The 97,702-nt window shown below is 63.5% G+C and carries 92 protein-coding genes and 1 tRNA gene (1 of these 93 only partly in view); 41 read left to right on the top strand and 52 right to left on the bottom strand.

All coding sequences use genetic code 11. The annotated features are described in order from the left end of the window. The 3 genes from PSV05_RS13940 to PSV05_RS13930 form a co-directional block, all read left to right on the top strand. Positions 1 to 205, top strand: a 205-nt coding sequence (locus tag PSV05_RS13940; protein WP_300066366.1) for a hypothetical protein, incomplete at its 5' end; no start/stop codon positions are given. A gap of 9 nt (positions 206 to 214) precedes the next feature. After that, positions 215 to 1,057 carry a hypothetical protein gene (locus PSV05_RS13935; protein ID WP_300066363.1) on the top strand — a complete coding sequence of 281 codons (843 nt, stop codon included), beginning with the start codon at positions 215 to 217 and terminating at the stop codon, positions 1,055 to 1,057. A gap of 391 nt (positions 1,058 to 1,448) precedes the next feature. Beyond that, positions 1,449 to 2,297 (top strand): hypothetical protein, encoded by an 849-nt coding sequence (locus tag PSV05_RS13930; protein WP_300066360.1) that lies wholly within the window; start codon positions 1,449 to 1,451, stop codon positions 2,295 to 2,297. A gap of 227 nt (positions 2,298 to 2,524) precedes the next feature. Here the strand turns inward: PSV05_RS13930 and purL are convergent, their stop codons facing one another. The 3 genes from purL to xerD all read right to left on the bottom strand — a co-directional run bounded on the left by purL (position 2,525) and on the right by xerD (position 8,493). Further along, a complete protein-coding gene (gene purL, locus PSV05_RS13925) occupies positions 2,525 to 6,475 on the bottom strand; it encodes a phosphoribosylformylglycinamidine synthase (RefSeq protein ID WP_300066357.1) in 3,951 nt (1,316 codons plus the stop codon). A 94-nt stretch (positions 6,476 to 6,569) separates the two neighbouring features. Beyond that, complete coding sequence (locus tag PSV05_RS13920) at positions 6,570 to 7,409, bottom strand: DsbC family protein (RefSeq protein WP_300066354.1); 840 nt, start codon at positions 7,407 to 7,409, stop codon at positions 6,570 to 6,572. Positions 7,410 to 7,524: 115 nt separating this feature from the next. Next, positions 7,525 to 8,493 carry a site-specific tyrosine recombinase XerD gene (gene xerD, locus PSV05_RS13915; protein WP_300066351.1) on the bottom strand — a complete coding sequence of 323 codons (969 nt, stop codon included), beginning with the start codon at positions 8,491 to 8,493 and terminating at the stop codon, positions 7,525 to 7,527. A 51-nt stretch (positions 8,494 to 8,544) separates the two neighbouring features. On the opposite strand from xerD, the gene PSV05_RS13910 reads away from it, so the two are divergent. Continuing rightward, the gene (locus tag PSV05_RS13910) at positions 8,545 to 9,024 is read left to right on the top strand and encodes an RDD family protein (protein ID WP_300066348.1); all 480 of its coding nucleotides are present in this window, start codon (positions 8,545 to 8,547) and stop codon (positions 9,022 to 9,024) included. Between the two features lie 66 nt (positions 9,025 to 9,090). On the opposite strand, the gene lptG is transcribed toward PSV05_RS13910, so the two are convergent. Next, positions 9,091 to 10,188 (bottom strand): LPS export ABC transporter permease LptG, encoded by a 1,098-nt coding sequence (gene lptG, locus PSV05_RS13905; RefSeq protein WP_300066345.1) that lies wholly within the window; start codon positions 10,186 to 10,188, stop codon positions 9,091 to 9,093. After that, positions 10,185 to 11,264, bottom strand: coding sequence for an LPS export ABC transporter permease LptF (lptF, locus tag PSV05_RS13900; RefSeq protein WP_300066342.1), 1,080 nt, complete (start codon positions 11,262 to 11,264; stop codon positions 10,185 to 10,187). Before lptF ends, lptG begins: the two co-directional genes overlap by 4 nt. Before the next feature lie 205 nt (positions 11,265 to 11,469). Between lptF and PSV05_RS13895 the strand changes: the two genes are divergently transcribed. The 3 genes from PSV05_RS13895 (at position 11,470) to PSV05_RS13885 (ending at position 16,466) form a co-directional block, all read left to right on the top strand. After that, positions 11,470 to 12,957 carry a leucyl aminopeptidase gene (locus tag PSV05_RS13895; protein WP_300066339.1) on the top strand — a complete coding sequence of 496 codons (1,488 nt, stop codon included), beginning with the start codon at positions 11,470 to 11,472 and terminating at the stop codon, positions 12,955 to 12,957. A gap of 131 nt (positions 12,958 to 13,088) precedes the next feature. Continuing rightward, complete coding sequence (locus PSV05_RS13890; RefSeq protein WP_300066337.1) at positions 13,089 to 13,514, top strand: DNA polymerase III subunit chi; 426 nt, start codon at positions 13,089 to 13,091, stop codon at positions 13,512 to 13,514. A 141-nt stretch (positions 13,515 to 13,655) separates the two neighbouring features. Further along, entirely contained in the window at positions 13,656 to 16,466 is a 2,811-nt protein-coding gene (locus tag PSV05_RS13885) for a valine--tRNA ligase (protein ID WP_300067011.1), read from the top strand. A 65-nt stretch (positions 16,467 to 16,531) separates the two neighbouring features. Here the strand turns inward: PSV05_RS13885 and rimI are convergent, their stop codons facing one another. From rimI to pssA, 3 genes are read right to left on the bottom strand one after another with little or no spacing between them, the layout of a single operon-like run. After that, positions 16,532 to 17,041, bottom strand: a complete 510-nt coding sequence (gene rimI / locus PSV05_RS13880) for a ribosomal protein S18-alanine N-acetyltransferase (RefSeq protein WP_300066335.1) — start codon at positions 17,039 to 17,041, stop codon at positions 16,532 to 16,534. Next, positions 17,038 to 17,334 carry a hypothetical protein gene (locus tag PSV05_RS13875; protein ID WP_300066332.1) on the bottom strand — a complete coding sequence of 99 codons (297 nt, stop codon included), beginning with the start codon at positions 17,332 to 17,334 and terminating at the stop codon, positions 17,038 to 17,040. The genes rimI and PSV05_RS13875 overlap by 4 nt, the downstream gene beginning before the upstream one ends. After that, entirely contained in the window at positions 17,331 to 18,116 is a 786-nt protein-coding gene (gene pssA, locus PSV05_RS13870) for a CDP-diacylglycerol--serine O-phosphatidyltransferase (RefSeq protein WP_300066329.1), read from the bottom strand. Before pssA ends, PSV05_RS13875 begins: the two co-directional genes overlap by 4 nt. 78 nt (positions 18,117 to 18,194) lie before the next feature. Here pssA and PSV05_RS13865 point away from each other — a divergent pair, with 78 nt between their 5' ends. The 4 genes from PSV05_RS13865 to PSV05_RS13850 all read left to right on the top strand — a co-directional run bounded on the left by PSV05_RS13865 (position 18,195) and on the right by PSV05_RS13850 (position 21,194). After that, positions 18,195 to 18,635, top strand: coding sequence for a DUF4124 domain-containing protein (locus PSV05_RS13865; protein WP_300066326.1), 441 nt, complete (start codon positions 18,195 to 18,197; stop codon positions 18,633 to 18,635). 27 nt (positions 18,636 to 18,662) lie between these two features. Beyond that, positions 18,663 to 18,917, top strand: coding sequence for a DUF4124 domain-containing protein (locus tag PSV05_RS13860; protein WP_300066323.1), 255 nt, complete (start codon positions 18,663 to 18,665; stop codon positions 18,915 to 18,917). Positions 18,918 to 18,974: 57 nt separating this feature from the next. Next, a complete protein-coding gene (locus PSV05_RS13855; protein WP_300066320.1) occupies positions 18,975 to 20,699 on the top strand; it encodes a proline--tRNA ligase in 1,725 nt (574 codons plus the stop codon). Between the two features lie 99 nt (positions 20,700 to 20,798). Then, the gene (locus tag PSV05_RS13850) at positions 20,799 to 21,194 is read left to right on the top strand and encodes an H-NS histone family protein (protein ID WP_300066318.1); all 396 of its coding nucleotides are present in this window, start codon (positions 20,799 to 20,801) and stop codon (positions 21,192 to 21,194) included. Positions 21,195 to 21,295: 101 nt separating this feature from the next. Here the strand turns inward: PSV05_RS13850 and PSV05_RS13845 are convergent, their stop codons facing one another. Then, on the bottom strand, positions 21,296 to 22,558 hold the full coding sequence (locus tag PSV05_RS13845; protein WP_300067008.1) for a threonine/serine exporter family protein: 1,263 nt from the start codon (positions 22,556 to 22,558) through the stop codon (positions 21,296 to 21,298). Positions 22,559 to 22,696: 138 nt separating this feature from the next. On the opposite strand from PSV05_RS13845, the gene PSV05_RS13840 reads away from it, so the two are divergent. The 5 genes from PSV05_RS13840 to PSV05_RS13820 all read left to right on the top strand — a co-directional run bounded on the left by PSV05_RS13840 (position 22,697) and on the right by PSV05_RS13820 (position 27,954). Next, entirely contained in the window at positions 22,697 to 23,818 is a 1,122-nt protein-coding gene (locus PSV05_RS13840; RefSeq protein WP_300066315.1) for an ABC transporter permease, read from the top strand. A gap of 1 nt (position 23,819) precedes the next feature. After that, positions 23,820 to 24,629: an ABC transporter ATP-binding protein gene (locus tag PSV05_RS13835; RefSeq protein ID WP_300066312.1), complete on the top strand. Its 810-nt coding sequence runs from the start codon at positions 23,820 to 23,822 to the stop codon at positions 24,627 to 24,629. Positions 24,630 to 24,646: 17 nt separating this feature from the next. Next, a complete protein-coding gene (locus PSV05_RS13830; RefSeq protein ID WP_300066310.1) occupies positions 24,647 to 25,573 on the top strand; it encodes an MlaD family protein in 927 nt (308 codons plus the stop codon). Between the two features lie 50 nt (positions 25,574 to 25,623). Beyond that, entirely contained in the window at positions 25,624 to 26,220 is a 597-nt protein-coding gene (locus PSV05_RS13825) for an ABC-type transport auxiliary lipoprotein family protein (protein WP_300067005.1), read from the top strand. A gap of 141 nt (positions 26,221 to 26,361) precedes the next feature. Beyond that, complete coding sequence (locus PSV05_RS13820) at positions 26,362 to 27,954, top strand: electron transfer flavoprotein-ubiquinone oxidoreductase (RefSeq protein ID WP_300067003.1); 1,593 nt, start codon at positions 26,362 to 26,364, stop codon at positions 27,952 to 27,954. Between the two features lie 101 nt (positions 27,955 to 28,055). Here PSV05_RS13820 and PSV05_RS13815 read toward each other — a convergent pair whose 3' ends face one another. Together PSV05_RS13815 and PSV05_RS13810 are read right to left on the bottom strand one after the other, a co-directional pair. Then, on the bottom strand, positions 28,056 to 28,682 hold the full coding sequence (locus PSV05_RS13815) for a CoA transferase subunit B (protein ID WP_300066307.1): 627 nt from the start codon (positions 28,680 to 28,682) through the stop codon (positions 28,056 to 28,058). 135 nt (positions 28,683 to 28,817) lie between these two features. Next, positions 28,818 to 29,573, bottom strand: a complete 756-nt coding sequence (locus PSV05_RS13810; protein WP_300066304.1) for a CoA transferase subunit A — start codon at positions 29,571 to 29,573, stop codon at positions 28,818 to 28,820. Positions 29,574 to 29,729: 156 nt separating this feature from the next. On the opposite strand from PSV05_RS13810, the gene PSV05_RS13805 reads away from it, so the two are divergent. From PSV05_RS13805 to PSV05_RS13765, 9 genes are all read left to right on the top strand, one after another. Next, positions 29,730 to 30,476: an electron transfer flavoprotein subunit beta/FixA family protein gene (locus PSV05_RS13805; protein ID WP_300066302.1), complete on the top strand. Its 747-nt coding sequence runs from the start codon at positions 29,730 to 29,732 to the stop codon at positions 30,474 to 30,476. After that, the gene (locus PSV05_RS13800; RefSeq protein ID WP_300066298.1) at positions 30,476 to 31,414 is read left to right on the top strand and encodes an FAD-binding protein; all 939 of its coding nucleotides are present in this window, start codon (positions 30,476 to 30,478) and stop codon (positions 31,412 to 31,414) included. Before PSV05_RS13805 ends, PSV05_RS13800 begins: the two co-directional genes overlap by 1 nt. Before the next feature lie 5 nt (positions 31,415 to 31,419). After that, complete coding sequence (gene wecB / locus PSV05_RS13795; RefSeq protein ID WP_345782264.1) at positions 31,420 to 32,565, top strand: UDP-N-acetylglucosamine 2-epimerase (non-hydrolyzing); 1,146 nt, start codon at positions 31,420 to 31,422, stop codon at positions 32,563 to 32,565. Further along, positions 32,566 to 33,555, top strand: a complete 990-nt coding sequence (locus PSV05_RS13790) for a glycosyltransferase family 2 protein (protein WP_300066295.1) — start codon at positions 32,566 to 32,568, stop codon at positions 33,553 to 33,555. It begins immediately after the preceding gene. Further along, a complete protein-coding gene (locus tag PSV05_RS13785; protein WP_300066292.1) occupies positions 33,552 to 34,688 on the top strand; it encodes a bifunctional GNAT family N-acetyltransferase/hotdog fold thioesterase in 1,137 nt (378 codons plus the stop codon). Before PSV05_RS13790 ends, PSV05_RS13785 begins: the two co-directional genes overlap by 4 nt. 7 nt (positions 34,689 to 34,695) lie before the next feature. Next, a complete protein-coding gene (locus PSV05_RS13780) occupies positions 34,696 to 35,061 on the top strand; it encodes a hypothetical protein (protein WP_300066290.1) in 366 nt (121 codons plus the stop codon). 140 nt (positions 35,062 to 35,201) lie between these two features. Then, entirely contained in the window at positions 35,202 to 35,927 is a 726-nt protein-coding gene (locus PSV05_RS13775) for a class I SAM-dependent methyltransferase (RefSeq protein WP_300066287.1), read from the top strand. Beyond that, positions 35,924 to 37,057, top strand: a complete 1,134-nt coding sequence (rffA, locus tag PSV05_RS13770) for a dTDP-4-amino-4,6-dideoxygalactose transaminase (RefSeq protein ID WP_300066284.1) — start codon at positions 35,924 to 35,926, stop codon at positions 37,055 to 37,057. The genes PSV05_RS13775 and rffA overlap by 4 nt, the downstream gene beginning before the upstream one ends. An 80-nt stretch (positions 37,058 to 37,137) precedes the next feature. Beyond that, positions 37,138 to 37,566, top strand: a complete 429-nt coding sequence (locus tag PSV05_RS13765; protein WP_300066281.1) for a hypothetical protein — start codon at positions 37,138 to 37,140, stop codon at positions 37,564 to 37,566. 96 nt (positions 37,567 to 37,662) lie between these two features. Here PSV05_RS13765 and PSV05_RS13760 read toward each other — a convergent pair whose 3' ends face one another. The 14 genes from PSV05_RS13760 to PSV05_RS13695 all read right to left on the bottom strand — a co-directional run bounded on the left by PSV05_RS13760 (position 37,663) and on the right by PSV05_RS13695 (position 53,865). Next, positions 37,663 to 39,198, bottom strand: coding sequence for a hypothetical protein (locus PSV05_RS13760; protein ID WP_300066278.1), 1,536 nt, complete (start codon positions 39,196 to 39,198; stop codon positions 37,663 to 37,665). Further along, on the bottom strand, positions 39,153 to 42,665 hold the full coding sequence (locus PSV05_RS13755; protein WP_300066276.1) for a glycosyltransferase: 3,513 nt from the start codon (positions 42,663 to 42,665) through the stop codon (positions 39,153 to 39,155). The genes PSV05_RS13760 and PSV05_RS13755 overlap by 46 nt, the downstream gene beginning before the upstream one ends. A gap of 223 nt (positions 42,666 to 42,888) precedes the next feature. Further along, positions 42,889 to 44,991: a type II secretion system protein GspD gene (locus tag PSV05_RS13750; protein ID WP_300066273.1), complete on the bottom strand. Its 2,103-nt coding sequence runs from the start codon at positions 44,989 to 44,991 to the stop codon at positions 42,889 to 42,891. Positions 44,992 to 45,037: 46 nt separating this feature from the next. Beyond that, complete coding sequence (locus tag PSV05_RS13745; RefSeq protein WP_300066270.1) at positions 45,038 to 45,532, bottom strand: hypothetical protein; 495 nt, start codon at positions 45,530 to 45,532, stop codon at positions 45,038 to 45,040. Further along, positions 45,519 to 46,109 (bottom strand): hypothetical protein, encoded by a 591-nt coding sequence (locus PSV05_RS13740; protein WP_300066267.1) that lies wholly within the window; start codon positions 46,107 to 46,109, stop codon positions 45,519 to 45,521. The genes PSV05_RS13745 and PSV05_RS13740 overlap by 14 nt, the downstream gene beginning before the upstream one ends. Beyond that, positions 46,106 to 47,221, bottom strand: coding sequence for a hypothetical protein (locus tag PSV05_RS13735; RefSeq protein ID WP_300066265.1), 1,116 nt, complete (start codon positions 47,219 to 47,221; stop codon positions 46,106 to 46,108). The genes PSV05_RS13740 and PSV05_RS13735 overlap by 4 nt, the downstream gene beginning before the upstream one ends. Further along, complete coding sequence (locus PSV05_RS13730) at positions 47,124 to 48,218, bottom strand: type II secretion system protein GspK (protein WP_300066262.1); 1,095 nt, start codon at positions 48,216 to 48,218, stop codon at positions 47,124 to 47,126. The genes PSV05_RS13735 and PSV05_RS13730 overlap by 98 nt, the downstream gene beginning before the upstream one ends. Next, the gene (locus tag PSV05_RS13725; protein ID WP_300066259.1) at positions 48,218 to 48,814 is read right to left on the bottom strand and encodes a hypothetical protein; all 597 of its coding nucleotides are present in this window, start codon (positions 48,812 to 48,814) and stop codon (positions 48,218 to 48,220) included. Before PSV05_RS13725 ends, PSV05_RS13730 begins: the two co-directional genes overlap by 1 nt. A gap of 2 nt (positions 48,815 to 48,816) precedes the next feature. After that, complete coding sequence (locus PSV05_RS13720; protein WP_300066256.1) at positions 48,817 to 49,236, bottom strand: prepilin-type N-terminal cleavage/methylation domain-containing protein; 420 nt, start codon at positions 49,234 to 49,236, stop codon at positions 48,817 to 48,819. Positions 49,237 to 49,241: 5 nt separating this feature from the next. Further along, positions 49,242 to 49,643, bottom strand: coding sequence for a type II secretion system protein (locus PSV05_RS13715; protein ID WP_300066254.1), 402 nt, complete (start codon positions 49,641 to 49,643; stop codon positions 49,242 to 49,244). Between the two features lie 2 nt (positions 49,644 to 49,645). Beyond that, positions 49,646 to 50,101, bottom strand: coding sequence for a type II secretion system major pseudopilin GspG (gene gspG, locus PSV05_RS13710; protein ID WP_300066251.1), 456 nt, complete (start codon positions 50,099 to 50,101; stop codon positions 49,646 to 49,648). Positions 50,102 to 50,111: 10 nt separating this feature from the next. Next, positions 50,112 to 51,311, bottom strand: a complete 1,200-nt coding sequence (locus PSV05_RS13705) for a type II secretion system F family protein (protein WP_300066248.1) — start codon at positions 51,309 to 51,311, stop codon at positions 50,112 to 50,114. Positions 51,312 to 51,314: 3 nt separating this feature from the next. Continuing rightward, positions 51,315 to 53,063: a type II/IV secretion system protein gene (locus tag PSV05_RS13700; RefSeq protein ID WP_300066246.1), complete on the bottom strand. Its 1,749-nt coding sequence runs from the start codon at positions 53,061 to 53,063 to the stop codon at positions 51,315 to 51,317. Further along, a complete protein-coding gene (locus PSV05_RS13695; protein ID WP_300066243.1) occupies positions 53,053 to 53,865 on the bottom strand; it encodes an ABC transporter permease in 813 nt (270 codons plus the stop codon). The genes PSV05_RS13700 and PSV05_RS13695 overlap by 11 nt, the downstream gene beginning before the upstream one ends. A 387-nt stretch (positions 53,866 to 54,252) precedes the next feature. Here PSV05_RS13695 and PSV05_RS13690 point away from each other — a divergent pair, with 387 nt between their 5' ends. The 6 genes from PSV05_RS13690 to PSV05_RS13665 all read left to right on the top strand — a co-directional run bounded on the left by PSV05_RS13690 (position 54,253) and on the right by PSV05_RS13665 (position 60,246). Continuing rightward, positions 54,253 to 55,707, top strand: coding sequence for a hypothetical protein (locus tag PSV05_RS13690; protein WP_300066240.1), 1,455 nt, complete (start codon positions 54,253 to 54,255; stop codon positions 55,705 to 55,707). A gap of 181 nt (positions 55,708 to 55,888) precedes the next feature. Further along, on the top strand, positions 55,889 to 57,106 hold the full coding sequence (locus PSV05_RS13685; RefSeq protein ID WP_300066237.1) for a polysaccharide ABC transporter ATP-binding protein: 1,218 nt from the start codon (positions 55,889 to 55,891) through the stop codon (positions 57,104 to 57,106). Then, the gene (locus PSV05_RS13680; protein ID WP_300066234.1) at positions 57,103 to 58,023 is read left to right on the top strand and encodes a glycosyltransferase; all 921 of its coding nucleotides are present in this window, start codon (positions 57,103 to 57,105) and stop codon (positions 58,021 to 58,023) included. The genes PSV05_RS13685 and PSV05_RS13680 overlap by 4 nt, the downstream gene beginning before the upstream one ends. Beyond that, positions 58,011 to 58,874, top strand: coding sequence for a hypothetical protein (locus PSV05_RS13675; protein ID WP_300066231.1), 864 nt, complete (start codon positions 58,011 to 58,013; stop codon positions 58,872 to 58,874). Before PSV05_RS13680 ends, PSV05_RS13675 begins: the two co-directional genes overlap by 13 nt. Further along, positions 58,871 to 59,665 (top strand): sulfotransferase, encoded by a 795-nt coding sequence (locus PSV05_RS13670; RefSeq protein WP_300066228.1) that lies wholly within the window; start codon positions 58,871 to 58,873, stop codon positions 59,663 to 59,665. Before PSV05_RS13675 ends, PSV05_RS13670 begins: the two co-directional genes overlap by 4 nt. Before the next feature lie 74 nt (positions 59,666 to 59,739). After that, positions 59,740 to 60,246, top strand: a complete 507-nt coding sequence (locus PSV05_RS13665; protein ID WP_300066225.1) for a hypothetical protein — start codon at positions 59,740 to 59,742, stop codon at positions 60,244 to 60,246. A 61-nt stretch (positions 60,247 to 60,307) separates the two neighbouring features. Here PSV05_RS13665 and PSV05_RS13660 read toward each other — a convergent pair whose 3' ends face one another. From PSV05_RS13660 to PSV05_RS13645, 4 genes are all read right to left on the bottom strand, one after another. Beyond that, complete coding sequence (locus PSV05_RS13660) at positions 60,308 to 61,471, bottom strand: cystathionine gamma-synthase (protein WP_300066222.1); 1,164 nt, start codon at positions 61,469 to 61,471, stop codon at positions 60,308 to 60,310. 41 nt (positions 61,472 to 61,512) lie between these two features. Continuing rightward, positions 61,513 to 62,889 (bottom strand): pyridoxal-phosphate dependent enzyme, encoded by a 1,377-nt coding sequence (locus tag PSV05_RS13655; RefSeq protein WP_300066219.1) that lies wholly within the window; start codon positions 62,887 to 62,889, stop codon positions 61,513 to 61,515. A 114-nt stretch (positions 62,890 to 63,003) separates the two neighbouring features. After that, positions 63,004 to 63,216 carry a YdcH family protein gene (locus tag PSV05_RS13650; protein WP_300066217.1) on the bottom strand — a complete coding sequence of 71 codons (213 nt, stop codon included), beginning with the start codon at positions 63,214 to 63,216 and terminating at the stop codon, positions 63,004 to 63,006. Positions 63,217 to 63,658: 442 nt separating this feature from the next. Beyond that, a complete protein-coding gene (locus tag PSV05_RS13645) occupies positions 63,659 to 64,942 on the bottom strand; it encodes an OmpA family protein (protein ID WP_300066214.1) in 1,284 nt (427 codons plus the stop codon). 94 nt (positions 64,943 to 65,036) lie between these two features. On the opposite strand from PSV05_RS13645, the gene PSV05_RS13640 reads away from it, so the two are divergent. Next, positions 65,037 to 66,152 (top strand): PilT/PilU family type 4a pilus ATPase, encoded by a 1,116-nt coding sequence (locus PSV05_RS13640; protein ID WP_300066211.1) that lies wholly within the window; start codon positions 65,037 to 65,039, stop codon positions 66,150 to 66,152. Positions 66,153 to 66,233: 81 nt separating this feature from the next. Here the strand turns inward: PSV05_RS13640 and maiA are convergent, their stop codons facing one another. The 6 genes from maiA to rplM all read right to left on the bottom strand — a co-directional run bounded on the left by maiA (position 66,234) and on the right by rplM (position 70,064). Continuing rightward, the gene (gene maiA / locus PSV05_RS13635) at positions 66,234 to 66,899 is read right to left on the bottom strand and encodes a maleylacetoacetate isomerase (RefSeq protein WP_300066208.1); all 666 of its coding nucleotides are present in this window, start codon (positions 66,897 to 66,899) and stop codon (positions 66,234 to 66,236) included. Between the two features lie 97 nt (positions 66,900 to 66,996). After that, the gene (locus PSV05_RS13630) at positions 66,997 to 67,983 is read right to left on the bottom strand and encodes a fumarylacetoacetate hydrolase family protein (protein WP_300066205.1); all 987 of its coding nucleotides are present in this window, start codon (positions 67,981 to 67,983) and stop codon (positions 66,997 to 66,999) included. Positions 67,984 to 68,152: 169 nt separating this feature from the next. Further along, positions 68,153 to 68,896, bottom strand: coding sequence for a 2OG-Fe dioxygenase family protein (locus PSV05_RS13625; RefSeq protein WP_300066202.1), 744 nt, complete (start codon positions 68,894 to 68,896; stop codon positions 68,153 to 68,155). A 128-nt stretch (positions 68,897 to 69,024) separates the two neighbouring features. After that, a tRNA-Gln gene (locus PSV05_RS13620) sits at positions 69,025 to 69,099 on the bottom strand. A gap of 141 nt (positions 69,100 to 69,240) precedes the next feature. Next, positions 69,241 to 69,633 (bottom strand): 30S ribosomal protein S9, encoded by a 393-nt coding sequence (gene rpsI, locus PSV05_RS13615; RefSeq protein WP_300066200.1) that lies wholly within the window; start codon positions 69,631 to 69,633, stop codon positions 69,241 to 69,243. A 2-nt stretch (positions 69,634 to 69,635) separates the two neighbouring features. Further along, positions 69,636 to 70,064, bottom strand: a complete 429-nt coding sequence (gene rplM, locus PSV05_RS13610; RefSeq protein ID WP_300066197.1) for a 50S ribosomal protein L13 — start codon at positions 70,062 to 70,064, stop codon at positions 69,636 to 69,638. Positions 70,065 to 70,261: 197 nt separating this feature from the next. Between rplM and coq7 the strand changes: the two genes are divergently transcribed. After that, the gene (gene coq7, locus PSV05_RS13605; protein WP_300066194.1) at positions 70,262 to 70,906 is read left to right on the top strand and encodes a 2-polyprenyl-3-methyl-6-methoxy-1,4-benzoquinone monooxygenase; all 645 of its coding nucleotides are present in this window, start codon (positions 70,262 to 70,264) and stop codon (positions 70,904 to 70,906) included. Between the two features lie 7 nt (positions 70,907 to 70,913). On the opposite strand, the gene PSV05_RS13600 is transcribed toward coq7, so the two are convergent. Continuing rightward, on the bottom strand, positions 70,914 to 71,474 hold the full coding sequence (locus PSV05_RS13600) for a YaeQ family protein (RefSeq protein ID WP_300066191.1): 561 nt from the start codon (positions 71,472 to 71,474) through the stop codon (positions 70,914 to 70,916). A gap of 128 nt (positions 71,475 to 71,602) precedes the next feature. Here PSV05_RS13600 and PSV05_RS13595 point away from each other — a divergent pair, with 128 nt between their 5' ends. Next, positions 71,603 to 72,139, top strand: coding sequence for a hypothetical protein (locus PSV05_RS13595; RefSeq protein ID WP_300066188.1), 537 nt, complete (start codon positions 71,603 to 71,605; stop codon positions 72,137 to 72,139). A 71-nt stretch (positions 72,140 to 72,210) separates the two neighbouring features. Here the strand turns inward: PSV05_RS13595 and speD are convergent, their stop codons facing one another. After that, positions 72,211 to 73,002, bottom strand: coding sequence for an adenosylmethionine decarboxylase (speD, locus tag PSV05_RS13590; RefSeq protein ID WP_300066998.1), 792 nt, complete (start codon positions 73,000 to 73,002; stop codon positions 72,211 to 72,213). 119 nt (positions 73,003 to 73,121) lie between these two features. Here speD and crp point away from each other — a divergent pair, with 119 nt between their 5' ends. Together crp and PSV05_RS13580 are read left to right on the top strand one after the other, a co-directional pair. After that, complete coding sequence (gene crp / locus PSV05_RS13585; protein WP_300066185.1) at positions 73,122 to 73,832, top strand: cAMP-activated global transcriptional regulator CRP; 711 nt, start codon at positions 73,122 to 73,124, stop codon at positions 73,830 to 73,832. Between the two features lie 15 nt (positions 73,833 to 73,847). After that, entirely contained in the window at positions 73,848 to 74,318 is a 471-nt protein-coding gene (locus tag PSV05_RS13580) for a GNAT family N-acetyltransferase (RefSeq protein WP_300066182.1), read from the top strand. 131 nt (positions 74,319 to 74,449) lie between these two features. On the opposite strand, the gene PSV05_RS13575 is transcribed toward PSV05_RS13580, so the two are convergent. From PSV05_RS13575 to PSV05_RS13520, 12 genes are all read right to left on the bottom strand, one after another. Further along, positions 74,450 to 75,169, bottom strand: coding sequence for a haloacid dehalogenase-like hydrolase (locus PSV05_RS13575; protein WP_300066179.1), 720 nt, complete (start codon positions 75,167 to 75,169; stop codon positions 74,450 to 74,452). Beyond that, a complete protein-coding gene (trpC, locus tag PSV05_RS13570; RefSeq protein ID WP_300066176.1) occupies positions 75,166 to 75,957 on the bottom strand; it encodes an indole-3-glycerol phosphate synthase TrpC in 792 nt (263 codons plus the stop codon). The genes PSV05_RS13575 and trpC overlap by 4 nt, the downstream gene beginning before the upstream one ends. A gap of 42 nt (positions 75,958 to 75,999) precedes the next feature. Then, entirely contained in the window at positions 76,000 to 77,823 is a 1,824-nt protein-coding gene (locus tag PSV05_RS13565; RefSeq protein ID WP_300066173.1) for a Mur ligase family protein, read from the bottom strand. Continuing rightward, positions 77,820 to 80,603 (bottom strand): cyanophycin synthetase, encoded by a 2,784-nt coding sequence (cphA, locus tag PSV05_RS13560; RefSeq protein WP_300066170.1) that lies wholly within the window; start codon positions 80,601 to 80,603, stop codon positions 77,820 to 77,822. Before cphA ends, PSV05_RS13565 begins: the two co-directional genes overlap by 4 nt. A gap of 68 nt (positions 80,604 to 80,671) precedes the next feature. Next, complete coding sequence (locus PSV05_RS13555; protein WP_300066167.1) at positions 80,672 to 81,514, bottom strand: cyanophycinase; 843 nt, start codon at positions 81,512 to 81,514, stop codon at positions 80,672 to 80,674. 29 nt (positions 81,515 to 81,543) lie between these two features. Further along, a complete protein-coding gene (gene iadA, locus PSV05_RS13550) occupies positions 81,544 to 82,719 on the bottom strand; it encodes a beta-aspartyl-peptidase (RefSeq protein WP_300066165.1) in 1,176 nt (391 codons plus the stop codon). A gap of 31 nt (positions 82,720 to 82,750) precedes the next feature. Next, a complete protein-coding gene (trpD, locus tag PSV05_RS13545; RefSeq protein ID WP_300066995.1) occupies positions 82,751 to 83,785 on the bottom strand; it encodes an anthranilate phosphoribosyltransferase in 1,035 nt (344 codons plus the stop codon). An 86-nt stretch (positions 83,786 to 83,871) separates the two neighbouring features. Next, positions 83,872 to 84,450 carry an aminodeoxychorismate/anthranilate synthase component II gene (locus PSV05_RS13540; protein ID WP_300066162.1) on the bottom strand — a complete coding sequence of 193 codons (579 nt, stop codon included), beginning with the start codon at positions 84,448 to 84,450 and terminating at the stop codon, positions 83,872 to 83,874. Between the two features lies 1 nt (position 84,451). Further along, a complete protein-coding gene (gene trpE, locus PSV05_RS13535; RefSeq protein WP_300066159.1) occupies positions 84,452 to 85,942 on the bottom strand; it encodes an anthranilate synthase component I in 1,491 nt (496 codons plus the stop codon). Between the two features lie 90 nt (positions 85,943 to 86,032). Next, the gene (yegS, locus tag PSV05_RS13530) at positions 86,033 to 86,983 is read right to left on the bottom strand and encodes a lipid kinase YegS (RefSeq protein ID WP_300066157.1); all 951 of its coding nucleotides are present in this window, start codon (positions 86,981 to 86,983) and stop codon (positions 86,033 to 86,035) included. Positions 86,984 to 87,058: 75 nt separating this feature from the next. Continuing rightward, positions 87,059 to 87,736 (bottom strand): ribulose-phosphate 3-epimerase, encoded by a 678-nt coding sequence (gene rpe, locus PSV05_RS13525; RefSeq protein WP_300066154.1) that lies wholly within the window; start codon positions 87,734 to 87,736, stop codon positions 87,059 to 87,061. A 10-nt stretch (positions 87,737 to 87,746) separates the two neighbouring features. Further along, positions 87,747 to 88,073 (bottom strand): DnaJ domain-containing protein, encoded by a 327-nt coding sequence (locus PSV05_RS13520; protein ID WP_300066151.1) that lies wholly within the window; start codon positions 88,071 to 88,073, stop codon positions 87,747 to 87,749. A gap of 83 nt (positions 88,074 to 88,156) precedes the next feature. Between PSV05_RS13520 and PSV05_RS13515 the strand changes: the two genes are divergently transcribed. From PSV05_RS13515 to PSV05_RS13505, 3 genes are read left to right on the top strand one after another with little or no spacing between them, the layout of a single operon-like run. Continuing rightward, on the top strand, positions 88,157 to 89,053 hold the full coding sequence (locus tag PSV05_RS13515; protein ID WP_300066148.1) for a phosphoribosylaminoimidazolesuccinocarboxamide synthase: 897 nt from the start codon (positions 88,157 to 88,159) through the stop codon (positions 89,051 to 89,053). Between the two features lie 45 nt (positions 89,054 to 89,098). Then, positions 89,099 to 89,599 (top strand): Mpo1-like protein, encoded by a 501-nt coding sequence (locus tag PSV05_RS13510; protein ID WP_300066144.1) that lies wholly within the window; start codon positions 89,099 to 89,101, stop codon positions 89,597 to 89,599. 4 nt (positions 89,600 to 89,603) lie between these two features. After that, positions 89,604 to 90,503, top strand: coding sequence for a DMT family transporter (locus tag PSV05_RS13505; RefSeq protein ID WP_300066142.1), 900 nt, complete (start codon positions 89,604 to 89,606; stop codon positions 90,501 to 90,503). Between the two features lie 10 nt (positions 90,504 to 90,513). Here PSV05_RS13505 and PSV05_RS13500 read toward each other — a convergent pair whose 3' ends face one another. From PSV05_RS13500 to nhaA, 3 genes are read right to left on the bottom strand one after another with little or no spacing between them, the layout of a single operon-like run. Next, positions 90,514 to 91,380, bottom strand: coding sequence for an NAD-dependent epimerase/dehydratase family protein (locus PSV05_RS13500; RefSeq protein ID WP_300066139.1), 867 nt, complete (start codon positions 91,378 to 91,380; stop codon positions 90,514 to 90,516). A gap of 21 nt (positions 91,381 to 91,401) precedes the next feature. After that, a complete protein-coding gene (nhaD, locus tag PSV05_RS13495) occupies positions 91,402 to 92,853 on the bottom strand; it encodes a sodium:proton antiporter NhaD (protein WP_300066136.1) in 1,452 nt (483 codons plus the stop codon). 31 nt (positions 92,854 to 92,884) lie between these two features. Continuing rightward, positions 92,885 to 94,114, bottom strand: a complete 1,230-nt coding sequence (nhaA, locus tag PSV05_RS13490) for a Na+/H+ antiporter NhaA (RefSeq protein ID WP_300066133.1) — start codon at positions 94,112 to 94,114, stop codon at positions 92,885 to 92,887. 76 nt (positions 94,115 to 94,190) lie between these two features. Here nhaA and PSV05_RS13485 point away from each other — a divergent pair, with 76 nt between their 5' ends. Together PSV05_RS13485 and PSV05_RS13480 are read left to right on the top strand one after the other, a co-directional pair. After that, on the top strand, positions 94,191 to 97,283 hold the full coding sequence (locus PSV05_RS13485) for a two-component regulator propeller domain-containing protein (protein WP_300066130.1): 3,093 nt from the start codon (positions 94,191 to 94,193) through the stop codon (positions 97,281 to 97,283). 9 nt (positions 97,284 to 97,292) lie between these two features. Next, positions 97,293 to 97,702: the 5' portion of an EAL domain-containing protein gene (locus PSV05_RS13480; RefSeq protein WP_300066127.1), read on the top strand. Its footprint extends 1,792 nt past the window's final position; only the first 410 of its 2,202 coding nucleotides appear in the window; the start codon lies at positions 97,293 to 97,295; the stop codon falls past the right edge of the window.

Below are 97,702 nucleotides of genomic sequence, written 5' to 3'. Positions count from 1 at the left end.
CTGGCTCAACTGGCTCAACTGGCTCAACTGGCTCAACTGGCTCAACTGGCTCAACTGGCTCAACTGGCTCAACTGGCTCAACTGGCTCAACTGGCTCAACTGGCTCAACTGGCTCAACTGGCTCAACTGGCTCAACTGGCTCAACTGGCTCAACTGGCTCAACTGGCTCAACTGGCTCAACTGGCTCAACTGGCTCAACAATTAGGAAGCAGTCATGAATACAAAATTTTGCACGTTAAGCCTATCGTTGCTTGCGGGCGTCTGCGCGCTGGCGATGCCGGCTGTCAGCCATGCAGCTGTTGGAAACGGAAACGTGGGGTACTACACTGGGTGCTACTCGGCTGGGTCAGCGAAAGCGCCCCTGATCACACAAGCTGGCCTCACACCTGTCGCAGTTGCCAGCTTGACGGCTAGCCAATTGGCGCCACTTGGCACGTTGATCATCGAAAACTGCAACGGTAGTGACATCAGTAGCCAGATCAACGCGGACGTGAAGGCCGCGGTGTCTGCGGGCATGAAACTGGTCATCTACGATTGGGAGCCAGGCGGCGGCACGGCGGCGGCATTGCCCGGCGCCCCGGCTGCGACCATCCAATACGGCTCTGGCAGTCAGATTGACTTGGCGGCCGGCAGCCCGATCGTAACGGGACCAGGTGGCACGTTGACTAATGCCAGCCTGGACGGCGGCAACTCTTCGAACCATGGGTACGCCACTTCCATACCGGTTGGGAGCCAGGCATACCTGACGACGGCCAATCCCGCCCAGATTGTCGCCTTCAAGTATTCCAGTGGTGCCGGTAGCGTCGTTTATTCGGCGATTCCGTTTGACTGCTACCTCAGCGGTTGCAATGCAGGCACGGCGCCCGGCATCAAGGCGTATTTCGTCAATGTCCTGTCGCAAAGCGGCTTCACCACTTGCGTCGCCGAGGGGTTTTCAGGACCCAAACTTATCCTGTGCAAACAGGTTTGCGAGATCCCGCAGAGCCCCGCTCGCCTGACCGCCTTGATCAGGGCTTACATTGCCGTATTCAGAGAAAACCCGCCCTGCGGACGCTGAACCACAGGCAGTTTCGTGACACAAGCGCCGGTCCCACCGGCGCTTCCGAAGCCAGATCGCAGGTATTCGACATCGTGGAACCCTTCCTCGCCGTCAGCGCTGTCCACGATGCCCTCCATCTCACTCCGGCCTTGCCCGTGCCAGTGCTCGATCAACTCGTTGATCTCCGAACGCAGTGCCAGCAGGCTGCGCCAGCCTGCTCCTGCAGGCGGCGCGCCCGTACCAGATCAGGCTCTTTCAGTTTGCCGCGCTGCAGCAGGGTGGCAGGCGGGCTAGATCGGCGTCAGTCGCAAAAAAATGGCCTGACGAACCGTGGCCGGTGTAGTACCTGAAATTTCGTTAATACTTGCACATGCGACCGGGGTTCGGTCGCTATCACAGGGAGAAATCTATGAATTCGAAACCTCTTATGCTCAGTTTGTCATTGCTGGCAGGTGCTTGCGCGCTGGCGCTGCCTGCGGTCAGTCATGCGGGGAACGTTGGCTACATCACTGGCCAAACCTGCAGTGGAACCGGCGACAAAACACCGGCCATCATCGCTTCTGGCAACACACCTGTTGCGATCACCAGCATCAGCCCGGCGACACTGGCACCGCTTAGCGCGCTCTTGGTGGAAACATGCAGTGCCTATGGTGTAAATGCAGACATCAACAATGCAGTCCACGCCGGCATGGGGTTGGTCATATCCGATTGGGACCCCTCTAATAATATCGGCACACAATTGCCAGGTGCTCCGGTAATTTCCTACACCAATGATGGGTGTCTCTCCGACATTAATCTGCCTGCAGGATCTCCTGCTACAAACGGACCAGGGGGTACGCTGAACAACACATCCATGGACGGTGGCAACTGTTCTGCTCATGGCTCCACGCCAACAGCATCGTTGCCTGCAGGCGTACAGGTACTGACCACAACGAATGACCCGGCCCGAACCGTATCCATCCTTTATTCCTATGGCAGTGGCAAGGTGGTCTATGCCCCGCTTCCGTGGAGCTGGTACCTCGCTGGGGGTAACGGCGAGGGCAATGTTGCGAGGCCCGGGATGACCGCATTCATGACAAATGCTGTTGCGCTGGCAGCTGGCGGCGGCTTCACCACATGCGCCGCCGAGGGGTTTGCAGGACCCAAACTTATCCTGTGCAAGCAGGTTTGCGAGATCCCGCAGAGCCCCGCTCGCCTGAGTGCCTTGATCAGGATGTACATTGCCGCATACAGAGAAGACCCGCCCTGCGGACGATGAACCACAGGTAGCTTCGTGACACAGGCGCCGGTCCCACCGGCGCTTTTTTTGCGCCCGTTTTCATAAGATTACTGCAGGCTGGAAAAGGTCTGTGGGCACAGCCTTACGTGCTGCGGGCTGTGGGGTACTGATGGCGTGGATCCAGATCTGGCGTGCATATAGCGTGCCAAGCGATTCCGCCATCCAGAAGAGCAGCCGCTTCTGAGTTCAAGAATGGAAAATGTCTCTCACCCCAGCCAAACCCGCGCATTGCGGAACATGCGCATCCATGGCGATTCATCTGGCCAACTGCTTGGCGCCCAACTGAAATTTGCGCTACGCAGGGTGCGTTCGGCATGCGGCATCAGGATAGTGGCGCGGCCATCGCGACTGGTCACGCCGGCAATCCCGCCGGGTGAGCCGTTCGGGTTGGTCGGATAGGTTTCGGCAACATTACCGTCGCCGGTGACATAACGCAGGCCGATGTCCACGGCCGCCTGGTCGATGCGGTTTGCGAACACCGCACGGCCTTCGCCATGGGCGACGGCCACCGGGATCCTTGATCCAGCCATGTCGCGCAGGAACAGCGATGGTGATTGCACCACTTCCAGCAGCGCCAGGCGTGCCTCGTACTGCTCGCTCGCATTGCGCTGGAAGGTCGGCCAGTGCTCCGCGCCGGGAATGATATCGCGCAGTTGCGCCATCATCTGGCAGCCGTTGCAGATGCCCAGCGAGAACGTATCTTCGCGGGTAAAGAATTCTGCAAACGCATCGCGTAACGCACTGCGTTCCAGGATGCTGGTGGCCCAGCCGCGGCCGGCACCCAGCACGTCGCCATAGCTGAAGCCGCCGCAGGCGACGAAGCCCTTGAAGTCGGCCAGCTGGAAGCGCCCTGCGATCAGGTCGCTCATATGCACGTCGTAAGCATCGAAACCGGCACGGTCGAACGCCACCGCGGTTTCGATCTGGCTGTTGACGCCCTGTTCGCGCAGGATCGCGACCTTCGGCCGCGCACCAGTTGCAATGAAAGGCCCTGCTACGTTCTCGCCTGCATCGAACGTCAGCAGCGGCGTCAGCGGCGATGCATCGAAACGGCGCGTGGCGTGGCGTTCCTGGTCCGCGCACTCGGGGTTATCGCGCAAACGCTGCAACGCATGGCTGACCGACCACCAGGCATCGAACAATTCTTCCCAGCGCCATTCGGCCAGCACAATGTGTTCCTGGCTGGCCCGGATCATGTTGCCACTGGTGGGCCGCGCGATGCGCTGGGCGCAGTCGATCAGGCCATGGCGCGAAACCAGGTCAGCGAAGGCGGCGCGTTCTTCCACCGGAACCTGCACGATCGCGCCCAGTTCTTCGTTGAACAACGCGCGGAACACATCACCCGCGCGGCCATCGCCCCAACCATCGAGCTGGATGTCCAGGCCCATGTGCGAGGCGAATGCCATTTCGCACAACGCCGCAAACGCGCCGCCGTCGGAACGGTCGTGGTAGGCCAGCAGCAGTCCGTCCTCGCGCGCATCGCGGACCAGCTCGAACAGGCTACGCAGGCGCTGCGGATCGTCCAGGTCGGGCACTTCGCCGCCAAACGCCGGCAACGCGGCATTGGCGCCACGCTCCGGATGGCATTGCGCGAGCACCGAACCACCCAGGCGCTGGCGACCGCCACCCAGGCCGATCAGCCAAAGTTCCGATTCAACATCCCGCTGCAAAAGCGGCGTCAACTGTTGACGTACATCGACCACTGGCGCGAACGCGGTAACGATCAGCGACACCGGTGACACCGATTGGTGCGCCTGCTCGCCGTCCTGCCAACGCGCCTGCATCGACAGCGAATCCTTGCCGACGGGTATCCCGATCTCCAGTTCTGGGCAGAGTTCAATGCCCACCGCACGCACTGCATCGAACAAGCGCGCGTCCTCACCGTGGTGACCGGCGGCGGCCATCCAGTTGGCCGACAGCTTGATCCGGTTAAGTGCTTCCACCGGCGCTGCGATCAGGTTGGTGATCGCCTCGCCCACGGCCATGCGTGCGGACGCTGCAGGGTCCAACAGGGCAAGCGGCGTGCGTTCGCCGATCGCCATGGCTTCACCGGTGTTGCCGTCGAAGCCGGACAAGGTGATCGCGCAGTCGGCAACCGGAATCTGCCACGGGCCGACCATCTGATCGCGCGCGGTCAGGCCGCCAACGGTGCGGTCGCCTATGGTGATCAGGAAGGATTTCGATGCCACGGTCGGGTGCGACAACACACGCAGGCCGGCTTCGCGAAGGTCGAGCGCAACGGTGTCGATTTCCGGCCAGCGCGGCGTTGCGGGGTGGGCGGTGTCGCGATGCATCTTCGGCGCCTTGCCGAACAGCACGTCCATTGGCAGGTCGATGGCAGCTGCGACAGGAATCGCGTTGACTTGCGCGCCATAGCCGACGACCAGTCGTTCTTCCGCAGTTGCAATGCCGACCACTGCAAACGGGCAACGCTCGCGCGCGCACAGCGCGGTGAACTCTTCGACCCGCGACGGGTGGATGCCCATCACGTAGCGTTCCTGCGACTCGTTGCACCACAGCTGCATCGGCGACAGTGACGGGTCGTCCTTGGGAATTTTGTCGAGGTCGATCACACCGCCGACGCCGGAGTCGTGCAGCAATTCCGGGATGGCGTTGGACAGGCCGCCTGCGCCGACGTCGTGGATGGACTCGATTGGATTATCAGCGGCCAGCGCGACGCAGCGGTCGATCACTTCCTGCGCGCGACGCTCCATTTCGGGGTTGTCGCGCTGCACCGAGGCGAAATCCAGATCCTCACTGCTACTGCCGCCAGTCACCGAACTCGCAGCGCCGCCACCGAGGCCAATCAGCATCGCGGGGCCACCCAGCACGATCACTGCATCGCCAGGCGACAAGAAGCGCTTGGCAACCATCGGCCGATCCATCGCGCCGATGCCGCCGGCCAACATGATCGGCTTGTCATAAGCGCGGGTCAGGCGGCTGCCATCGGACGTACTGCCTTCGTCCAATTCAAAGCTGCGGAAATAACCGACCAGGTTGGGACGGCCAAATTCGTTGTTGAACGCGGCCGCACCGAGTGGCCCGTCCAGCATGATTTCCAGTGCTGGCGCCATCCGCGGATTGAGCGAACGCTCCGGCTTTTCACCAAAGTGCTCCCACGGCCGTGACAATCCCGGAATGCGCAGGTGCGACACCGAGAATCCGCACAGGCCGGCCTTTGGGCGTCCGCCGCGACCGGTTGCGCCTTCATCACGGATTTCGCCGCCAGCGCCGGTTGATGCGCCCGGGAACGGCGCGATAGCGGTCGGGTGGTTATGGGTTTCAACCTTGATGCAAAACGCGCTGTCTGCGATGGCTTCAGCGCGATAACGCTGGCCATGCGGATCCGGGCGGAACCGCGACGTGGCATAGCCCGCGACAACGGCAGCATTGTCGCTGTAGGCCGACAACGTGTGTTCAGGCGCATGCGCATGGGTGTTCTTGATCATGCCGAACAACGTCACCGGCGCGCCGGCATGCTGCATCTCGCGGCCATCAATGGTCCAGCTGGCGTTGAAGATCTTGTGCCGGCAGTGCTCGGAATTAGCCTGCGCGAACATCATCAGTTCGACATCGTGCGGGTCGCGGCCCAGCGCGCCGAAGCGCTCGCGCAGATAGTCGATCTCGTCCTGCGCCATGGCCAGGCCCAGGCGCGTATTGGCTGCCTCCAGCGCATCCAGCGGCACCGCTTCGAGATCGCCACGCGGCAGCGCATCGAACAGCGCCGCGCCGGCTTCGCGTGAATCCAGCAGCGACTGGGTCATCAGGTCGTGCAGGAGCCTGGCCAGCGCGGTCTGGGCTTCGGCATCGGCGGGCCAACCGTATACGTCGATACGCATGCCGCGCTCCACCCGCAGCACCGGCAAGCCGGCGCCACGCAGCAGTTCGGTGGCCTTGCTGGCCCACGGCGATAGCGTGCCCAGGCGCGGCACGACGTAACGGCTAACTACTCCTGGCAAAGATTCAGCATGCGCCTGGCGGGCTTGCAGGATGCGATTGAGGGCGTCGGGGTCAGGTTCCTGTCCAGGTTCGGGCTGGATCCAGTAACCATGCCAGCATTCGACGATACGCAATGCCGGGGAAACGGCATTGAGGCGGGCTTGCAAGCGTTCGCGCCGGAACGGCGACAGGGCGATGGCGCCCTCGAGGACGATCATGTCCGGGAGTTGCTGGGGATGGGCCGCAGATTGTAGCCGAGGCGGCACCTGGGCGGCCCGCCATGGGGAATCAGGGGTTCAGGGCGCCAGCTGATCAGGCGCCCTTGCGGGCGGCATGCTCGGCGTCGAGCTGGTCGAGGCGCTGTTGCAACGCTTCCGGCGGCAGGTAGCCACCCAACATCACGCCATCCGGGGTCAGGATCATCGGGGTGCCGGTCAGTCCCATGCGCGTGCCGGCGGCGTGCTGCATGGTGACTGGGTTGGCACAGGTCTTCATCGCCACCACATGATCGTTCTTGGCGTCAGTCAGGGCCTTGCGGCGGTCGTCTGCACACCAGACGGCAACCATTTTCTGGAAATCCGGGCTGCCGATACCGGCGCGCGGGAAGGCCATGTATTGGACCTCGATGCCCAGCTTGTTGTAGTCGGCGATCTGACTGTGGAACTTGCGGCAATAACCGCATTCGATGTCGGTCAGCACCACCACGGTGTGCTTGGGCTTGCCGACTGGCGCGAACACGATGCGGTCGCTGACCGGCATCGCCTTCAGCACTTCGGTACGCACTTTGGACATCGCGGCCTCGGACAGGTCCTTGCGCTTGTCGATGTCCAGCAGACCACCCTGGAACAGATACCTGCCGTCGTCGCTGACGTAGACCACCTGGCCACTGGCCACGACTTCACGAAAACCCGGGAACGGCGCCGGACCGATGCGATCAATGCCGATCCGCGGATTGAGTTTGGTCAGCGCGTCACGCACGCGAGCCTCGGAAGTCCCGGCAGTGATTGCTGGCGTCGCGATCTTCACTTCATCGGACTGCGCTGTGGATGACGACTTAGCGCTGGCGTCGCTGGATTGCGCGGACGATGCCGGTTGTGCGCATGCGCCGAGGCTGAGCGCGCTGAACACGGCGGCGAGGAGAAAACGTTTCATCATGGAATCCTGGGGTGGGCGCGTGTTCGACCATTGTCAGGCCCGCGCGGTTCCCCGAATTGTCGCACGCACAGATGAATGGTCGCAGTGCCGGAAGTCCAGCAGGGAGGGCCGGTCAGGCCCTTGGATGATGCTTGGCATGCACGCTGCGCAGGTGTTCGCGCGCCACCAGGGTGTAAATCTGCGTGGTGGACAGCGAGCTGTGGCCCAGCAGCATCTGCAGCGCGCGCAAGTCCGCGCCATGATTGAGCAGATGGGTGGCGAAACTGTGTCGAAGCCCGTGTGGACTGATCCGTGTGGGATCGATGCCGGACATTTGCGCACTGCGCTTGACCAGCCGCCAGAACGCCTGCCGGGTCAGCGCCTGGCCCTTGCTATCGACAAATAGCACCGCGGCATCCCGTGTCCGCCCCAGCAGCGTCGGCCGCGACTCAGCCAGATAGCGCTGCAGCCAATGCTGGGATTCCTCGCCCAGCGGCACCAGCCGCTCCTTGCCACCCTTGCCGCGCACCCGCAGCACGCCCTGGCGCAGGTTCAGCGCGGTCGCCGGCAATTCCACCAGTTCGCTTACCCGCAGCCCGCAGGCATACATCAGCTCCAGCATCGCGCGATCACGCAGGCCTTCGACAGTGGCGATGTCGGGTGCGGCCAGCAAGGCCTCGACCTGTGCTTCGGACAACGCCTTCGGCAATGAACGCGGCAGGCTGGGCGGCTGCAGCAGCGCGGTCGGATCATCCTGGCACTCGCCACGGCGCACGGCATACGCATGGAATGCGCGCAGCGAGGACAGCAACCGCGCATTGCTGCGCGCGGTATAGCCAGCCGTGGTGCGCATCGCGAGGTAATCGAACAGGGTCTGACGATCCAGGTGACTAAGATCAGGTGTTGGGATCCCTTTCGAAGTGCGCTGCCCCGCCCACCGCGCCAGCCCCTGCAGGTCGCTGCGATAGGCTGCCAGCGAAGCCACTGCCAGGCCGCGTTCAGCCCAGATCGCATCGATGAAACGCTCGATCACCAGCGCGTCCGCATCCGCCAGCGGTGGCAACGATTGGACGAACTGGCGGCGGTCCGCGGCGGTCGGCATGCATCCAGACTAGCCGCCGGGATGCGTGCTTGTCGCCTGTATCCTGTGCCGATGTCAAAGCCCCAACCCACTTCCTCGCGCGCGCCTGCGCTGGTCGGGTGGCGCCTGCTGGCGCTGAACTACGATTTCTTCCCGGTGCTGGCGCTGTGGTTCGTGACCGCCGGCGCATTCACCCTGCTGCATGGCGATGCGGTGCGCGGTGGCTGGCTGGGCGGGGTTGAATTCGCGGCCTTGTGGGCGGTCGCCGGCCTGTACGCGACGATCAGCTGGCGGCGCGGCGGCCAGACCATCGGCATGCGTCCATGGCGAATGCGGGTGGTTGCCGCGGGTGATGGCAAGAATGCCTCGTGGCGCCAGCTGTGGCTGCGCTATGCAGTGGGCAGCGCATCGTTGCTGCTGGCCGGTGCCGGCTTCTGGTGGGCGTGGATCGACCGTGAGCGGCTGACCTGGCATGACCGCGCCAGCGCAACGCGGATGCTGCGCGAAAGGATGCCGAAGGAGACAAAAAGGGGTCAGGGGGAAGTTTCCTGACCAGGATCTGAAACGATCGAGGAACCGTCGGCAGGAAATTCACCCTGACCCCTTTTTGTCGATTGCCTAGCCACTCCGCCGCTTGAACAGTAAACCCGATACGCCCAGCATGATCAGCGGCGGCATCGCGTAAGCGATGCGATAGTCGAAGTGGTAGATGCCAGCCAGCCGCGTGAACATCTGCTGCAGCATCCAGAACCCGAGTGCGAACACGATACCCAGGAACAGGCGCTTGCCGTAGCCGCCGCTGCGCAGGGTGCCAAATGCGAACGGGATCGCCGCCAGGCACAGCGCCAATACGTTGAACGGGTAGAACCAGCGGCCCCAGTAGACTTGCTCGAACTCGCCCGATTCCAGGCCATTGCGGACCCGATAGGCAATACTGTCGCGCAATTCGAGGCTTCCCATGTAGTACGGACTGGTCACGCTGGCGGCCAGGGCAGCTTCGTCCAGCTTCGACTCCCAGCGCTCTTCGGCGACCTTGCTGCGCTTCACTGATTTCGGGCCGAAGGTGGTGCGTTCAACGTTGCGTAGCAACCAGCCGCCCGGGCGGTGCTCGGCCACTTCGACGTTGGCGATCGACTGCAGGCGACCATCTGCCTCGAACTGGAACAGGCTCACGCCACGCAGCTCCAGCCAATGGTCACCCCCACTGACTTTCTGCTCGCCGCTGCGTGCGTTGAGGAACATCTCGCCCTCACGCGCCCACAGGCCGGTGTATTGCGCCATCACCATGTCGGTATTACGCATGCTCTTGATCGACTGGCCACGCTCCTCGCCCCACGGCGCCAGGGTTTCGCCATTGGCCACCATGAGCAAGGTCAGCAAGGTCAGCGAGAACGCCACCGATACCGTCAGGCGACGTCGCGAAAGACCCAACGCGCGCAGGGCGGTCAGTTCCGAAGTGCCCGCCAGTTGCCCAAGCCCGAGCAGCGCACCGATTACCGCTGCGGTCGGGAACAGATTGTAGGCGCGCCACGGGATCGACAAACCGATCGAGGCGATGGCGTGGTTGATCGTGTAGCCACCCTTGCCGACGCTGCCGAACTCGCCCGCGAAGGCCAGCACCACGTCCAGGCCCAGCAGCACACCCCACGTCCCCAGAACGCTCACGATGACTATACGGGCGATGTAGTGGTCATGCAGTTTCGGACGCAGGTTCATCGGCGCCACCAAGGCTTCGCGATACGCCCGTCACGCAGGTATAGCCACGCGCCCAGCGCCAGCATCGGCAACAGCAGCCACCACAGTCCCGCCGCGCGCGGCAGGGTGCCGTCGGCCAGCCACTGGGTGCCCAGCAGCATCATGAAGATACCCCCCAGGTAGGCCAAAAATGCCAGCAGCATCGAGCCATAGCGCGCCTGCCGCGGCGAACTGCGCGACAACGGCACCGCCAGCAAGACGAAGGCAAACGCGAGCAGTGGCGGTGCGATCCGCCAGTGCAACTGCGCATTGGCAGCAGGCGAAGGGTCGCCCAGCAATTGTCCGAACGGCTTGAACGCGGGGTCGTCGCTTGGACGCTTGTCCTCGGGCCCCGGCAATTGCATTTCATTACGCGCATAGCGCATCAGGCGGTAATCCAAACCCTTGCCCGCGAGCGGGCCTTCGACCCGGAAACCGTCCATCAGCGCCAGCACGCGCGCACCCTCATCGCGGTACAGCTCACCGCTGCGCGCGGTGGCCACGTCCATCCGATCGCCGCGCTCGCGATACACGAACACCCGGCTAAGCCGGGTGCCATCACTGGACATGGTGCCGGTGTAAGCCACCCCGCCATTGGCCATCAGGGTGAAGCGGCCTGGTTCGAGTCCTGCCACCAGCAGGTTCTTGTTGGCCTCGGCGACCATGCCACGGGCCTTGCCGTCGGCCCAGGGGCCCAACCAGATCGAACTCAACGCGATGATCGCAACCGCCGGCAGCGCCACCAGCAACACCGGCCGCAGCAAGCGCCGCGGCCCGACGCCCACCGCCGCCAGCACGTACATTTCCGAATCGCGATACAGCCGGCCCAACGCCATCAGATAGCCCAGCAGCAGGGCCAGCGGCAGGATCATCGGCAGGTAGCGGATCATGCGCAGGCCAAGCTGCGACATCAACAAGGTCGGCGGCACCTTGCCGCGTGCCATCTCGCCCAGCAGGTCGGCGAACAGGCCGCCCAGGCTGACCATGGACAACACCACCAGCGCCGCGAGCACGGAACGGGCGATCTCACTGCTCAGGTAGCGGTCCAACTTCGGCATCAGGCCCTGCTTGAATGGGAACTTGCTTTAGACTTGGGAGTTAGTTCTGCAACTGTGCGATTGCTGCTGGCCGCATCTACACGCGGCTGCGCATTGTAAGCACTGCCGCATGCGGTGCCGTTGAAGCCGCCGCCGGACTTCACGCGAAGCGCCTTGCGAACGACTCCCCCTTCACCTTGTGACTCTACTTTGGGAACTTTGGTCGATGAGCCTCGAATTCAGCCTGAACCACACTGCCCCCGCCTCCGCGGAGGTCGATTGCGTGATCGTTGGCGCCTTTGCCGACAAGCAGTTGACGCACGCCGGCACTGCGCTCGATACCGCCAGCGACGGCCGGCTGCGTGCATTGCTTGATCGTGGCGACATCAGCGGCAAGACCGGCAAGACCACCCTGCTGCATGACGTGGCCGGCATCACCGCGCCGCGCATACTGATAGTCGGCCTGGGCGAAACCGCCAAGTTCGGCGTGCCGCAATACCTGAAGGCGGTTGGCGATGCCGCACGTACGCTGAAAACCGGCGTTGTAGGCTCGGCGCTGTTCACCCTCAATGAGGTCGAGGTCAAGGGCCGCGATGACGCCTGGAAGATCCGCAGCGCAGCGGTCACCGCCGACCACGCCTGCTATCGCTACACCGCCACGCTGGGCGCGGAGAACAAGAAGCGCGACGAAAAGGGCCTGACGCACTTCGCCATCCGTGGCACAGACGATGCAGCTATGGCGCATGGCCGCGCGATTGCCGCCGGCGTTGCCTTCACCCGCGACCTCGGCGACCTGCCGCCGAACATCTGCACGCCCGTCTACCTGGCCGAACAGGCGCAGGCCTACGCCGCTCGCAGTGACGGCGTGGAATGCGAGGTGCTGGACGAAGCGGCGATGGAAGCACTCGGCATGGGCTCGCTGCTCGCGGTCGCGCGCGGCTCGGCCAACCGGCCGCACCTGGTCGTGCTGAAGTACAACGGTGGCGGCGACGCCAAGCCGTATGTATTGGTCGGCAAGGGCATCACCTTCGACACCGGCGGCGTCAACCTGAAGACCCAGGGTGGTGTCGAGGAGATGAAGTACGACATGTGCGGCGCTGCCACCGTGCTCGGCACCTTCGTGTCTGCAGTCGGCATGCAGTTGCCGATCAACCTGATCTGCATTGCCGCGGCGGTGGAAAACGCCATCGACGGCAACGCCTATCGGCCGTCCGACGTGATCACCAGCATGTCCGGCAAGACCATTGAAGTCGGCAATACCGACGCCGAGGGCCGCCTGATCCTGTGCGACGCGCTGACCTATGCGCAACGCTTCGAACCAGCCGCACTGATCGACGTGGCCACCCTGACCGGCGCCTGCATGGTTGCGCTGGGCAAGTTCGCCGCCGGCGTGATGACCAAGAAAGACGACGACCTGGCGCGTGAATTGATCGATGCCGGCGAGCACGTGTTCGACCGCGCCTGGCAGCTGCCGCTGTGGGACGAATACCAGACCCAGCTCGATTCCGCCTTCGCCGACGTCTACAACATCGGCGGGCGCTGGGGCGGCGCGATCACCGCCGGCTGCTTCCTGTCGCGCTTCACCGAAGGCCAGCGCTGGGTGCACATGGACATCGCCGGCGTCGCCAGTGGTGACGGCAAGATGGGCATGTCCACTGGCCGCCCGGTTGGCCTGCTCTCGCAGTGGCTGCTGGATCGTTCGGCTACCGCCTGATACCAACGCAGCGATACCGAAAAGGGGTCAGAGTGAATTTCCTGCCGGTTGGCATGCTTGACCCGTTATCTTGGTGAGGAAACTTCACTCTGACCCCTTTTCGCTACACGACATGAAGCACCGATACCCCGATGCCACGCGCTGATTTTTATTTAGTCGACAAACCCCGCTTCCGCGAGCAGCCCTTGCTGCTCGTGTGTGAGCTGGCGCGCAAGGCGCACGACGCTGGCCTGTGGACGCTGGTGCTGGCGCGTGATACCGCGCAGGCCGAGGCGCTGGACGATCTGCTGTGGTCGTTCGACGACGATGCCTACGTGCCGCACCAGATCGCCGGCGCTGATGAGGAAGACGCGGAGTGCCCGGTGCTGATCGCCACGCCCGACATGGACATTGCGCTGCGCCCGTTGCTGCTGAACTTGCGCGACGATGCGCCACGCGGCGAGTTCGAGCGCGTACTCGAAGTCGTGCCGGCCGATCCCGCCGCACGCGTGCCGCTGCGTGAACGCTGGAAGCAGTACCTGGCGCTTGGCTTCGATGTAAAAGCGCACGACATGTAATTTCCTTCCCCCGCTGGCGGGGGAAGGTGCCCGAAGGGCGGATGGGGGCGCACCGGCCGATGCCCCCACCTCAACCCTCCCAGCTCTGCACACCCTTTGGGCGCCGCAGCGGGGAGGGGGCCGAACACAATAGACATGACCATGACCACCCTAGCCCCCGGCTACGAACCCAAGTCCTTCGAATCACGCTTGTATGCACAGTGGGAGGCCAGCGGCGCATTCGCGCCACAGGGCGACGGCCCGGCTTACAGCATCCTGCTGCCGCCGCCGAACGTCACCGGCACCCTGCACATGGGCCACGCATTCCAGTACACGCTGCAGGACGCGCTGATCCGCTACCACCGCATGCGCGGCTTCCGCACCCTGTGGCAGTTGGGCACCGACCACGCCGGCATCGCCACCGAGATGGTGGTCGGCCGCAATTTGACGCTCGAAGGCAAGGGCGAAACCCGCGACTCGTTGGGCCGCGAGGCCTTCATCGAAAAAGTCTGGGAATGGAAGCAGCAGTCGGGCGACACCATTGAGCGCCAGATGCGCCGAATCGGCACCAGCGGCGACTGGACACGCAGCGTGTTCACCATGGACAAGGGTGCTGCCGATGCGGTGATCGAAGCATTCGTGCGCCTGCATGCCGACGGCCTGATCTATCGCGGCAAGCGCCTGGTCAACTGGGATCCGGTGCTGAAGACCGCGATCTCCGACCTGGAAGTGGTCAATGAGGAAGAGGACGGCTTCCTGTGGTCGATTGCGTATCCGTTGACCGATGGCAGCGGCACCTTGGTGGTCGCCACCACGCGTCCGGAAACAATGCTCGGCGACAGCGCGGTGATGGTGCATCCCGAAGACGAGCGCTACACGCACCTCATCGGCAAGACCGTGACCCTGCCGCTGACCGGCCGTTTGATTCCGGTGATTGCAGACGACTACGTGGACCGCGAGTTCGGCACCGGCGTGGTCAAGGTCACGCCCGCACATGACTTCAACGATTACGCGGTGGGCCAGCGGCACACGCTGCCGTTGATCAATATCTTTACGCCCGATGCAAAGATCGTCGATGACGATGGCGTTCCCGTGGCGTATCGCGGCCTCGATCGTTACGACGCGCGCAAGGCGATGTTGGCCGATCTTGAAGCGCTCGAACTATTGGTCGAAACCAAGCCGCACAAGCTGCAGGTGCCGCGTGGTGATCGCAGTGGCCAGGCAATCGAGCCGTACCTGACCGACCAGTGGTTCGTGAAGATGGACGGTCTGGCCGAGCGTGGGCTGAAACTCGCTGAGCAAGGCGACGTGCGCTTCGTGCCACCGAACTGGATCAATACCTACCGACACTGGATGGAAAACATCCAGGACTGGTGCATCAGCCGCCAGCTTTGGTGGGGCCACCGCATTCCGGCGTGGTTCGATGCGCAGGGCGCTTGTTACGTGGGCCGCGATGAGGCCGATGCGCGTGCGCGCAACAGCATTGCCGACGATGTAATTCTGACCCGCGACAACGACGTGCTGGAAACCTGGTTCTCCTCCGCGCTGTGGCCGATCAGTACCATGGGCTGGCCGGACGCGGAGGCCATGCGCGAGCGCGGCTTCGCCTACTTCGTGCCGTCTTCGGTGTTGGTGACCGGCTTCGACATCATCTTTTTCTGGGTCGCGCGGATGATCTTCATGACCGACCATCTGGTCGGCCAGGACAATCCCGAATTCACTGACGCCCAGCGGGTCCCGTTCCGCGACATCTACATCACTGGCCTGGTGCGCGACAAGGACGGCCAGAAGATGTCGAAGTCGAAAGGAAACATTCTTGACCCGCTGGACATCATCGACGGCATTTCGCTCGACGATCTGGTTGCCAAGCGCACCGCCGGCCTGATGCAGCCGAAGATGGCCGAGAAAATCGGCAAGGCCACTCGCAAGGAATTCCCGGACGGCATCCCCGCGTTCGGTGCCGACGCGCTGCGCTTCACCATGGCGGCGTTGGCCGGGCCGGGCCGCGACATCAAGTTCGATCTTGCCCGCGCCGAGGGCTACAAGAATTTCTGCAACAAGTTGTGGAACGCGACGCGCTTCGTGTTGATGAACACCGAAGGCTTCAGCGCGGTAGGCGCGCCGCAGCCGAAGACCGATGCCGAGCGCTGGATCCTTGCGCAACTGGTGAAGACCTGCGCCGAAGCGGAAGCCCACTACGCCAGCTATCGCTTCGACCTGTTGTCGCAATGCCTGTACGAATTCGCCTGGAATCAATTCTGCGACTGGTTCGTGGAACTGGCGAAGCCTGCGTTGCAGGGCGAGGACGTGGATGCGGCCAACAGCACCCGGCACACGCTGCTGCACGTACTCGACGCGCTGCTGAGACTGTTGCACCCGCTAGTCCCGTTCGTGACCGAAGAACTCTGGCAGGCGGTGGCACCGAAGCTCGGCAAAAGCGGCGACAGCATCATGACCGCGTCGTATCCGCGCGCAGGCGACTTCGACACCAGCGACTTCGCACAAGCCGAGGCCGACATCGAATGGCTGAAATCGATGGTCTCCGCACTGCGCCGGATCCGCAGCGAACTCGGCGTGTCGCCGGCCAAAAAGGTCACCTTGCTGGCACGCGGGGGCAGTGCGGACGATGCTGCACGCATTCAACGCTTCGCCTCGCAACTGCGCTTCCTCAACCGGATCGAACGCATCGAGACGCTTGATGGCGAACCGCCGGCAGCAGCGTCAGCGCGCGTCGGCGAACTCGACCTGTTCGTGCCGCTGGAAGGCCTGGTCGACCTGGACGCGGAACGTGCACGCATCGACAAGGAACTCAAGCGCATCGAGGGCGAACTGGCGAAGTCCACCAACAAACTGGCCAGCGACACCTTCGTGCAGAACGCACCGGCCGCGGTGGTCGAACAGGAACGCCAGCGTCTGGTCGAATGGAGCGCGCAGCGCGATGCCTTGATAGCGCAGCGCACGCGGTTGGGCTGAGCGATGCGAAAAGGGGACGGAAGTGGTTAAGGCGCACCTTAACCACTTCCGTCCCCTTTTCGTCGTCAAAGCGGCGGCATTTTCTCGATGTCGCCCACCAACAATTCCATCGCCATCACGATCGCGTCCTCACGGCCGTGGTTGGCGGCCGGGTAATAGCGCGGACGGCGGCCGATTTCGTTGAAACCGCTGCGATCGTACAGGGTGATTGCACGCGGGTTTGATGGCCGTACTTCGAGATACACCCGCTGCGCGCCACCAGCGCGCGCGATCCGCAGCAGCGCCTGCAGCATGCGCTGGCCAAGGCCATGGCCTTCATTGCCCGACGCGGTGCACAGGTTGAGCACGTGGGCTTCGTCGGCGGCGATGCTGAGCACGCCATAGCCGGCGATGCCGCCATCGCGTTCCTGCACCCACATCGGATAGCCGGCGCGCATGCAGTCGCGGAAGATGCCGCGCGTCCACGGAAACGGATACGCCGCGTCCTCGATCCGCATCACCGCGTCCAGGTCGTCTTCGCGCATCGGCCGCAACGTGGCCTGCGCAGGGAAATCAGCCGCGCGAACGGCGCTCATCCTTGCCTGCGCAGTGCACGCAGGCGCGGCCACAAGGCGCGCTTGGCTGCTGGATTCCCGCGCAGGCCAGCGAACACTTGCATATCCCCGATGCGCTCCTGCAAGGCTTCAGTAGTCATGCTTGCCGCACGCGCAACGTGGGCCAGCATCGGGTTATCAATCATTGCGGCATCGACTCCGGGCGCATCGATGCGCATCACTTCGGCATCGAGTGCCATCGCGACACCGGCCTGTCGATAAACGACATGACCCAGTTCGGCCAGCACATCTCGCTGGAACGGATCCCAGCTCACGCCACCGGCGCCTGCGGCGGCGATGTCCCCTTGCCGCGACGCAACCACATCACCGGCCCGGACAGCGCATATAGTGCGGTCACCGCCAACAGCACCTTGGGCGGATCCAGTACCAGCGCGACCAGTACAGCCACCGCCACTAGCAGGGCGAAGAAGGGCACCCGGTCAGACTTCGGCCCGCTGCCACCCTTGAAACTGGTATAGCGCACGCGGCTGACCATCAACAGGCCAGCTAGCACGGTCACGCCCAGCACCGGATAACGCAGGTCGGTGCCATCCAGGCCAAGGCTGTGGCAGGTCCAGACGAAACTCGCCAGCAAGCCCGCCGCGGCTGGACTGGCCAGGCCAATGAACCAGCGCTTGTCGACATGCGCCACTTGGCTATTGAACCGTGCCAGCCGCAGTGCGGCGCAGGCCGCGTACAGGAATGCCGCCAGCCAGCCGAGCCTGCCCGGGGTGATCCCGTCCAGCTTCATCGATGCCAGCGACCAGTGGTACATCACCAATGCCGGCGCCATGCCGAAGCTGACCAGGTCTGCCAGCGAGTCGTATTGCACGCCGAACTCGGTCTGGGTATTGGTCAGCCGCGCCACCCGGCCATCGATGCCATCCAGGATGCCGGCGATGAAGATCGCTACGCAGGCAGCCTCTATCCGCCCCTGGGAGGCGGCAATAATCGCGAAAAAGCCACCGAACAGGCCACCGGTGGTGAACAGGTTCGGCAACAGGTAGATGCCGCGGCCACGCGGCCTGAGCGGAGTTTTGTCGTCGTGCGGTTCCATGCCGGCAGTGTAGCCCGCTTGCAGTGGCGCGACTGCAGTGCTGCAATCCCCCTCCACAACACATCCTCGGAGCATCTCATGGCCCGTATGTCCATCCGCCTGCCAGCACGCGGCATCGTCCTGCTCGGCCTGGCCCTGACCTGCTCCCCGTTGCTGGCGCAGCAGCAGACCGTGTACCAGTGGAAGGATTCCGCCGGAGTGACCCACTACGCGGATGCCCCGCCTAAGCAGGCCTACAAGAAGCGTGACATCAATGCGCGCTCAGGCACTGCCCTCGAGAAGACGCAGGCCAAGAAATCCAGTAACGACGTGTCCTGCGACAACGCCCGGGCAAATCTGGCCAACCTGCGTGGCAAAGGTCCCGTCGGTATCGACAACAATGGCGACGGCAAGGCGGATGCCAATATGAGCCCTGAACAGCGCGCCAGCCAGGTCGAGCTCAACGAAGCCATGCTCAAGGCGAACTGTGCCGCTCCAGCCACCGGGAATGGCACCACTGGCAACAGCAGCAATACCTGACCTGGCTGCGAGATGAGGCAACTTGGCATGCTGCTGGTCGCCATTGCGCTGGGTGTAGCTGCTTGGTGGTGGCTCTCCAGCGAGATGCCGCGGCGCGAACATGAACGCGCACGGGTCGCACAGGCGGCGGTGGCCAAGGCCGAACGTGCCAATTCGCTGTACCGCTGGCGCGACGCCAACGGCAACCTGCAAGTGACCGATACCCCGCCCAAGGGGCGCAAATACGAGCGCATCGGCCGCCAGCCCGATGACGGCATCGAGATCCACGGCAACCGCGACTGAAGGTTCGCTCGGGTTCGGCGTGGCAAAATGCCGGTTCCTCGTTTCGCGAAACTCGCCATGCGCCTGTCGCAGTTCCATATCCGCACCGAAAAGGAAACCCCAGCCGAGGCCGAGATCATCAGCCACAAGCTGATGCTCAAGTCCGGGATGATCCGCAAACTGGCATCCGGCCTGTACACCTGGTCGCCGCTGGGCCTGCGCGTGCTGCGCAAGGTGGAGGGCGTCGTGCGTGAGGAAATGAACCGCGCCGGCGCGATCGAAATGCTGATGCCATCCATCCAGCCCAAGGAGCTGTGGGAGGAAACCGGGCGCTGGCAGAAATTCGGCGGCCAGTTGCTGAAGATCAAGGACCGCAAGGAGGCCGAGTATTGCTACGGCCCCACCGCTGAGGAAGTGATTACCGACTTCGCCCGCAACGAACTGGCCAGCTACAAGCAGCTGCCGGTGAATTTTTACCAGATCCAGACCAAGTTCCGCGACGAGATCCGCCCGCGCTTCGGGATCATGCGCGCGCGCGAATTTCTGATGAAGGATGCGTATTCCTTCCACGTCGACGCGGACTCACTGCACGCCGAATACCAGAACATGTACGACACTTACGCGCGGATTTTCACCCGGCTGGGTTTGAAGTTCCGTGCGGTGTTCGCCGATACCGGCGCGATTGGTGGTTCAGCTTCGCACGAGTTCCACGTGCTGGCGGATTCCGGCGAGGATGCGATCGCCTATTGCGAGAGTTCGGACTACGCCGCCAATATCGAACTGGCCGAAGCAGTTTCGCCCGGGCAGCGTCCCGCCGCCAGCGAAACCCTGCGCGATGTGGAAACCCCCACCCAGAAAACCTGCGAGGAGGTCTCGGAATTGATGGGGATTGTCTTGCAGCGCACCGCCAAATCGGTCGCACTGATGGGCACCGATGCCGAAGGCGGCGTGGCCGGGGAAAACGGGCAATTCGTGTTGGCACTGGTGCGCGGCGACCACATGGTCAACGAGATCAAACTGGCGAAGCTGCCGGGACTGGCGGATTACCGGTTGGCGACTGAAGCGGAAATCCTCGATTACCTCGGCAGCGAACCGGGTTTTCTTGGCCCGCTCAACCCGGCAAAACCAATCCGCATCATCGCCGACCGCAGCGTAGCGGCGATGGCCGATTTCGTGATTGGCGCCAACAAACCCGGCTTGCATATTGCCGGGGTCAACTGGGGCCGCGACCTGGCCGAACCGGAGGTCGCCGACATCCGCAACGCGGTGGCTGGCGACGCTTCACCAGATGGCAAGGGCACGCTCGGCATCGCCCGTGGAATCGAGGTCGGCCATGTATTCGCATTGGGCTGCAAGTACTCCGAGGCGATGGGCTGCAAGGTGCTCGACGCCAATGGCAAGGCGATCAATCCGGCAATGGGCTGTTATGGCATCGGCGTATCACGCATCGTGGCCGCTGCAATTGAACAAAACCACGACGACAGCGGCATTTTATGGCCCGTCACAATGGCGCCATGGCAGGTCGCGGTCTGCATCATCAATCCCAAGAACGATCCGGCGGTTATCGATGCGGCCAATGCGCTATATGCGGAATTGAATACCGCCGGCCTGGATACCGTGCTCGACGACCGCGGCCTGCGCCCCGGCGTGATGCTGGCCGACATCGAACTGATCGGCATTCCGCACCGCGTGGTGGTGTCCGCGCGCGGGCTGGAAGCCGGCACGTTTGAATACCGCGCGCGAAATGCCCCCGAATCCGAACAACTCGACCGTGACCGGCTACTCGGAAAACTCATCGGATGATTACCGTTTAGTCATGTTGTTTGCGCCGCGGATTATCCGAAGTTAATATGGATACCCTACCGGGATTTTCCCGATGGCAACCCAGAGGGTAATCACTGTATGAGCATGGATATCGAAGGCCTCAGCACCAAGGAACTGGCTGACCTGATCACTCGCGCCAACAAGCGCAAGAAGATCCTTTCCAAGCGCCGCCCGGCCACCCAGGTCAAAACTGCCGTGGCCAAGTTCCTGAAAAGCACTGGCTGGGATTTCGAGGAACTTTATGGTTTGACCGGCCCAAGCAAGCCGGCGGCGGCAGCTGCGACGAGCAGCCCTGCACCTGCGGCCAAGAAGGCACGCAAGTCGACCAAGGGCCGCAGCCTGGGCAAGGTGCCGCCGAAGTACCGCAACACGGCCAATGCCAAGGAAACCTGGGCTGGCCGTGGCAAGCAGCCGCGCTGGCTGTCCGCAGAAACCGCGAAGGGCCGCAAACTCGAAGAGTTCCTGATCAAATAAGAGGCGTTCAACGCTTCATCGCAATGACAAAACGCCGGCGCAAGCCGGCGTTTTGGTATCTGGATCAATCTGCGGCCGAAGCTCGACTCAGAAGCTGCGAGTCAGAGGTTGCGTCGCGCGGTGACCAGCAGGTTGCCGAACATCAGCCCCGCCAGCAGCGCCATCAGGGTATTCAATGCGGCCATCGCCGCGTCCTGCCCAGCCCCGATGTCCTGTGCCTGCACCAACGAGATCACCCCACGCAATGCCACGCTTCCAGGCACCAGCATGATGATGCCGGGCAACCGCACTAGCGCGCCGGGACGATTGAACACGCGCGCATAGATATTGCCGGCGGCGGTCATCGTGAATGCCGCGAGGAATACGCCGGCGGGTGCATCGAAGACTTCACCGCCAAAACGTGAAATAAGATAACCGGAGGCGGCGGCCGACATCACCAGCGGATAATCGCGACGATGCGCACGGAACAGTACGGCAAATGCATAGGCACCGATCACCAGCGCGCTCAAGACCACCCATTCGGGCTGCGGTCGCCACGCGCGCACGACCGGGTCCAGCCCGACCATGTGCGCCACGTTAAGGGCGATCGCGGTACCAATCGTGAGCTTCAGGATCGTGGTCATCGCCCCGGCGAAACGCGCAGTGCCCGATACCAGGTGGCGGCTGGTCAGTTCGTTCATTGCATTGGTCAACGCCATGCCGGGCAGCAGGACGATCAAGGCAGCGATGATCACCGTATTGAAATTGAGCGGGCCGATCAGGCTGGCCACCAGGATCGATACCGTGCCTGCCAGCAAGCCGGCAATCGCCTCGAATGCTTCCGACAGCCGCGGGCGCGACTGCGCGGCGGCATCCAGCAGGCCGATCATCAGGCCGATGACGCCGGCGGTCCCGATATCCAGCCAGGGCAACCGCAACAGACCGGCAACCGCCGCCGATGCCAGTCCGAACCCGAGCACCTGGAAAACCCGGCCACGCCAGCCGATCCCGCGCAGTAGCGCGCGCAGGGCAGCACGCCCAGCCGGCACGTCCAGGGTCCCGGCCATGACGTCTTCGGCGATACGATCGGTCTCGCACAGCCGGTAAAGGTCGGTATCACCCGATCCAAGCCGCACCACGCGAGTGGTGTCGGACATGCCGGCGGGCCGCGACGGGTCGCTGAAGGCCAGCACCATGCCGGTCGGATTGACCCATGGCTCGCACTCCAGTCCAAGCCGCCTGGCCACCGATTCGATCGCGCCTTCCAGCCGCTGCACGGTTGTGCCGTAGGCATGCAGGCGTTCAGCCAGGTCGACCACGAAGGAGATGCGCTCGACATAGCCGGCATCGGTATAGGCGGGTGCAAGGGTGTCGGCGGGCTGCATGTCGGCTAGGATCGCATGCGTGACTGCCATTCATACATGTCTGCATCGACCGTTTTCCCTCGGCACTCCGAGCGCATCGTCCCGCGCATCATCGCCGCCGAGTTGCGTAAGCTTGCCGCGAGCAATCGCAGGGCCTGCATGAGCAACGCGCCGAACCACCACCCACCTAGTGCATCCGTCGATCCCGGCGATGCCACCCGCCTGTGCCTGTCTGGTCGCTGGACGTTGCGCTATGCCAACGAGATCGGCGATGCCCTGCGCGACGCGCCGAATGGCATCACCGATGTGGATGCCTGCGGCGTCGAGCGCCTGGATACCTTGGGCGTGTTGCAGCTGCTGCGCTATGCCGACCGCCGCGACCTCGACTTCCATCGCTTCAGCTTCCGCGAAGACCAGCACGCGCTGATCGAGGCAATCGAGGACGTCCACGACGAGCGGCCCAAGCGCAAGCGCGATACCGGCTTCAAGGCCGCGTTGGGACGCCTGGGTTTTGCCGTGGTCGACAATGGCAAGGAAGTCATGGCGCTGATCGCCTTCCTCGGCGAGGTGATGGTCAAGATGCTGCGTATGGTCAAGGAACCGCACCGGTTCCGGCTGACCGCCACGGTTCACCACATGGAGCAGGTCGGCCTCGACGCGGTCCCGCTGGTTGCGCTGCTGTCGTTCATGGTTGGCGCCGTGATCGCCTTCCTTGGCGCGATGGTGCTGCGCGATTTCGGCGCGCAGATTTTCGTGGTCGAACTGGTCAGTGCGGCGTTCCTGCGCGAATTTGGCGTGCTGCTCACTGCGATCCTGCTGGCAGGCCGCACCGCCAGCGCATTCACAGCGCAGATCGGGATGATGGTCAACCGCGAAGAGGTCGATGCGATCCGCGTGCTCGGCCTGGATCCGATCGACCTGCTGGTGATCCCGCGCGTGCTGGCATTGCTGGCGATGCTGCCGCTGCTGACCTTCATCGCGATGGTCGCCGGCCTGGCCGGCGGCATGGCGGTCGGCGCGTTCAACCTCGACATACCGGCAGTGGCTTACCTGGCACGCATGCAGGAAATGATGAAGCTCGACAATTTCGTGGTCGGCATGGTCAAGGCACCGATCTTCGCCATCGTCATTGCCTTGATCGGTTGCCTGGAAGGACTGCAGACCGAGGGCACAGCGCAGTCGCTGGGCGAGCGCACCACCTCGAGCGTGGTGCAGGCGATCTCGACGGTGATCGTGATTGATGCCTTCGCCGCATTGTGGTTCATGCAGATGGATTATTGACATGGGCTCCGTGAGCAACGCCGAAGTGCCAGCCGCGCAGGCCGATGACCAGCCCGTCATCAGCGTGCGCGGCCTGGTCAACCGGTTCGGCGACCAGGTCGTGCACGACGGCATCGACCTGGACGTGCGCCGCGGCGAGATCCTCGGCGTGGTCGGTGGATCCGGCACCGGCAAGTCGGTGCTGATGCGCTCGATCCTGGCGCTGCGCAAGCCGGACGCAGGGGAGATCGAGGTGCTGGGGGTCGATGCGCTCGATGATGATCCGCTGCATCGCCGGCATATCGAGCGCAATACCGGCGTGCTGTTCCAGGATGGCGCCCTGTTCTCCTCGCTGACCGTGGGCGAGAACGTGCAGGTGCCGCTCAAGGAGTACTACCCCGACATGCGGGATTCGCTGCGCTACGAGCTGGCCCTGCTCAAGATCAAGCTGGCCGGCCTGTCGGCCGATGCGCTGGACAAGCTGCCCTCGCAACTGTCCGGCGGCATGCGCAAGCGCGCCGGGCTGGCGCGTGCGCTGGCGCTGGATCCGCCATTGCTGTTCCTGGATGAACCCACCGCCGGGCTCGACCCGATTGGCGCGGCCGCGTTCGACGACCTGATCCGGACCTTGCAGCAGGCGCTGGGCCTGACCGTGTTCCTGATCACACACGACCTCGACACGCTATACGCTATCTGTGACCGGGTGGCTGTGCTGGCAGACCGTAAACTGGTCGCAGTGGCGCCTGTGCGCGAACTGGAAACGTTCGACCATCCGTGGGTCAAGGAGTACTTCAACGGCCCACGTGGGCGAGCGGCGCGTGACACCCGCTGAACAGTAGGAAGGATGCAATGGAAACCCGTGCCAACTATGTGCTGATCGGCGGCTTCACCATCCTGGCGACGGTATGCCTGCTGTTGTTCGCGCTGTGGGCAGCCAAGTTCTCCTCCGAACGCAACTGGCGCCAGTACGAGGTGGTCTTCACCGAACCAGTGACCGGCCTGACCGAGGGCGGTGGCGTGCAATACAACGGCATCAGCGTGGGCACCGTGGACAAACTCAGTCTGGCGCCTGACGACGCGCGCAAGGTGGTCGCCCTGCTCAAGGTCAAGGCCGACACGCCGGTCAAGGTCGATACCCGCGCCAAGCTCTCGCAGCAGGGCATCACCGGCGTGCCGTTCATCCAGCTCACCGGCGGCAGCCCGGAAGCCGCGCGGCTGGAACCGGACGGTAGCGGCGAGATCCCGATCATCCGCACCGAGCCCTCAGCACTGCAGAATATCGCCGATACCGCCAGCCGCTTAGTCGCGCGCATGGATAAGCTGATCAGCGAAGAAAACATCGCCAAACTCAGCGCGACGATCGACCATCTGGAACAGGCCACGGGCAGTATTGCCGGCCAGCGCGAGGACATCGCCGCCTTGATCGTCAATGCGCGCAAGGCCACCGAAACGCTTCAGCTCACGCTGGCCACCGCCAATGGCTCGCTGAACAAGATCGACCACAACGTGGTCGACCAGCTGCCTGCGCTGATGGCCAAGCTGGATGCTACCGTTGGCAAGCTCGACTCGGTTGCCGGCAATGCCAATGCGATGATCAGCGAGAACCGCCCGGCGCTGCAGAGCTTCGCCAACGATGGCCTGTCCCAGTTGGGGCCAACCCTGGCCGAGCTGCGCGCCCTGATCAGCGACCTGCGTCGGGTCACCGACCGCTTGGACGGCGGACCCGCGCGCTACATCCTGGGCCACGACGCGCCCAAGGAGTTCAAACCCGAATGAACACGCAAACAAATCCTGCAGCGAGACTGGCCGCGCTATTGTTGTCGGTCATGCTCTGTAGCTGCTCATTGCTGGGCGGATCCAAGGATGCGTCCACGATCTACGCACCCGATCCGCGCGTCGAAGGGGACCCGTCCTGGCCCAACGTCAGCTGGCAGCTCAGCACCACCCGCCCGACGTCACCGCGGATGATGGACAGTCTGCGCATCGCGGTCAGCCCGAAGCCCGGCGAACTGCAGGTCTACAAGGATGCATCGTGGGCACGCACCCCGACCGAAATGATCGAGGACGGCGTACTGCGCGCGCTCGAAGACTCCGGGAAAATCCCGGCGGTCGCACGCCAGGGCAGCGGGATCGGCGCGGATTACCGGCTGGTCATGGACCTGCGCGATTTCGAAGCCGATTACGCAGGCGCTGCGGTGCCGTCGGCCGTGATCGAGGTCAACGTCAAACTGCTGCATTCGCACGACCAGACCGTGGTGGGTAGCCAGACCTTCCGCCATGCACAGCCCGCTACAGGCACCGACGTCACGCTGGTCGCAGATGCCTTCACCCAAGCGCTGGGGGCGACCACCCATGACATCGCCGGCTGGATCCTGACGACCGGGCAGGCCCACGAAATGAAGCACCCCAGCGAGAAGCATTGAGTCACGCGCACACTCGCGCACGACCGTGGATTTGCTGCCTCTGCCGAAACCCCGGAAAATCGTGGCATTGACGGGAATGCCGGGGAGAGTTGCGTGAGCGAAGCCGAACAGATCAACCCTGCTGTCACAGAGCGCGACGTGATGGAGTACGACGTTGTCACTGTCGGCGCAGGGCCCGCGGGCCTGGCGTTCGCGATCCGGCTCAAGCAGCTGGATCCCGGGATCTCGGTGTGTGTCATCGAGAAGGCCAGCACAATCGGCGCGCAGATCCTGTCTGGCGCGGTGATCGAAACCGGCCCGCTGGACGCGCTGCTGCCCGACTGGCGCAAGAGCCCGCCGCCGATTTGCGTGGACGCCACCGACGATGAGTTCTGGCTGCTCAGCAAGACCGGCGGCCGCAAGCTACCGATGCCGCCGGGCATGCACAACAAGGGCAATGTGATCGTCAGCCTGGGTGCAATGTGCGCCTGGATGGCACCGCAGGCCGAAGCATTGGGTGTGGAGATTTACCCCGGTTTCGCCGCCGCAGAAACCTTGCACGATGAGGTGGGCGCCGTCATAGGCGTGCGCATCGGCGACATGGGCGTAGCCAAGGATGGTTCGCACAAGCCGGGCTACACCGCCGGGATTGATATTCGCGCCAAGGTCACCGTGCTGGCCGAAGGCGCACGCGGCCACTTGACCAAGCGATTGATCAATCGCTTCAAGCTGGATGCCGCCAGCGACCCGCAAGGCTATTCGATCGGTATCAAGGAGCTGTGGCAGTTGCCGGAGGACCGCGTGTCGCCCGGCAAGATCGTGCACAGCTTCGGCTGGCCGGCGGACAACAACACCTACGGCGGCAGTTTCCTGTATCACATGGACAAGGGACGCATCGCGCTGGGTTATGTCAGCGGACTTGACTACAGCGACCCCGAATACAAGCCGTGGGAAGCCTTCCAGCAATGGAAGAATCACCCGATGGTCAAGCCGTTGCTGGACGGTGGCAGCATTCTCTCGGCCGGCGCACGCGCGATTGTCACCGGCGGCTATCAGTCATTGCCGAAATGCGACATGCCCGGTGCGCTGCTGATCGGCGACACCGCCGGCCTGCTCAACGTGCCGAAGGTCAAAGGTACCCACCAGGCGATCCGTAGCGGCATGCTCGCCGCTGATCACCTGGTTAGCTCGCAGCTGGTTGCAGAAGGGTTTGACGCGAAGTTGCGTGCGTCGGATGCGATGGCCGAACTGCGCTCGGTACGCAACGTCAAACCCGGCTTCAAGCGCGGCCTGTGGTTCGGCATCCTCAATGCCGCGTGGGAAACAGTGACCGGTGGACGCTCGCCGTGGACGCTGAAGAACAAGCCGGACTGGTCGTCATTGCACAAGCTTGGCGAATGCGAAGAACCCAAGCGCGACTATGTCGATCGCACACTCGCACCGCGTGATCGACTGGCCAGCGTTTACTACGCGGCCACCGAACACGACGAAGACCAGCCAGTGCACCTGCAGGTCGCCGACACCGACATCTGCGCCGGCCGCTGCGTGGTGGAATACGACAACCCGTGCACGCGATTCTGCCCCGCCGCGGTCTACGAAATGGTGCCCGACGCCGAAGCGCCCCATGGCAAGCGACTGCAGATCAACGCCGCCAACTGCGTGCATTGCAAGACCTGCGATATCAAGGACCCATACGAGATCATCACCTGGGTCACGCCGGAAGGCGGCAGCGGCCCGAACTACCAGAATTTGTAGTGCCAGCCTCGCGCCGGCGCCTAGCGGCATGTATCCGCTGCGCGGCTCTAAATGCCGCTTCGCAGACACATCCCGCTCTCGCCGTCGCTACCCGGGATTTTTCAGTGCAACGGCACGCCCGTCTTTTCTACCGCTTCGTCACGACTCACGCCGTCGGCAAGCTCGACCAGCTTCAGGCCATCGGCGGTCACATCGAACACACCCAGCTCGGAGATGATCCGGTTGACCACGCCCACCCCGGTCAGCGGCAGCGTGCATGCCGGCAGGATTTTCGAGCTGCCCGACTTGGTGGTGTGCTCCATCAGCACCACCACGCGCTTGACACCCGCGACCAGGTCCATCGCGCCGCCCATGCCCTTGACCATCTTGCCGGGCACCATCCAGTTGGCCAGGTCACCCTTGTCGGTGACTTCCATCGCGCCCAGGATCGCCAAGTCGATGTGGCCGCCGCGGATCATCGCGAACGAATCGTGGCTACCGAAATAGCTGGCGCCCGGCATCGCGGTCACAGTCTGCTTGCCAGCATTGATCAGATCGGCGTCAAGCTCATCTTCGGTCGGGAATGGGCCGATGCCGAGCAGGCCATTCTCCGATTGCAGCCAGACGTCCATGCCATCGGGAATGTAGTTGGCCACCAGCGTGGGCAACCCAATACCGAGGTTCACGTAAGCGCCATCGGAAAGTTCCTGTGCGGCGCGCTGCGCCATCTCATCGCGGGTCCAGGCCATTCGATTTCTCTCCCTTCGTTTAGTGGATGGCAGCCATCCATGGCACAACACATTGATGTCTTGAATCCCCGGCCCAGCCATCCATGGCTGGGCGTTCACCAGCGCGCGAGCCAGTGGCTCGCAAGTGCCCTGGACTCACCCCATGCTGACGGTGCGTTGTTCGATGCGTTTTTCTGGCGTGGCATTGACCACGATTCTGTCCACATAGATGCCGGACAGGTGTACCTGGTCCGGATCGAGGTCGCCAATCTCGACCAGCTCCTCGACCTCGACCACGCAGGTCTTGCCAGCCATCGCAACCGCCGGATTGAAGTTGCGCGCAGTCTTGCGGAATACCAGGTTGCCGGCCTTGTCCGCTTTCCATGCCTTGACCAGCGAGACATCGGCCTTCAGCGCAGTTTCCAACACGTACCAGCGCCCGTCGATTTCACGGGTTTCCTTGCCGTCGGCGACAATCGTGCCGTAGCCGGTGGCGGTGAAGAACGCCGGGATGCCCGCGCCGCCGGCACGCAGGCGCTCGGCCAGGGTGCCCTGCGGGTTGAACTCCAGTTCCAGTTCGCCGCCCAGGTACTGACGCTCGAATTCCTTGTTCTCGCCCACGTAGGAGGAAATCATCTTCTTGATCTGCCGGGTCTCCAGCAGCTGGCCGAGGCCGAAGCCGTCCACGCCGGCATTGTTGGAAATCACGGTCAACCCCTTCACGCCGGAATCGCGCAGCGCGGCGATCAATGCCTCGGGAATTCCGCACAGGCCGAAGCCGCCCACGGCAAGAGTTTGACCATCCGCCACCAGCCCGGACAGGGCGGTCGCAGCATCTTTGTAGTGCTTGCTCTTGGCATCAGCCACGGCATGCTCCTGATTGATTGAGACGCGGTACAAAACGATCCCCATTCTAGCGGTTGCATGGCACCAGTCTCACCGTACTTTCGGACAGGTGGGACCCGCCAAAGCGGGTTGACAGGGCTCACCTGCAACATACGCGTGCGTCCGTTAAAATAACTGGCTGGCCATTCCGGCCGAAACTGCAAGCACAGGATTCCACGAACGATGAAGATTCTCGTCGCCTACAAGCGCGTGGTGGACTACAACGTCCGCATCCAGGTCAAGCCAGACGGTTCCGGCGTGGTCACCGACGGCGTCAAGCTGTCGCCGAACCCGTTCGACGATATCGCGCTGGAAGAAGCGCTGCGCCTGCGCGACAAGGGCATCGCCACCGAGGTGATCGTCGCCACCATTGCTCCCGCCGACGCACAGCCGCACCTGCGCAATGGCTTGGCGATGGGCGCCAACCGCGCCATCCACGTGGTGGTGGACGGGCAGGTGCAGGCGCTGACTGCCGCGCGCACCTTTCTCAAGCTGATCGAGAAAGAGCAGCCCGACCTGGTGATCCTGGGCAAGCAGGCGATCGATGACGACGCCAGCCAGACCGGACAGATGCTGGCCACGCTGTGGGGTCGCCCGCAGGCGACCTTCGCCAGCAAGCTGGACATCGCCGACGGCAAGGCCACCGTGGTGCGCGAGGTCGATGCTGGCCTGGAGACGCTTGAAGTCGACCTGCCGGCGGTGATCACCACCGACCTGCGCCTGAACGAGCCTCGCTTCATCAAGCTGCCGGACATCATGAAGGCCAAGAGCAAGCCGATGGAGACGATTGCATTCGCCGACCTCGGCGTGGATGCCAGTGACACATTGAAGACCACCCACTACGCGGCGCCTGCCAAGCGCAGCCGCGGCGTGATGGTGAAGGACGCGGCCGAACTGGTCGCCGCACTCAAGGCAAAGGGGTTGCTGTAATGAGCAAGGTTCTCATCGTCGCCGAACACCTGCACGGCAAGCTCAACGCCGCGACCGCCAAGTGCGTGTCCGCCGCGCAGGCACTGAACGCGGAATCCATCGACATCGTGGTGCTGGCTGCGGATCCCGCCGCCGTCGCCGCGCAAGCCGCGCAGATTACCGGCGTGACCAAGGTGCTGACCGTCGCGAATGCCGCGAATGCACATCCGATCGCCCAGGTACTCGCACCGCAGGTGGCGCAGGTCGCCGCCGGCTATTCGCATGTGTTCGGGCCCAGCACCACCTTCGGCAAGGACCTGATGCCCTGCGTCGCCGCCTTGCTCGGCGTGGCACAGGTGTCGGACGTAATGAGCGTCGAGGGCACACATACGTTCAAGCGTCCGATCTACGCCGGCAACGCGATTATTACGGTTGAAGCACCGGCCGATCACACCGTGGTCGCCACCGTGCGCGCCGCCTCGTGGCCAGAAGCCGCCGGAGGCGGTAGCGCATCGGTAGAAGCAGTCAGCCTCGATGCCGCCTTGCCCACGCATACCCGCTTCATCGGCTTGGCAGCGGGCAGTTCCGAACGCCCCGACCTGCAGAGCGCCAAGCGCGTGGTCTCCGGCGGCCGCGGCGTCGGATCGCAGGAAAATTTCAAGATCATTTACGACTTTGCTGACAAGCTCGGCGCCGCGGTTGGCGCCTCGCGCGCGGCGGTCGATGCCGGCTACGTGCCGAACGAGCTTCAGGTTGGCCAGACCGGCAAGATCATTGCCCCGGAACTTTACGTCGCGATCGGCATTAGTGGCGCGATCCAGCACCTGACCGGAATAAAGGATGCAGGTACGATTGTTGCGATCAACAAAGATGGCGATGCACCGATTTTCGAGATCGCCGACATTGGTCTGGTAGGAGATTTGTTCACCGTATTGCCGGAATTGCAGGCGGCGCTTTGAGTCTGGTGGTGGACGCACGCCTGCACGCGATGGTGGTGTTGGGGACGCGTCCCGAAGCCATCAAGATGGCGCCCGTGGTGCTGGCCCTGCGCGAGCGCGACGACGTGCGCGTCAGCGTGGCAGTGACGGCCCAGCATAGACAGATGCTGGACCAGGTCCTCACGCTGTTCCGCATCGTGCCGGAACACGACCTCAACCTAATGCAGCCGCGACAGGATTTGGAGTCCTTGTTCGCCCGCATCCTGCTGGGCATGCGGGACGTCCTGGCGGCGTCACGTCCAGACGTGCTGCTGGTGCATGGAGACACCAGCACCACGTTCGCCAGCGCGCTCGCGGCGTTCTACGCCAAGATCCCGGTGGCACACGTTGAGGCGGGATTGCGTACCGGGAACCTGCAGTCTCCCTGGCCCGAGGAAATGAATCGCCGCCTGACTTCGCCGCTTGCCTCCCTGCATTTTGCCCCCACTGCCGCCGCACGCGACAACCTGCTCGGCGAAGGCATTCCCGGCCTTGGCGTGCACGTGACCGGCAATACCGTGATTGATTCACTGCTGCAAGTAGCGTCCCTGCTCGACGCCGACGCCGGGCTTGCCCGTGAGGTGGCAGCGCGGTTCGATTTCCTCGATACCAGGCGCAAGCTGATCCTGGTCACCGGGCACCGGCGCGAGAACTTCGGGGCGGGGTTCGAGGGCATCTGCGCGGCACTGGCGGAGCTGGCTGGCCGCGACGACGTGCAGATCGTCTATCCGGTGCACCTCAACCCCAATGTCCAGGAGCCAGTCTTGCGGCTGCTGGCGGATCGTCCCAACATCCATCTGATCGAACCGCAGGACTACCTGCCGTTCGTCTACCTCATGCAGCAAGCGCATCTGATCCTGACCGACTCGGGCGGCATCCAGGAAGAGGCGCCGTCACTCGGGAAGCCCGTCTTGGTCATGCGCGATACCACCGAGCGACCGGAAGCGGTTGCCGCGGGCACCGTCAGGTTGGTCGGGACCGACCCCACAAGCATCGTGAACGCGGTGGCCGGCCTGCTCGACGACGGCAACGCTTACCGGGCCATGTCGCTGGCCCACAATCCCTACGGCGACGGCCACGCATCGGCGCGGATCGCCACCATACTGGCAACTTCCGGGCGCGGGGGTCGTTAAGTGGCGATACAACCAGTCAATGCCGACGCACTGCTGCATCTGCGTGCGATTCCTAACCTGTTGAGCATTGTTTCGCCCGTCTACGGATGTGCACCCTGTCTCGAAGACCTGGTGGAGCGACTGCTGCGTGCGGTTGATGGCCGCTGCGATGCGGTGGAGATCATCCTGGTTGACGATGCCTGCCCGGATAATGCATGGCCGCGCATCCTTGAACTCGCGGCAACGCACTCCAGCGTGAAGGGCCTGCGCCTGTCGCGTAACTTCGGGCAGCATTACGCGATTGCCGCGGGGATCGAGCACGCGCGTGGCGACATCGTCGCCCTGCTGGACTGCGACCTGCAGGACCTACCCGAGGAGATGCCTCGACTGCTTGCACGTTCGCGCGAAGGCTACGACATCGTATTCGCGTCACGCGAGCAGCGGCAGGACGGCCTTCGCAAGCGACTTGCTTCGCGCGCGTTCTCCGGCGTCCTGGGCTACCTCACCGGCGTACCCCAGGACCACACTACCGCCAACTTCGGGGTGTTCAGCCGACGGGCGATAGATCTCGTCAACCGCATGCCCGAGCGGGATCGCTGCTTTCCCCTGATGGTGAAGTGGACCGGCCTGCCGATGACGACGGTACCCGTGCAACATGCTCCGCGCACCTCTGGCCGAAGCGGATACAGCCTCCGCAAGCTGATCAACCTTGCGACGGACATTGTGCTGTCGTATTCCGACAAACCCTTGCGGCTGGTGGTGCAGACCGGCCTGTGGTTCTCGGTGTTTGCGCTCGTGATCGTACTTGTCAGCGTCTATCGCTTCAGCATCGGCGACGTTGCCGTCGCGGGCTTCACCAGCATCATCGCGTCGATCTGGTTGCTGGGGGGCGTGGTCACTTTCTGCGTTGGCATCATCGGCCTGTATCTCGGTCGCCTGTTCAATGCCTCCAAGCAGCGTCCTTACTACGTGGTTGCCGACCGCACCGCCAACGCGGAAGATCCGGCATGAGTGAGCTCTCCACGCTGCGTCATTCCGCACTGGAATCTGAACGCTTCGGGCTTCGCATATCGCGTGCGGAAATGGACGACCTGGAGGAAAAGCGGCTGGTTGGGCAGATCATTGCCGACAGCGTCGACGTGGCCATCATCCGCCTGCCCGCGGGCCTGCGGACGGCCTCGTCGCGCCTGTCGCGCCACGGCCTGCCCACCCTGCACGCCGACACCCTGGTTTACTACACGCTGGACCTCGGCACTCACGTACCGCGTGCGCTGCGCAACCAGGATCTCGCGTTCTCCATCGCCACGATCACCGATGCCGCGGAACTGCAGGCACTGGTGGAGACTACGTTCGTCGGCTACACCAGTCACTACCACGCCAACCCGAACTTTCCGGCCGAACGGATCCTGGCGGGTTACCTGGAATGGGCGGGTGGATACATTGATACCTCCAGCACCGACCGTATCACCTGGGTCGCCCGGCGGCATGGCGCTATCGTCGCGTTCGCCTGCTGCAAATTCAACGAACACGCCAGCACCTGCGAAGGCGTGTTGTACGGGGTGCATCCCGCCCATGCCGGCGGCGGCCTGTATGGCGACCTCATTCGCCACACCCAGTCCGAATTCAAGGCGCGCGGCTTCGGCAAGATGGAGGTTTCCACCCAGGTCTGGAACTACGCCGTGCAGAAAGTCTGGGCGCGAGAGGGGTTCGTGCTGGCGCGTGCGCTGGATACCTTCCACGTCAACGCCATGCTCAGCGCCGCCGACCGCATCGTGGAGCGCGAGGTACTGTTCAGCAACGATCAGGTGGAACGCTTCGCCCTGGCATCGGGAGACACCAATCCGCTGCACCTTGACGACGCCAAGGCGCGCGCCGCCGGCTTTGAGGGGCGCATCACCCATGGCATGCTGGCCGGCGCAGAGCTCTCGAGGATCTTCGGGACCGAAGTTCCAGGCGCGGGCACCCTGTACTTGCGAGCCAACATGACGTTCCTGCGACCCGTGCTTGCTGGCCAGGCGCACAGGCTTCGCATCCTTTACCGGTCCTCGCCGGGTTCCCGCACCACACAAGCGGTGGCGACGATCACGGATGCGCACGGGCGCGCCTGCGTGCTGGCTTACAATGATCTGCTGGCCAACCGGTGACCCATCGATGATCGGATACCTGCTGGTTGCCACCACCGTCCTGCTCACCGTCTACGGTCAATTCGTGATCAAGTGGCAAGTCGCCATGGCGGGCCCCATTCCGGCGGGACTGGACCAGAAGGCGATCTACATTTTCCACCTGCTGACGAATCCCTGGATTGCCAGCGGGCTGCTGGCAGCGCTCGTGGCATCGGTGGCATGGATGCTGGCGCTGACTAAACTCCCGTTGAGCGTTGCATATCCATTCACGGCGTTCGCGTTCGTCATTGTGGTCCTTGGCAGCGGGGTGCTGTTCGCCGAGCCCATCAGCACCGCCAAGATGCTGGGCGTGTGCCTGATCGTGGCCGGCATCGTGGTCGCAGGGCTGAATTGAACGCGTGCTTGCCATGCGGATGCCCGCATGACGGAGGCACGTGTCCGCAGTGCGGGTACGCCCCGGAATCGATCCATGGTTTTCCTGCGTATGCGCCGATCCTGGCCGGAGAGGCGCCGGGATACGATCCAGCCCACTATGTGGAACTGAGCACCCTCGAGGCTGGAAACTTCTGGTTCAAGGCACGCAACGCGTTGATCCTTGATGCAATCGATGACTATGTACCTGCTCGGGGGGATTTCCTCGAGATTGGTTGCGGCACGGGGTTCGTGCTTGGGGCGATTGCACGGGAGTACCCCGGCATGCGCTGCCAAGGTTCCGAAATCTTCGTGGAAGGCCTTGAGATCGCAGCGCGGCGACTGCCGCAAGCGGGGTTCATGCAGATGGATGCGCGTCACATCCCGTTCGTGGACCACTTCGACGCGATTGGGGCATTCGACGTGCTGGAACACGTGACCGAGGACGAGGAAGTGCTCCAGCAGGTGCGCAGTGCGCTACGCGCGGACGGCAGGATCCTGTTGACCGTTCCGCAACATCCATGGCTGTGGAGCGTGCAGGATGAGTACGCGCATCATGTCCGCCGCTACCAGCCCAGGGAACTGGAAGACAAGTTGCGTCGCAACGGATTCCGGGTAATTTTCAGCACTTCCTTTGTCGCGCTGCTGCTGCCCGCGCTCGCTGCATCCCGCCTGGTGAAGGGCAACAAGGCCCGTGAGCAGGATCCGTTCCGCGAGTTCAGGCTGCCGGGTTGGCTCAACCGCACCCTCGGAGGCATCATGGCAGTGGAACGGTTCCTGATCCGGATGGGTGTCCGTTTTCCGATTGGAGGTACCCGCTTGATTGTTGCCGAGAAAATCCCCGCATGATTCCCTTCAACCGGCCGTACATGACGGGGCGCGAGCTCCAGCTGATCGCAGAGGCGCACGCGAACGGCCATCTCTCGGGCGATGGCCCCTTCACCAAGCGATGCCACGCTTGGCTGGAAGCACAAACGGGGGCAGCCCGCGCCCTGCTCACGCATTCCTGTACCGCGGCGCTGGAAATGAGTGCACTCCTGCTGGACCTCGAGCCCGGCGACGAGGTGATCATGCCCTCGTATACGTTCGTTTCGACCGCCAATGCATTCGCCCTGCGCGGCGCTGTGCCGGTGTTTGTCGACGTTCGGCGGGACACGCTCAACCTCGATGAATCGCTGGTGGAGGCAGCAATCACACCACGCACGCGCGCGATCTGCGTGGTGCATTACGCCGGCGTGTCCTGCGAAATGGATACGCTTCTGGCCATCGCGGCACGGCACGGCCTGGCCGTCGTCGAGGACGCCGCCCAGGCAATCTTCTCCACTTACAAGGGCCGTCCATTGGGAACCTTGGGTGACCTTGGCTGCCTGAGCTTCCACGAGACCAAGAACATCATTTCGGGCGAGGGTGGAGCATTGCTGTGCCGGGATGCGCACTACGCCGAACGGGCCGAGGTGATTCGCGAGAAGGGAACCAACCGCAGCAAGTTCTTCCGTGGCCAGGTCGACAAATACACCTGGGTCGACATCGGCTCCTCCTACCTTCCCAGCGAACTGATCGCGGCATTCCTGGCCGCCCAGATGGACGCCGGCACGCAGATCACGCAGCGGCGCCTTGCGCTTTGGGACCGGTACCACGAGTGGGCCACCGGCCATGAGGCGGCGGGCCGCCTGCGGCGCCCGATCGTCCCGGCCGATTGCACCCACAACGGACACATGTATTATTTGTTGCTGCCGAGCCTGGAAAAGCGCACTGCGTTCATCCAGCACATGAACGACTCGGGCGTGGGCACGGTTTTCCACTACATACCACTGCATTCGTCCCCGGCCGGCCTGCGCTTCGGTCGTGCCTCCGGCGAGCTGCCGGTAACCGACGACCTGAGCGCCCGACTGGTGCGCATGCCGCTCTGGATGGGCCTCGAAGAGCACATGGACGAGGTCCTGGCAGCGGCAGACAAAGCCCTGTTGTTGCTCGATTAGGCCCACTGTCTCGTTGGTCCCTCACGTTCGAGTCCGGTTTCCAGTTGTATAACAGCCCACCCAATTTCCCAGGAGACTTTATGCGCGTCCTACTTGCACTGCTTCTCGTTTGCTCCGTGTCTGCGTGCAACCGCCCAGCCGCGGACACCTCTTCGCCGACGGCAGGCGACCAGACACCCGTCGCCGCAGCAACCGCCGCGGCACCTGCCGACGAGCCGGCAGTCGACACCGCCACCTGCGCCTTCTGCGCGTCACCCGCATTCGTGCGCACTTGCGACATCGCCGCCGGGGTTCGCACGACGCTGCACTGGAACGTCACCGACCCCAAGATCACCAAGCTGGGCATCTTTGTCGTCGATGACGCCGGCAAAGATTCGCCATTTGCGGAACAGGGTTTGGTCGGCTCTCTCGAGACTGGCCCATGGCTCAAGCCTGGACTGACGTTCAAGCTCAAGGATTCGAACGGGAATGTCCTGAACACGATCGTCATCAAAGGCAAGGCTTGCTGAAACAGCAACGTTCCGGATGCGCCGTTCGGCTCACTTGCCTTGATGCAGCGGGCCGGACGGCGAGTCAGGTGAACGATGTCCGCTGAGCATCAGGCTTTATCGTGCTGAGTCCGGTGTATCCGTGACCAGCTTCTGCAGTCCGTAGCGGGATACGAATTCCCGCGAATAGATGTTGAGATGGTGTTGCTTCAGGAAAGCCATCGCAGCTTCGCGTTTCTCCGGTGGCATCTGGCAAACCGTCAGGATCGGCACGCAGGACGCCGGCATCCTGCCTTCGCCCAATACCAGCATCTCACGGGCCATTTGATGATAGTAGGACGCAAGGAAGGGTGCCTCGTACCAAGTGAAGTTGGCTAGCAGAACTTGCAAGGCGATCAGCAACGTCAACGAAAGCACGACCATCGCTCGAACGATTGTATTTGCCGTGCGCAGTGGCTGCCCCAATACCATCAGAATCAAGGAAACATTACTGAGCAGGTAGATCACCGCATAGCGCGGGTCGTGCAGGTAGTTGATGCCGTACTCGGGTACCCGCACGTAAATGATCCCCGCAACCATTGCGTAGAAAAACAGCATCAGGGCCACAGCAAGGAACAACGGCGCGTTCCAGGTGCAACGCCAGGCTCGCCACCAAAACCACCCATGGGCCAGCAACGCGATGGCCGCCAGTCCAGCCTGGACGGACCACTCCCGGCCAGGGAAGTAATAAGTCAGTTGGAACACATGCGCCAATGTCGTACCCAACACGATTCGACCAATCTCCAGCGCACCAACTCGCAGTGCCCACATGCGCTGCACGGCCGCCAAGATCCCTCCGTCGTCGCCTGGGGACAACGCCGCGGGCTGAAGGTATGCATGGCTGACAGCCAGGTAGGCCAGCTCGCTCATTACGACCAACCCGATGGCGAGCAATCCTCTGCGCCATCGATGGGTTTTTGCCGCCGCCAGTACCAACGCGATGATCACGGCCGTTGATATCAGGATGCCGACGTCATCGAACAGGAATGCAGTCAGCAACGAACTGACGAGGAGCCCGGTGTAGCGGCGGTGTACCAGCGCTCGCCAGGCAAATACCCCTCCAAGCGCAGCAAAAGCGTAGTAGATGTAGCTGAGGGTGACCAGTGACCAGCTGAAAACAAGCCCGCTGTTGAACGTGACGAGTACGGCTGCAATAGAAGCGATGGCAAGGCCGTGCAACCACGGTGGCTGCATTTTCCGTGCATCGGCCCATGTGCCGGCAACCAGGATCACGAAGGTCGCGAAGGCGAAAACCAAGCCCATGATCGCCTCGAACACGAAGTCCAGGCCCAACCATTGTGCATTGAACAATAGCAGCGCCTTCACCAGCGGCTGGGCGTGGTCCGTTACATCGCGCTTGACGAAGAAGTCCGCAATACTTGGCCCTACATCCAATGCATGCTGCAGAAATGCATCAATGAAGTACCACGCATCCGATGAAACCAGTGGATTCCCGGCATAGGCAATATAGGCGGCCGCATTGAAAAACGCTGCGAACGTCAATAACGAGGCGGCGAAAACCACAAGCAACTTCACCCTGCTGGCGGGCATGTGATGCGAAGCGAGAATCACGGTCTTGGACCACGGTAAACATGGGGGAGCCATGGCCCCCACTTCGCCTCGTAGATGGCCTTGTTCTTCTCGAACAGGATCTGTTTTCGTTCGACACCCAGACTGTCGAAGCTGGCCGAGAGATGGTGATGGACAAACACGTCTTCGGCGCAAGCCACCTGGAAACCCTCCAGATGCACGCGGCGGCAGTAGTCATCGTCTTCGAAGAAGCCGATGCCGAAGTCCTCGTCCATGGGTCCAACCCGCTCGTAAACTTCACGCGGCATCGCGACACAGAAGAACGCCGCGTTGTGCAACGGGATCGATCGGCCCGCATGGGCGCGCGTGTACTGACCGGCCTTTTGGATCATCTCGACCATGTCCGAATACTGGATTTCAATTCGGGCCTCGTTGCCGATGTTGTTGGTAATCGGTCCCACCAGCCCCACGCGTGGGTCGCGTCGCAGGTGCGCACACAATGTGCGGACCCAGCCCGGCGTCACGTAGGTGTCGTTGTTGAGCAGGATCAGCACCTCGCCGGTGGCAGCGGCCAGACCCACGTTGTTTCCCGCCGAGAACCCGAGGTTTTCCTCGTTGAGGACCAAGCGCCGGCGGTGACCCGCTGCCGACGGCTCTTCTGCCCAGTTGCGCAGCCATTCCGCTGAGCCATCACTGGACGCGTTGTCCACTACGATGATTTCCAGCGCCGGATAGTCGCTGTAGGCCTCGATGCTGAAAAGGCAGGCCTTGGTGTAAGCCAGGTTGTTGTAGGTCAGCACCACCACGCTAACGACTGGCTCCTCGATCACCGCCAAAGCGTGATCGAGTGAAGCCGCCCGGTGGTCCCACGTCTGCCCGGCGGCAAACGTCCTGCGCGCAGCGACCTGGGTCGGATCAGCTTCACATGTCAGCTGCTCGGCCACGGCATCAACGAAGCCCTCAGCACTTGCCACTTTCACCAGCCCTTCGAACTGGACCATTTCCGGGAGGTCGACCGTGACTACCGGCTTACCTGCTGCGAGGTATTCGTAAACCTTGACCGGGTTCGTCGCGAGGGTAAGCGGAAGGACCTTGAACGGCAGCAGCGCGACATCGAAAGCATGGAGGTAGTATGGCAATCGGGAATACGCAACCTCGCCAGTGAACTCCACGTTGGGCACATCGGACAGCGCAGCAGCGGCGCCGGCAGTATCGCTTCCGACCAGAAGCACCAGCACGTCCGGTAGCGACAGGGCCAGGTTTCTGATCAGGTCGAGGTCAAACCATTCGGCGATGGCGCCGTAATAGCCGATCACCTTGCGGCCGCGCGCATCCCGGAACACCTCGTCGGGCACAGCGCTGAAGAACTCATATTCACCCGCATTGCGGACCATGGCGCTGGCGCGAGCAATCGGCGCGATCTCCTTCTCGAGCCAGGAGGACGTGACGATGACCAGATCAGCGTCGCGAATGATCGCGCCTTCGGCTTCAAGCACGCATGCGGCGTTGTTTTCAAAGCCGCCGTGGTGGTCCATGCAGTCGTATACAAGCCGGGCGTTGGGCAGGCTGCGCAGAAGCGGACGCCAGTAGGGGTGCTGGACGAGGGAGATCGACGCGCGCGTGTGGGTCCAAGCCAGCAGCTCGGACAGGCTCGCATGCAGGGCTTGCGCCTGTTTGTCGTCCGGAAGCCCGAAGTAGATTGCAGGTGCGCCTTCCTGTTTCAGGTGGACCTGGAACAGCCGCCCGGATTCGTCCAGCGGGTCCAGGTGGAATCCCGGCACAGCCGAGTCCACGAAATTGTTGGACATATAGAACACGCGGTGTCCGCGGGCTGCGAGTGAGCGCGCCAGATGCTGCGGACGCTGCATCCGGAAATGCCAGTCGATCACCGCCCAAACGAAAACATCAGCACGGCCTTCCACTGCCGGGGCCAAGTGCATTGCCGTTGCGAGGGCTTGATCGGGAAGACTGCTCGGCGCGATCGCCCTGCTTCCCATCGGCAAACTTTGCTCGATCAATTTAACCCTGGTCGCTTTGGAGAGACCAGGAAGCCTGACCAGCGCTCGCCGGACCAAACTTTTCAGGATTGCCGACTCGTTGGTACCCCAGTCTCCGCGCACCAGTCGCATCGCTGCCCGCAGTGGCTTCGTCCATCGCCAGGATCGCGAGCGGACCACGTATGCAAGCGTGCGTGCATCCAGGCAGAGCAAGTCGTTCTTTGCTCGCAAAGCGGAAAGCTCGGCCGAAAGCGAGTCGCTATTAGACCGCACATCCTCCAGCTCGCCTTCCAGACTGGTGGACCGCAGCTTGAGAGAACCCACTTCCCGCTGGAGCTCGTCGGCAACCTGGGCCTGACTATCCAACCGCGCCTGGTGTGCCTCGACCACCGCCTGACGTTCGGCCAGCTGGCGCTCCAGCGCCTGGAAACTCTGCTGCCGCTCACCCAGCTGAACAACGAGTGCGTCCGCGCGCTCTCGCTGCTCCACAGCTACCTGCTGCCATTCAAGAGCCTGCTGTTGCGAGCTTGCCAAGGTGTCCGAGAGTGCGCCCAGCCGGTCCGCCAGCGCCGCAAGCGCTGGTCCGGCATCCCGCGCAGCCTGCAAATGCGCGGCAGCCGTGGCCGCCGCTGCCTGATGCCTGGCTGCGGTTTCCTGCATGCCCTTTATATCGTGGGAAAGCACCCGAACCAGTTCCTGATGATGGTTCTGCTGGGCCAGCTCCAATCCGCTGATCCGGCTTTCCACCGCAGCGTGGACGTCCGGCGCTGCCTCGGCTCGGGCCACGCGTTCCCAAAGCCTGTGCTCGGTCACCCGCCAGGCCGCGGCCAGGCTTCCCGCAAGCGAAAGAAACGGCGAAAGCCGCTCGCGCCACTCCGCGGCAAACCCCACCGGCAAGATACCGTCCCCATGTGCCACGGAGACCAGGGCCTTCCATAGTTCCCGGATCGGCAGCGGGACAAGTTCGGCACTGCGCTCGGCATCAGAGTGATGGTGGCGCTGGCTTGGCTCGATGATTGCCTGCAGTGCCTCACGATCCCATGACAGAGCGCCCCAGCCCGGCAGCAAGCGAATCCGATCGAGCACTCGCCCAGGCTCGTCCATCAGTTGATCGTAAGTGGATACGGCCAAGGGGATGCCCTGGGCCTGCTCCATTGCCGCCAACGTGTACTCCAGCCACAGCAATTGCCCTTGCCCAAGCGATAGTCCGTCACGCACTGCGAGGGACTGGGCAACCTCCACAGGGTCACGCACCATCAGCAAGCCCGCCAAGTGGATGCCCGGCGCACGCGCCGCATCCACCCACAGGCCTGCGAACAAACTCAAGCGAGGGTCCTTGACCGCCCAGTTGCGATGCGTACCTCTGTCTCGTGACAGGTAGCCAGCCAGCGTGGGACGCACATCGATACTGGCCGCTGCAGCGATCGCCTCTGGCGTGGGGACCGGCAGGTCATGCCAGCGTCGCCCCATTGCAGCCAACAGGCGCTCATGCAGCTCAACGGCCACCGCATCCTCCCAGTGACCGGCTTCGTTGCCGGCGCTGCCACCGATCAAGCGCGTGCCGATGTCGATGCCGCAATGCTGGATCAAGCGCGCGAGAAGCGAGGTCCCGCTGCGGTGCATGCCAAGGATGAGCAAGCCATGCGATGCAGTGGCCACACCGTCCAATCCCGTGGGGCCAGTCGCCATTTCAGTCATTCGCTACAAAATCCATGGAAGTATCGCCGTTGAGCACTCGCCAGGTCGCCGGCTCAGCAGCATCGGTCACCTGAACGAATCATGGCGGTGACGGAGTGCTCGGTACCACTTTGATATTGATAGGCACCGTCGAATTGGGTAGCTCCAGCAATTCATAGCGCTCACCCAGTGAGCGGGTCAAGGCGGTCGCCTGATCGTCGGACTCGACGATGTACGGCACGATCATCAGTATCAGCTCCGTACGATTCTTGCGTTTAGTCTGAGACTTGAACACATTGCCGAGGATCGGAATGTCCTTGAGATAGGGGACGCCCGAGTCGGCGTTGGTCATGCGCGAGGACATCAAGCCACCAATCAAGATGGAACTGCCATCGCGCAGGCTCAAGCTCGTGCTGACAGCCCGATTGAAGATCGAGGGCGATTGCACTGCGGAATTCGTGCCTAGTGGAAGCGCCTCGCTGACCTCCTGCCGGATTTCGAGGTCAACCCGATTGTCGGAGTAGATGATCGGCTTGATGTTGAGGATGATGCCGGTCTTGCGGTACTGGATCGTCTGCAGGAGGTTTGAAGTGCCTTGAGTCTGTTGTGGCGATGTGCTTTGTGAGGAAACCGTAGGCACTTCCGTTCCGACATCGATGCTCGCCTCCGCGCCACTCTTGACCATCAACCTGGGCGTCGAAAGCACCGTGACGCGGTTGTCTTCGGCAAACGCGCGCAACTGGGCCCGAGTCTGGCCCGCTACGTCGAGCAGGTAAGTGAGTCCGCTGGAACCGCTGGTGGCACCCGCCAATACGCCTTGGGAAAGAGTGCCGTTGAAACGTCCGACATCATTCTTTGCCAGCCACGAAATTCCGAACTCCTCGTTGTCGTCCAGGCTCACCTCGGCGATGGTGACCTCGATCATCACCTGGCGCGCAGCCTTGTCCATCTGCTTGACCAGCGGCAGGATCCTGCCCCAATCCGATGCCGGCCCCTGGAAGATCAGCGCGTTGCGCGGTTCATCCACCACCAGCCGTCCCCCGGACAATCCACCTGCCGCCGCCGGGGTTACTGCCACTGCTGCCGGACCTGCAAGTGCAGGCACTGCGGCAGCCACCGGCTGCGCCGCCGCGGCACGCACTCCATTCAATGTCTTGGCAATATCCTCAGCCCTGGTGTTCTGGGCAAGGTAGTAGAACAAACTGTCGGCGCCTGCAGTCGGGTTGGGATGATCGATTGTCCGTGCCCATTCCACCGCATGCTCCAGCACGCCGGCATCGGCCGCGAAGATCAGCACGGTATTGGCGGATGACAGCGGCAAGACCACCACGGCTGTCGACTGGATGACACCCTGGCCGGTATGGATCGAAGCTCCGTACCCTTCGGCCACCAGTACATCGACCAGCCGCTTGGCCAATTCATCCGCCGTCACGAAAGCAGGCTCGAGACGGGTGCTGACACGACCTCTCATATAGGGACGGTCCAGCACCTGAATGGCGGCAACGGCTTGCCTCACGATGTCCGGTTTGCCGTAGAGCACAACCGCGTTACGGTTGAGGTCATCCTGGATCTCCAGACCGTCGGTCTTGAACGCGGTCCTCAGCCACTGGTTCACGTCGGAGGTGCGCACCGATTGCAGTTCCACCAGTTGGAAAATCGGGCGATGAGTCACCGGCACCTGCGGCAACGTGCGACCGCTCAGCACCAGCGGTGGCTCGAAATCGCCGCCTTGCGACTTCAGCCTGAACAGTACACGACCGTCTTCGTAGCTGGTGCTCACGCCGTATGCCTTGAGAACCTGCACCGCCAAGCGATAGAAATTGGCAGGCGATTGCGGACCGGACGTGCGCAGGGTGACGAGGTCGTTGAGTTTGGCGACGGCAGGGTCCATCTGGAAGGTGACGGCCAGGATATTCCCGAAGAACTCATTGATGAATGCCGGGACCGGCACCCCTTCAATGTTTGCATTGACGGGCCCACCCTTCACGGGAGGCATGCCTTCATAAACGCCCAAACCCGAAGCAGCCGAACCCACACCCGGCGGAGTAGGAGTGGGACTACGTCTGAGCGCCTCTGAAGGCGGCGTTCCAGTTGCCAACGCCTGTGCCGTCGCCGAAACCTTTGGATAGACCGGATCCAGCGGCTCGGGCAACCTCACCTTCACCGGTTGCGCGCATGCGCCAGCCAGGAACGCGATGATCAAGCCCAGCAGTGGCACTCGCAAATTTTTCATCTATTGATTCCAGAACTTAATTCTTGACCGGGGCACCCGGATCACAGGATCCCTGGACCGCAGATTCCGCTGGAGCATAAAGATCGCGACCATAGCTGCACCCGTCCAGCGCATAGACCACGCCAGAGGCCGCAATCTGTTTGATCACACCCCCATCAGGCAACGACCCGCCGATACGAATGCGCTGTGCGTCCGTCGACGTGCCCGAAAAGACCAGTGCCGCAAGAAACGGATCGGAGATGATACCCGCAAGCCTCCACACCGTACGCTTAACACCCGGCTCGCTGCCAGCGGCTCCGCCCCAGACCGGTGCATCGCGAGCGGTGGCAAATTCCTTCTCCGACGGACGCAGGTCATCCAGGCCCTGGGGCGGCTTCCATTGCTGCAAACGCTGCGAACCAGGCGCCGGGACGATCACCGGCCAGACCAGCCCCAGTGTCGCGCCGGCCACCAAGCCTGACAGCGCCCATGTCAGTAACGGATGTCTCTGGATTATTTCAGCGGCCCGCATCGGCATGATCCCCCGCCACCCGCACATACGAAACCACGGTCAATTGGAAGGTCTGGTTCTCGCGGTTGAGCAACATCGCCTCCTCGATCACGGCCACCGAGCCGCGCTTTTCGACCTGCTGGATGATGTTCAGCACCGCCCTTGGCGGTAAAGCGCCGGAAAGGACGATCGGCACCCGCATCAGACCCGGCTGCCCTTCCACCACTTGCGGCTCTTGCGTCTGGAGCTGTATCGCACCACCGTGCACACCGGCCAGGTCCCGCGCCCAAGTCTGCGCGCCTGCCTGAGCAAGGCCGAGGCTGGCCACTTCGGGTATTTCCGCTTCAAGCGCCTTTCTAACCCGCGCTGCAGCTTCCGCACGAGCAGGCCATTCATTCTGGTTGGCCATTTCACGCAGCTTGTGCAAGTACTGCCTGCGCTCGACGTAATGCGCATGCAGGGCCGTACGCCAGTCCATCAATAGAAGCGCGGAATAAAACGCCAGGATCGCGGCAATGACGATAAGGCCCAGGCGCAGGCGTGCATTCTTTGCCAGCTCCTGGCGAACCTGATCCAGCAAGCGCTTGGCGGCGCTCATTTGGCTGTCTCATGGAGGGAGTTCGCGCTGGCAATGTCGGCCTTGATGATCACTTCGTTACCGGCACGGCCTATATCGACCGTAACGTTGCGGAAAACCTTCGTTGCCTCCCAGCCGCGCACCAGCGCGGTCGGATCGGGGTTGGCCATTTGCACAACGACCTCCAGCGAGTGGCTGTCGGGCATGCGCCACTCGAGCAGCTTCCAGTTGCCCCCTGGGGTTGCGGCAATCACTGCCGACATGAGCTGGAGTTGCCGCCGGGGAGGGCGCAACTTCAATAGTTTGTCGATTGCCACCACGTCGCGCTCCGCAGCTTCTCGCGCGGCAAGCGTGTCGCCTACGCCCACGGCCTCCTTTTCGATCACCCGCTCCAACATTACTGTCTTGATGGCCAATTTGACGGAAGCCGTCAGTGGCGTCGCCAGCAATGCCACCACTAATCCGGCCGCAACACACTGCAACACCTTCCGATGGCGGCCAGCAAGATCCGTGAAGCCGGCTACCCGCTGCCTGGTCCATGGCAAGCGCAGCATGGGAAGCGACTCGACCACCGGCATCGCGTGGCTCGCGGACAAGCCGGCTCCGCGGCGAAAGCCGTTCCACTCATCCAGTGTCGGCACGGCAGCCCACCACTGGCAGGCGATCATCACGTGGTCGCGCCAGACACGACCCTCCATTCCTTCGTCCATCGTGACGAGAAATGCCTCACCTGCATGCGGGGTGCCGCGATATAGCGTTTCGGGCAGAACCCGACGAGGCGGCGCCACCAACTCGCCATCGCCGAGCTCGAGGATCTGGCTCTGCGACCAGGCCCATACCATCGCATGCGCGCCAACCCAGTCAATGTGGTGGCGGGTGTCGGCAAAAGGTGACCAACGCTGCACCGTGATGTCCGCATAGGCCTTGCGCCTGACGAACGGGATTGCGGTGGCATCAAGCAGCGTGAATGCACAAAAGCGCCTCGCCAGGATCCACTCCTGACCGACACCACCTTCTTGCAGCAGCGTCAGCCCATCACTGCGGCGCAGCATGCGGCTCGGCGAAAACCTTTGCCGCAACCGGCCGAGCCATGCCTTGCTTTGCTGTTTCGTCACCAAGATGAATGAACTCATAGTCCTCACGCCAAGGCCGCCCACCGTCGTCGCGGGGGGTCAGGGTCCAGTGCAGGACCATAACCGCTCCACCTTCTGGCGACCACAGCTTCAGAGTTCCCGAAGCCATAGGATACAGCGCCAACAAGTCTTCGTTGACCGGGATCGCCCCCGCTACGCCATAGAATGCCGTCAAGCTGGTGAATGGGGTAAGCGTCCTGGCGGCCACCGCACGCTGCGCCATCGACGCGTCCACGCCTGGAAGCGTTTGCAGCACGCGCGCCGGAGCGGTGTTGACGTTGATCTGCGCCGAGCGCACCACCGTCAGCGAATCGTTGAGGTCCTTGTCGCTGATGCCCGCCAACGCCTTATCCCAGCCGATCACCCGCCTCAGCTCCATCGGCGTCGACAACGTTCGGTTGCTCGGAGGCGATCGCCCGAGGCGCTCATACTCGCTCCGCTCGGCGCTGTTCAGCCGGTACAGGTCATCGGGATCCTGATAGTCCTGCAGCAAATTGAACAGAGTCTCGAAAGGCCTCGCGGCTGGCTTTGGACCATTCCGCACGGCCTGGACATAGTTCGCGAGCAGCGCCGGCGGTGCCCAGTTGATCGCCAGCAGCCCTCGATCATCCTGCAGTGAGAAACGGGTGCCGTCGAGACCTTGGTGGGCACTTGAATCGAGTGCCACCTCGTTACCCACCGGCATGTATGAGAGCTGCTCGTCGCCGTTGCGCTGCGAAAGACGCTCGTCTTCGCTCAGCACGATACGGTCATCCACCGTAAGCCCGCCGAACGTCATGCGCTGGCTGGTCAACAGGTACAGCACCGTCGCACGCGTGCTGGCCATGGCGATCTGTTCACGCAATTGCCGCTCATGCACGATCTGCTCGTCGCGCAACCGTTGCGTGATCACACCGATAACCGATGCCAGGACCGACAGGATCACCAGTACTGCCAGCACCGCGATCAGCACGAACCCACTGTGTTTGCGCATTCTGCCGCGCATGGCCGCGCCCATCACTCCGGCTCCAGCTCAAACGGATCATCGTGCACGATCAGTGGCCCCGACACCGAAGCCAGGCGGACGCGTTCACCAACCCCTGTACCCCGCACGAATCCAACACCGGCCGGCAGGCTCTCCTGCAGACCTTGGGCGGGTGGCCACTGGTCATGCTGTTGGCCGTCGCGGTCGAAATAGACGAAGCGCGCTCCGTCGAAGTCACGCAGCGGCATTGACCAGCGATCCTTCCCGTCTTCGGCGTAAGCGATCTCGCCGCCGTCGGCGGTTGCACGAAGTTGCCATTTGATCGCCGAAGGAGCGCCGCCCGAACCGTACAGTGGATTGAGCGTGACGCCTTCGAAGCTCGAGCGGCTGCCGACGAAAGGCTTCGCAGGGTCCGCCCGCAGGCCACGCACGCCGTCAACCAGCCACACCTCAAACAAGGAGGAGCGATCCATTTGTCCCGCCTGCGCCGCAATCCTCTGCTGCGCGATGCGGTAGCTGTTGAGCATCTGGAACATCATCGTGGCCGCCATCGACACCAGCACCAGCATCACCAATGTCTCCATCAGGGTGAAGCCGGCGCTGGCGGCACGCAAGCGTGGTGCGCTCACCTTCATTCCTCCTCCAGCACGCCAGTCTGTTTGTAGCCCAACTGCCGCACCTGGAAGCGTTGTACCTCGACGCCATCGACCGAAAGCCGGACATCGAGCAAGTACAGCTCGACTTGAAAAATCGTCGGCAGCCCGTTCTGGTACACGGCATTGCGTGCCGGCTCGACCGGCTTCGAATCCCATTCAATAACCAGCTGTCCGATTTCGCGGCGCCCGCGTGGGGTTTTCATGGGATTGACCAAGCGCAAGGCGTCGATCGCGGAACTCGTCAACGCCGCGACCTCGCGCCGCTCCTGCACTCGCGATAACGTCTTTATATTGACGCCCAGCCACGAGTACAGCGCAAGCACGCCCATGCTGAAGATCACCAGCGCGACGATGGCTTCAAGCAGGGTAAAACCGGCTGACCGGCGCAAACCCAATCTGGTCACTCCGCCCGGATCACGGGATCGCAGAATGGCGCCCGCGCTTCAATCGTTGCGCTGCGTCCGTTGTTCGCGAGGCGGATGATCCCGCCGTCACAGACGCCGTTGTGTCGAACCGTCCAGGGCGCGTCTGTGGTTGCCGTCCACCCGGGTCCTACGCGCAGCACTGGCGGATCTGCCGCGAGCGTATCGCCACTGATGACGACGTCACGGCCTTGCGCACGCGCGGCGGCAGGCAGCACGCGCACCTGGTCCAGCACCGATTCGATTTCACCTCGACGCTGCCAGGTTTCGATGCCGCGCAGGGTCGCCGGCGCGACTATTGCGGTAGCGAGACCGAGGATTGCCAGCACCACCACCATCTCCAGCAGGGTGAACCCGCGGCGCCTGTGCAATCCCGCCACGGTCACTGCGCGGGCTTGCGCCCGATATCCGCGTCTATGCCTTCGCCGCCGGGCTTGGCGTCGGCTCCCAGTGAATACAATGAATATGGCTGGCTGCCGCTGGCGGACGGTGCGTAATGGTAGGGATTTCCCCAAGGGTCGTCAGGCACGTCGTCGTTGATATAAGGCCCCGCCCAGGACTTCGCGGCACGCGGCTCCGTGGGTACGGTGACGAGGGCGCCCAAGCCTTCTTCGGCTGTTGGAAATCGGCCCATGTCCAGGCGCAGCGTCTGCAGCGCGCCGCCGAGCATCTTTATCTGGGTGCCGGCGGTCTGCACCTTGGCCTTGTCGGCCTGGCCGAAAAGCCTGGGCCCGACCAGACCCATGATCAGGCCGATGATCACCAGCACGACGATCATCTCCAAGAGGGTGAAACCGCTCTGGATGCGGACAAAACGGGGTGGTCGGATTGCAGTCACGGCATACCTCTTATATGGCCAGATCGTTGGCGCTGGTAATCGCCAGGATCACGCCGAGAATAATAGTGCCGATCACGCTGCCGATGAGCAAAATCGCAATCGGCTCGATAAGGATGAGCAGCTTTTTCATGCGGTTGCGCCCCGACTCCTCGTAGAGGCTCGCCAGCGACAGCAGCATGCCGGCCAGCTTGCCGGAGCGCTCGCCGACGCGCACCAGATTGTAGCCGGTAGGCGTTAGCGCTTCGTGGTCCTCCAGCGCATCTGCCAGGGCGCTGCCGCCACGCACCGCACGGGTGACCTCGCCCATGCGGGCAAAGCGATGAGGGATCTGAAGCCCGGCCTGCGCCAACTCCAGGGCGCGCATCAGCGGCACCCTGTTGGCCAGCAATGCCGCGAGCACCTTGGCCCAGCGCGACGTGTCGGCCTCGACCAGCCACGCGCCTACCAGCGGCAGGCGTGCGGCACGATCCACCAGGTCGCGGCGCACTTGCGGCCGCCGCAGCGTGAACGTCAAGGCCGCGACTGCAAGTCCAACCGTGAGCACCAGGGCACCAAAATGGCTGCGCGTCCACATGCCCAGGCCCAGCACCGCCCATGCGAGAAACGGCAGGTCGGCGGAGTGCTTCAGCAACGAGGCGAACTTCGGCACCACGAACAGGAACATCATTGCGACCGCGCCGGCCCCGGCCAGCACCAGCACCGTGGGGTAGATCAGCGCGTTACGCATTTCATTGCGCAATTGTTGTTCATACTCCAGCTGGCGTGCAGCATCGGTCAGTGCACGGCCCAGCTCACCGGTCAGCTCGCCAGCCTTGGCCAGCTGCACTACATACTCGGGCAATGGCAAACCGCTGCGAGCGAGCGTGACCGAAAACGCTTCGCCGCGTTGCAGGTCGCGTGCCATGGTGGTGAACGCCAAGGTGATGCCGGGATGATGCGCCGACGCGGCCTGCGAGCCCACCGCATCGGCAACAGTGACGCCCGAGGTCAGCATCGTCGCCAGTTCCTGTATCGACAGGATCACGTCGACAGACTGCACACGTCGACGACGCCCGCTGCCGGCGGCACTGGCTTCGCCCGACTTCAAGGCGACCACCGCCAGCCCGCGGCGCTCCAGCACCCGCATTGCATCGCGCTCGCCCAGCGCGCGTATGACGCCGGAAAAACTCTGGCCGGCGCTGTTCAATGCCTCGTACTTGAACTTTGGCATCGGTCAGCTGCCGGTCACGCGCAATACCTCTTCCACCGTCGTCTGCCCGCGCCACGCCTTCAGCAAGCCGTCGTCGCGCAGGAACCGGTGGCCTTCGGAACGCGCCAGGGCCTTCATCGCGTTGACGCTGCCGCCGGTGACGATCAGGTGCTGCATCTGCTCGGAGACCGGAATCATCTCGTAGATGCCGAGACGGCCTTTGTAGCCCGTGCCCAGGCACAGCGGGCAGCCGACCGCTTCGCGCCATTGCGCCGGCTGCCCCGGCATCACTGCATGCGCAAAAACTTCCGCCTCCGCACGCAGTGCCAGCGGCACTTCGCACGGTTTCGCGCAGCTGCACAGGCGGCGCACCAGCCGCTGCGCCTGCACGGCGCGGATCGGCGTGGCGACCAGGAACGGCTCCACGCCCATGTCGATCAGCCGTGTGAACGCGCTGACCGCATCGTTGGTGTGCAGGGTCGACAGCACCAGGTGCCCGGTCAAGGCGGCCTGTACCGCGATCTCGGCGGTTTCCAGGTCGCGGATTTCGCCGATCATGATGACGTCCGGATCCTGGCGCAGGATCGAGCGCAGGGCGGTGGCGAACGTAAGTCCGATGTCCGGATGCGCCTGGATCTGGGTAATCGCAGGCAACTGGAACTCGACCGGGTCCTCAACGGTGATGATCTTCTTGAGGCCATCGTTGGTTGCCGCGAGCGCTGCGTACAACGTCGTCGACTTGCCCGAGCCAGTCGGACCGGTGACCAGCACGATGCCGTTGGCTTCCGCGGTCCATGACCGCATCATCGCCAGGTGGTCGGCCTCGAAGCCGAGCCGGTCCAGCCCGAGTTCCTTGCGCTCCTTGGGCAGCAGGCGCATGACGATCGATTCGCCATGCACGCCCGGCAATGCCGACACACGAATGTCCATTTCCTGCCCACCCACGCGCGTCGACATGCGTCCGTCCTGCGGCAGCCGCCGCTCGGCGATGTCCATGGCGGAGATCAGCTTCAACCGCGATGCAACCGCGTCGAAGCGCTCTCGCGGCAGCTGCAGGCGCGCGTGCAGCACGCCGTCGATACGGAAGCGCACGGCGAACTGGCGCTCCTCCGGCTCGAGGTGGATGTCCGATGCGCGCTGCTCGACCGCCTGCGCAAGCAGGTTGCTGACCAGCTCGACCACCGGCGCCTCTTCAGCCATCTCGCGCAGGTGCTGGACGTCGCCACTGTCGAAGCCACCGGTGTTCGCGCTACGCGCCAAGGCGTCGAGCATGCGGTCCAGATCCTGCGCCCGGCACAGGCAATACTGCATCGGCACGCCTGGAAACGCATGCCGGACCGCCTCGCGCAATGCTGGCAACAAGGGGTCGCGCGCGGCGCAAAGCATGCCGCCATCGGCGTCTGGCCATACCAGCGCCTGCTGGTCGACCAGCCAGTCCAGCCCTGCCGGCGCGCTCGAGCCCGCCAGGCGCAGCACATCCTCGTCTGGCAAGGGCAGGTCCAGCCCCAGCACCGGCAGTGCCAGCTGGCGCGACAACACCTGCAGGAGGCTGTCCTCGCTAAGGGCGCCGATCCGCATCAGCACGCTGCCCAGGCGCCCGCCGATCTTGCGCTGCAGATCCAGTCCGCGCTCGAGGTCGGCAACCCCGATCAAGCCCTCTTCCAGGAGCATCTCGCCCACCAGCATCTCGCCCACAAGCATTGGCGTCGGCCTGGGGTCCGGATCCGGCTTCGATAACGGCGTATCCGGGCTCATCGCGAAGTCAGATGACATCTGCAAATCCCTTCTTGAGCGATGCGAATGCCCACAGCCCGAACAGGTAGATCGCCATGGCCACCAGCGCATAGGCCGCCAGCGCGCTCCAGTCGGGCCACTGGCCCTCGAATACGACCATGCGCAATTGCTCGATAGGGATGGTAATCGGGTTCAGGGACAGCCATGGCTGGAGGGCTTCTGGCATCGCCGATCGCGGAAAGAACACCGGCCCGAGGAACATCGTGACCATCACCAGCGGCCCGACCAGCTGGGCCAGGTCGCGAACGTACACACCCAATGCCGCGAACAGCCAGGTGAGGCCCAGCAGCAAAGCGGCATACGGCAACACCAGCAGCGGCAAAGACAGTTGCGCTACCGCGAAGCCAGTCCCCCACAGACCGTTCGCAAGGATCAGCAGGGCCAGCGCAATGGCCAGATGGGTCAGCGCGGATAAAAGGTTGATCCAGCCCAGCACCTCAAGTGGGAACACCACCTTGTTGACGTAGTTCGGCTGCGACACCACCAGCGTGGGCGCAGCATTCAGCGACTCGGCCAACAGTCCGTGCATCAGGATTCCCGAAAATAACCGCAGCGCGACCATTCCTATGCCCACATCCGAGCCGCCCGGCCATCGCGCAGGCAGGACTACACCGAAAACCAGGGTGTACACCCCCAGCATCAGCAGGGGAGTCATCAGCGACCACAGCGATCCGAACAGGGAGCCACGGTAGCGCCCGACCATCTCGCGCCGGGTCAGGATCTGGATAAGCGAACGGTGGCGCCAGGGATGGGCCAGCGAAGCGACAAGCTTGGGAGACACACGACCTCCAAGAACAATTCCTAGGCACGTCGGCCAGGCGGCTCGGTGCACACTGGCGGCCAGTGTAAACGCAGCAGGCTGGTAGCCTGCTGATCTACCCGCCGACCTGGTCAACAAGCTTTCACGCATGCCTTGACAAGTGCAGGGTTCATAAACCAACACTTGACGGAACTTTAACCCTAAGTTAGCGTTCTCCCCGCAGCTTGATGTCCTTGGGGGAAGGTTCCTGTAGTTTCTGCATCGGGACCTTTCTTTACAGCCTTTCAGATATGCCTGGGAACAGCTGGTTGCCGGAAGCTGTACGCTTACTGGTACCAGGCGACACAGTAGTGCATCCAGTTCAAGTTGCAAACCTTAAGTATTTTCCTGACAGGAGTTAAATTCGACATGTCGATTTTCAAGAAAAATGTCCTCGCCGCTGCCCTCGTGGCCGGCTTGGTACTGGCCGGCTCTGCCGGTGCGTACACGGTCTGGACCGGCGGTGACCTTACGCCAGAAACGGTTGCCACCCAGTCGGGCGCAACCTTCAGCATGACCGAAGCCGTCTCAGTCAATATTGACCTGGGCGACGCGATCATCGGCCGCACCACCGGCTTCCAGGTCAAGATCACCTTGGCCAGTGACGCCTTTGGCACGGGGGGTCCGAAGTTCAACAACGTTCCCAACACGGGCGCGTTCACCCTCGGTAGCGCGACCGTTGGCGGTTGGAGCTCCACCCTTGCCGCAGGCGGCACCCCTGGCACGGCGATCGTCCAGTACAGCGTCCAGCCGACCAATCCTGGTTCCGTGATCAACAATGGCGTTCTCGGCATGCTGGCCCCACTGAATTTCGCGACTGCTCCGGCCAACGTCTGGGCTACAGTCGAGATCATCGATCCAGTGACCGGCACCGGCCTGCACACTAAAACGATTCAGCTGGTGACACGTGACGACGGCCTGGCCTTCACCTGCGCCGCACAGCCAAACCCCGACAAGATTGACGTCGGCGTCAACGGCGCCTACCCGACCGCCAAAACCGGTTTCACCGATATTGGCTCGAGCTACGCAATCGGCTCCGCCAATCACAGCACTGCACCGTTGGGCACCATCTCCGTGGCCGCCACCGCCGGATTCACCCTGAACGTGGCCCCCGGTGGTGACACCCTGACCTCGCGCGTCGGCGGCGATTTCACGTCGTTCACGAACGTGTTCCTGGCCACCAGCAACACCTGCGCAACCAACATTGGCTCGTACACGATCAACGCGGCCAAGACGCAGGCAAACCTCAGCAAGACGTTCTCGGCATTGAACACTGCCGGTGGTGCCTTCACCGGCGCCGGCGGTTCGGCCACCCTGTGCGTGTCGGTCAATGGCACCACCCAGGTGGCGGCGCAGACGTTCACCGTGCAGAACGGCATCAACGGCACGCTTGAAGCCGACGCCTGCGACGTGGCACCGATCGCCTACAACGGTTCGGTCGTGCAGGTCTATCACATCAACCCGGCCGGCAATTCCACGGCACAGTCGTTCGTCCGCGTGATCAACCCGAGCAACGTTTCGGGCACGGTCACCCTGGAAGGTATCGATGACGCGGGCGTAGCCGGCGCTACACCGATCAAGTTCGTGCTTGGCCCGAAGAAGTCCATGCAGATCAACTCCAATGACCTGGAGGCCGGCAATGCTGCCAAGGGCCTTACCGGCGCCTGGGGTGACGGCACGGGCAAGTGGCGCGCCATTGTCACCGGTGAGTTTGGCAACATGCGCGTGCAGGGCCTGAACCGCAACGCCAACGACGGCACGGTCACCAACTTGACCGACGCCGATGGCCAAGGCGAGCAGGTATGGAATAAAGTGTTCGATTGATTCGTTAGCTAACGCGTGACAAACGGGCGGCTTAGGCCGCCCGTTTTTTTTGCCCAGCCTGATGCCGCGACAAAGCACGTCTGATCGGCGATCATCCGCGCCTGCCTCATTGAGTCTCTACGTGGATCAAGGCCATCCCCTACCCGCCATACGCGTGCATGGCGTCAGCAAGACCTACCGCATGTGGGCGAACCCCGGCGCACGCCTGCTGGTTCCGCTACTGGTGCGCGCCGGCAACCGCCTTCGCCCTTTGAGCGCGCGTCTGTCGCAGCGCCTGCTCGACGCGGCGCACCGGCGCATGCATACACACCTGGCACTGACCGACATCAACCTGACCCTGGTGCGTGGCGAGGCCTTGGGCATCATCGGGCTCAACGGCAGCGGCAAGAGCACGCTGCTGCAGATCATCGCCGGCGTGCTGCCACCTTCGTCAGGCACGGTGGAGGTCAACGGACGCGTCGCGGCGTTGCTGGAACTCGGTTCGGGTTTCAACCCGGAGCTCAGCGGCCGCGAGAACATCTTCATCAATGCAGCAATCCTGGGCTTGTCGCGTGCCCGCGTGGAGGCGGTGCTGGACGACATCATCACCTTTGCCGACATCGGCGCGTATGTCGACGAACCGGTCAAGACCTACAGTTCGGGCATGGCGTTGCGACTGGCATTCGCAGTGCAGGTCCACACCGAACCCGACATCCTGATCGTCGACGAAGCCCTGGCAGTCGGCGATGCCGCGTTCCAGGCCAAGGCGATGGCACGCATCGACCAGATCCTGTCCAGCGGAACCACCCTGCTGTTCGTAGGTCACGATCTCAATGCAGTCAAGGCGTTCTGCCATCGCGCGATGCTGCTGGAGGGTGGGCGGATCATCGAGGAAGGCCTGCCCGACGAGGTCATCACCGAGTACCTGCTGCGTACCCATCGTCGCGCGCTGGAAGCCAAACTTGACCCGCAAGCCGCAAAGCTCAAGCGCCTGGCGGATGGCTACGGTGTGGCCGACGGTTACGTGTCCCGGTCGAGCCTCAACGATACCCAGCACGCCACCCTGGCGCACGGCGAGCGTGTGACGGTCGCATTGCTGATCCGGCTCAACCCCTCGATCCGCCACCCGGGGATCATTTTTGACGTCCTGGACGGCCGCGGACTGCAGTTGACCGGCCGACGGATTGCCCTGCCGCCGGTAGCGGACGTGGCTGATGTGGCGCTGACGATAACCTTCGATGCGTGCTTCCAGCAGGGCATTTACCGGATCCGCATGCGCGTTGTCGATGCACCCAGCCTTGAGCAGACGACCGTCTTGTCGCGCCAGGAAGGCGCGCTCTCGTTCGAAATCGTCGACGACAGCCGCGAGCACTTCACCGGCCTGTTCCCGGTGCCAATGGCGATTCAAATCCAGTCATGACGCGGCGGCTGTTGTTTCACCGCGATTTTCACGGGTACACCGGCGGGCACGGCAAAGTCTGGGACTACTTCAACCACACAGCCGAGCACCCGGGATGGTCAGCTGCGGTATACCTCACCGCAGGCAGCCTGGATCAACACAACCCCTGGCGGGTGCATCCGGTGCCGGTAGATCTGCATTGGAACCCGCAGTCGGCGTCGGTGCTGTTCCTGGCCGGGCTGGATTGGAATGCGTACCCGATGGATAAGGCCACCAAGCCGGTGATCAACCTCATCCAGCACGTACGGCACGCCGACCCGGCAGATTCCCTTCATCGGCATTTGTCGCGGCGCGCCATCCGCATCTGCGTCAGCCAGGCAGTGGCTGACGCCATCTGCGGCACCGGCCTGGTCAATGGCCCGGTACGGGTCATTCCCGCTGCCATCGACCTGGACGGCCTGCCGCAGGCCACGCCTGCGCGCCAAGGGATATTCATCGGCGCAACCAAGCAACCCGAACTGGGTCGGATGCTGCTCGCGCGACTGCAGGAGCAGGGCCGCGACGCCACGCTCATCGATCAGTGGATGCCACGCGAGCGCTACCTGGCGTTGATGGCGCAACACCGGGTCGCGGTGCTGTTGCCGTCGCCCACCGAGGGATTCTTCCTGCCGGGACTGGAATCCATGGCGCTGGGATGCGCCACGGTGGTGCCCGACTGCATTGGCAACCGAGAGTATGTGCGGCCTGGGGTCAACGCGCTGGCACCGGCGGTTCAATTGGATGCGCTGGTCGATGCAATCTCCCAGCTCGATGATGCACGGTACGCGGAGAAGCTGATCGCTGCGGGCCAGGCGACTGCCGCCGCGTTCGGTCTGGATGCCGAACGAGTCCGGTTCCACGCGCTCCTCGACGAAGTGGACAGGCTGTGGGCGAACTGACCTCGCCGAACCTCATGCTGACCGGCGTTCCTCGGGGTGGGACGACGCTCGCCTGCCAGCTACTGCAGCAATGCCAGGACACAGTCGCGTTGTTCGAGCCAATGGATGTGGCGACATTGCCGCGCGATCGCAGTGCGGCCGTGCTCGAGGTGCAGCGTTTCTTCGTCGCCTGTCGCGAACAGTTGCTGCTCGATGGCAGCGCACCCAGCAAGCATGTGGGCGGCGCAGTGCCGGACAATCCCTTCGCCAGCGAGGTAGGCACTGACGGCACACGCGCAATGATCGCAGCGCATGGGCGGGTCCGCATCGAGCCGCGTCCGGCACCCGGCTTCACCCTGGTAATCAAGCACAACGCAGCATTCGCCGCGCTGCTGCCGGAGCTGTCGACGACATGCCGCATGCTGGCGATCGTGCGCCACCCGCTGTCGGTGCTGGCATCGTGGAACTCAGTGGACCTGCCAGTGCGCTCCGGACGCATTCCCGCCGGGGAACACTTCGACCCGGAACTCGCCGCGCGGTTGGACCAGGAAACGGATCCACTGCGGCGGCAGCTGCTGGTGCTGGAATGGTTCTTCTCGCGGTTCAATCGACTGCTGCCGATCGGCGAGGTCCTGCGCTACGAAGACATGATTGGTTCGCAGGGCGAACAGCTGTGCGCGTTGGCCGGTGTCCACGGCACCGCAATCACCGGCCTGTCGGAACGTAATGCCAATGTGCTGTATCCACAGGCGCTGATTCCGCAACTTGTCGAAGCGCTGGGCAAACAGGCCGGTAGCTGGCAACGCTGGTATCCCCCTGAAACCTTCGAGCCGCTCGCCAAGCGAATGCTTGCCGCACGCGGGATGCCATGAACGGCCCCACGGTTCGGTTCCTGATCGGCGGCGTACAGAAAGGCGGGACTTCGGCGCTGGCACGCTATCTCCAGTCCCATCCCGACATTCGCCTGCCCGCCGGGAAGGAAGCGCACGTGTTCGACGATCCTCGGGCAAGTAACTGGACCGCAGTGCGTTTCGAAGCGGAGTACGAGGGCCATTTCCCGAACATGCAGGGGTCCCGACCCGGCATTTGCGGCGATGCCACGCCGATCTACTGCTTCCATCCCGCACTGATCGAACGAATCGCACGCTACAACCCGGCCATGCGCTGGATCATCCTGCTGCGCGATCCGATCGAGCGCGCAATTTCGCATTACTACATGGAGCGCAACCGTGGGCAGGAGTCGCTCTCGCTTGCTGCCGCGCTACTGGCCGAACCTTGGCGACTGCGAGGAAAGCAGGACGACTTTTCCGCCGACTCCTCATTGCGGCGCCACAGCTACTGCGCGCGGGGCCGCTATGCGCGGCAGCTCGACGCGCTTTACGGGCACTTTCCCCAGGATCAGGTCCTGATACTCAGGAGCATGGATCTGCTCGCCCACCCCGCGAACTCGATGGATCGCGTGCACGCATTTCTCGGCGTGGCCCCGCAGACCGGGGACAGGCAATTCGAACGGGTCTTTCAGGGCAGCTATGCAGGCCAGGGCAGGCACCCATGGGTGCGTTGGGTCTTGCGCCAGCGCTTTCGCCGCGAACTGTCGCTACTGCGCTCGCGGCACGGTGTCAGCTTCGACAGCAACTTCAAGCACACCTCGACAGTGGCATAATCGCCTCCCTTCCCTGTAGCAGGATCGATGGCGAACCCGCCATATGGCCTGCTGCCACGTCAACCGAGAATTCCATGACTTCGATCCGTGTACTTGCCTTGTGTGCCGCCATGGCCCTGGTGTTGTCCGCCTGCAACGAAGGCGCTGAAGAACCCGTCGACGTCAAGGCTCCCGCCAGCACGATGGCCGAGGGGCAGAAGGCGCCGGAGACCGTCAAGCTTCCCGCAGAACCCGGGCCCGGCAGCCTCGTTGCGGCGGAAGTCAGCGACAAGGCGGTCACCGTTGGCACCTCCCTGGCCAACGATCAGGCAGTCAAATCCACCCAGGCACAATTCACCACCAGCGACACGGTGTATGCCAGCGCGTCCGTCCGGGGCAAGCCGGGAGCAAGCGTTGCGGTGTACTGGACATACCAGGATGGCACGACCCACAAGGAGGAGACCCGGGTACTGAAGTCTGGCGGCACCCAACCGGTCGCTTTCTCGTTTGCGCATGGCGACGGGATGATCCCGGGCAAATACAACGTGCAGATCGACGAGGATATGGTCCCGGTCGGGATCGCTGACTTCGTGGTCAAGTAAGCGGCGGATCCCGACACACGACGCAACTGGTGGATCGCCCGTAAAGTTTACCTGGCCGTGATTACTTTACCAGCGCCCGATCCAGGTCCGCGCGCAGGTCGGCGACATCCTCGATGCCGACACTGAGCCGCACCAACTCATCGCCAATCCCCAGCGCGGCCCGGCGCTCGGGTGGAATCGAGGCATGGGTCATCACCGCCGGGTGATTGACCAGCGACTCCACCCCACCGAGCGATTCGGCCAGGGTGAACAATTCGAGCCGCTCGCAGAAGCGCTTGGCTGCTTCGAAGCCTCCCTTGAGCCGGATCGAGAGCATGCCGCCGAAGCCGTCCATCTGGCGCGCAGCGAGCGCGTGGTGCGGATGCGAGGGCAGACCCGGATGAATCACTTCGCTGACCGCCGGATGCATCTGCAACCATTGCGCCAGCGCCAGCGCGTTGTCGCAATGCGCGCGCATGCGCAAGTGCAAGGTCTTCAGGCCGCGTAGTGCAAGGAAGCTGTCGAATGGGCCCTGCACCGCGCCCACCGAGTTCTGCAGGAACGCCAGCTGCTCGCCGAGCTCGGCATTGTCGCCGACCACCAGCATGCCGCCGACCATGTCCGAATGACCGTTGAGGTATTTCGTCGCCGAATGCATGACGATGTCGGCGCCGTGTTCCAGCGGGCGTTGCAGGATCGGCGAGGCGAAGGTGTTGTCGACTGCAACCAGCAGGCCGTGCTTTTTTGCGATTGCCGCGATCGCGGCGATGTCGACGATCTTCAGTAGCGGATTGGTCGGGGTTTCGATCCAGACCAGCTTTGTTTTCGGCGTGATCGCGGCTTCGAATGCAGCGGCATCGGTCAGGTCGACGAAACTGAAATCCAGCCCCGCACTGCGCCGGCGCACGCCCTCGAATAACCGATAACTGCCGCCGTAGATGTCGTCCATCGCGATCACGTGGTCGCCGCTGTCGAGCAGTTCCAGCAGGGTCGAAGTCGCCGCCAATCCCGAGGCGAACGCGAACCCGCGGCTGCCGCCTTCCAGCGACGCGATGCATCGCTCATACGCGAACCTGGTCGGGTTGTGCGTGCGCGAATACTCGAAGCCCTGGTGCACGCCTGGACTGGATTGTGCGTAGGTGCTGGTCGCGTAGATCGGCGTCATCACCGCGCCGGTGCTCGGGTCCGGTGATTGCCCACCGTGGATGGCGCGGGTGGCCAGCGCCAGTTGCTTGTCGTCGCTCATTGTTTGTCCTCTTGATTTTTTGCACAGGTGTCGATGCGCGCTTACTGCACGCGCCGGCGCAGGAAATTGAGCAGGTCGATGCGGGTGATCAGGCCAAGGAAATGCTCGCCATCCATCACGATGGCGACATGCCCGCGGTCGAACACCGGCAGCAGCGATTCGATCGGTGCGTGCACGGCGACCTTGTCGAGCTTGCTGACCATTGCAGTGGACACCGGTTCGCGGAAACGCGATTCGTCGCCGTACACATGCAGCAGCACATCGGATTCATCGACGATGCCGACGATGCGCTCGCCATCCATTACCGGCAGCTGGCTGACATCGTAGAGTTTCATCCGCTGCCACGCAGTGATCAGAAGATCATTTTGCCCGACCACCACCGTGTCGCGCGCGGCGAAGGGACGCAATATGAGATCGCGCAGGTCGCCCGTTTGTTCGCGCTCGAGGAAGCCGTTGTCCAGCATCCAGAAGTCGTTGTACATTTTCGACAGATACTTGTTACCGGTATCGCAGACAAAGACCAGGACATTTTTCGGCGTGGTCTGCTCGCGGCAGTATTTCAGCGCCGCGGCCAGCAAGGTCCCGGATGAAGAGCCACCCAAAATGCCCTCCTTTGCCAGCAATTCGCGTGCGGTCAGGAAGCTTTCCTTGTCGCTGATCGCATAGGCCTTCTTGACCCTGGTGAAGTCGGCGATCGAAGGCAGGAAGTCCTCGCCAATGCCCTCGACCATCCAGCTGGCGGATTTCTCGACAATCGCGCCGCGATTGATGTAGTCCTCCAGGATCGAGCCGACTGGATCAGCCAGGATCAACTCGGTGTGCGGCGACTGCGTGGCGAAGCAGCGCGACAGGCCGGTCATCGTTCCCGAGCTGCCGCAGCCAAACACGATGGCATCCACGCCGCCGGCATCGGCCATCTGCTGCAGGATTTCCGGGCCGGTACCGAATTCATGCGCTGCCGGGTTGTCGGGATTGCCGAACTGATTGATGAAGTACGCGCCCGGGGTTTCGCGGGCAATGCGTTCGGCCATGTCCTGATAGTAGTCGGGGTGGCCCTTGGCCACGTCCGAACGGGTCAGCAGCACCTGCGCGCCCATCGCCTTGAGGTTGAAGATCTTCTCGCGGCTCATCTTGTCGGGCACGACCAGAATCAGCCGGTAACCCTTCTGCTGTGCAACCAGCGCCAGGCCAATCCCGGTATTGCCGGCGGTGCCTTCGACCAGGGTGTCACCCGGCTTGATGTCGCCGCGCTGCTCGGCGGCCTCGATCATCGACATCCCGATCCGGTCCTTGATCGAACCGCCGGGATTCTGGCTTTCAAGCTTCAGGTACAGCGTGCACGGGCCGGTATCCAGGCGATGGGCACGGATGATCGGTGTGTCACCGACCAGTTCAAGAACGGAATCGTGGGTCGCCATGCTCAGGACACGCGTTGCGGCAAGCTGGTAATTCTAGCAGTGGGGCGCGGTTCGCCCCGCAGTGAAACGGGCGGTGGCGACCGACGAAGAGGCCGCCGCCGCCCGCGGTGCTGCTCAATGGCTGTCGTACATCCGGATCAGGCGATCCTTGGCGGCGAGCTTCTCGCGCTTCATCTGGCCGAGCGTCATGTCATCCAGCGGCAATACGCCGAGTTCAGCATCCATCACCTGCTTGTCGAGTTCCTGATGCCGGTAATACAGCTGCCGGAATTCGGTGTTGGATTTCATCTTTGCTTCAAGTTCCGCCTGCGGTTGTGCTTCGAACATGGAAACCTCCTTTCAGGTCGCTACGATGCGCCGCCCGGCCTGCAGCCGGGCGGCGCGGTTGGTGGCAGGTGGGGCCTGCCGTGAAGATGTGCCCTGTAAATGCCGGGCGCAGGAGTGCCCGGCACAAAAACACATACACCCGGCTGTGTGCAGCGCGGGGCGGACTGGATTTTGATGTTGATGTGAGTTTGGATGACGTGGGCAAGAGCAGGATGCGGCCGTCTTGCCCGAACCGGCCGCCACCAACCTTGCTTGCGGCGGCGATCTCCGGGTTGTCCAACGGATCAAGCATCGACCGGTCTCCGGCCAGATGGGGTTCCATGGAATTCGAACCATCTGGGTATTCGACCCTACTCCTGTCCCCAAACTGCCGCAAGCCATCGCGACGAACGATCAGCAGGCACCCAATCGTGCGTGCTTTGCAGCCCAACCAATTGTTTTTTCATGGTTTATTGGAAACGATGATCTCGACCCGGCGATTCTTCGCACGACCAGCGGTGGTCATGTTGTCGGCGATGGGTTCAGCTTCGCCCTGGCCCTGTGCACTGATCCGGCCATCGGCCAGACCCGCATCGACCAAGCCCGCTTTCACGGCGTCGGCGCGTCGCTGCGAGAGGGACTGGTTGGCATCAGACTCACCCTGGCTGTCGGTATGCCCGATCACCTGCACGCTGCCGGCCTTGATCGCCCTCAGGTACACGCCCAAGGCCCGCACACGCGCCGCAGCGCCCGACGTGAGCTGCACCTGACCGGAACCGAAGGCGTCGCCGGCGAGCGTGAAGACCTCGCCCTGCTCGCCTTGGCGCGATGGCGGCAACTTGGTCCCCGCCACCAACTCTGCTTCCTGGCGCGCCAATGCCGCTTCTTTCTGGCGGGCGGCATCGACGCGAGCAAGTTGGTCGATCTGTGCGCTGTCCAGCACCGCCTCAGCCTCTTGACGTGCACTGGACTCGGCATCCGCTGCGGCATGCAACCGCGCAGCTTCCTCGGCCTGCACTTGTGCCTGCATGCGCAGGCGCTCCGCTTCGGCACGTGCGCGCTCAGCATCGCGACGGCTGGCCTCGACCAGCAATTCGCTGCGCTCGCGCTGCAGGGCGTCGGTCTGACGCCGCGCAGCTTCGATCCGCGCCGCCTGTTCGGCGATCCCGACTCGCTTCTCCGCCATGGCCGCTGCGGCCGGTCGGTTGCGGCTGCTGCTGGCCTGCAGCGTGGCCAGCGCCTGGCGTGCCTGCAGGCGTTCGTACTGGGCGAACGGATTCAGGCGCGGATCGGCCTCAAGTGCCTGCAGGCGCACCTCCGCGGTTGCCGCGGGCGCAGGCAGATCCAACAGGTTGTCGAGCGCTTGCTCGGCCGGCATGCGCAGGCGCGAGCGCAGTTCGACGATCTCGGCCTGTTGCTGGCTGAACTCGGCGCGGGTGACCGCGGCTCGGCTGAGGGTGTAAGCCAGGTCCGCATCGGCGGCGGCGCCCAGAGCGGCACTTCGAGCCTCATCATCGCGTTTGCGGGCCATTGCGGCCTGCGCGTGCTCCAACCCGGCACGCGCCTGGGCAACCTCGGCCTGCGCGTACTGATCGGCATCGGCATCGGCAGCGCGGGCCACTGCCTGACGGGCCGCATCCAGTTCTGCGGTCGGTGGCGGCAGGCTGGCACAGGCCACCAGCGACAATACAAGGCCGGTGGCAAGGGTATTCAGCGTTAGATGGAAGTGTGCGAAGCTTGGGCGCATATGGGGGACCGTTCGATGTGAAGGCATCATCGGTCATTGTGGGAAGCCGGCGGCACGAGCGCAAATCGCTGGCAGGATCTAAGGGGTATGTGCAATGGATATCGGCTACTTCCTCAAGCTGATGGCGGAAAAGAACGCCTCGGACATGTTCCTGACCTCCGGTGCGCCGGTTAACATCAAGATCGAGGGAGAATTACATGCCTTGGGCAGCGCTCCACTACCAGCCGGCATGCCCAAGAAGGTGGCCTATTCGCTGATGAGCCAGGTGCAGATCACCGAGTTCGAACGCGAGCTTGAGCTCAACATGGCGATCGCGGTGCCGGACTCCGGCCGCTTCCGCGTCAACGTTTTCCAGCAGCGTGGCGAAATCGGCGTAGTGATCCGCGCGATCCGCAGCGATATCCCCAGCATCGAGGAACTGCAACTGCCGCAGGTGCTGAAGGACATCATCATGGCGCCGCGCGGGCTGGTGCTGATCGTCGGTTCCACCGGCTCCGGCAAGTCGACCACGCTGGCCTCCATGATTGACCATCGCAACCGCGCCTCGTCTGGCCACATCCTCACCATCGAGGATCCGATCGAATACCTGCACCGGCACAAGAAATCCATCGTCAACCAGCGTGAGGTCGGGCTGGACACGCATAGTTTCCATGCGGCACTGAAGAACGCGATGCGCGAAGCGCCCGATGTCATCCTGATTGGCGAAATCCGCGACGCCACCACCATGGAAGCGGCGATCGCTTTCGCCGAAACCGGCCACCTCTGCCTGGCTACCCTGCATTCCAACAACGCCGACCAGACCATCGAGCGCATCCTCAACTTCTTCCCGGAGGGCGCGCACAAGAACGTGCTGATGAACCTGGCGTTGAACATGAAGGCGATTGTCAGCCAACGCCTGGTGATCGGCATGGACGGGCGTCGCATGCCCGCTGCCGAGGTGCTGATCAACACGCCGATGATCCGCGACCTGCTGCGCCGCGGCCAGGTCCACGAGATCAAGATGGCGATGGAAGATTCACTGCAGGAAGGCATGCAGAGCTTCGACCAGCACCTGTTCCGCCTGTTCAAGGAAGGCAGGATCGAGATGGAGGAGGCGCTGAAGGCGGCCGACTCGCGCGATGGCCTGGCCCTGAAGTTCCGCCTGTCCGAAGGTGGAGCCGGCGAACACGACCCGTACGCCGACGTCTTCAACGCCGGCGCCTCGCACTAGCGGAAAGCGAAAAGGGGACGGCGGTAGTTAAGGTGCGCCTTAACTACCGCCGTCCCCTTTTCATTGTTTTCACTTACGAGATCACTTCGGCGCCGGCGCATCCGGCTGTTGTTCCGGCCGCGCGGCATCGAAGGCCGGCAATGCGAGGCAGGCTGCCTCGATCCGCTGGATGGTCGGGAACTGGTCCATGTCCATCCCGAACCGGCGCGCGTTGTAGATCTGCGGGATCAGGCAGCAATCGGCGTAGCCCGGCGTGTTGCCTTCACAATACTCACCAGTGGACGGGTGGTCGGCCAGCATCGCTTCGGCGGCGTCGAAGCCATCCACGATCCAGTGCCGCACCCATTCGTCGCGCTCTGGCTGCGGTACGTTCCACTCGTTCTCGAAATACTGCAGCACGCGCAGGTTGTTGAGCGGATGGATGTCGCAGGCCACCAGCAAGGCCAACGCGCGAACCCGCTGGCGCTCGCGCGCGGTGCTGGGCAGCAAAGCACGATGCGGCCACATTTCGTCCAGATATTCCAGGATCGCCAGCGACTGGCTGAGCCGCCGATGCCCATGGCGCAGCACGGGCACCAGTTGCTGCGGATTGATCTCGCGGTATTCGATGGAATGCTGTTCGCCACCATCGCGCACCAGGTGCACGGGCACGATCTCGTACTCCAGCCCTTTCAGGTTCAGACCGATGCGCACGCGATAGGCGGCACTGGAACGCCAGTACGAATACAACTGCAACGATTCGCTCACCGCCCCTCCTGCGGGTGTCCATTACCAATATCGCATCAGGACACACTACCGGCGCAGGTGTCGCGGCGGTAGTCCGTTCAGCTGGCTGGAGCGACCGTCAGGCGACTTGTTGCTCGATTCGCTGTTCGATTGCGCCAAAAATGCTAACTCCGTCACGGTTCAGCATCTCGATGCGTACGCTGTCGCCGAAGCTCATGAACGGCGTGCTCGGCTTGCCATCGCGCAGGGTTTCCACGGTGCGGCGCTCGGCGAAGCAGGACGCGCCCAGCGAGGTGTCTTCATTGGCGACGGTGCCGGACCCCACAATCGTGCCGGCCGACAATGGCCGCGTCTTCGCCACATGCGCGACCAGTTGGGCAAAGTCGAACTGCATGTCGACGCCAGCCTCGGGCGCGCCGAACCACTCGCCATTGACGTGGCTGAGCATCGGCAAATGCAACTTGTTGTCGCGCCAGTCATCCCCGAGCTCGTCCAGGGTCACGAAGACCGGGCTGAGCGCGGAACGCGGCTTGGACTGCACGAAACCGAAGCCCTTGGCCAGTTCGCCCGGGATCAGGTTGCGCAGCGAGACATCGTTGACCAGTCCGACCAGTTGGATGTGCGATGCCGCAGCCTCGGGTGTGACCGCCATCGGCACGTCGTCGGTCACGATCACGACCTCGGCTTCTAGGTCGATACCGTAATCCTCGCTCACTACTTTCACCGGATCGCGCGGGCCAAGGAAGCCGGCGCTGACCGCCTGGTACATCAGTGGATCGACGTAGAAGCTCTCCGGCACTTCGGCGCCACGCGCGCGGCGCACACGCTCGACGTGCGGCAGGTAGGCGCTTCCATCCACGAATTCATAAGCGCGCGGCATCGGCGCGGCCAGCGCGCGGATGTCGAGATCGAATACGCCATCGGCGCTGCCGTCATTGAGCGCATCGGACAGCGCGTTCAAACGCGGCGCCAGGTTCGACCAGTCTTCAAGCGCGCGCTGCAGGTTCGGTGCGATGCCGGTGGCGCGGACGGCCTTGGTGAGATCGCGCGACACCACGACCAGGGTGCCATCGCGCCCGCCTTCCTTCAGTGAACCCAGTTTCATGGTGGCCTCGATTCAGCTGCGCCTGAGCGCGATAGTTGCGATTGTAACCGCCGTAACTTTTCCGGGAACGCGGCGCCTACCGACGGGCATTCGCTACGCGGCTCTAAATGCCGCTACGCAAATACCCGACGGTCTCGCCGCACCGATGTCGGGCGCGATGCGCCATGCATCATCGTTCCTCATCGCCCTGGAACCCGGCGGCGCGGAAGGTCAGCACCAGCGTGTCGCGATGCCCGTATTCGTCGAGCGGCTGGACCGGGGTCGATTCATGGATCACCCGCGCGTCGTCGAGCAGCAACAGGCTCCAGGGCTCGACCAGGGTGAAGCGCTGCCCATCCGGGCCATTGGCCTCGAATACCCGGGTTTCGCCGCCTTTGACAGCATGCCGTGCAACCAGCAGTACCGCCACGAAATCCACGCCGTCGCGATGTGCGCCTTCCGGCGTCGGCCGGCCCAGGCCGTCGCTGGTGTCGATGCGGAACTGATGGGCTTCAATATGCCAACGCGGCGCCGGCATCGCTGCGGAGCAAATATCACTGAGCCCAAGCAGCAGCTTCGTCCATGCGCCGTTCGATGCAATCGTCGGTTCGATCGGTTCAAACCAGCGCTCCATCCCGCCGTGCAGGGCGTTGTAGTCCTCGGACTGCCAATGCATGCGATGCGGCACCTGCTGCAGCTCATCGCCTTCAGCGATGAAGCAGGAATGCCGGCGCTTGCGGTAGTTGCCGCCATCCTTGAGGTAATGATCGAGTTGCAGGTCGTCCCAGCTCGGCGTCAGCGCATCGAGCTCGGCGAGGCTGACCCCGGCCAGCGCGGCAACATCAGCTGGCGCCAGCACCGCATAACCGCGGCTGCGCAATGCGTCATCCACGCCATCCGGCGATGTTTTCGGTGCGGTGAAACTGGCGACCATGCGCGGCTCCAAGCTGGACCGCCATTGTCGCATCGCGGCTGCGGAACGAAAGATGCCCGCCAGAAAAACGAAACCCGCCTTGCGGCGGGTTCGTCGGGATCGCTGTTGCTACTTCGCGATCTGGGATATGGCAGCCCCGGAAGGATTCGAACCTCCGAATGTCTGCGTCAGAGGCAGATGCCTTACCGCTTGGCGACGGGGCTATAAAGCGAATTGTAAAACCAAACGCGCTTGGTAGGTGAACACCAAGCGCGTATCCGATCATCTTCTGGCTAGGAGTGATGACGCCGCCTGTACTGAATGTACAGGCGTGTCGCCACGACACCGCCAGAGGGCGACTCGGATTAGCGCTTCGAGAACTGGGTGGCGCGACGGGCTTTATGCAGACCGACCTTCTTGCGCTCGACTTCGCGCGCATCGCGGGTCATGAAACCGGCCTTGCGCAGGTCGAGCTTCAGGGTTTCGTCGTATTCGACCAACGCACGGGCGATGCCCAAACGGATCGCACCGGCCTGGCCGGTGGTGCCACCGCCAGTGGTGGTCGCGATGATGTCGAAGGTTTCCGTGTGCTTGGTCAGCGTCAGCGGCTGGCGCACGATCATGCGCGCGGTCTCACGGCCGAAGAACTCGTCCAGCGGACGGTCGTTGACGGTGATGGTGCCGGAACCCTTGCGCAGGAACACGCGGGCGATGGAGGACTTGCGGCGGCCAGTGCCGTAATTCTGTGAGATTGCCATGATCAGATGTCCAGCTGCTGCGGCATTTGCGCCGCGTGCGGATGTTCGGAACCTTTGTACACCTTGAGCTTGCGATACATCGCGCGGCCCAGGGTGTTCTTCGGCAACATGCCCTTGACCGCGATCTCGATCACGCGCTCGGGGTGGCGATCAAGCGCCTGTGCCAGGTTCTCGGTCTTCAGGTTGCCGACGTAACCGGTGAACCGGTGGTACAGCTTGTCCTGCAGCTTCTTGCCGGTCACCACGATCTTCTCGGCGTTGATCACGACGAGGTAATCGCCACAATCGACGTGGGTGGTGAAAACGGGCTTGTGCTTGCCGCGCAGGCGGTAGGCCAGTGCTGCGGCCAGGCGACCTAGGGTCTTGCCCTCGGCGTCAACGACGTACCAGTCGCGCTGGACGGTCTCGTTCTTGGCGATGAAAGTCTTCATGGGAACTCTTCTACTGGGGTGCATGGTCGGGCTGATTCCGTAATTCCGGCGTGTTGCCGAAGGAACTTTGCCTCGCGTTTTGGTGTGCCAAGCCGATCCAAGAAGAGCAATCTGGGCCAGACAGAAGCGGAATGATAGCCCGCGCCAGGATCCTGCGCAACTTCAGCAATGGAGCACGGGCCTGCCTAGAATGCCGCATGACCAATACACGCACGCTGGGCCCCCTCGACCGCCTGCTGGATTCGGCGCAGAACGCTTTATCGACCGTACTGGGCGGCGTTCGCGCCGAACGCCCCAACCCGGGCCGGGCCGAGGCCGACGTGGTCCTGGACGATGCCGAACGCCGTCACGCCGCGGGCCTGATGCGGATCAACCATGTCGGCGAAGTCTGCGCGCAAGCGCTCTACATCGGCCAAGCCGCGGTTGCCCGCGATCCAGCGACCCGCGACCAGCTGCTGGCCGCCGCGCAGGAAGAAACCGACCATCTGGCCTGGTGCGGCGACCGCCTGCGTGAACTGGACAGCCGGCCCAGCCTGCTCAATCCGCTGTGGTATGCCGGCAGCTATGCGATCGGCGCCCTTGCCGGCCTGCGCGGCGATGGCTGGAACCTGGGCTTCGTGGTCGAGACCGAGCGCCAGGTCGAGGCGCATATCGGCGAGCACCTGCAGTCGTTGCCGGAAGCCGACCAGCGCAGCCGCGCGATCCTGCGCGTGATGCAGGCCGATGAGGCCCGCCACGCCGAACATGCGCAGGCCGCGGGCGCGAAGGTGTTGCCGGCACCGATCCCGAGCCTGATGGCGGCCGCATCGAAACTGATGAAGACGGTGGCTTACCGGGTCTGAGCCTGCGTCAGGCGGCGATGGCGACGCCATCGCGCATGCGCCAGCGCGGCTGCAAGGTGATGCTGCGTTCGGCATCCATCAGTTGCAGCTCGCCATCCTGGATCATCGCGGTCACTCGCATCCCGCGGCCCAGCAGTTCGGTTGCGGCAGAGATCTCATCGTCACTGAATTCGAACACGCTCAGGTTGCGCAACCGCGCCAGCGTCGAGCCATTGCGCTTCCACCAGGCCTCGGCGGCCTGACCGCCATAACCGATCACCACAACATGTTGGGCGCGTGCACTGGCCTTGCGCAGCCGGGTTTCGTCGGGCTGGCCAAGTTCTATCCATTGTTCAATCGCACCGGTGTAGTCGCGCCGCCATAGCGCCGGCTCATCCTCGTCGCTCAGGCCTCGGCCAAACTCCAGCCGCTCATCGGCATACAGCGCGAACGCCAGCAGGCGCACCAACAAGCGCGCGTCGGTTTCGGACGGATGCTGCGCCAGGGTCAGTGCGTGGCTGGCGTAGTAATGGCGGTCGAGGTCGGTGACCTGCAGCTCGGCCTTGAGAATAGTGGCCTTGGCGGCCATGGGCAGTTCCTGGCCAGCGGCCGGATCGACGGTGGCACATTCTACGTGCAGCAGCGCATGGCGACGTTTGGCCGATGCTCACGCCACGGGCAACGTATCCTGCGCGCTTGGACACGACGAGGCGCCCGATGGCCGCGCACGAATACGACCCCGACGACAATTTCGACCATGCCTTCCATGCACAGGTCGGCCTGGATGACGAGGCCGCGCTGGAAGTGGTGGCATGGCAATTCCTGATGCTGGTCAATCCCGACGACGAAGATGCCGCGCAGGAGCAATTTGCCAACTTCCGGCAGGCACTCGAAGACCAGGGCGAAAGCGCCGATCCCGTCGCGTTGCTGCGCGAAGCTATCGACTGGAAGGCCGGCTTCTGCGTGCATGAGGACGACGCACAGGCGCTTATGGAAGCGGTGGACGAGCTGGTGTCGCGCTGGCAGCTGCGCATCGAATGGGGACTCGACGATGACGAGTCCGACGAAGTCCAGGATCCTGCCGATTTGCTGCACTCGGCCTACACGCAATTGCGCGCACGCCATTACAGCCTGTGGACGGTGGAAACCGGCGAGTATCAACTTGCAGGCTGGATCATCCGCGAGCGCGACGAGGAAGCGATGCAACTCGTCGCCGGCGCGCTGGGCATGCACGCGCGCGTTGGCGTTGGCTGACGCACGGATACAAATCCGCAAAAGAAAAAGCCGGCAATGCCGGCTTTTTCGCAGTCACCTGAAAATCGGCATCACTCGATCAGGTTGCGCCCCTGGTACAGCTCCTCGATCTCGCGACGCAGGCGCGTTTCGATCTTCATGCGCTCCTTGAACGACAGGTTCTTCGCCTTTTCCTCGAACAGGTAGGTGTCGAGGTCGAAATCCTTCATGTGCATCTTGGTGTGGAACAGGCTCTCCTGGTACACGTTGACGTCGAGCATCTCGTAGCGCGCCTTGATGTTCTTCGCCAGGTAATCCTGGATCGAATTGATCTTGTGGTCGATGAAATGCTTGCGGCCCTTCACGTCGCGGGTGAAGCCGCGAACGCGATAGTCCATCACCACGATGTCTGATTCCAGCGATTCGATCAGGTAGTTCAGCGCTTTCAGCGGCGAAATCACACCGCAGGTGGACACGTCGATGTCTGCGCGGAAGGTCGCGATGCCGTTGTCCGGATGGGTTTCCGGATAGGTGTGCACGGTGATGTGTGATTTGTCCAAATGCGCGACTACTGCATCGGAAATCACACCCTTGGCATCGGCCCTGTCGATCACCGGCTGCTCGGAGATCAGTATCGTCACCGAGGCGCCCTGCGGATCGTAGTCCTGGCGCGCGATGTTGAGGATGTTCGCGCCGATGATCTCCGCCACGTCGGTGAGGATCTGGGTGAGCCGATCGGCGTTGTATTCCTCGTCGATGTACTCGATGTAGCGGCGACGCTCGTCCTCCGACGCGGCATAGCACACGTCGTAGATGTTGAATGAGAGCGACTTGGTGAGATTGTTGAAGCCCTGGAGCTTCAGGCGCGGCAAAGGCTTGACCACTTCGGGCAGTTCCGGAAACACGACAGGCCCGCGATTATGCGGCAAAGCGCGAACCGGCGTGTCGACGGTGCTTGTAACGGAGTTTGCCGGAGGCCGCGGTTCGGCCTAAGCTCCGCCACATGCCACATCGCCTTGCACAAAGTCTTGCCGACAGTTCCACCTTCGCCAAACCGGCGCTTGCGAAAGCCCCCAGTCCGCTGGATGCGGACGCAGCGACGATCGAGCGCTTCATTGCCCATTGCCACCGGCGCCGCTATCCGGCGCGTACCGATGTGTTCCGTCCTGGCGACCCGGCTGTGACCCTGTATTACATCCTGTCGGGCTCGGTCAGCATTATTGCGGGCGAGGAAGACGGACGCGAACTGGTGCTGGGCTACATCGGTCCGGGCGAGTTCGTCGGCGAGATGGGCCTGTTCGTGGAAACCGAACGTCGCGGTGTGGCCCTGCGTACCCGCACTGCCTGCGAACTTGCCGAAATCAGCTACGAGCGCCTGCAGGGATTGCTGACCACGCAAACCAACGATGCCGCACGGCTGCTGTACTCGATCGGCGCACAGATCAGTCAGCGGCTGCTGTACACCAGCCGCAAGGCCGGGCACCTGGCGTTCCTGGACGTCAGCGACCGCATCTACCGCACCCTGTTCGACCTGGCCCGCGAACCGGAGGCGATGAGCCACCCGGATGGCACCCAGTTGCGGGTCTCGCGGCAGGAGCTGGCGCGACTGGTCGGTTGCTCGCGCGAGATGGCCGGACGCGTGCTGAAGAAGTTGCAGGAAGACGGCAAGCTGCATGCACGCGGCAAGACTGTCGTGGTCTATGGCACCCGCTGAGGCGACGGCACTGACGTGAGCCGCGCATTCTTGACCGGCCATTACCCACTGGGCACCGACCTGCGCAACGCGGTGCACGCCGATGCCGATGACGTCGCCAGCCTGCTGTGCGAAATGGGCTATCCCTGTGATCTCGACGAGGCGGTCGAACGCATCAATGTGATCGCCGGCAACGACCGCCAGGTGCTGGTGGTGGCGCGCCGCGACGGCGCGGTGTGCGGGCTGATCGCACTGGATTTCATGTACTACCTGCCCTTGGGCACCACCACTTGCCGGGTCACCGCACTGGTGGTCACGCCGACCGCGCAGGGACTCGGCATCGGCCGGCAACTGCTGAAGGAAGTCGAACGCCGCGCGCGCGCCGGCGGCGCTTCGCGCATCGAACTGACCAGCGGCTCGCAACGCACCGAGGCACACGCGTTCTATCGCGCCTGCGGCTACAAGGACAGTTCGGTTCGCTTCGTCAAGCAGCTGGGCGCTGCGTAGGGCGGGTCAAGACCCACCCCTGCAAAACGGCGTAGAGCGATGCTGCAAAAAACCACGTGATCTCTTGTAGAGCGGGTCTTGACCCGCTGCAAAATCATCGGATTAGTCCAGCAAGCGGGTCAAGACCCGCTCTACACAGCAGTGCCACCACGATCCGGGCATCCCCAATTGAGAATCGGCGTGCCAGCCGGCAACACGCGGTGGAACATAGCGACACGAGAGGCTTTCGGATTGACCACGACGGGCCATTGCGCGGCATGTAGCAGCGGCAGGTCGGCGCTGCTGTCGGAATACGCAATCGCCACCGGTTGGGTGTAACCGGCGTCGCGCAACATGATCATCTTCATGTGGCTGTGGCAATGACGAATCGCGCCGACTGCGCCGAATTTCGGGCCGACCAGAGTGCCGACCACCGGCACGTCCTCGTGCGCAACGAAGGCCAGGATTGCGCGCGCCAGTTCCGGCGGCGCGCCGGTTGCGACTACGACCCGGTCGCCGGCTTCGCGATGCCGATACAGCACCTTCAACGCGACCGGCAGCAGGCGCGAACGGATGCTGCTGGCGTGCAGCGTGACGTACTCGTCGATCATGGAATCCAGGTCGCGTGATCGATGCAAACCAATCGTGCCGACCCAGACGAAGGCGGAAATGCCCGAACGCCGGGTTGGCAACCACGCCACCATCGGCCCGGCGATGGGCGCGATCAGCAATGCAAGCAGGCGCCGCCACCACGCGCGCTCGATCAGCCACTTGAACAGATGGCTGCCGGAGTCACCGTCGTACAGGGTGTGGTCGAAGTCGAACACCACCAGTGGCGCATCTGGACTGATGACGGGAAAGCGACTCGTCATGCGGCGAACAGCTGGTGCAAGGCGCTACCCGGATCCGGTGCACGCATGAACGCCTCGCCGACCAGGAATGCGTTGACCCCGGCCGCGCGCATCAGTGCGACATCGGCCGTGGCGAGGATGCCGCTTTCGGTGACCAGCACGCGGTCGTTCGGTACCATGTCCTTGAGTGCGAGCGTATTGTCCAGCGATACCTCGAACGTGCGCAGGTTGCGGTTGTTGATGCCCATCAGGCGCGCCGGTATCGACAGGCTGCGTTCGAGTTCCTCCAGGTCGTGCACCTCGACAAGCACATCCATGCCGAGTTGATCGGCGATGAAGGCGAATTCGGACAACTGGCCATCGTCCAGTGCGGCGACGATCAGCAGCACGCAATCCGCACCGAGCAGGCGCGCCTCATGCAGCTGATAGGCATCGACCACGAAATCCTTGCGCAGCACCGGCAGTGTGCAGGCCGCACGCGCCTGTTGCAGGTAGGCGTCGCTGCCCTGGAAAAAATCGACATCGGTCAGCACCGATAAGCAGGCCGCACCGCCAATTTCATAACTACGCGCAATCGCGGCCGGGTCGAAATCGGCACGGATAACGCCCTTCGACGGGCTGGCCTTCTTGACCTCGGCGATGACCGCGGACTCGCCACGCGCAAGACGCGCTGCAATGGCATCGGCGAAGCCACGCGGCGGCGAGGCATCGGCGGTCCGTGCCTGCAACTCGGTGAGCGGCAAGCGCGCACTGCGTTCGGCGACTTCTTCGGCCTTGCGAGCGAGGATGCGCTTGAGGATGTCATGCATGGGTGGTTTTGGTTGCGATAGCGTTTGCAGGGGAGCGCCATTCTACCCGGGCGCCCTCACAAGCTCTGGCGGCTCCGGCAGGCGCTGGCCGGGTTGCCAGCCTTCACTGTGCAGGCGCTCCAGCAGCGCTACTACGGCGTCGCGAGCGGAGAGCTCATGGACCGGCAACACCAGGGTGTCACCGGCACGTGCCCAGGCCAACGCTTCGCGCGAGGCCTCGGCTTCATCCAGGCACACTGGCAATGCTTCTGCAGCCATCCCGCGCGAACGCAGGGCAGCAAACAGGATCGCGGCGATCTCGCCCGGTGGCCGTCCGCGCAGGTATTCGCCGCCGATGTCCTTCAGCCACACCCTCTCTGGCCGCGCATCGGCAGCGACGTCGGCGAGCGCACGGATATCCTCGTCACCGCGATTGCCGGCCTGGCCCAGGATCAGCGCCAAGCGGCCATGCCCGCGCTGCCCTTGCGCAACCTGCAACAGTCCGCGCAAGCCATCCGGGTTGTGTGCGTAATCGAGCAGGACGCGCAACGCATGCGCATCCTCACCGAAGCGCCACTGCTGCAGGCGACCCGGGTTGTCACGACTGTCGTTACCGAAGCGCGCCAGCACGCTGGCGATTTCGGTCGGCATGATGCCAAGCGCGTACGCCGCCAGCGATGCGCCGGCGATGTTGGCGATGTTGTAGCCCGCGCTACCACGCAGAGTCAGCGGCATCTCGATGACATCGCCAAGGTCGTGCATGGCATCGCCATCGGCCAACAGCAGACGTCCTTCGTCGACGCCACACGCAAGCCCGTCCGATGCCGCGCGTGCAGTTTCGAACATCATCGCGAAGCAGGCGATGCGATGGCGCGCGTGCAATGCTGTGGCGCCATGCATCAACACCGCATCATCGGCATTGACCACCAGCACGCCGTCGTCGGCCAGTGACTTGGCCACGGTCAGCTTGACCGCAGCGATGTCGTCCAGCGTATGGATGCCGTACTCGCCGAAATGATCGGCGCTGACATTGGTGACCAGCGCGATGCGGGCATCGCGCGCGACCAGGCCACGCCGCAACAAGCCGCCGCGTGCGGTTTCCAGCACCGCCGCCTGTACGCGCGGATGGCGTAGCACGGTGCGCGCACCGACCGGGCCGGAGTAGTCGCCGGCATCGATGCACTCACCGTCCACCATCAGGCCGTCGGTGCTGCTGTAGCCAGGCGTCAGGCCATGCGCGCGCAGCATTGAAGCGAGCAAGCGCACGCTGGTGGTCTTGCCGTTGGAACCGGTGACCACCGCTTTCGGGATGGCACGCAGCGTATCCCACGGCACCGCTTCCAACTCGGGCAACTCAGGCAACACCCACACCTGCGCGTGCTGGCCCTCACCGATCGATACTTCATCGTCGTCAGCATGCGCGGGGATGCCGCGCGCCTGCGCCGCATCCAGCAATGCAATCAAGGCGGGCTTGGCTTCGGCTTGGGCGAGTGCGTGCAACTGAATAAGCGCCTTGCCGTCATCGAAATGCGCAACGTGCGCGCGTGGCAGCTCGCTTTCGTCATCGGCCAGCATGTCGTCGGCACGCAATCCAAGCGCTGAATACAACGCCCATTCGTTGGCTTCGGCTGCGGTATACAGCTGATCGATTGGTGCGGCGAACGCCAGCGAGGCGCCACTACGGTGCGTGCGCACGAGCACTGCGCCATCGGCCCAACCCAACGCGTTGCGAAGGCGCGTGATGTTGTCGCGCCAACGCTGCAACAGCGCCGCATCGATGGCCACGCCACGCGCGGTTTCGAGCGCAGCGCCGGGGCCGTCGAAATACAGATTGCTGCCGGTCAGCCGGCGCGACTCCTCGAATGGTGCGTCCACCCCCGTGCTCAATCGCTTTCCTCACGCTCGAAGCTCAAGCCTCGCTCGTCGCGGACCACGCCTTCCATCGCCGCCACCAGACGCTCGTCCATTGATGTCTGCAATTCGGGGATTTCCGTGCGTGGCGTCGCCCTTGGCATGTCGCCATCGGGCGTGAAGCGGATGATCTGTTTCCAGGTACGGGTCAGTGCATCGGCGAACACCAGCACCAGGTCGCCGGTGCTGCCCATCCTCAGCGCCGCGTCCACGGCCAGCTGTTCATCTGGAATCTGACTGATCGCGTCCTCGACCACGCCCGCCGCCTGCAGCGCCCTGGCCATGATCCGCGGCACTTCGTCGCCGTCGCGGCCACGCAGGCCGTCGTCGCGACGACAGATGTAGTGATCGAACTTGCCGGCCACGGCCTCGGCAATCGCACGCAGGTCTTCGTCGCGGCGATCACCCGGACCGGCCAGCACCACGATGCGGCGACCGCTGACGTCCAGCCGCTGGGCGAGTTCCGCCATGACCCCGACCGCGTGCGCGTTGTGGCCGTAATCCATCAGCACCTTGAACGGATGCTCGCTGTACACGTTCATCCGGCCCGGGGCCTGGAAGAAGGTGGTGTCGAAGGTGCGCAGGCCGTGGCGGATCGCGTCCAGCTTGATCCCCAGCGAAAACGCCATGGCCGCGGCGATCATCGCGTTCTGCACGTTGTGCAGGGCGCGGCCCTCGAGTGTTGCCGGGATCAGGTGGGTCCACATCAGCGGGATGTGGCTGCCCTTGTCGTACAGGGTGATCATGTGGCCGTTGATGCCGGCCTCCAGCGCGCAGGCGCGGCCACCGGCGCGGATATGCTCGCGCACCAACGGGTGTGACGGGTTCATGGTCACGTAGCAGATCACTGCAGCATCGGTGTAGGCCGACATCTTCAGTACGTTGGGGTCATCGGCATTGAGTACCGCGCAATCGCGCGCGACCTCGACCACGATGCGTTTGATCTCGGCCAGTTGCTCCAGGGTGTCGATACCCTTCAGGCCGAGGTGGTCAGAGGCGACATTGATCACTGCGCCAACATCGACCTCGGGCACGCCCATGCCGGCACGCAACAGTCCACCGCGCGCAGTTTCCAGCACGGCCAAATCAATCTGCGGATCGCTCAATACCATCCGCGCAGACACCGGACCGGTCATGTCGCCTTCGACCGTTCGCTGGCCGTCGATGTAGACGCCGTCAGTAGTGGTCAGGCCTGGCGTGTAGCCGGCCATCTTGGCGATGTGCGCGAGCATGCGCGCGGTGGTGGTCTTGCCATTGGTGCCGGTCACCGCAGCAATGGGCACTCGCGACGGCGTGCCCGGCGGGAACAGCATGTCGATCACGGGCGCCGCCGCATCGCGCGGCGTGCCTTCGCTGGGCGCGATGTGCATGCGGAAGCCTGGCGCGGCATTGACCTCGCAGATCGCGCCGCCGATCGCCTTGTAGCTCTCGGCAATATTCGGCGTGATGAAATCCACGCCGCCCACGTCAAGCCCGATCGCACGCACCGCGCGTACCGCCATGTCGCGGTTGTCGGGATGGATGATGTCTGTGACGTCAGTGGCGGTGCCGCCGGTGGACAGGTTGGCAGTGGAGCGCAGGTAGACGACGTCGCCTTTGGCCGGCACTGACTCGGCAGTCATGCCGACGCGTTCCAACATCATGTTGGCTTCGCGGTCGAGCTCGATCCGGGTCAGCACCTTTTCGTGGCCAACGCCGCGGCGCGGGTCGCTGTTCACTACATCGAGCAGCTGCGTCACCGTTGATTTACCGTCGCCGATCACGTGGCCGGGCGTGCGCTTGGTCGCGGCGATCAGTTCGCCATTGACCACCAGCAGGCGGTGGTCGTCGCCGACCTGGAACGTCTCGACGATCACCGAGCGCGAATGCTCGCATGCGGCATCAAACGCAGCGCGGATCTCGTCCTCGCCAGTGATATTGATGGTGATGCCGCGGCCATGGTTGCCGTTATAAGGCTTGAGCACGACTGGCCCAGCCAGCTTGCGCGCGGCCTTCAACGCATCGGTCTGGCTGTTGACCAGCACTTGCCGCGGCACCGGCAGGCCGAGCGAGCCCAGGATCTTGTTGGTCTCTTCCTTGTCGCTGGCGAGTTCCACTGCGATATGCGGCGTGCGGCCGGTGATCGTGGCCTGGATGCGCTGCTGGTATTTGCCGTGCCCAAGCTGCACCAGCGATTGCTGATTCAGCCGCAACCACGGAATCCCGCGGTCCTCGGCGGCGCGTACAAGCGACGCGGTGGATGGACCAAGCGCACGACGCTGCGCGTAACGGATGAAACCGTCGCGCTCGCTGGCCCAGTCCCATGCCTCGTCGGTGGCCGTGCGTAGTTCAGCAGGTAGTAGCGAGTCGAGCAGCTTCAGCGCGAGTTCGCCAGCAGCGATGCCTTCCTCGCGCTGGGTGTATTCGTACACCACCGAATACACACCGGGGCGGTCGTCGGAAATGCTGCGGGTGCGGCCGAAGCTGACGTCCTCACCGGCGATGTTCTGCAGTTCGATGGCGGCGTGTTCAAGCACGTGGCCCAGCCAGGTGCCGCCATCCTCACGCATGCGCCGGATGAAGCCGCCGGGTTCGCGATACGAGCAGCCGTGGTCAGCCAGCCCGGGCAACGCCGCAACCAGCGCATCGATGAAGCCGGTGCCGAGTTTTGCGGTCGGCCACTGTTCAAGCTCAGCGAGGTCGAGTTCCAGGCGGATCACCGGGAACTTCGCGTACTGCGAGGGCCCGACATAGACATTGCGATTCAGGATGCGCATCGAGCCCTCCGCTCAATTTTTCAAGTTGCCGTGATCTCTTTGGTCGGTGCGATGTATCTGGTGCGTGTTCAGCTCTTGTCCGCCTGCAGTGCGCCCGGCGAGGCCTGGCGCGTGTGCAGGTTGAAGGTAGCCCCCGCGACCAGGATGTGCACGGTCAGGCCGAGCAGGCATACGCCTTCGGTCAGGCGGGCTTCGGCCATCGAGGAAAAAGTGAGGCCGCCGGCATCGACCACGGTAATCGCGCCGCTACCCTCGACTTCCAGGGTGTTGTCCGGGCCGATGAAGGCGGCGGTGTCCTCGTCCAGTCCGATGCCGATCGCGAATGGGTTGTAGGCAAGCGCGGCGACCAGCCGGCCGAGGCGATCACGCTGGCGAAAATGCTGATCGATAATGAAGCGGTTGGTCAGCCCCAGGCCAGGCGCAAGCCGCACGCTGCCGCCGCGCGGCGAACTGCCTTCCTTGCCGAACGCGATCATGTGTTCCGACAGGATGCTGGCACCGGCACTGGTGCCGGCCACATGCACACCGCGCGCGTTGGCGGTGCGGATCGCCTTGGCTGCGCTGGTGCCGCCGATAATCGTGGAAATCCGCAGCTGGTTGCCACCAGTGAAGAACACCCCGGTCGCGTCTTCAAGCGTACGCAGCACATCGTCGCGCTCGCAATCCTCGCGCGTGTTGATCTCAAGGCTGGTGGCGCTGCCTGCTTCCAGTCGGTCGAAAAGATCCACGTAGCGGCTGCCGGTGTCGGCCAACTTGCTGGCCGTGGGGATGACCGCGATCCGCGCGTCACGCCCACCGCTGATCTCCACGAATCGCTTGAGGATCCGGCGCCGGCTTTCCTTGTCCTCAGCCCCACCGATGGGAATGATCCAACCCCGCTGCTCGCCGTCGGGGATCCTGCTAGGACACATACGTGAAAGGCTCCGGGCCGATTTTTCGATTAACGCTCGAACATACCACGGCGCACGGGCTCACCCGCTACGACATGGGCAACGCCGCCCATCCAAACGTGATGCACCGCACTTTCGACGTCCAGCGCGACCAAGTCGGCATCGGCGCCAATCTCTATTCGCCCCTTGCCAGCCAACCGCAACAGGTTCGCCGGGTTACTTGTGAAGGCCGGCAGTGCACGCGCCAGCGGCAGGCCGCGCGCCAGCAGTTCGCTCAAGGTTTCGAGTAGGGCGCCGGAATGGCCCACGTCCATCCCGCAGACCCGGCCATCGGCATCGAAACAGGGCAGGCAACCGCCGGCATCGGAACTGATGCTGACCTTTTCCGGCGGCGCGCCGCTGTCCAGGTAGCGGAGCAGCGCCTCGGCCGCGGGCCAGGCGTCTTCGCCCTCCTCGACCGGGAACGCGGTGATGTCGACATGGCAGCCGCGCCTGGCGAGATCGAGGGCTTCTTCGAACAGCGCCTTGCGCCGGTTGATGTGGGTCGGCTGGAACACCCGTGGCGGCAGCTCGCTGCCATCCAATGCCTGCCTGATCAGGTCCAGCCCGCGTACGCCATCGCCGATATGCAGGTGGATGACGCCGGCCTTGCCGGTCATCAGGCCGGACACATGCGCTTCCGACGCCAGCCGCAGCAATTCGTCCAACGTCGGCTGGCTGGAGCGGTGATCGCTGATCGCCAGTTCGCCGATGCCGATGAGTGGCTCGGCGAAGGCGATGTCGCCGCGCACGCTGCCGGTCAAGGTGGTCGGCGGCACGTGATACCCGCCGCAATAACCCCAAGCGCTCATGCCCTGCTCGCGCAACGCATAGATGTGCGCCAGCAATTCGGCGGTGCCGCGCGATGCATCGTCGGTGCCCAGCAGGCCGATGACAGTGGTCACGCCCGCGGATGTATAGCGAGACAACAAGGGCGCCGGCACGCGGGTAGCGAAGCCGGCCTCGCCGCCGCCGCCGCTGACATGCACATGGCCATCGACCAGACCCGGGATCAGGCGCGCGCCTTCGAGATCGATGTCTTCTACGCCGAGCGCCGCCGGCATGGCCGGCAGGTCTTCGCCCATCCACAGGATCTTGCCGCCGCCCAGCAGCACATGGCGGATGCCAAGTGCATCCGGGGAGTACACGTCGGCGTTGCGAAGCAGGAGTAGTGGTTTTGCGGTCATCTTTGCAGCGTGCGATGGCCGCGACAGGGCGTCAAGCGCCAGCCAGTGCTTGAGTGGCCAATACGAATTCGTCGAGCTTGGCCCGCGCCGCGCCGGAGGCGATGGTCTTCCGCGCCAGTTCGATGCCCTCGCCAATGGTGTCGGCCACGCCGCTTACATACAGCGCCGCACCAGCGTTGTAGGCCACGATCTTGCGCGGCAGGCCGTCGTGGTCGTCCAGCGCCTCGAACAGCATCGCCATCGATTGCTTGGGATCGGACACTCGCAAGTTGCGGCTATGCGCCATCGGGATGCCGAAATCCTCCGGATGCAGTTCGTACTCGCGGACCTTGCCGTCGCGCAGTTCACCGACCAGGGTGCCGGCGCCCAGCGACAGTTCGTCCATGCCGTCGCGGCCCCAGACCACCAGCGCGCGCTCGGCGCCCAGTTCCTGCAGCACGCGCACCTGGATGCCGACCAGGTCAGGATGGAATACGCCCATCAGGATGTTCGGGGCGCCAGCCGGATTGGTCAGCGGACCGAGGATGTTGAACAGCGTGCGCACGCCCATTTCCTTGCGCACCGGCGCCACCATCTTCATCGCCGGGTGATGCACCGGCGCGAACATGAAGCCGATGCCGCACTGTTCGATGCAGGCCGAGACCTGTTCCGGCTGCAGCTCGATGTTCGCGCCCAACGCTTCCAGCACGTCGGCGCTGCCGGATTTGGAGGACACGCTGCGGTTGCCATGCTTGGCAACCTTCGCCCCTCCCGCCGCCGCCACGAACATCGACGCGGTGGAAATATTGAAGGTATGCGCGCCATCGCCACCGGTGCCGACGATGTCGACCAGATGGGTGCGATCCTCAACTTCGACCGGCCGCGAGAACTCACGCAACACGCTGGCTGCCGCCGCGATCTCGTCCACGGTTTCCTTCTTGACCCGCAAGCCGGTCAGGATCGCCGCGGTCATCGCCGGGCTGACTTCGCCACGCATGATCTGCCGCATCAACTCGACCATTTCGTCGAAGAAGATCTCGCGATGCTCGATCGTGCGTTGCAGGGCTTCCTGGGGGCTCATGGGTATGAATCCTCTCATTTAGGAGCGCCGTTTACGGCGCGATTGGATTTTTCAGGGATGCCCAACGCGCCGTAAACGGCGCACCTACAGGTTCAGCACACCAGGAAATTCTTCAGCAGCGCATGGCCATGCTGGGTCAGGATCGATTCCGGATGGAACTGCACGCCCTGTACCGGATGCTCGCGATGACGCAGGCCCATTATCTCTTCGAAGCTGCCATCCGCGTTCTCGGTCCATGCGGTCACTTCCAGGCAATCGGGCAACGTAGTCTTGTCCACGACCAACGAGTGGTAGCGGGTGGCTTCGTAGCCGTCCGGCAAGCCGGCGAACACGCCCTTGCCTTCGTGGCGGATGCGCGAGGTCTTGCCGTGCATGATCTTGCCGGCACGGATCACGTCGCCACCATAGGCCTGGCCGATGCCCTGATGCCCCAGGCACACACCCAGGATCGGGATGCGCGCACCCAGCCGCTTGATCAGCTCGACCGAGATACCCGCCTCGTTCGGCGTGCACGGTCCCGGCGAAATCACGATGCGATCGGGTGCAAGTTTCTCGACGTCGTCCACCGTCAGCGCGTCATTGCGCTCCACCCGCACATCCGCGCCCAGCATCTGCAGGTACTGCACGAGGTTGAAGGTGAAGCTGTCGTAGTTATCCAGCATCAGGAGCATGTCAAAGACCCTTCGCCGCTTCGGCCACCGCGCGGAACAGCGCGCGGCTCTTGTTCATGGTTTCCTGCCATTCGGCATCCGGGTCCGAGTCATAGACCACGCCGCCGCCGGCCTGCACGTGCAGGCGGCCGTCCTGGATGACTGCAGTACGGATTGCAATCGCGGTATCGGCATCGCCATGCCAGCCGATGTAGCCGACCGCGCCGGAGTATACGTTGCGCTTGACCGGTTCCAGTTCGCGAATGATTTCAAGCGCGCGGATCTTCGGCGCGCCACTGACGGTGCCAGCGGGGAACGTGGCACGCAGCACGTCTGAATAGTTCAGGCCCTTCTTCAGCGTGCCGGTGACCTCGCTGACGATGTGCATGACGTGGCTGTAGCGTTCGATTCCGAACTGTTCGCCAACCTGCACGCTGCCCGGTTCGCAGATGCGGCCCACGTCATTGCGGCCGAGGTCGATCAGCATCAAGTGCTCGGCGCGTTCCTTCGGGTCGGCCAGCAGTTCGGCTTCCAGCGCCTGGTCTTCCTCGACAGTCTTGCCGCGCGGGCGAGTGCCAGCAATCGGGCGCACAGTCACGGTGCCGCGTCCGTCGGCATCGTGCTGCAACCTTGCGAGGATCTCTGGCGAAGAACCGACCACCTGGGTTGCGCCGGTATCGAGGAAATACATGTACGGCGACGGGTTCAGCGCGCGCAGTGCGCGGTATACATCGACCGGGCGCGCGTTGAACGCCACCGATAGCCGCTGCGACGGCACCACCTGGAAGATATCGCCGGCAAGGATGTACTCCTGTGCCTTGCGCACCACGTCGTGGTACTGCTCGCGGCTGAAGCTGGATCGAAAATCGGATTCATCGATTGCTGCCGGCACCAAAGTTTCCGGATACGGTGCGCTGCCGTTACGCAGGCGATGGATCAGCGCATCCAGGCGCCGATTGGCGCGCGCCCAAGCCTGTGGCTGGCGTGGGTCGGCATGCACGATCAGGTAGAGCCGGCCCTTGAGGTTGTCGAACACTGCCAGCTCGTCGCTGAGCATCAGCAGGATGTCGGGCGTGTTGAGCTCGTCCGGCTTTGTATTCGCGCGCAGGCGCGGCTCGATGTACTCGATACATTCGAAGCCGAACCAGCCAACCAGGCCGCCACTGAAACCGGGAAGGCCGTCGATGCGCGGCACGCGGTGCGCGGCGCGCAGGTTCTCGACTTCGGCAAGGGGATCTTCAACCTCGCGAGTTTCGACGACCTCGCCATGCTCGCGTACCGCAAGCATATGCCCGCGGAATTCGTACACGCGCCGCGCCGGCAAGCCAATGATCGAGTAGCGGCCGAAGCGCTCGCCGCCCTCGACCGACTCGAACAGGTAGGTATGCGGGCCGTCGGCGAGTTTCAGGTACACCGACAGTGGCGTGTCGAGATCCGACAGGACCTCGCGCACGACAGGGATCAGGGTGTGGCCGTCAGCGGTGTGCTGGTCGAACTGGGCGTGCGTGATCAAGCGAAGCATCCTTCATGGGCATACAGGCGATCGGGGCGGCAGGGCCACGCCACCATCGCCAACCATGCTTTGCGGAGTCAATCGCCGGGTTCATGCGCCTACTGTAGCCGGCTTCCGGCGCAACGGGCAATCGGCCGGCAGGTGCATGCGCAGCCGCCCGCGCACGCAGTCGATCCGGAAGGCCAGGGCCTGCAGTGGTTCGCCGTCCAGGTTCAGCGTCAGCGGACGCGGCGCGCTGATGTCCAGCCACGGCAGTTGCACACGAGTCGCGACGCGCTCGAGTGCTGCTGCGCGGCCATCGAACATGGCGGTGCCGAGGGTTTCCGCTAGCTCGCCATCCAGCGGCGGCACGACAGTCAGGTCCAGCAGGCCATCGTCGATCCACGCATCCGGACACAGCACCTGGCCACCTCCCGCCTGGCGGCCGTTACCGATGCCAAGGGCGATGAATTCGCCCTCCCATTCGAAGCCGGGCCCGGTGATCCGTGCATGTTGCGGCTCGATCCGGCCCAACTGTCCAAGCCCGGACACCACATAGGCCAATCCACCCAGCATCGACTTGAGCGATTCGCGAGTATGGGTGGTCACCTCGGTCCCGAAGCCGCCCGTTGCTAGGTTGACTGCCCATTGCTCGTGATCGCCGGCGCGGATGCGCAACAGATCGATTGGGTGGGGTGGTGACTGCCTGACCAGTTGCAGAGCGGCCCCCGGCCCCACCGGGATCCGAGCCGCCACGGCGAAGTCGTTGGCGGTGCCCATCGGCACCAGCCCCAATGCAGGCAGGACATCAGCGGGCTCATCGCGACGCGCGAGCGCCCAGGCAACGCCGTTCAATGTTCCATCCCCACCGGCCGCGACAAGCGTGTCGACGCCATCGATGATCGCTTCGGCGACCTGGCGTTCGACATCCCCGGCTTCCCAGGTGACCCGCACGTCCAGCCGCAGCCCAGTGCCACGCAGCGCAGCAACCGCTGCGCGCAGTTCGTCGCCGCCCGCGGACTTGCCGTTGAGGATCAACCGCCAATGTGCCGATGTCGCCATGCCCACAGGCTAGCGTGCGTCAGTGAAGAACCGATACAGGCGCGGCCGTCATGCCCACCTTCTACCGGTGCACCGTCAACGCGCAGCGTCGACTTCCGCCTTCATCCGGCGGATCACATCGGCGTAATCCGGCTGGCTGAAAATCGCACTGCCGGCGACGAAAGTGTCTGCACCCGCACGGGCGATCTCGCCGATGTTGTCCGGCTTGACCCCACCATCCACTTCAAGCCGGACCGGCCGGCCGCTGGCATCGATGCGCGCACGCACCACGCGCAGCTTGTCCAGCGTTGAGGCGATGAACGACTGCCCGCCGAACCCGGGATTGACCGACATCAACAGCACGTGGTCGATCTGGTCCAGCATGTAGTCGAGCACATCGACCGGGGTGGCCGGGTTCAACACCAGTCCGGCCTGGCAACCCAGCGACTTGATCAACTGCACGCTGCGATGCACATGGCGGCTGGCTTCAGGATGAAAACTGATGAGCGTTGCGCCCGCCTTGGCGAAGTCCGGGATGATCCGGTCCACTGGCTCGACCATCAGGTGCACGTCGATCGGCGCGGTCACGCCATGCTTGCGCAGGGCTTCGCACACCAGGGGACCAATCGTCAGGTTTGGCACGTAATGGTTGTCCATCACATCGAAATGCACCCAGTCCGCGCCCGCTTTGATCACGTTGTCCACTTCCTCGCCGAGTTTCGCGAAATTGGCGGACAGGATCGACGGCGCGATGATTGTGGTTTGCGTGCTCATCCTGTGCGTCTCATCCTTTTCGTTTGGTCTTGATGCGGTCGTAGGCGGTGTTGATATCCCGCGCCTTGACCTCGGCCTGGCGTTGCAATTCAGTCGCGGCGCCGGCCAGCTTGTCCGGGTGGTATTGCGAAATCAGCCGGCGATAGGCGAGGTCGATTTCGGCATCGCTGGCCTCGGCGGTCAGGCCAAAAACGCGATAGGGGTTCTCGCGGGTGGACCTAAGCCAGTCGGCATCGAAGGCATGGCCGATCAACAAGCCCAGTAGGCCGCCAGCCGGATGCCGCAACAGCAGCCAGCCCGCGATAAATCCGAAGAATTTTCCATACCAGCGTGTCATGCGCCGATTCTACTAGGGATCGTCTACAGACCGGCCACCGCGGCACGCCGTAAACTGGCGGCTTTCCCACGCCACAAAGCGCCATGGCCACCACCCTGCTCCAGTCCGATTTGCCGGGCCTGAACCTGATCCACCGCGGCAAGGTCCGCGATGTGTTCGATCTCGGCAACGACACGCTACTCATGGTCGCGACCGACCGCCTGTCCGCGTTCGACGTGGTGCTGCCTGACGCGATCCCGGGCAAAGGCGAGATGCTCTGCCAGATCAGCAATTTCTGGTTTGACAAGACTGCACACATCATCGCCAACCACCTGACCGGGATTGATGTCGCCAGCGTGTTGCCGGCGGGCGTCGATGCCGACTTGTATGCACAGCGCTCGGTGGTGACCAGGAAGCTCAAGCCGGTGCCGGTGGAATGCATCGCCCGCGGTTACATCATCGGCAGCGGCTGGAAGGACTATCAGCGCAGCGGCGCTGTCAGCGGCATCACGCTGCCAGCGGACTTGCAACAGGCGCAGCAGTTGCCGGAACCGATCTTCACCCCGTCAACAAAGGCCGCGGTCGGCGACCACGACGAAAACATCGACTTCGATACCGCCATCGACTTGGTCGGACGCGAGATGGCCGAAGCCGTGCGCGACGCGACGCTGGCGCTGTACACCTTCGCCCGCGACTACGCCGCGCAGCGCGGGATCATCCTGGCCGACACCAAGTTCGAGTTCGGCACCGATGCCGAGGGCCACCTGTATGTGATGGACGAAATGCTGACCCCGGATTCCTCGCGCTGGTGGCCGGCGGACCAATACCAGGTCGGCAGCAGCCCGCCGAGCTACGACAAGCAGTTTGTCCGCGATTATCTTGAGACACTCGACTGGGACAAGACCGCGCCCGGCCCGCGCCTGCCTGCCGACGTGATCGAACGCACCCGCGCCAAGTACGCCGAAGCGCTGGCGAAACTCGCCTGGCTTTCATTGGACTGACTCGCTGGACTGACACCCTGGACTGACTTGACTGAGGAACACGCCATGTCGACTGCCACGCCCGAACATACTATCGACCGCCCGATTGACCGCTGGTTCGCCCATTACTCGGCCGACCACCGCAACCGCGGCAACCAGGCGATTCACATGGTTGCGGTGCCGTTGATCCTGTGGAGCGTGATCGCCCTGCTGTGGTGCGTGCCGGTGCCCGGCAGCTGGTTCCGCCCCGGCCTGTGGGCGGCCCTGTCGATGTTCCTCGCGTGGATGTTTTATTACCGGGCCTCGCGCTCGATCGGCTTTGGCATGCTGGCGATCTTCGTCGCGATGGCCTGGCTGACCCGGTGGCTGCATGACAGTCTCGGCACGACCGGGCTGTTCCGCGCGGCACTCGCGGTGTTCGTGGTGGCGTGGATCGCGCAGTTCATCGGCCATAGCAAGCTGCTGGAAGGCAAGAAACCCAGCTTCTTTACCGACCTCAAATACCTCTTGATTGGCCCGGCGTGGGTGTTGTCGAAGCTGTATCGCAAGCTTGGCCTGAGCTGGTGATTCGATGAGCGCCGCGCCTGCACTACGCGGGCGCGACATGGCGCTGGTGCTGGTGATCGTCGCGGTATGGGCGATCAATTTCCTGACCTCGGCACTGGGCCTGCGCGAGATCCCGCCGCTGCTGTTCACAGCGCTGCGCTTCGGCCTGCTGTTGCTGCCGCTGTTGTTCCTGATGAAGAAACCGCCATCGGATCAATGGCCGCGCCTGGCCGCGGTCAGCCTGTGTATTGGGGTTGTGCATTTCAGCCTGAGCTTCACCGCGCTCAAGCTGGCTGGCGACTTGTCCTCGCCGGCCATCGTGCTGCAAAGCTACGTGCCGATGACCACCGTGCTGGCCTGGTGGCTACTGGGCGAAAAGGTCGGCTGGCGCACCTGCGCCGCGATCGCGCTCAGCTTCCTCGGCGTGCTGGTGCTGGGGCTGGATCCGCATGTGCTGGGTAATCCCGTGGCGCTGGCTACGATGCTGGCCTCCGCGTTCGCGCTGGCGGTCGGCACGATCCTGATGAAAGGCCTGCGCGGGCTGGATGTGTATTCGCAACAGGGCTGGATGGCGGTGTTCAGCCTGCCATCGCTGCTGTTGCTCAGTGCATGGCTGGAACCGGGTGCCATTGCCAATCTGCCCGAAGCAAGTTGGGTCGCTTGGCTAGGCGCGGCGTTCGCTGCGTATGCATCTTCACTGCTCGGGCACGGCCTGTATTACTGGTTGGTGCAACGCCATCCAGTCGCTCAGATCACCCCGTGGTTGCTGCTGGTGCCGGTAGGCGCGATGCTGCTGGGCGTCGCATTTTGGGGCGATCACCCGGGGCCGCGCGTGTTGATTGGCGGCGCGATGGTGTTGGCCGGCGTGCTGGTGATTGCACTGCGCGCGAAGGTAAGGCCGCGCACGCTGGCCGAGCCGGCCTGACTGCCTGCGCCTAGTCGCGCGTTATGCCAAACATGCTGGCATCCGGCTTGAACATGCGCGGGGAATACGCAAAGTCACGCCGCGCCGGTTCGCTATCGAACACCAGGTCCTGGCGCATCCGCGCTAGCGCCTCCGGCGTGAAGTCGACGGCGATCCCGCGCAACTGCGCAGCCGCAAGCACGCCGCGAAACAACGGCATCGGCAATTCCAACAGACGCGGCGCTGGCTGCAGACAAGCCAGTACGCGCTGCACCATGACGCGGTAGGCAAGAGTTTCGCCACCGGGCAAGTCATAGCTGCGGCCGTGGCTGGCGCTGGACTGGCAGGCCGCCCACGCGGCATCGGCCAGGTCGTCCACATGTACCGGCTGGCGCAGGCCGTGGGCGCGACGCGGCAACACGAACCTGCCCCAACGCCTCGCCATGCCTGCGATCCGGGTCAGGGTCTGGTCGCGGCCGGCGCCATAGATCAGCGTCGGACGCAAAATGGTGACTGCGGCACCGTGTATCTCCGCCGTGGAAAACAGCAAATCCTCGGCATCGAGCAGGCAAAGAGAGAGATCACGTTCACCGGCATCACCCGAGTCATGCTTGCTGCTGGCGCTGGTCGAACCGAACGCCAACACCCGCGGTGCGCGAATCAATACTTCGGCATGCCAGCGCGCGAACTGGTCGAGCGGACCGCAGCTGAAGATCGCATCCACTGCATCGGGTAGGCCTTCGACGTTACAGAGGTCGCCGCGCAGCCAGTGGCGACCCGGTGCATCAGCATGCACGTCGCGCGATACCGCGAGCACCTGCCAGCCGGCTGCGCTAAGGCGCCGGAGCAGTGGCGTGCCGATCTGCCCGCTCGCACCGAATACCAGCGCCGTCTTCATTGAAGGGGCCTCATCGAGCCATCATCCCGCCGCGGTCACGGCACCTGTGAAGAAGCGCGCATTGATCAGCAGGTGCACGCCAATGCTTGCGGCATAGCCCAGCGCGATCGCCCAGGTCCAACGCAAGTGGCCGAAGAACGTGTATTTACCCTTGGACTGGCCCATCAGCGCCACGCCTGCGGCGGAACCGATCGACAGCAGGCTGCCGCCGACGCCGGCGGTCAGGGTCACCAGCAGCCACTGGCCCTCGTCCATGTGCGGGTGCATCTGCAGCACCGCGACCATCATCGGGATATTGTCGAGCACCGCCGACAGCAGGCCTATCAGCACGTTGGCGGTAGTTGGCCCGAGGTCGCCATAGAACCATTGCGAGGCCAGCGCCAGGTAGCCGCAATAGCCCAGCGCGCCGACGCACATGATCACGCCGAAGAAGAACAGCAGCGTGTCCCATTCGGCGCGCGCGACCTGCTCGTAGCTGTCGAAGGCATCTACGTCGCCTGGCCTGCCCACGCGCTCGTATTCGGCGGCCTGGATCGCATTGGCCTTGCGGGTCAGGTGCCAGCCATAGAGCTTCAGCAACGCCAGGCCGGTCATCATTCCCATGAACGGCGGCAGGTAAAGGAAGTTGTGGAAGCACACTGCCAGGAACACAGTGAATACGAAAAGGCCGACGATCACCCAACCGCCGCGCTTGATCCGCACATCGCCCCGGGGCACGGGCGGCGTGCCGCGGACGACCGCGAAATGCATGATCCCCGCCGGTACCAACCAGTTCACCAGCGATGGCAGAAACAGGTGGAAGAAGCCCCAGAAATCAATGATGCCGCGCTGCCACACCATCAGCGTGGTGATGTCGCCGAACGGACTGAACGCGCCGCCGGCATTGGCGGCTACGACAATATTGATGCAGGCCAGCATCACGAACTTTGGACTGTCGCGACCTACCGCCAGCACCACCGCGCACATCACCAACGCGGTGGTCAGGTTGTCGATGACCGGAGACAGGCAGAACGCCAGCGCACCGGTGGTCCAGAACAGCTTTCGATAACCCAGGCCGCGCTGCAGCAGTCGCATGCGCAAGGCCTCGAACAGGTTACGTTCGCTCATCGCGTTGACGTAAGTCATCGCCGCCAGCAGGAACAACAGGAGTTGAGCGTATTCCAGCAGGTAGTCGCCTACTGCCTCGTGGATGCTGTCGGACTGGCCCATGCCCGCGGCGGCAATGGCCAGCAAGGCCCAGATCACGCCCGCGGCCAGCATCACCGGCTGCGATTTGCGCAGATGGGTGAACTCCTCGGCGATCACGAACATATAGGCCAGCGCGAAGATCGCGATGGCGGCATAACCCGCCCAATGCGTGGTGAGATCGATGGCAGCTGGCAACTCCACCGGCGACGCTGCCATCGCCGGCAAGCAGGCGACAAGGCAAAGCAGGAAGGCCAGCGTGCGCGGCCAACGCAGGTTGTTGGGCATCATGGATCCCGTTATTCGGCTAAGCCCCAGTTTAACCCGCGCCCCTTGCGGCCTCCTTGGGCAGCGTGGCGCGCAGCCACAGATAGCCGGAAAGCGCGGCCACCAGGGAGGCGCACAGCACGCCGAGCACCGCGAACTGGAACAGGTTGCCATCGTTGGAAAATGCCAGCGAGGCGATGAAAAGACTCATGGTGAAGCCGACGCCGCACAACAGGCCAAGGCCCAGCATCGAACGGAAATCCATGCCGTCCGGATAGCGGGCGATGCCGGTCGCCTTCGCCAACACCGCCGCGCCCACTACGCCTATTGGTTTTCCCAGCACCAGGCCGAACAGGATGCCCAGCGGCACCGGCTGCAATACGTCATCCGGCACGAAGTCACCCAGCGCCAGACCCGCGTTGGCGAATGCGAACACCGGCAGGATCAGGTAGGCAACCCAGGGGTGCAGCGCATTTTCCAGGGTCACCAGCGGCGAATGCTGGACCGCGTCGTCGATCTCGTCGCTGCGATCGTAGTGCGGGATCATCAAGCCAGTGATGACGCCTGCCAGAGTGGCGTGCACACCCGATTTCAGCACGCATACCCACACCACCGCGCCGAGCAGCAGGTAAGGCGTCAGCGCGGTGACCTTGCGGCGGTTGAGCACGAACATGCCGGCAATCGCCGCGCCTGCCCAGCCCAATGCCGTCATCGACAGGTCGCTGGTGTAGAACAGCGCGATGATGATGATCGCCGCCAAGTCATCTACCACTGCAATCGTCGACAGCAGCAACTTCATCCCGAGCGGTACCCGTGATCCCAGCAACGACAGGATGCCGAGTGCGAATGCGATATCGGTGGCGGCCGGCACCGCCCAACCCTGCATCGCGGTGGCATCGCCACGGTTGATCCACCAGAAGAACGCCGCCGGCACCGCAACCCCGGCCACCGCGCACAACAGCGGCAGGATCAACTGGTCGCGGCTGGACAGCTGGCCGCTGAGCGCTTCTCGCTTGATCTCCAGTGCGACCAGCAGGAAGAACACCGCCATCAGGCCGTCGTTGATCCACAACAGCAGGGGTTTGGCGATCAGGAGGTCGCCGACCTGCACTGCCACCGGCAGTTCGCGGAAGCCGTCGTAGAACTCTTCCAGCGGCGAGTTCGCGCAAAGCAATGCCAACACCGCCGCCGCGATCAGCAGGATGCCGCCGGCTGCCGACAGCCGGAAGAAATCGGTGAGCGCATTCGCGGCGCGCGCGAGGATGGGTTCTTCATTGGCCATCGGCCGAGTATAGCCAGCGTGCCGGGAACGCCAGAGGCAGGCTAGACTGGCCCAGCCTCATCCCTGCAGGCAGCGCATGAAAAAACACAGGTGGGTATTGCGCGTTCCATTGCTGCTGACTGTCTTGCTGATCTGGCTGACGGTGGTAGCGCCTGTGCGTGCGCTCGATCCCGGCAAGTCTTTCTATCACTACGTGCGCAATACCTGGTCGTTGCAGCAGGGGCTGCCACAGATCAGCGTGCAGGCGATCACCCAGGACCGTCGCGGCTATCTCTGGGTCGGCACCCAGTCGGGCCTGGCACGGTTCGATGGCATACGCTTCGTCACCTATAGCCCGAAAGACACTCCCGGCATCCCCGGCATCTTGATCCGCAGCCTGTACCTGGACAAGACCGGCAAGCTATGGATCGGAACCTACAAGGGTCTGGCGGTGCATGATGGCAGCACGTTTTCCAGCATTGCTGTAGCCGGCCATGGCGATGCCAGCGTGCTGGACATCTTCGACATCAAGGAAATCAACGGGCGCCTGATGGTCGCCAGCAACCAGGGCCTGTACGCCCTGCAAGACGGCGTGTTGCAGCACCAGCCGGGCAGCCCGTTGATGACCCAATCGCTGTTACCACGCAGCGACGGCTTGTGGATCGGCAGTCTCGGCGGGGTGTATCGCTTCAATGGCCAGGACCACCAGTTCCTGGCCTTGCCTGCCGGGCTGGAAAAGGCCGTGGTCACGTCACTGGTCGAAGCCCAGGGCAAGCTCTGGGCCGGCACGACCCTGGGTCTGTATGTCTACGGCCAGGGCATATGGTCGGCAGCCAGCACCAAACCCGAACTGCAAGACGCACCGACCACCATGTTGTTGGAAGACCATGACCACAACTTGTGGGTCGCCAGCAATGCCGGCATCGCCCGGTTCAACCAAGGCACGTTGTCTGAACTGATCCCGGATTCGAATCCGAACGGCTTCCGCAGCGTGATCAGCGCGTTCGAGGATCGCGAAGGCAACCTGTGGTTCGGCAGCCAGTGGAATGGCCTGACCCGGCTCTGGAACGGCTGGACCAAGCGTTACAGCACGCCCCAGGGGCTAACCGAGCCGTTGGTCTGGTCTTTGGCCAAGGCGCCCGATGGGGCGATCTGGGTCGGCACCAATAATGGCCTGAGCGTGCTCCGCGATGGCCATTTCGAATCGGTGCTGACCGGCACCGAGCTGCCGCATCCGCATGCCTACAACCTGCTTGCCGATGCCGACCGAATCTGGATCGGCACCCGCCGCGGGCTGGTGCTGTACCGCAATGGCAAGGTCGAACATCCCGCACTGTTCGAGCCCATGGCCAATGCCCAGATCAACGGCATCGTGCGCAGCCATTCCGGCGCGGTCTGGATCTCGACCACCGAAGGCCTGTTCCGGCTGCAAGGCGATCACCTGGATCGCTTCGGCACCAAGCAGGGCCTGCGCGACCCGCGCACCCGCCTGGTAAATGAGCTGGCCGACGGAAGGTTGCTGGTCGGTACCCAGGACGGGCTGTACCTGCTGGAAAACGACCGTCTGGTGCAACAGGGATTTACCACCGGCCTGCCGCCCGGGCTGGACGTGACTGCCATCCATGAACTGAGCAATGGCGACTGGGTGATTGGCAGCCTGGACGAGAACCTCTATGTACGGCATGGCGAACATTGGCAGCAGCTGTCCACCGAACAGGGATTGCCGGGAAATGCCGCGTTCTACATCACGGAAGACTCGAAAGGTTACTTGTGGCTGGCCGGCATTCGTGGCGTCGAACGCCTGCCCATCGCAGACCTCGCCCGCCTGCGTGAGGGCAAGATCAAGAAAGTCGATGCCGAAATGGTGCTCAACGAACGCGGCGACCGGCGCAGCGGCCAGCAAGGCTTCTGCTGCAACGGCGCTGGTAACTCCAAGGGCTTCATTGATCATGACGTGCTGTGGCTGCCCAGTCGCGATGGCGTGGTCGCCCTGGATACCCGCGCTATCGTCAAGAACCCGGTACCGCCCGATGTCGTGATCGAACGCCTGCAATTCCAGGACCGCTGGCATGACGTGACCGCAAGCGAAAAACTGGTCCTGCCCGAGGATGCCCGCGACCTGGCGTTCGAATTCACCGCCTTCAGCTTCCAGGACCCGGCCAGTGTGACGTTGTCGTACCAGTTGGTCGGTTACGACCCGGATTGGCGCGACCTGCAAGTGGTGTCCCCGCGCAGCGTCAACTACACCAACCTGCCATCGGGTGACTACGTGTTCCAGGTCAAGGCTGCCAACAACGCCGGCGTATGGGGCCGCACGGTCGCGCGCCTGCCGTTCCGGATCACGCCACGCTTCCAGGAAACACCGCTATTCCTCATATTGGGCCTGCTGTTGCTGGGAACGGTGCTGTATGCCGGCTACCGGACGCAGCACCACGCGCATCTGGCACAGCGCAACCTGCTTGAGCAGCAGGTCAATGAACGCACCGAGCAGCTGCACGTGGCCAATGTCCAACTGGAACATGCCAGCCAGGCCGACCCCTTGACCGGCTTGCACAACCACCGCTACCTGGCCAACCAGATTCCCGCCGACCTTGCGTACTACGACCGTGAGCAGGCGCGCGGGGCCTATTCCAACCATGCCCTGGTGTTCGCCGTGATCGGCTTCGGCGACGCGTTTGGCACCGCTGAGAGCCCCCAATTCACGGTCGATGGCATGGCCTTGTCACATGCCGCGCAGACCCTGGTTCGACTGGTGCGTGCAGGTGACTACCTGGCCCGTTGGCAGGACGATTGCCTGCTGCTGGTGTTCCGGCCAACGCCACGGCTGGCTGTGACCAACCTGGGCGAACGCATCCGGGCGAGTGTCGCCAGCCAACCGTTGGACAGGGGAGACGGCCAGCAGGTCGCACTGGACTGTTCGGTTGGCCTGGCCGAGCTCCCGCTGGCACACGATGGACAGCAACTCTTCGGCTGGGAGCAGTCTGTGGAACTGGCGGAGGCTGCGCTGCATTGGGTCAGGCAACATCGGGGGCATGGCTGGGCGCTGTTGCGGCCGACGCAATCTGCAGACCTCGGCAACATGCTGCATGATCTACGCAGCAACGTTGCAAGGTTCATCATCCAAGGCCAGCTGGACGTCGTTGGGTCCAGCATGTCCGATCCATCCGAGCGGAAGGACCACGAGGTGTAAACGCGGGACATGCGAGCGATCACAGCCACCCTGTCCAGATCGCTGCTACTGGTCGGCCTGTACTTCGGCCTGGCTGCCTTTGCCGGCCAGTTCATCGCCATGCCGGGAACCGTGGCCCTGTTCTGGCCCGCATCGGGCCTGGCGCTGGCGGCCGTCATCCGTTACGGCTTGCGCTGGATCTGGATTGTTCCGGTGGCCATGGCCCTGGTGCACATGACGGTCAGCCCGGTGCCAGCCGCATTCATTCCGTATTCGATCCTCAGCAATACCCTGGGCGTGCTTGCAGGCGGCTGGTTCGTCCTACGCGCGGGATTGCCCGGACACTTGGACATCCGTTTCGCGTTCCGGGTCCTGCGTGGCGGCATGCTGATGGCGTTGATCAGCGCGCTCATCGGCGTTGGCGGCATGGTGGCGTCCGG

Origin of the sequence: Thermomonas sp. (genome assembly GCF_029945965.1) — a bacterium.
Taxonomy (GTDB): Bacteria; Pseudomonadota; Gammaproteobacteria; order Xanthomonadales; family Xanthomonadaceae; genus Thermomonas.
The sequence above is the reverse complement of the archived record's forward strand: the minus strand, read 5'-3'. Positions and strand labels throughout refer to the sequence as shown.

Bases quoted from the DNA above. Each gene is read 5' to 3' on its own strand.
- PSV05_RS13655 (WP_300066219.1), bottom strand. From the start codon at position 62,889: ATGGCGACCCACGATTCCGTTCTTGAACTGGTCGGTGACACACCGATC.
- cphA (WP_300066170.1), bottom strand. From the start codon at position 80,603: ATGCGCATCCTGAATCGCAATGTCTATGTCGGGCCCTCGCAGTACGCG.
- crp (WP_300066185.1), top strand. From the start codon at position 73,122: ATGCCACATCGCCTTGCACAAAGTCTTGCCGACAGTTCCACCTTCGCC.
- PSV05_RS13885 (WP_300067011.1), top strand. From the start codon at position 13,656: ATGACCACCCTAGCCCCCGGCTACGAACCCAAGTCCTTCGAATCACGC.
- lptF (WP_300066342.1), bottom strand. From the start codon at position 11,264: ATGCCGAAGTTGGACCGCTACCTGAGCAGTGAGATCGCCCGTTCCGTG.
- PSV05_RS13555 (WP_300066167.1), bottom strand. From the start codon at position 81,514: ATGTGTCCTAGCAGGATCCCCGACGGCGAGCAGCGGGGTTGGATCATT.
- PSV05_RS13680 (WP_300066234.1), top strand. From the start codon at position 57,103: ATGACGCGGCGGCTGTTGTTTCACCGCGATTTTCACGGGTACACCGGC.
- iadA (WP_300066165.1), bottom strand. From the start codon at position 82,719: ATGACCGCAAAACCACTACTCCTGCTTCGCAACGCCGACGTGTACTCC.
- PSV05_RS13785 (WP_300066292.1), top strand. From the start codon at position 33,552: ATGAGTGAGCTCTCCACGCTGCGTCATTCCGCACTGGAATCTGAACGC.
- PSV05_RS13660 (WP_300066222.1), bottom strand. From the start codon at position 61,471: ATGAGCGACGACAAGCAACTGGCGCTGGCCACCCGCGCCATCCACGGT.
- nhaA (WP_300066133.1), bottom strand. From the start codon at position 94,114: ATGGCCAATGAAGAACCCATCCTCGCGCGCGCCGCGAATGCGCTCACC.
- PSV05_RS13845 (WP_300067008.1), bottom strand. From the start codon at position 22,558: ATGCAGCCCGCCGACACCCTTGCACCCGCCTATACCGATGCCGGCTAT.
- PSV05_RS13895 (WP_300066339.1), top strand. From the start codon at position 11,470: ATGAGCCTCGAATTCAGCCTGAACCACACTGCCCCCGCCTCCGCGGAG.
- PSV05_RS13515 (WP_300066148.1), top strand. From the start codon at position 88,157: ATGGCCACCACCCTGCTCCAGTCCGATTTGCCGGGCCTGAACCTGATC.
- PSV05_RS13855 (WP_300066320.1), top strand. From the start codon at position 18,975: ATGCGCCTGTCGCAGTTCCATATCCGCACCGAAAAGGAAACCCCAGCC.
- PSV05_RS13540 (WP_300066162.1), bottom strand. From the start codon at position 84,450: ATGCTCCTGATGCTGGATAACTACGACAGCTTCACCTTCAACCTCGTG.
- PSV05_RS13920 (WP_300066354.1), bottom strand. From the start codon at position 7,409: ATGAAACGTTTTCTCCTCGCCGCCGTGTTCAGCGCGCTCAGCCTCGGC.
- PSV05_RS13645 (WP_300066214.1), bottom strand. From the start codon at position 64,942: ATGCGCCCAAGCTTCGCACACTTCCATCTAACGCTGAATACCCTTGCC.
- PSV05_RS13625 (WP_300066202.1), bottom strand. From the start codon at position 68,896: ATGGTCGCCAGTTTCACCGCACCGAAAACATCGCCGGATGGCGTGGAT.
- xerD (WP_300066351.1), bottom strand. From the start codon at position 8,493: ATGCCGACCGCCGCGGACCGCCGCCAGTTCGTCCAATCGTTGCCACCG.
- PSV05_RS13935 (WP_300066363.1), top strand. From the start codon at position 215: ATGAATACAAAATTTTGCACGTTAAGCCTATCGTTGCTTGCGGGCGTC.
- trpC (WP_300066176.1), bottom strand. From the start codon at position 75,957: ATGCATGACATCCTCAAGCGCATCCTCGCTCGCAAGGCCGAAGAAGTC.
- rpe (WP_300066154.1), bottom strand. From the start codon at position 87,736: ATGAGCACGCAAACCACAATCATCGCGCCGTCGATCCTGTCCGCCAAT.
- PSV05_RS13865 (WP_300066326.1), top strand. From the start codon at position 18,195: ATGGCCCGTATGTCCATCCGCCTGCCAGCACGCGGCATCGTCCTGCTC.
- PSV05_RS13600 (WP_300066191.1), bottom strand. From the start codon at position 71,474: ATGGCCGCCAAGGCCACTATTCTCAAGGCCGAGCTGCAGGTCACCGAC.
- PSV05_RS13690 (WP_300066240.1), top strand. From the start codon at position 54,253: ATGTCGATTTTCAAGAAAAATGTCCTCGCCGCTGCCCTCGTGGCCGGC.
- PSV05_RS13575 (WP_300066179.1), bottom strand. From the start codon at position 75,169: ATGACGAGTCGCTTTCCCGTCATCAGTCCAGATGCGCCACTGGTGGTG.
- rpsI (WP_300066200.1), bottom strand. From the start codon at position 69,633: ATGGCAATCTCACAGAATTACGGCACTGGCCGCCGCAAGTCCTCCATC.
- PSV05_RS13595 (WP_300066188.1), top strand. From the start codon at position 71,603: ATGGCCGCGCACGAATACGACCCCGACGACAATTTCGACCATGCCTTC.
- pssA (WP_300066329.1), bottom strand. From the start codon at position 18,116: ATGGAACCGCACGACGACAAAACTCCGCTCAGGCCGCGTGGCCGCGGC.
- coq7 (WP_300066194.1), top strand. From the start codon at position 70,262: ATGACCAATACACGCACGCTGGGCCCCCTCGACCGCCTGCTGGATTCG.
- rimI (WP_300066335.1), bottom strand. From the start codon at position 17,041: ATGAGCGCCGTTCGCGCGGCTGATTTCCCTGCGCAGGCCACGTTGCGG.
- PSV05_RS13740 (WP_300066267.1), bottom strand. From the start codon at position 46,109: ATGAGCGCCGCCAAGCGCTTGCTGGATCAGGTTCGCCAGGAGCTGGCA.
- PSV05_RS13860 (WP_300066323.1), top strand. From the start codon at position 18,663: ATGCTGCTGGTCGCCATTGCGCTGGGTGTAGCTGCTTGGTGGTGGCTC.
- PSV05_RS13730 (WP_300066262.1), bottom strand. From the start codon at position 48,218: ATGGGCGCGGCCATGCGCGGCAGAATGCGCAAACACAGTGGGTTCGTG.
- PSV05_RS13735 (WP_300066265.1), bottom strand. From the start codon at position 47,221: ATGAGTTCATTCATCTTGGTGACGAAACAGCAAAGCAAGGCATGGCTC.
- nhaD (WP_300066136.1), bottom strand. From the start codon at position 92,853: ATGCCCAACAACCTGCGTTGGCCGCGCACGCTGGCCTTCCTGCTTTGC.
- PSV05_RS13800 (WP_300066298.1), top strand. From the start codon at position 30,476: ATGAGCAAGGTTCTCATCGTCGCCGAACACCTGCACGGCAAGCTCAAC.
- PSV05_RS13890 (WP_300066337.1), top strand. From the start codon at position 13,089: ATGCCACGCGCTGATTTTTATTTAGTCGACAAACCCCGCTTCCGCGAG.
- PSV05_RS13765 (WP_300066281.1), top strand. From the start codon at position 37,138: ATGCGCGTCCTACTTGCACTGCTTCTCGTTTGCTCCGTGTCTGCGTGC.
- PSV05_RS13810 (WP_300066304.1), bottom strand. From the start codon at position 29,573: ATGGGGATCGTTTTGTACCGCGTCTCAATCAATCAGGAGCATGCCGTG.
- PSV05_RS13670 (WP_300066228.1), top strand. From the start codon at position 58,871: ATGAACGGCCCCACGGTTCGGTTCCTGATCGGCGGCGTACAGAAAGGC.
- PSV05_RS13780 (WP_300066290.1), top strand. From the start codon at position 34,696: ATGATCGGATACCTGCTGGTTGCCACCACCGTCCTGCTCACCGTCTAC.
- PSV05_RS13840 (WP_300066315.1), top strand. From the start codon at position 22,697: ATGAGCAACGCGCCGAACCACCACCCACCTAGTGCATCCGTCGATCCC.
- rplM (WP_300066197.1), bottom strand. From the start codon at position 70,064: ATGAAGACTTTCATCGCCAAGAACGAGACCGTCCAGCGCGACTGGTAC.
- PSV05_RS13650 (WP_300066217.1), bottom strand. From the start codon at position 63,216: ATGTTCGAAGCACAACCGCAGGCGGAACTTGAAGCAAAGATGAAATCC.
- PSV05_RS13850 (WP_300066318.1), top strand. From the start codon at position 20,799: ATGAGCATGGATATCGAAGGCCTCAGCACCAAGGAACTGGCTGACCTG.
- PSV05_RS13485 (WP_300066130.1), top strand. From the start codon at position 94,191: ATGAAAAAACACAGGTGGGTATTGCGCGTTCCATTGCTGCTGACTGTC.
- PSV05_RS13830 (WP_300066310.1), top strand. From the start codon at position 24,647: ATGGAAACCCGTGCCAACTATGTGCTGATCGGCGGCTTCACCATCCTG.
- lptG (WP_300066345.1), bottom strand. From the start codon at position 10,188: ATGAACCTGCGTCCGAAACTGCATGACCACTACATCGCCCGTATAGTC.
- PSV05_RS13705 (WP_300066248.1), bottom strand. From the start codon at position 51,311: ATGCCAAAGTTCAAGTACGAGGCATTGAACAGCGCCGGCCAGAGTTTT.
- PSV05_RS13665 (WP_300066225.1), top strand. From the start codon at position 59,740: ATGACTTCGATCCGTGTACTTGCCTTGTGTGCCGCCATGGCCCTGGTG.
- PSV05_RS13820 (WP_300067003.1), top strand. From the start codon at position 26,362: ATGGAGTACGACGTTGTCACTGTCGGCGCAGGGCCCGCGGGCCTGGCG.
- rffA (WP_300066284.1), top strand. From the start codon at position 35,924: ATGATTCCCTTCAACCGGCCGTACATGACGGGGCGCGAGCTCCAGCTG.
- PSV05_RS13825 (WP_300067005.1), top strand. From the start codon at position 25,624: ATGCTCTGTAGCTGCTCATTGCTGGGCGGATCCAAGGATGCGTCCACG.
- PSV05_RS13745 (WP_300066270.1), bottom strand. From the start codon at position 45,532: ATGCGGGCCGCTGAAATAATCCAGAGACATCCGTTACTGACATGGGCG.
- PSV05_RS13505 (WP_300066142.1), top strand. From the start codon at position 89,604: ATGAGCGCCGCGCCTGCACTACGCGGGCGCGACATGGCGCTGGTGCTG.
- PSV05_RS13685 (WP_300066237.1), top strand. From the start codon at position 55,889: ATGTGGGCGAACCCCGGCGCACGCCTGCTGGTTCCGCTACTGGTGCGC.
- yegS (WP_300066157.1), bottom strand. From the start codon at position 86,983: ATGGCGACATCGGCACATTGGCGGTTGATCCTCAACGGCAAGTCCGCG.
- PSV05_RS13930 (WP_300066360.1), top strand. From the start codon at position 1,449: ATGAATTCGAAACCTCTTATGCTCAGTTTGTCATTGCTGGCAGGTGCT.
- PSV05_RS13630 (WP_300066205.1), bottom strand. From the start codon at position 67,983: ATGAAACTGGGTTCACTGAAGGAAGGCGGGCGCGATGGCACCCTGGTC.
- purL (WP_300066357.1), bottom strand. From the start codon at position 6,475: ATGATCGTCCTCGAGGGCGCCATCGCCCTGTCGCCGTTCCGGCGCGAA.
- PSV05_RS13815 (WP_300066307.1), bottom strand. From the start codon at position 28,682: ATGGCCTGGACCCGCGATGAGATGGCGCAGCGCGCCGCACAGGAACTT.
- PSV05_RS13500 (WP_300066139.1), bottom strand. From the start codon at position 91,380: ATGAAGACGGCGCTGGTATTCGGTGCGAGCGGGCAGATCGGCACGCCA.
- PSV05_RS13910 (WP_300066348.1), top strand. From the start codon at position 8,545: ATGTCAAAGCCCCAACCCACTTCCTCGCGCGCGCCTGCGCTGGTCGGG.
- PSV05_RS13835 (WP_300066312.1), top strand. From the start codon at position 23,820: ATGGGCTCCGTGAGCAACGCCGAAGTGCCAGCCGCGCAGGCCGATGAC.
- PSV05_RS13640 (WP_300066211.1), top strand. From the start codon at position 65,037: ATGGATATCGGCTACTTCCTCAAGCTGATGGCGGAAAAGAACGCCTCG.
- PSV05_RS13520 (WP_300066151.1), bottom strand. From the start codon at position 88,073: ATGACACGCTGGTATGGAAAATTCTTCGGATTTATCGCGGGCTGGCTG.
- PSV05_RS13510 (WP_300066144.1), top strand. From the start codon at position 89,099: ATGTCGACTGCCACGCCCGAACATACTATCGACCGCCCGATTGACCGC.
- PSV05_RS13700 (WP_300066246.1), bottom strand. From the start codon at position 53,063: ATGTCATCTGACTTCGCGATGAGCCCGGATACGCCGTTATCGAAGCCG.
- PSV05_RS13805 (WP_300066302.1), top strand. From the start codon at position 29,730: ATGAAGATTCTCGTCGCCTACAAGCGCGTGGTGGACTACAACGTCCGC.